This is a genomic window from Micromonospora sp. NPDC005254, assembly GCF_042872525.1.
Lineage (GTDB): Bacteria > Actinomycetota > Actinomycetes > Mycobacteriales > Micromonosporaceae > Micromonospora.
Map to the genome: position 1 here is coordinate 35,170 of NZ_JBIAKM010000004.1, position 113,671 is coordinate 148,840.

At 71.6% G+C, this 113,671-nt stretch carries 102 protein-coding genes, 1 tRNA gene and 2 pseudogenes; 36 read left to right on the forward strand and 69 right to left on the reverse strand.

The window, feature by feature from the left end; translation table 11 throughout:
• From ACFYPR_RS13310 to ACFYPR_RS13320, 3 genes and pseudogenes are all read left to right on the forward strand, one after another.
• Positions 1 to 665 (forward strand): annotated as a pseudogene (locus ACFYPR_RS13310) (hypothetical protein); the annotation flags it as partial.
• A 111-nt stretch (positions 666 to 776) separates the two neighbouring features.
• Positions 777 to 1,403, forward strand: a complete 627-nt coding sequence (locus ACFYPR_RS13315; protein ID WP_387260092.1) for a tetratricopeptide repeat protein — start codon at positions 777 to 779, stop codon at positions 1,401 to 1,403.
• Between the two features lie 8 nt (positions 1,404 to 1,411).
• Entirely contained in the window at positions 1,412 to 2,677 is a 1,266-nt protein-coding gene (locus ACFYPR_RS13320; RefSeq protein WP_387181340.1) for a glycosyltransferase, read from the forward strand.
• Positions 2,678 to 2,752: 75 nt separating this feature from the next.
• Here ACFYPR_RS13320 and ACFYPR_RS13325 read toward each other — a convergent pair whose 3' ends face one another.
• Positions 2,753 to 3,109, reverse strand: coding sequence for a VOC family protein (locus tag ACFYPR_RS13325; RefSeq protein WP_387181337.1), 357 nt, complete (start codon positions 3,107 to 3,109; stop codon positions 2,753 to 2,755).
• 61 nt (positions 3,110 to 3,170) lie between these two features.
• Positions 3,171 to 3,575 carry a VOC family protein gene (locus ACFYPR_RS13330; protein ID WP_387181335.1) on the reverse strand — a complete coding sequence of 135 codons (405 nt, stop codon included), beginning with the start codon at positions 3,573 to 3,575 and terminating at the stop codon, positions 3,171 to 3,173.
• Between the two features lie 217 nt (positions 3,576 to 3,792).
• On the opposite strand from ACFYPR_RS13330, the gene ACFYPR_RS13335 reads away from it, so the two are divergent.
• Positions 3,793 to 4,437, forward strand: coding sequence for a class I SAM-dependent DNA methyltransferase (locus ACFYPR_RS13335; protein ID WP_387181333.1), 645 nt, complete (start codon positions 3,793 to 3,795; stop codon positions 4,435 to 4,437).
• Here ACFYPR_RS13335 and rarD (ACFYPR_RS13340) read toward each other — a convergent pair whose 3' ends face one another.
• From rarD (ACFYPR_RS13340) to ACFYPR_RS13350, 3 genes are read right to left on the reverse strand one after another with little or no spacing between them, the layout of a single operon-like run.
• A complete protein-coding gene (gene rarD, locus ACFYPR_RS13340) occupies positions 4,438 to 5,358 on the reverse strand; it encodes an EamA family transporter RarD (RefSeq protein WP_387260095.1) in 921 nt (306 codons plus the stop codon).
• Positions 5,355 to 5,684: an ATP-binding cassette domain-containing protein gene (locus tag ACFYPR_RS13345; protein ID WP_387260098.1), complete on the reverse strand. Its 330-nt coding sequence runs from the start codon at positions 5,682 to 5,684 to the stop codon at positions 5,355 to 5,357. Before ACFYPR_RS13345 ends, rarD (ACFYPR_RS13340) begins: the two co-directional genes overlap by 4 nt.
• Positions 5,681 to 6,775, reverse strand: coding sequence for an MFS transporter (locus tag ACFYPR_RS13350; protein ID WP_387260099.1), 1,095 nt, complete (start codon positions 6,773 to 6,775; stop codon positions 5,681 to 5,683). Before ACFYPR_RS13350 ends, ACFYPR_RS13345 begins: the two co-directional genes overlap by 4 nt.
• Here ACFYPR_RS13350 and ACFYPR_RS13355 point away from each other — a divergent pair.
• Positions 6,750 to 7,280 (forward strand): 2'-5' RNA ligase family protein, encoded by a 531-nt coding sequence (locus ACFYPR_RS13355; RefSeq protein WP_387181319.1) that lies wholly within the window; start codon positions 6,750 to 6,752, stop codon positions 7,278 to 7,280. The two genes, ACFYPR_RS13350 and ACFYPR_RS13355, sit on opposite strands and share 26 nt — an antisense overlap.
• A 327-nt stretch (positions 7,281 to 7,607) precedes the next feature.
• Here ACFYPR_RS13355 and ACFYPR_RS13360 read toward each other — a convergent pair.
• Positions 7,608 to 7,684: transfer RNA gene (locus ACFYPR_RS13360), tRNA-Thr, on the reverse strand.
• Positions 7,685 to 7,827: 143 nt separating this feature from the next.
• Between ACFYPR_RS13360 and ACFYPR_RS13365 the strand changes: the two genes are divergently transcribed.
• Entirely contained in the window at positions 7,828 to 9,564 is a 1,737-nt protein-coding gene (locus ACFYPR_RS13365; RefSeq protein ID WP_387260102.1) for a metallophosphoesterase family protein, read from the forward strand.
• 139 nt (positions 9,565 to 9,703) lie between these two features.
• Here the strand turns inward: ACFYPR_RS13365 and ACFYPR_RS13370 are convergent, their stop codons facing one another.
• From ACFYPR_RS13370 to tmk, 6 genes are all read right to left on the reverse strand, one after another.
• Positions 9,704 to 10,540, reverse strand: coding sequence for a regulatory iron-sulfur-containing complex subunit RicT (locus ACFYPR_RS13370; RefSeq protein ID WP_354854689.1), 837 nt, complete (start codon positions 10,538 to 10,540; stop codon positions 9,704 to 9,706).
• Between the two features lie 284 nt (positions 10,541 to 10,824).
• The gene (locus ACFYPR_RS13375; protein ID WP_387260104.1) at positions 10,825 to 11,505 is read right to left on the reverse strand and encodes a hypothetical protein; all 681 of its coding nucleotides are present in this window, start codon (positions 11,503 to 11,505) and stop codon (positions 10,825 to 10,827) included.
• A complete protein-coding gene (locus tag ACFYPR_RS13380) occupies positions 11,505 to 11,810 on the reverse strand; it encodes a hypothetical protein (protein WP_354854687.1) in 306 nt (101 codons plus the stop codon). Before ACFYPR_RS13380 ends, ACFYPR_RS13375 begins: the two co-directional genes overlap by 1 nt.
• A 1-nt stretch (position 11,811) precedes the next feature.
• Complete coding sequence (locus ACFYPR_RS13385) at positions 11,812 to 12,141, reverse strand: YbaB/EbfC family nucleoid-associated protein (protein ID WP_007454690.1); 330 nt, start codon at positions 12,139 to 12,141, stop codon at positions 11,812 to 11,814.
• Between the two features lie 122 nt (positions 12,142 to 12,263).
• On the reverse strand, positions 12,264 to 13,526 hold the full coding sequence (locus ACFYPR_RS13390) for a DNA polymerase III subunit delta' (protein WP_387181310.1): 1,263 nt from the start codon (positions 13,524 to 13,526) through the stop codon (positions 12,264 to 12,266).
• Positions 13,526 to 15,616, reverse strand: coding sequence for a dTMP kinase (gene tmk / locus ACFYPR_RS13395; protein ID WP_354860636.1), 2,091 nt, complete (start codon positions 15,614 to 15,616; stop codon positions 13,526 to 13,528). Before tmk ends, ACFYPR_RS13390 begins: the two co-directional genes overlap by 1 nt.
• Before the next feature lie 317 nt (positions 15,617 to 15,933).
• On the opposite strand from tmk, the gene ACFYPR_RS13400 reads away from it, so the two are divergent.
• Entirely contained in the window at positions 15,934 to 17,139 is a 1,206-nt protein-coding gene (locus tag ACFYPR_RS13400) for an amino acid deaminase/aldolase (RefSeq protein WP_354860615.1), read from the forward strand.
• Positions 17,140 to 17,160: 21 nt separating this feature from the next.
• Here ACFYPR_RS13400 and ACFYPR_RS13405 read toward each other — a convergent pair whose 3' ends face one another.
• Positions 17,161 to 17,766, reverse strand: coding sequence for a TetR family transcriptional regulator (locus ACFYPR_RS13405; RefSeq protein WP_354860638.1), 606 nt, complete (start codon positions 17,764 to 17,766; stop codon positions 17,161 to 17,163).
• Positions 17,767 to 17,992: 226 nt separating this feature from the next.
• Between ACFYPR_RS13405 and ACFYPR_RS13410 the strand changes: the two are divergent.
• A pseudogene (locus ACFYPR_RS13410) lies at positions 17,993 to 19,303 on the forward strand (D-arabinono-1,4-lactone oxidase); the annotation flags it as partial.
• An 8-nt stretch (positions 19,304 to 19,311) separates the two neighbouring features.
• Here ACFYPR_RS13410 and ACFYPR_RS13415 read toward each other — a convergent pair.
• From ACFYPR_RS13415 to ACFYPR_RS13445, 7 genes are all read right to left on the reverse strand, one after another.
• On the reverse strand, positions 19,312 to 20,538 hold the full coding sequence (locus ACFYPR_RS13415; RefSeq protein WP_387260107.1) for a CapA family protein: 1,227 nt from the start codon (positions 20,536 to 20,538) through the stop codon (positions 19,312 to 19,314).
• 80 nt (positions 20,539 to 20,618) lie between these two features.
• The gene (topA, locus tag ACFYPR_RS13420) at positions 20,619 to 23,459 is read right to left on the reverse strand and encodes a type I DNA topoisomerase (protein WP_387260110.1); all 2,841 of its coding nucleotides are present in this window, start codon (positions 23,457 to 23,459) and stop codon (positions 20,619 to 20,621) included.
• 421 nt (positions 23,460 to 23,880) lie between these two features.
• Positions 23,881 to 24,630 (reverse strand): hypothetical protein, encoded by a 750-nt coding sequence (locus ACFYPR_RS13425; protein WP_387260113.1) that lies wholly within the window; start codon positions 24,628 to 24,630, stop codon positions 23,881 to 23,883.
• Positions 24,621 to 25,163 carry a hypothetical protein gene (locus ACFYPR_RS13430; RefSeq protein WP_354860622.1) on the reverse strand — a complete coding sequence of 181 codons (543 nt, stop codon included), beginning with the start codon at positions 25,161 to 25,163 and terminating at the stop codon, positions 24,621 to 24,623. Before ACFYPR_RS13430 ends, ACFYPR_RS13425 begins: the two co-directional genes overlap by 10 nt.
• 102 nt (positions 25,164 to 25,265) lie before the next feature.
• On the reverse strand, positions 25,266 to 27,626 hold the full coding sequence (locus tag ACFYPR_RS13435) for a sodium-translocating pyrophosphatase (protein ID WP_354860623.1): 2,361 nt from the start codon (positions 27,624 to 27,626) through the stop codon (positions 25,266 to 25,268).
• A 381-nt stretch (positions 27,627 to 28,007) separates the two neighbouring features.
• Entirely contained in the window at positions 28,008 to 28,442 is a 435-nt protein-coding gene (locus tag ACFYPR_RS13440) for an ATP-binding protein (protein WP_234584146.1), read from the reverse strand.
• The gene (locus ACFYPR_RS13445; RefSeq protein ID WP_355065451.1) at positions 28,442 to 28,798 is read right to left on the reverse strand and encodes an STAS domain-containing protein; all 357 of its coding nucleotides are present in this window, start codon (positions 28,796 to 28,798) and stop codon (positions 28,442 to 28,444) included. The genes ACFYPR_RS13440 and ACFYPR_RS13445 overlap by 1 nt, the downstream gene beginning before the upstream one ends.
• Positions 28,799 to 28,986: 188 nt before the next feature.
• Between ACFYPR_RS13445 and ACFYPR_RS13450 the strand changes: the two genes are divergently transcribed.
• From ACFYPR_RS13450 to ACFYPR_RS13460, 3 genes are all read left to right on the forward strand, one after another.
• Entirely contained in the window at positions 28,987 to 31,365 is a 2,379-nt protein-coding gene (locus ACFYPR_RS13450) for a DEAD/DEAH box helicase (protein ID WP_387260615.1), read from the forward strand.
• 99 nt (positions 31,366 to 31,464) lie between these two features.
• The gene (locus ACFYPR_RS13455; RefSeq protein WP_354860625.1) at positions 31,465 to 31,668 is read left to right on the forward strand and encodes a hypothetical protein; all 204 of its coding nucleotides are present in this window, start codon (positions 31,465 to 31,467) and stop codon (positions 31,666 to 31,668) included.
• A gap of 120 nt (positions 31,669 to 31,788) precedes the next feature.
• Positions 31,789 to 32,367, forward strand: coding sequence for a hypothetical protein (locus tag ACFYPR_RS13460; RefSeq protein WP_355065448.1), 579 nt, complete (start codon positions 31,789 to 31,791; stop codon positions 32,365 to 32,367).
• Between the two features lie 219 nt (positions 32,368 to 32,586).
• On the opposite strand, the gene ACFYPR_RS13465 is transcribed toward ACFYPR_RS13460, so the two are convergent.
• The 7 genes from ACFYPR_RS13465 to ssd form a co-directional block, all read right to left on the reverse strand.
• Positions 32,587 to 33,000: an Rv3654c family TadE-like protein gene (locus tag ACFYPR_RS13465; protein WP_387260117.1), complete on the reverse strand. Its 414-nt coding sequence runs from the start codon at positions 32,998 to 33,000 to the stop codon at positions 32,587 to 32,589.
• Positions 33,000 to 33,314: a TadE family type IV pilus minor pilin gene (locus ACFYPR_RS13470; RefSeq protein ID WP_387260617.1), complete on the reverse strand. Its 315-nt coding sequence runs from the start codon at positions 33,312 to 33,314 to the stop codon at positions 33,000 to 33,002. Before ACFYPR_RS13470 ends, ACFYPR_RS13465 begins: the two co-directional genes overlap by 1 nt.
• 113 nt (positions 33,315 to 33,427) lie before the next feature.
• The gene (locus tag ACFYPR_RS13475) at positions 33,428 to 33,595 is read right to left on the reverse strand and encodes a DUF4244 domain-containing protein (protein ID WP_387260120.1); all 168 of its coding nucleotides are present in this window, start codon (positions 33,593 to 33,595) and stop codon (positions 33,428 to 33,430) included.
• A 22-nt stretch (positions 33,596 to 33,617) separates the two neighbouring features.
• Positions 33,618 to 34,181 carry a type II secretion system F family protein gene (locus ACFYPR_RS13480; protein ID WP_387260620.1) on the reverse strand — a complete coding sequence of 188 codons (564 nt, stop codon included), beginning with the start codon at positions 34,179 to 34,181 and terminating at the stop codon, positions 33,618 to 33,620.
• A gap of 347 nt (positions 34,182 to 34,528) precedes the next feature.
• Complete coding sequence (locus ACFYPR_RS13485; RefSeq protein ID WP_387260122.1) at positions 34,529 to 35,692, reverse strand: type II secretion system F family protein; 1,164 nt, start codon at positions 35,690 to 35,692, stop codon at positions 34,529 to 34,531.
• The gene (locus tag ACFYPR_RS13490; RefSeq protein WP_387260124.1) at positions 35,689 to 36,900 is read right to left on the reverse strand and encodes a TadA family conjugal transfer-associated ATPase; all 1,212 of its coding nucleotides are present in this window, start codon (positions 36,898 to 36,900) and stop codon (positions 35,689 to 35,691) included. Before ACFYPR_RS13490 ends, ACFYPR_RS13485 begins: the two co-directional genes overlap by 4 nt.
• Complete coding sequence (ssd, locus tag ACFYPR_RS13495) at positions 36,897 to 38,000, reverse strand: septum site-determining protein Ssd (RefSeq protein ID WP_355065384.1); 1,104 nt, start codon at positions 37,998 to 38,000, stop codon at positions 36,897 to 36,899. The genes ACFYPR_RS13490 and ssd overlap by 4 nt, the downstream gene beginning before the upstream one ends.
• A 259-nt stretch (positions 38,001 to 38,259) precedes the next feature.
• On the opposite strand from ssd, the gene ACFYPR_RS13500 reads away from it, so the two are divergent.
• Together ACFYPR_RS13500 and ACFYPR_RS13505 are read left to right on the forward strand one after the other, a co-directional pair.
• Positions 38,260 to 38,781, forward strand: coding sequence for a SigE family RNA polymerase sigma factor (locus ACFYPR_RS13500; RefSeq protein WP_387260127.1), 522 nt, complete (start codon positions 38,260 to 38,262; stop codon positions 38,779 to 38,781).
• The gene (locus ACFYPR_RS13505) at positions 38,778 to 40,106 is read left to right on the forward strand and encodes a hypothetical protein (RefSeq protein ID WP_387260130.1); all 1,329 of its coding nucleotides are present in this window, start codon (positions 38,778 to 38,780) and stop codon (positions 40,104 to 40,106) included. Before ACFYPR_RS13500 ends, ACFYPR_RS13505 begins: the two co-directional genes overlap by 4 nt.
• Before the next feature lie 60 nt (positions 40,107 to 40,166).
• Here ACFYPR_RS13505 and ACFYPR_RS13510 read toward each other — a convergent pair whose 3' ends face one another.
• Positions 40,167 to 41,174 (reverse strand): CU044_5270 family protein, encoded by a 1,008-nt coding sequence (locus ACFYPR_RS13510; RefSeq protein WP_354860407.1) that lies wholly within the window; start codon positions 41,172 to 41,174, stop codon positions 40,167 to 40,169.
• The gene (locus tag ACFYPR_RS13515; RefSeq protein ID WP_387260133.1) at positions 41,174 to 41,725 is read right to left on the reverse strand and encodes an RNA polymerase sigma factor; all 552 of its coding nucleotides are present in this window, start codon (positions 41,723 to 41,725) and stop codon (positions 41,174 to 41,176) included. Before ACFYPR_RS13515 ends, ACFYPR_RS13510 begins: the two co-directional genes overlap by 1 nt.
• A gap of 134 nt (positions 41,726 to 41,859) precedes the next feature.
• Here ACFYPR_RS13515 and ACFYPR_RS13520 point away from each other — a divergent pair, with 134 nt between their 5' ends.
• Complete coding sequence (locus tag ACFYPR_RS13520; protein WP_387260623.1) at positions 41,860 to 42,465, forward strand: DUF4240 domain-containing protein; 606 nt, start codon at positions 41,860 to 41,862, stop codon at positions 42,463 to 42,465.
• A 356-nt stretch (positions 42,466 to 42,821) separates the two neighbouring features.
• Positions 42,822 to 43,625 carry an HAD-IB family hydrolase gene (locus ACFYPR_RS13525; protein WP_355065377.1) on the forward strand — a complete coding sequence of 268 codons (804 nt, stop codon included), beginning with the start codon at positions 42,822 to 42,824 and terminating at the stop codon, positions 43,623 to 43,625.
• Positions 43,626 to 43,744: 119 nt separating this feature from the next.
• On the opposite strand, the gene ACFYPR_RS13530 is transcribed toward ACFYPR_RS13525, so the two are convergent.
• A complete protein-coding gene (locus tag ACFYPR_RS13530) occupies positions 43,745 to 44,491 on the reverse strand; it encodes an oxidoreductase (RefSeq protein WP_387260136.1) in 747 nt (248 codons plus the stop codon).
• 378 nt (positions 44,492 to 44,869) lie between these two features.
• On the opposite strand from ACFYPR_RS13530, the gene acs reads away from it, so the two are divergent.
• The 5 genes from acs (at position 44,870) to ACFYPR_RS13555 (ending at position 54,231) form a co-directional block, all read left to right on the forward strand.
• Positions 44,870 to 46,834: an acetate--CoA ligase gene (gene acs, locus ACFYPR_RS13535; protein ID WP_387260139.1), complete on the forward strand. Its 1,965-nt coding sequence runs from the start codon at positions 44,870 to 44,872 to the stop codon at positions 46,832 to 46,834.
• A 242-nt stretch (positions 46,835 to 47,076) separates the two neighbouring features.
• Complete coding sequence (locus ACFYPR_RS13540) at positions 47,077 to 49,869, forward strand: immune inhibitor A domain-containing protein (protein ID WP_387260142.1); 2,793 nt, start codon at positions 47,077 to 47,079, stop codon at positions 49,867 to 49,869.
• Positions 49,870 to 50,202: 333 nt separating this feature from the next.
• Positions 50,203 to 52,629 carry an immune inhibitor A domain-containing protein gene (locus ACFYPR_RS13545; RefSeq protein ID WP_355065553.1) on the forward strand — a complete coding sequence of 809 codons (2,427 nt, stop codon included), beginning with the start codon at positions 50,203 to 50,205 and terminating at the stop codon, positions 52,627 to 52,629.
• A gap of 203 nt (positions 52,630 to 52,832) precedes the next feature.
• Positions 52,833 to 53,234: a hypothetical protein gene (locus ACFYPR_RS13550; RefSeq protein ID WP_387260145.1), complete on the forward strand. Its 402-nt coding sequence runs from the start codon at positions 52,833 to 52,835 to the stop codon at positions 53,232 to 53,234.
• A 64-nt stretch (positions 53,235 to 53,298) separates the two neighbouring features.
• Positions 53,299 to 54,231 (forward strand): alpha/beta hydrolase, encoded by a 933-nt coding sequence (locus ACFYPR_RS13555; protein WP_354860420.1) that lies wholly within the window; start codon positions 53,299 to 53,301, stop codon positions 54,229 to 54,231.
• A gap of 4 nt (positions 54,232 to 54,235) precedes the next feature.
• Here ACFYPR_RS13555 and ACFYPR_RS13560 read toward each other — a convergent pair whose 3' ends face one another.
• The gene (locus tag ACFYPR_RS13560) at positions 54,236 to 54,601 is read right to left on the reverse strand and encodes a hypothetical protein (protein ID WP_355065369.1); all 366 of its coding nucleotides are present in this window, start codon (positions 54,599 to 54,601) and stop codon (positions 54,236 to 54,238) included.
• On the reverse strand, positions 54,598 to 57,555 hold the full coding sequence (locus tag ACFYPR_RS13565) for an SseB family protein (protein WP_387260148.1): 2,958 nt from the start codon (positions 57,553 to 57,555) through the stop codon (positions 54,598 to 54,600). Before ACFYPR_RS13565 ends, ACFYPR_RS13560 begins: the two co-directional genes overlap by 4 nt.
• 152 nt (positions 57,556 to 57,707) lie before the next feature.
• On the opposite strand from ACFYPR_RS13565, the gene mycP reads away from it, so the two are divergent.
• Positions 57,708 to 58,931, forward strand: coding sequence for a type VII secretion-associated serine protease mycosin (gene mycP / locus ACFYPR_RS13570; protein WP_387260151.1), 1,224 nt, complete (start codon positions 57,708 to 57,710; stop codon positions 58,929 to 58,931).
• 151 nt (positions 58,932 to 59,082) lie between these two features.
• On the opposite strand, the gene ACFYPR_RS13575 is transcribed toward mycP, so the two are convergent.
• Together ACFYPR_RS13575 and ACFYPR_RS13580 are read right to left on the reverse strand one after the other, a co-directional pair.
• Positions 59,083 to 59,376, reverse strand: coding sequence for a WXG100 family type VII secretion target (locus tag ACFYPR_RS13575; RefSeq protein WP_354860426.1), 294 nt, complete (start codon positions 59,374 to 59,376; stop codon positions 59,083 to 59,085).
• A gap of 21 nt (positions 59,377 to 59,397) precedes the next feature.
• A complete protein-coding gene (locus tag ACFYPR_RS13580; RefSeq protein WP_354860428.1) occupies positions 59,398 to 59,718 on the reverse strand; it encodes a WXG100 family type VII secretion target in 321 nt (106 codons plus the stop codon).
• A gap of 290 nt (positions 59,719 to 60,008) precedes the next feature.
• Between ACFYPR_RS13580 and eccE the strand changes: the two genes are divergently transcribed.
• The 4 genes from eccE to rarD (ACFYPR_RS13600) all read left to right on the forward strand — a co-directional run bounded on the left by eccE (position 60,009) and on the right by rarD (ACFYPR_RS13600) (position 64,053).
• Positions 60,009 to 62,015 (forward strand): type VII secretion protein EccE, encoded by a 2,007-nt coding sequence (gene eccE, locus ACFYPR_RS13585; RefSeq protein WP_387260154.1) that lies wholly within the window; start codon positions 60,009 to 60,011, stop codon positions 62,013 to 62,015.
• Between the two features lie 111 nt (positions 62,016 to 62,126).
• Positions 62,127 to 62,513 (forward strand): phage holin family protein, encoded by a 387-nt coding sequence (locus ACFYPR_RS13590; protein WP_234584566.1) that lies wholly within the window; start codon positions 62,127 to 62,129, stop codon positions 62,511 to 62,513.
• Between the two features lie 119 nt (positions 62,514 to 62,632).
• Positions 62,633 to 63,130, forward strand: coding sequence for a GNAT family N-acetyltransferase (locus ACFYPR_RS13595; protein ID WP_355065361.1), 498 nt, complete (start codon positions 62,633 to 62,635; stop codon positions 63,128 to 63,130).
• Complete coding sequence (gene rarD / locus ACFYPR_RS13600; protein WP_355065359.1) at positions 63,127 to 64,053, forward strand: EamA family transporter RarD; 927 nt, start codon at positions 63,127 to 63,129, stop codon at positions 64,051 to 64,053. Before ACFYPR_RS13595 ends, rarD (ACFYPR_RS13600) begins: the two co-directional genes overlap by 4 nt.
• 42 nt (positions 64,054 to 64,095) lie before the next feature.
• Here the strand turns inward: rarD (ACFYPR_RS13600) and ACFYPR_RS13605 are convergent, their stop codons facing one another.
• Together ACFYPR_RS13605 and ACFYPR_RS13610 are read right to left on the reverse strand one after the other, a co-directional pair.
• Positions 64,096 to 64,815, reverse strand: a complete 720-nt coding sequence (locus ACFYPR_RS13605; RefSeq protein ID WP_354860435.1) for a zf-HC2 domain-containing protein — start codon at positions 64,813 to 64,815, stop codon at positions 64,096 to 64,098.
• Positions 64,812 to 65,306 carry a sigma-70 family RNA polymerase sigma factor gene (locus ACFYPR_RS13610; protein ID WP_234584867.1) on the reverse strand — a complete coding sequence of 165 codons (495 nt, stop codon included), beginning with the start codon at positions 65,304 to 65,306 and terminating at the stop codon, positions 64,812 to 64,814. Before ACFYPR_RS13610 ends, ACFYPR_RS13605 begins: the two co-directional genes overlap by 4 nt.
• Before the next feature lie 237 nt (positions 65,307 to 65,543).
• On the opposite strand from ACFYPR_RS13610, the gene ACFYPR_RS13615 reads away from it, so the two are divergent.
• Positions 65,544 to 67,673: a PhoX family protein gene (locus ACFYPR_RS13615; protein ID WP_387260158.1), complete on the forward strand. Its 2,130-nt coding sequence runs from the start codon at positions 65,544 to 65,546 to the stop codon at positions 67,671 to 67,673.
• Positions 67,674 to 67,783: 110 nt separating this feature from the next.
• On the opposite strand, the gene ACFYPR_RS13620 is transcribed toward ACFYPR_RS13615, so the two are convergent.
• Complete coding sequence (locus tag ACFYPR_RS13620) at positions 67,784 to 68,566, reverse strand: IclR family transcriptional regulator C-terminal domain-containing protein (RefSeq protein ID WP_354860437.1); 783 nt, start codon at positions 68,564 to 68,566, stop codon at positions 67,784 to 67,786.
• Positions 68,567 to 68,720: 154 nt separating this feature from the next.
• Between ACFYPR_RS13620 and ACFYPR_RS13625 the strand changes: the two genes are divergently transcribed.
• Positions 68,721 to 69,959 (forward strand): MFS transporter, encoded by a 1,239-nt coding sequence (locus tag ACFYPR_RS13625; RefSeq protein ID WP_387260161.1) that lies wholly within the window; start codon positions 68,721 to 68,723, stop codon positions 69,957 to 69,959.
• A 55-nt stretch (positions 69,960 to 70,014) separates the two neighbouring features.
• On the opposite strand, the gene ACFYPR_RS13630 is transcribed toward ACFYPR_RS13625, so the two are convergent.
• From ACFYPR_RS13630 to paaA, 25 genes are all read right to left on the reverse strand, one after another.
• Positions 70,015 to 71,100, reverse strand: a complete 1,086-nt coding sequence (locus ACFYPR_RS13630) for a polyprenyl synthetase family protein (RefSeq protein WP_387260164.1) — start codon at positions 71,098 to 71,100, stop codon at positions 70,015 to 70,017.
• A 188-nt stretch (positions 71,101 to 71,288) separates the two neighbouring features.
• On the reverse strand, positions 71,289 to 72,842 hold the full coding sequence (gene nuoN, locus ACFYPR_RS13635) for an NADH-quinone oxidoreductase subunit NuoN (protein ID WP_387260167.1): 1,554 nt from the start codon (positions 72,840 to 72,842) through the stop codon (positions 71,289 to 71,291).
• Entirely contained in the window at positions 72,839 to 74,374 is a 1,536-nt protein-coding gene (locus ACFYPR_RS13640; RefSeq protein WP_387260170.1) for an NADH-quinone oxidoreductase subunit M, read from the reverse strand. The genes nuoN and ACFYPR_RS13640 overlap by 4 nt, the downstream gene beginning before the upstream one ends.
• Positions 74,375 to 74,438: 64 nt before the next feature.
• The gene (nuoL, locus tag ACFYPR_RS13645; protein WP_387260173.1) at positions 74,439 to 76,364 is read right to left on the reverse strand and encodes an NADH-quinone oxidoreductase subunit L; all 1,926 of its coding nucleotides are present in this window, start codon (positions 76,362 to 76,364) and stop codon (positions 74,439 to 74,441) included.
• Between the two features lie 11 nt (positions 76,365 to 76,375).
• Positions 76,376 to 76,675 carry an NADH-quinone oxidoreductase subunit NuoK gene (gene nuoK / locus ACFYPR_RS13650; protein WP_007454601.1) on the reverse strand — a complete coding sequence of 100 codons (300 nt, stop codon included), beginning with the start codon at positions 76,673 to 76,675 and terminating at the stop codon, positions 76,376 to 76,378.
• Positions 76,672 to 77,442, reverse strand: coding sequence for an NADH-quinone oxidoreductase subunit J (locus ACFYPR_RS13655; RefSeq protein WP_354862050.1), 771 nt, complete (start codon positions 77,440 to 77,442; stop codon positions 76,672 to 76,674). The genes nuoK and ACFYPR_RS13655 overlap by 4 nt, the downstream gene beginning before the upstream one ends.
• Positions 77,439 to 78,080, reverse strand: coding sequence for an NADH-quinone oxidoreductase subunit NuoI (gene nuoI, locus ACFYPR_RS13660; protein ID WP_354862052.1), 642 nt, complete (start codon positions 78,078 to 78,080; stop codon positions 77,439 to 77,441). Before nuoI ends, ACFYPR_RS13655 begins: the two co-directional genes overlap by 4 nt.
• 1 nt (position 78,081) lies before the next feature.
• Positions 78,082 to 79,434, reverse strand: coding sequence for an NADH-quinone oxidoreductase subunit NuoH (nuoH, locus tag ACFYPR_RS13665; RefSeq protein WP_354862054.1), 1,353 nt, complete (start codon positions 79,432 to 79,434; stop codon positions 78,082 to 78,084).
• Positions 79,431 to 81,938, reverse strand: coding sequence for an NADH-quinone oxidoreductase subunit G (locus ACFYPR_RS13670; RefSeq protein WP_363938050.1), 2,508 nt, complete (start codon positions 81,936 to 81,938; stop codon positions 79,431 to 79,433). The genes nuoH and ACFYPR_RS13670 overlap by 4 nt, the downstream gene beginning before the upstream one ends.
• A complete protein-coding gene (gene nuoF / locus ACFYPR_RS13675) occupies positions 81,938 to 83,254 on the reverse strand; it encodes an NADH-quinone oxidoreductase subunit NuoF (RefSeq protein ID WP_344360932.1) in 1,317 nt (438 codons plus the stop codon). Before nuoF ends, ACFYPR_RS13670 begins: the two co-directional genes overlap by 1 nt.
• Entirely contained in the window at positions 83,251 to 84,480 is a 1,230-nt protein-coding gene (gene nuoE, locus ACFYPR_RS13680) for an NADH-quinone oxidoreductase subunit NuoE (protein WP_387260176.1), read from the reverse strand. The genes nuoF and nuoE overlap by 4 nt, the downstream gene beginning before the upstream one ends.
• Positions 84,477 to 85,802 (reverse strand): NADH-quinone oxidoreductase subunit D, encoded by a 1,326-nt coding sequence (locus ACFYPR_RS13685; RefSeq protein ID WP_354853895.1) that lies wholly within the window; start codon positions 85,800 to 85,802, stop codon positions 84,477 to 84,479. Before ACFYPR_RS13685 ends, nuoE begins: the two co-directional genes overlap by 4 nt.
• Positions 85,799 to 86,536 carry an NADH-quinone oxidoreductase subunit C gene (locus tag ACFYPR_RS13690; RefSeq protein ID WP_355065343.1) on the reverse strand — a complete coding sequence of 246 codons (738 nt, stop codon included), beginning with the start codon at positions 86,534 to 86,536 and terminating at the stop codon, positions 85,799 to 85,801. Before ACFYPR_RS13690 ends, ACFYPR_RS13685 begins: the two co-directional genes overlap by 4 nt.
• Positions 86,533 to 87,210, reverse strand: coding sequence for an NADH-quinone oxidoreductase subunit B family protein (locus ACFYPR_RS13695; RefSeq protein ID WP_354853890.1), 678 nt, complete (start codon positions 87,208 to 87,210; stop codon positions 86,533 to 86,535). Before ACFYPR_RS13695 ends, ACFYPR_RS13690 begins: the two co-directional genes overlap by 4 nt.
• A gap of 14 nt (positions 87,211 to 87,224) precedes the next feature.
• Positions 87,225 to 87,590, reverse strand: coding sequence for an NADH-quinone oxidoreductase subunit A (locus ACFYPR_RS13700; RefSeq protein WP_007454588.1), 366 nt, complete (start codon positions 87,588 to 87,590; stop codon positions 87,225 to 87,227).
• A 134-nt stretch (positions 87,591 to 87,724) separates the two neighbouring features.
• The gene (locus tag ACFYPR_RS13705) at positions 87,725 to 89,002 is read right to left on the reverse strand and encodes a geranylgeranyl reductase family protein (protein WP_355065341.1); all 1,278 of its coding nucleotides are present in this window, start codon (positions 89,000 to 89,002) and stop codon (positions 87,725 to 87,727) included.
• 139 nt (positions 89,003 to 89,141) lie between these two features.
• Entirely contained in the window at positions 89,142 to 89,366 is a 225-nt protein-coding gene (locus tag ACFYPR_RS13710; protein WP_354853885.1) for a hypothetical protein, read from the reverse strand.
• A 93-nt stretch (positions 89,367 to 89,459) separates the two neighbouring features.
• Entirely contained in the window at positions 89,460 to 90,170 is a 711-nt protein-coding gene (locus ACFYPR_RS13715; protein WP_354853882.1) for a demethylmenaquinone methyltransferase, read from the reverse strand.
• Positions 90,171 to 90,365: 195 nt separating this feature from the next.
• Positions 90,366 to 91,598, reverse strand: coding sequence for an LPXTG cell wall anchor domain-containing protein (locus tag ACFYPR_RS13720; protein ID WP_387260180.1), 1,233 nt, complete (start codon positions 91,596 to 91,598; stop codon positions 90,366 to 90,368).
• A gap of 440 nt (positions 91,599 to 92,038) precedes the next feature.
• A complete protein-coding gene (gene mqnC, locus ACFYPR_RS13725) occupies positions 92,039 to 93,229 on the reverse strand; it encodes a cyclic dehypoxanthinyl futalosine synthase (RefSeq protein WP_354853876.1) in 1,191 nt (396 codons plus the stop codon).
• Between the two features lie 191 nt (positions 93,230 to 93,420).
• Positions 93,421 to 94,530, reverse strand: coding sequence for a 1,2-phenylacetyl-CoA epoxidase subunit PaaE (paaE, locus tag ACFYPR_RS13730; RefSeq protein WP_355065335.1), 1,110 nt, complete (start codon positions 94,528 to 94,530; stop codon positions 93,421 to 93,423).
• Positions 94,527 to 95,003 (reverse strand): 1,2-phenylacetyl-CoA epoxidase subunit PaaD, encoded by a 477-nt coding sequence (gene paaD, locus ACFYPR_RS13735; protein ID WP_355065333.1) that lies wholly within the window; start codon positions 95,001 to 95,003, stop codon positions 94,527 to 94,529. Before paaD ends, paaE begins: the two co-directional genes overlap by 4 nt.
• Positions 95,000 to 95,725, reverse strand: a complete 726-nt coding sequence (paaC, locus tag ACFYPR_RS13740; RefSeq protein WP_387260185.1) for a 1,2-phenylacetyl-CoA epoxidase subunit PaaC — start codon at positions 95,723 to 95,725, stop codon at positions 95,000 to 95,002. The genes paaD and paaC overlap by 4 nt, the downstream gene beginning before the upstream one ends.
• Positions 95,722 to 96,009 (reverse strand): 1,2-phenylacetyl-CoA epoxidase subunit PaaB, encoded by a 288-nt coding sequence (gene paaB / locus ACFYPR_RS13745; protein ID WP_266248073.1) that lies wholly within the window; start codon positions 96,007 to 96,009, stop codon positions 95,722 to 95,724. Before paaB ends, paaC begins: the two co-directional genes overlap by 4 nt.
• Positions 96,006 to 97,085, reverse strand: a complete 1,080-nt coding sequence (gene paaA, locus ACFYPR_RS13750) for a 1,2-phenylacetyl-CoA epoxidase subunit PaaA (RefSeq protein WP_387260188.1) — start codon at positions 97,083 to 97,085, stop codon at positions 96,006 to 96,008. Before paaA ends, paaB begins: the two co-directional genes overlap by 4 nt.
• A 370-nt stretch (positions 97,086 to 97,455) precedes the next feature.
• On the opposite strand from paaA, the gene ACFYPR_RS13755 reads away from it, so the two are divergent.
• Together ACFYPR_RS13755 and ACFYPR_RS13760 are read left to right on the forward strand one after the other, a co-directional pair.
• Positions 97,456 to 98,445: a hypothetical protein gene (locus ACFYPR_RS13755; protein ID WP_387260191.1), complete on the forward strand. Its 990-nt coding sequence runs from the start codon at positions 97,456 to 97,458 to the stop codon at positions 98,443 to 98,445.
• A complete protein-coding gene (locus ACFYPR_RS13760) occupies positions 98,445 to 99,407 on the forward strand; it encodes a hypothetical protein (RefSeq protein WP_354853858.1) in 963 nt (320 codons plus the stop codon). Before ACFYPR_RS13755 ends, ACFYPR_RS13760 begins: the two co-directional genes overlap by 1 nt.
• Positions 99,408 to 99,510: 103 nt before the next feature.
• Here the strand turns inward: ACFYPR_RS13760 and ACFYPR_RS13765 are convergent, their stop codons facing one another.
• From ACFYPR_RS13765 to ACFYPR_RS13775, 3 genes are read right to left on the reverse strand one after another with little or no spacing between them, the layout of a single operon-like run.
• Complete coding sequence (locus tag ACFYPR_RS13765) at positions 99,511 to 100,362, reverse strand: menaquinone biosynthesis protein (protein WP_354853855.1); 852 nt, start codon at positions 100,360 to 100,362, stop codon at positions 99,511 to 99,513.
• The gene (locus ACFYPR_RS13770) at positions 100,314 to 101,834 is read right to left on the reverse strand and encodes an MFS transporter (RefSeq protein WP_387260194.1); all 1,521 of its coding nucleotides are present in this window, start codon (positions 101,832 to 101,834) and stop codon (positions 100,314 to 100,316) included. The genes ACFYPR_RS13765 and ACFYPR_RS13770 overlap by 49 nt, the downstream gene beginning before the upstream one ends.
• Positions 101,835 to 101,877: 43 nt before the next feature.
• On the reverse strand, positions 101,878 to 102,459 hold the full coding sequence (locus tag ACFYPR_RS13775) for an ArsR/SmtB family transcription factor (protein WP_387260197.1): 582 nt from the start codon (positions 102,457 to 102,459) through the stop codon (positions 101,878 to 101,880).
• Between the two features lie 192 nt (positions 102,460 to 102,651).
• Here ACFYPR_RS13775 and ACFYPR_RS13780 point away from each other — a divergent pair, with 192 nt between their 5' ends.
• On the forward strand, positions 102,652 to 103,902 hold the full coding sequence (locus ACFYPR_RS13780; protein ID WP_387260200.1) for a DUF222 domain-containing protein: 1,251 nt from the start codon (positions 102,652 to 102,654) through the stop codon (positions 103,900 to 103,902).
• 539 nt (positions 103,903 to 104,441) lie between these two features.
• The gene (locus tag ACFYPR_RS13785) at positions 104,442 to 106,688 is read left to right on the forward strand and encodes a HelD family protein (RefSeq protein WP_387260203.1); all 2,247 of its coding nucleotides are present in this window, start codon (positions 104,442 to 104,444) and stop codon (positions 106,686 to 106,688) included.
• A gap of 71 nt (positions 106,689 to 106,759) precedes the next feature.
• Here the strand turns inward: ACFYPR_RS13785 and ACFYPR_RS13790 are convergent, their stop codons facing one another.
• The gene (locus ACFYPR_RS13790; RefSeq protein ID WP_355064783.1) at positions 106,760 to 107,059 is read right to left on the reverse strand and encodes a hypothetical protein; all 300 of its coding nucleotides are present in this window, start codon (positions 107,057 to 107,059) and stop codon (positions 106,760 to 106,762) included.
• A gap of 95 nt (positions 107,060 to 107,154) precedes the next feature.
• On the opposite strand from ACFYPR_RS13790, the gene ACFYPR_RS13795 reads away from it, so the two are divergent.
• The 5 genes from ACFYPR_RS13795 to ACFYPR_RS13815 all read left to right on the forward strand — a co-directional run bounded on the left by ACFYPR_RS13795 (position 107,155) and on the right by ACFYPR_RS13815 (position 110,673).
• A complete protein-coding gene (locus ACFYPR_RS13795) occupies positions 107,155 to 107,793 on the forward strand; it encodes a transporter (RefSeq protein WP_387260206.1) in 639 nt (212 codons plus the stop codon).
• Positions 107,790 to 108,116 carry a transcriptional regulator gene (locus tag ACFYPR_RS13800; protein WP_234584813.1) on the forward strand — a complete coding sequence of 109 codons (327 nt, stop codon included), beginning with the start codon at positions 107,790 to 107,792 and terminating at the stop codon, positions 108,114 to 108,116. Before ACFYPR_RS13795 ends, ACFYPR_RS13800 begins: the two co-directional genes overlap by 4 nt.
• On the forward strand, positions 108,113 to 109,069 hold the full coding sequence (locus tag ACFYPR_RS13805) for an ABC transporter ATP-binding protein (RefSeq protein ID WP_354853839.1): 957 nt from the start codon (positions 108,113 to 108,115) through the stop codon (positions 109,067 to 109,069). Before ACFYPR_RS13800 ends, ACFYPR_RS13805 begins: the two co-directional genes overlap by 4 nt.
• 11 nt (positions 109,070 to 109,080) lie before the next feature.
• Complete coding sequence (locus ACFYPR_RS13810; protein ID WP_387260209.1) at positions 109,081 to 109,818, forward strand: ABC transporter permease; 738 nt, start codon at positions 109,081 to 109,083, stop codon at positions 109,816 to 109,818.
• A 93-nt stretch (positions 109,819 to 109,911) separates the two neighbouring features.
• Complete coding sequence (locus ACFYPR_RS13815; RefSeq protein WP_354853833.1) at positions 109,912 to 110,673, forward strand: VOC family protein; 762 nt, start codon at positions 109,912 to 109,914, stop codon at positions 110,671 to 110,673.
• Between the two features lie 9 nt (positions 110,674 to 110,682).
• Here the strand turns inward: ACFYPR_RS13815 and ACFYPR_RS13820 are convergent, their stop codons facing one another.
• The 3 genes from ACFYPR_RS13820 to ACFYPR_RS13830 are packed head-to-tail and all read right to left on the reverse strand — an operon-like array spanning position 110,683 to position 113,667.
• Entirely contained in the window at positions 110,683 to 111,486 is an 804-nt protein-coding gene (locus tag ACFYPR_RS13820; RefSeq protein WP_354853939.1) for an ABC transporter ATP-binding protein, read from the reverse strand.
• A 23-nt stretch (positions 111,487 to 111,509) separates the two neighbouring features.
• Positions 111,510 to 112,709 (reverse strand): FecCD family ABC transporter permease, encoded by a 1,200-nt coding sequence (locus ACFYPR_RS13825; RefSeq protein ID WP_387260626.1) that lies wholly within the window; start codon positions 112,707 to 112,709, stop codon positions 111,510 to 111,512.
• A gap of 28 nt (positions 112,710 to 112,737) precedes the next feature.
• Positions 112,738 to 113,667, reverse strand: a complete 930-nt coding sequence (locus ACFYPR_RS13830) for an ABC transporter substrate-binding protein (protein WP_355134240.1) — start codon at positions 113,665 to 113,667, stop codon at positions 112,738 to 112,740.
• Positions 113,668 to 113,671 lie beyond the last annotated feature (4 nt).

Below are 113,671 nucleotides of genomic sequence, written 5' to 3' on the forward strand. Positions count from 1 at the left end.
GCACCGGCGCGCAAGGGGCGCAAGGCTCCCAGGGCGAGGCCGGCGCACAAGGCAGCCAAGGTTTCCAGGGCGCCCAAGGCAACACCGGCGCTCAAGGCAACAGCGGCGCCCAAGGGGCTCAAGGCTTCCAGGGCGACACGGGTGCTCAAGGCGCACAAGGAAACACGGGTACTCAAGGCGCCCAGGGGGCGCAAGGCGCACAAGGCAACCAGGGCAACACCGGAGCACAAGGCTTCCAGGGCACGCAGGGACTCACGGGCGCGCAGGGCGATACGGGTGCTCAAGGCGCCCAAGGCGACACCGGTGCACAGGGCACTCAAGGCACTCAAGGCACCCAAGGCACCCAAGGCACCCAAGGCGACGCTGGTGCACAAGGCTTCCAAGGCGCCCAAGGTGACACCGGCGCTCAGGGACCGCAGGGCGCGCAGGGAGTGGCGGGCACCGGAATCCAGGCCGCCTATATTCAGGGACCGCTGACGGTGATCGCGGATACCCCCGTTGATTTCGGGTGCCAGGCCGGAGACATTGCTGTCGGAACCGGCTATCAGCTGTCGGGTGCGGGTGTCAATCCAGTGCTGATCCAGCCACTTTCGATCAGCGGTTACCAGTTCACTTTCACTGGCGGAGGCGCGGACATCTGGGTGTCCTGCATTTCACTCGACTGACCCATCGCGTCTGGACCTGCGGCCAACAGCCCGGGCAGCGCGGGTCGCAGTAGCCAAGTCAGTAGGCCGAACAGCAAGCCGGACCGCCCTGTTATCGTTCAAGGAGAATAAATGAGCACGCGTCAGATACTTGGGTCACTCGCCTGTGGTGCGATCCTGCTGACCGGGGCCACAGCATGCAGCGAGAAATCTCCCGGCAAAGCGCAGCCGAGCAGCTCCGGCAAGAGCGATCAGGCGAACAGTGGCGCCAACACCGGGGCCGCCTCGGCGGATCTGCTGAAGCTCGGCGTCGAACAGGGCCAAGCCGGTAACCTCGACGCAGCGAAGGCCACCTTCGAGAAGGTGCTGGACGCCGACGTCAACAACAAGTTTGCCTGGTTCAATCTGGGCTTCATTGCCCAGTCACGCAACCAGAACGACGAGGCAATCAGCAGCTACGACAAGGCATTGGCCGCCGACGCCAGTTACAAGCCGGCCCTTTACAACAAGGCCATCGCGCTGGAGGGTACGGAGCCGACGAAGTCGGTGGACATTTACCGCAAGGTCGTTTCGATCGACAACAAAGCATCGACCGCTTACCTTCGGCTGGGCATGCTGCTGTCCCAATCCGGCGACACTGCCGCGGCGCGGAACGCTTTCAGTGCGGCGATCCGGCTGGACAAGCGGCTCGCGTCATCAGTTCCGGAGAAGTACCGAGCGGTCCCAACCGCTTCTTCGCCGGCCCGAGCAGGGAGGTGACTCGTTCAATGCGTACACCGCGCGTAACAGTCTTCACCGGAAGCAATCGCACTCGGTTCATCGACGAGTGTTTCCAATCACTGCTGGCGCAGACTTTCACCGACTGGGAATGGGTGGTCGTGCTCAACCAGGGGTCCCGCTGGCGGCCCGAGCTGCATGACGATCGGGTCCGGCTCATTGTCCAGGACAACCTGAACGGCGTTGGCGCCATCAAGGGGTACGCCTGCGCCGAGGCTGCCGGGGACATCCTCGTGGAGTTGGACGACGACGATGTGCTCAGCAGCGACTGTCTGCAAGAAATCGTCGCTGCCTTCGACCTCAACCCGGAGGTGGGTTTCGTCTACAGCGATACCGCGCAGATCCAGGAGGACGGTAGCCGCTGCGAAGACCGTTTCGCGAGTTCCTTCGGCTGGCGACACTACGACGAGAAGGTGGACGGCCGCGAGGTGCTGGTTTGCCGGGCGATGCCGCCGACGCCGCACAACGTGAGCTTCATCTGGTACGCGCCGAACCACGTGCGCGCCTTCCGCCGGGACATCTACGAGAAGGTTGGCGGTTACGACGAGTCGCTCGACGTCGCTGACGACGCCGATCTCATGGCTCGGATCTACCAGGTCAGCGAGTTCCACCATATTCAGAAGTGCCTGTACCTGCAGCGCATGCATGCCAAGAACACGCAGCGCATCCCGGAAGTCAACGCCCGCATCCAGCAGCGCACGGTGGCCATATACGACCGGAACATTCAACAGAATGCGCTGACCTGGTCACGGCGACAGGGGCTCATGGCGCTCGACCTCGGTGCGGCTCACAACAAGCCGGAGGGCTATCTGGGGCTGGATTACCACGACGGGCCGGGCGTCGACATGGTCTGTAACATAACGAACGGGGTCGACCTGCCTGACAACAGCGTCGGGGTCATCAGGGCAGTGGATTTCCTGGAACACGTGACGGACAAAGTCGCTCTGTTCAACGAGTTGTACCGACTGCTCGCGCCGAACGGAATGCTGCTGTCGCTGACACCCAGCACCGACGGTCGTGGGGCCTACCAGGATCCGACCCACGTGGCGTTCTACAACGAAAACTCGTTCTGGTACTTTACCGACGCCAAGTATTCTCGGTTCGTACCTGAAATCAAGTGCCGTTTCCAGACGTCACGGCTGGTCACTTACTACCCGAGCGAGTGGCACCAGACGCACAACATTTCGTACGTCTCCGCGAATCTCATCGCGATCAAGGACGACACCGTACGCAACGGCGGTCTGTTGACCATCTGAATCGGGCAGAGCGTAACAAGCGCCCCGTTCCAATCGCGCATGAGCAGCTGCTCCGCCGATGTGGGCAGCGGCCGGTCAGACCGTCGGCGCCACCAAGCAGAGGACATGGCCGTCCGGATCGGTGAGCACCGACTGTCGTTCACCCCAGGGCTGATCAGCTGGCGCGTCAACCACCTGAGCACCTGCCCGCAGCGCCGCAGCGGTCGCCGCGTCGACATCCGAGACGAGGAAGCTCACCGCCACGCCGGCCAAGCCAGGCGTAGGTGGGCGTTCGTGCAGCAGAAGCTCAACCCCGGCATCCGGAACGGCCAAGACCACCATCTCGCCGGCGCTGTACTTTTCTGTCAGCCCCAACGCATCCCGGTAGAGCGCCAGCGCACGCTCCCGATCCGCCACCGACACGATGATTCGCCGCAGTCCTCGTACCGTCACAAGGCCACCTTAACGGCGCAGGCTCGCTGCGGCGTTCCCGGCAAGCTGCACCTGTGGGACGTCACTGTGGGGTGACCGACACCATCCACAGGTGGCCGTCCGGGTCGGCGAAGACGCCCGCGTACCCCCAGGGCTGTGTGGTCGGCTCGGAGACGACCTCGCCGCCGGCGGCGCGCACCCGCTCGACGACCGCGTCCGCCTCGGCCGGGGTGGCGGCGCCGAGGCCGAGAAGGCACTCGCTCTGCCCCCGCGGGGCGACCTCGCGCCCACCGATCACCCAGCCGAAGCCGCCGGTCGGGATGAGCATCAAACGCAGCCCATCGTTGACCACGAACTGCAACGGCTCCGGGATGCCGTCATCGGCCAGCTCACCCACCGCTTCGAGGCCGAGACTGTCGCGGTAGAAGCGGTACGAGGTCGGGCGATCGGCGATCGGCAGACTGATGATCAGTGGCGCAGCTGACATGGACGAAACCTCCACAGGTCGGGCGGACGCGGCCATCGGATCGGACGGTGAGGACCGCGCTTGCAGTATGGACAGGGGGACTGACACTCGTAACGCGTCGGTGACCGGTGGCGCTGGATGCCGTGAGAGTGGCGTGCCGCCCACGGGCGGCACCACCGCCCGCTCCGCGGACCGGCACGTGCTCTGCTGATCGACCCCGTCCTCTAGCGTGGCCGCCATGAGTGTCGACGGTTGGTTGGCAGACACCCGCACGTCCTACGACACGGTCGCGGTCAGTTACGCGCACCTCGTCCGCGACTTCCTGGCGCAGGCACCTTATGAACGGGCGGCTCTGGCGTTGTTCGCCGACCTCGTACGCGCCACAGGTGGTGGTCCGGTCGCGGACGTGGGCTGCGGACCGGGTCGCATCACGGCGCACCTGAACGAGCTGGGCATCGCCGCCTTCGGGATCGACCTCTCCCCCGGAATGATCGCGGTGGCCCGCCACGACCACCCCGACCTGAGATTCGACGTCGGCTCCATGACCGATCTCAATCTGCCCGACGGCTCGGTGGCCGGCCTGGTCGCCTGGTACTCGCTCATCCACATTCCCGACGAGCAGCTCGGCCAGGTCCTCGCGCATCTCCGGCGCGTGGTGCGCCCCGGAGGCCCGCTGCTGGTCGGCTACCACGTGGGCGACGAGACGACGCTCAAGACCGAGGGGTACGGCGGTCACCCGATGAAGATCCACGTGCACCGCCGCCGGCCGGCCCAGGTCGCGGCCTGGCTACGCGACAACGGGTTCGCGGTCGAGGCCGAGATGACGGTCACCTCGCCCGAGAGCAAGCTCGGCGGCATCACCTTCGGACGACGAGAGCCCTGATCACCCGCGGGTCTGCCGCCAGGCGTAGGAGGCCAGGAAGAACGCCGCACCGGCCCAGACCAGGCAGTAGGCGCCCAGCCCGACGGTGCTGATCGACTCGTGCAGTCCGAAGTAGCCGATGAGGAACTGAATCGTCGGCAGCAGGAACTGAAGCATCCCGAGCACCGTCAGCGGCGTCCGGACGGCCGCGAAGCCGAACAGGACGAGCGGCAGCGCGGTGATCAGACCGGTGCTGACGAACAACGCGGACCGGATCGGACTGTCCCCGAAGTGGCTCTGGCCGGTCGTCGAGAGAAAGGCGATGTACGCGGCGGCAGGAACGGCCAGCGCTGCCGTCTCCACCGCCAACGCCCGCCAACTCGGCATAGCCGCCCACTTGCGAAACAACCCGTAGATGCCGAAGGTGGCGGCGAGGCCGATCGCCACCCACGGCGGCCGTCCGGCGTCGATCCCCAGCCACACCACGCCCGCCGTGGCCAGAGCCACGCCGGCCCACTGCGCGATCGCCATCCGCTCCTTCAGCACCACCAGGCCGAGAAGGGCGCTGAAGAGCGGGTTGATGTAGTAGCCGAGGGCAGCCTCGATCACCCGCCCACTGTTGACCGCCCAGATGTAGAGGCCCCAGTTCGCCCCCACGAAACAGCCGGCGCCTGCCAGCAACGCCAGGACTCGGGGCTGGCGGTGCATCACACGCAACCACCTGAGGTCGCGCTGGATCGCCAGGACGATGACGACGAAGACCAGCGACCAGACGATGCGGTGGGCGAGGATCTCCAGCGCGGGCGCCGGCTCCAGCAGCGGCCAGTAGAGGGTCAGCAGACCCCAGATGACGTACGCCGCGGTTCCGGCCAGCACGCCCGTGCTGGTTCGGCGTTCACCGGCCGGCGCGGTCGTCTCCGGCAGAGGTGCGATGCGGGTCATCCGGCGCTCCGTGCTACGCCCCGCCGAGCGAACCGGGTGCGCTGCCGCAGCCACATGCGCAGGTCATGACTTGGGCCGCGATCCCTGGTGCGGAACGTCCCGAGGCGCTGACCGAGGATGTCCACCTGCCCACGAGTGGGATGCCGGTCGGCGCCGAGCACGCTGAGCAGCGTGCTCTTGCCCGCACCGTTGGGCCCGATCAGTGCCCAGTGCGCCCCGGCGCGGATCGTGACACTGATATCCGCGAGCAGCAGGCGACCCTCCCGCACGACGTCGACGTCCCGGGCCTCGAGCACCTTGTCGCCCGGGTCGGCGTACCCCGTCATTTCTGCGTCTCGGTGAGGAAGACGCCGAGGGCCAGCGCCACCAGGGGGATCAGACAGATGATGGTGAACACGCCCTGCGGACCCCAGGCTTCCGCCGCCACGCCGAGGACGGGCGCGAGGAGGCCGCCGATGCTCACGGCGAGCCCGAGCGTCACGCCCGCCGCAGTGCCGGGCCGCGTCGGCAGATAGTCCTGGCCCAGCTTGACCAGCACGGCGAACGGGATGTTCAGGGCGATGCCAGCGAGCACGGCGAAGACGAGCGGCGGGTACTCCCCGGGCGTGAGCCGCAGGCCGACGAGCGCGGGAACCGCGACGATCGCGCCGAACTGCACGGTGCGGACCATCCCGACGCGGTCGGCGATCCGACCCCCCAGCAGGGTCCCGGCCACTCCGCCGACCAGGAAGCACGCCAGCGCCGCGCCGGCGAGACTCTTGCCCGCGCCCAGATGGCGTATCCAGAACAACTCGATGAAGGTGATCGCGCCGAAGAAGGCGACCGACCTGACGGTCTCGATGCACGTCAGCACCAGGAAGGGGACCCAGCGGTCCCGGCCGCTGTGCGAGATGGTGCGCGCGGCCGGGCGCCGCAGCCGATTCCGGTACAGCAGGAACCCCATGAGCACGGCCGGCGGGATGAAGAGCGCTGTCGCTCCGACGCCCACCGCGATCAGTGCGGGAGTGGCCAGTACCGGTGCCAGAAAGAACCCGACACTGCCCCCGGCGGCGAAAATACTCATCGCTGTCGCGCTGTCGCCCGCTGCCATCCGTGCCGACTTTCCGGCGGCCGGATGGAACATCGCCACGCCGAGTCCCGACACGCACAGCAGAAGCCAGACCGCCACGTAACTGTGCACGAGACCGGACAGGCCGAGCCCGACTCCGGCGAGCGTTACTCCCGCCCCGGCCAGCCAGTCCAGCCGGTAACGGTCGACGGCGACACCGATGAATGGCTGCGGAACGGAGCTGCCCAGTGTCGCGGCGAGCGTGAGGACTGAGACGAGCGCTACGCAGCACCGGTGGCGAAACTCCGTGGACCAGCACCGGCAATGATCGGAAACTGCCGGGATGGAACCGACACAGACGGCGCTCATCGTGCCGATACCCGAGGCCGAGGAAGCGGTAGGCCGGTTTCGGGAAACTCTCGACCCCGCTGCCTCATGGGGCGTGCCGGCACACGTGACCGTCCTCTACCCGTTTCTGCCTCCGCAGCAGATCAACGACCAGGTCCAGACCGTGCTACGCAAGGCCATTGCCGGCATACCGCGGTTCGACGTCGCGCTGACCCACATCGGCTGGTTCGGTGACACGGTCGTATGGCTTGCACCGCAGCCGGACCGTCCGTTCCGGAACCTCACCGCAGCGGTGTGGCAGCGGTTTCCCGAGACCACTCCATATGCCGGGGTGCACACCGAGGTGGTGCCGCACCTGACCATCGGTCACGACGCCCCCAAGCCCACCCTGAGCCACGCCGCGGAAACGGTCTCCGCGCAGCTGCCGATCAACGCGGCCGTCGACATGGTTCGGCTCATCGCCGGAACGCCGGGCCTGAGCCCTTGGCGCACCGTCTGCGAGTTCCCACTGGGGGCGGATCTTTGAGTACGTGTCGGCCTTCCTCCGCGTACCGAATCAGCACCCTCTATCAATGACGCTACCTCCGGCGTCCCGGGTGGGTCGGCACCCGGCTCCCCGAGCAACGCCGGTGGTTGTGGACTGCGATCCGCACCGCACACCCGCACTCGCCGTGGGGCCAACGACCCCCTGAGCGGCTATTCGTCGACGCGGAACTGAGAGCCGCTGTCCCGCTACCAGCAGGGAGCCGTCCGACACCTGCGCACACGGCTGGAGGGGCTGCTCGGCCCTGTGAAGGCAAGCGAAAGGCCCAGGTCATGATCGGCAATGAAGCCGGTGACCTGGGCCTTTCGGTGGAGCCGCCTGACGGAATCGAACCGTCGACCTACGCATTACGAGTGCGTCGCTCTAGCCGACTGAGCTAAGGCGGCAACGATCAGCAAGTGTACGGCACCCCCCGGCCCCGGACCGAACGGGATACCCCCGCGCCTCCGTCAACACCAACCGGACAACCATTGCCATCTGGCTAATTACCGGACAGCGCCTCGCCGGGACCGGTACTACGCTGCGGCGGGTGAGTGACGAACGCGACGATCACCAGACCCCGGCGGGCGAGCAACCCGACGGGGAGCGGGCCCCTCGCCGGCCGCGCTCCACCGATCCACTGGAGTTGGGTTTCACCCCCCGCAAGCCGGTGCCATGGCTGGCCCCGTTCCTGTTGATCAGCACCGGTATCCGCACGCTGTTGGCGATCCTCTTCGGCGCCTACCTGGACAAGCGCGAGTTGCAGAACGCCTTCGGCGACGGCATCTTCCGCCAGGCGGGGCCGGACGGCGGGCTGTGGCTCGACTACGTGGCCGACCTCGGTGACGGCTTCCACGCCACCTACTCCGTCGCGTACCTGCTGGCGCAGCCGGAGCTGACCGTGGACGGGCACCGGCTGCCCCGTGCGCAGACCCTGGTGATGGGCGGGGACCAGGTGTACCCGTCGGCGGCCTACGCGGAGTACGAGAACCGGTGCAAGGGGCCGTACCAGGCCGCGCTGCCGGCGGCCCCGCCCGACCGTCCCACGCTGTTCGCGGTGCCGGGCAACCACGACTGGTACGACGGCCTGACCGCCTTCCTGCGGCTGTTCGTTCGCTCCCGGGACCGCAACTTCGCCGGCTGGCGCACCGGGCAGTCGCGGTCGTACTTCGCCGTGGAGTTGCCGGCCGCCTGGTGGCTGCTGGGCGTCGACGACCAGTCCGGCTCATATCTGGACGACCCACAGTTGGCCTACTTCGACGAGGTGGCCCGGCGACTCACCCCGGAGTCGAAGGTGATCATCGCGGCGCCGTCGCCGACGTGGGTCAAGGCCGCCGACGACCCCATGGCGTACGACTCGATCGACTACTTCGTCCGGACCATCATCGACCCGACCGGGGCGCAGGTGCGGCTGCTGCTCTCCGGCGACCTGCACCACTACGCCCGCTACGCCGGCCCGGACCGGCAGTTGATCACCTGTGGCGGCGGCGGTGCGTACCTGTACCCGACGCACAAGCTGCCGGAGCGCATCGAGGTGCCGCCCCGGGACACGCTGGCTCGGCGGGCCAGCCGCACACAGCCGTACGACCTGGTGGCCCGCTATCCGGACGCGGCCCGCTCCCGGCGCTACGGCTGGGGCATCTTCGCCCGACTGCCGTTCCGCAACCCCGGCTTCGCCACGCTGCTCGGCACCCTGCACACCCTGCTGATGCTGGCCATGGCGGGCGCGACGGCGAACTGGGCCGACAGCACCAACCAGCGACTGTTCAGCGTCCCGCTGGTGCTGATGGTGCTCGTGACGGTGGTGGCGGCGGTCCTGTTCGCCAAGCCGCCCAGTGCCAGCGGCAAGCGGCATGTCCGGCACTGGATTCTCGGCGTCAGCCACGGCGTGGCCCAGGTGGCGTTGGCCGCGGGCGGCACCTGGGTCTGGTTGGCGCTGCCGTTCTACGACTGGCCGTGGCCGCTGCCTGCGGTCGCCGCGGCGGTGCTGTACGGCCCGGTCATCGGCCTGGTGGCCAGTCAGCTGGTGGCGGCGTACCTGCTGGTCGCCGGTGCGTTCGGGGTGAACGTCAACGAGCTGTTCGCCGGGCAGGGTATCGAGGACTCCAAGTCGTTCCTGCGGTTGCGCATCGACCCGGACGGCACGCTGACCGTCTATCCGATCGGAATCGACCGGGTCTCCCGCGACTGGCAGGTCAACCCCGACGACTCCCCCTCCGCAAGCTGGCTGACCCCGAAAACTCCGCTAACTCCCCACCTGACCGAACCCCCCATGGTCCTGCACTGACCCTGACCGCACCCACCAGGTGATCAAGAGGTTCGCGTCATTCGGGGCCCGAATTTTGACGCAAACCTCTTGATCAACAGGGTTAGCCGGGGGGCCAGGGGGTGTAGTCCGGTTCCCCTGGGGTGGAGGAGGTCCTGCTCTACGGAGTGGGGCCTTCTTCGTATGACCGGCGCGATCCGCAGACGTCAGACAGCGAGCACCGCTTGGTCTCGCCGCTGGAGAGCTGGCGAACAGTCACCGTCTCGCTCGGGACGTGCCGCGAGACGACCCTGGCCTCGCCTTCCGGGGTGGTAACCCGCTGGCCGCTCGTCGGGTATGTGCCGCTTCTGTCATACAGCGGGTGCTCGTACTTCAGGCAGCACATCAACCGGCCACACGCCCCCGAGATGCGCAGCGGGTTCAGCGGCAGATCCTGGTCCTTGGCCATCCGGATGGTCACCGGCTCGAAGTCGGTGAGGAACGTCGCACAGCACAGGTCCCGACCACACGAGCCGATGCCGCCCTGGACGCGGGCCGAATCCCGTGCCGAGAGCTGCCGCAACTCGACCCGGCAGTGCAGGGTGGCGCCCAGGTCGCGGACCAGGGAACGGAAGTCCACCCGGTGCGGGGCGGTGAAGTAGACGGTGCTGCGCTCGCCGCCGCCGTCACCCGAGCCGAGCACGTGGTCGACGGCCACCACCTTCATCGGGAGGCCGTGCGCACGGATCAGCCGCTTCGCCGCCACCTTCGCCTCGGCCTTACGACGGCGCAGCGCCTCGTCCCGGAGCAGGTCGTCGTCGCCGGCCAGCCCGACCAGCCGGGGGAAGCCGTCGGTCTCCTCGGTCACCCACTGGGCGGCCCAGACGCACTCGGCCACCTCGGGCCCGTCGTCGGTCGGCACCAGCACCCGGTCGCCCACCTGCGGGCGCAACTCGCCCGGGTCGAGGTAGTAGAGGCGCCCGTACCGGTTGAAGCTGACCGCGCAGAGCATGCCCATCCCCCCACCTTACGACGCATCACCGCAAAGGGCGCACCGGCCAATCCCTCCATCGCATCCATGACCGTCGACTCGACCTATTGCCGGGCCACCCGTCGTGCCGTTGACCCTCGCCCGGACGGTTGATTCCGGCCGCGGGTGGGGGACAAACGTCTCCGGGCGGCGTTGAGTGGAGGCAGACCTGCGGGGGGTGCAGGGGGAAGACCACGGCGTCGCCGTGGGCGCCGACTCTGCTCGGGCGCCCGCGAGCGACGCCGTGGCCTGTCGGGGGACGCGGCGATCGGCTACCAGCCGACCCGGGTGGGCTGGTCGTAGCGGGGACGGGCGTCCATCGACGACCGCCAGGTGGACTCGGCCAGGCTCGGCGCCCATTGGCGCAGCAGTGTCTCGGCGCCGTCGTACGCGACGCACAGCACCGCCAGCACCCGCGCGGCGATCTCGGCCGCGTCGGCGACACCCGGCCCGACCGGCGTCAGGCGGGCCGGCGGGCCGGTGGCGGTGGCGGCGACCACGGCCACCGCCTCGGCCGAGCGCAGCACGTCGGCCATCGTTCGGGCCAGGGCGAGGCGGCTGCCCTCCACCCAGTCGGCGAGGGCGTCCGCGTACCCGGCGGTGGATTCCAGTCGCCCGATGAGGCTCTCCGGGCCCTCGTCGAGATGGCGCAGCAGCGCGGCGCGTTCCTGCCCGTACGCCGAGGCGGCCGGACCGGACCAGAGCACCGGGTCGGTGAGGGCCGCGCCAACGTCGTCGTACCCCCGGACCAGCCGGCGCACCGCGTGCCCGGCGCTGGCCAGCGGCGCCGGGTGCAGGTCGAGGAAGCCCCGGACGGCGTCACCCGGCAGCACCTGCATCCGGCGCAGCAGAGGCCAGACCCGGTGGCCCTCGGGAACGCCGGCCGCGAGCAACGCGTCCACCCGGTGGAGCAGGTCGAGGCCGGGCTCGGCGAGCCGGTCCAGTGGGTCCATCACGGCTCCCCGATGATCCGGCGGCGGGCGGCGCGGTCGACCTCGGCGTACCGGTCGGCGGCCTCGCGGACCGCCGAGGCGGCGGCGGCGAGCCGAGCGGCGGCGGCCCGTGCCTCGCGGGCCCGGTCGTCGGTGGCGGCGGTCCACTGTCGGTGCAGCGCGCGACCGATCTCGCCGGGGCGGCCCGGGGCGTCCGTGCCGAACGCGGCCTGGGCCGGGTCGCTGGCGGTGACCGTGTGGGACAGGGTGGTCAGCGTGGCGCTCGCCTCGTCGAGCCGGGCGGAGAGCGCGCGCAGGGTGTCCATGTCAGGCCCCCGCGAGCGGTCGGTAGGCGGCGAACGTCTCGTTGTGCAGCTTCTCCCGGGCCCACTCGGCGGCGTCGGCGGCCGCGGTGACGGCGGCCTGCACCGAGCCCGCCACGTCTCGTGGGCTGCGGGTGTGCAGCGGCCCGAGGAACCGGACGTCGGTGATCCGCCCACCGGCGGTGACCACCACCTCGACCAACCCGTCCGGCGACCGGACGGTGACCTCGACGGTCGACACGGCCTGGTCGAACTCGGCCTGCAGCGATTCGATGCGGCGGTAGCGCCGCACCGCCTCCTCGATCCAGGCCTCGTCGATCTCCCCCCGCGGCATCGGCGACTCCTCCCGGATGGCCCCTCACTGAGCGTGCCGTCACCGTCACCACGGCACACCGGACCGTACCGCACAGCAATCGCGCGTGTCGATGGCTGTGGACAACCGGCTGGAGCTGCGGGTCAGCCCTTCCAGAGGGCGAGCATCATCGCCTCGACCGCGATCCGTGGCTTGACGTTCGCCTCGATCGCCGCCCGGCAGGCGAGGACGGCCTCCAGCCGGCGCAGCGACCCCTCGGCGTCCCACTTCTGGGCCCCCGCGCCGGCCAGCGCGGCGGTGTCGGTGTGCACGGGATCGACCGGGGCCCGCAGCGCCATGGTGAGCGCGTCCCGGTAGAAGCCGGCCAGGTCGACGAGCGCGCGGTCCAACGCGTCCCGCTGGGCCCGGGTGGCCCGCGACTTCTGCCGCTTCTCCAACTCCTTGAGCTGCCCGGCGGCACCGCGCATCGCGCCGGCCGCGCCCCGGCCGGTGCCGCCCGCGCCGAGCGCGGTCTCCAGCGCGGCCCGTTCGGTCGCGTCCGCCTCGGACACCGACGCCTCAGCCTCCGCCTCGGCCGCCTCGATCAGCGCGGACGCCGCGTCGAACGCCGCGCCGACGCCGGTCAGCCGGCGCGGCACGGCGAGGACCGCCTCACGCCGCTTGCGGGCCTCCGGATCGCGGGCCAGCCGGCGAGCCCGACCCACGTGCCCCTGCGCGGCCGCCGCCGCCCACTGCGCCACGTCGGGCGCGATGCCGTCCCGACGGACCAGCACCTCGGCCACCGCCGCGGCCGGCGGCTGCCGCAGGGGTACGACACGACAGCGCGACCGGATGGTCACCGAGATGTCGTCCGGGTGGGTGGACGGGGCGCAGAGCAGGAAGACCGTACGCGGTGGCGGCTCCTCGATGGCCTTGAGCAGCGCGTTGCCGGCCGCCTCGGTGAGCCGGTCGGCATCCTCGATGACCACCACCTGCCAGCGCCCGCCGGACGGGGTGCTTGCCGCGCGCAGCACCAGCGCGCGCATCTCGCCGACGCCGATCGAGAGCCCCTCCGGCACCACCATCCGGACGTCGGCGTTGGTGCCGCCCATCGTGGTGTGGCAGCCGGGGCACTCGCCGCAGCCGGTGCCGTACGTGCACTGGAGGGCGGCGGCGAAGGCCCGGGCGGCGACCGAGCGACCGGAACCGGGCGGCCCGGTGAAGATCCAGGCGTGCGTCATCCCGGTGGACGGGTCCAGCGCGCCGGGCTCGGTGCCACCGGCCTCGCTGGCCGGGCCGGCGGCGATCAGCGCGGGCGTCCGGTCGGCCGCGCCAGCGCGCAGCACGGCCGCCGCCGCGCCGGCGGCCCGGCGCAGTTCGGCGACCGCCTCGTCCTGGCCGACCAGATCGGCGAAGACGTCAGGCATCAGGTCTTGTGCTCCATCGTCACCAGCTCCGCGTCGGATAACTCCGGCTGCACCGAGGTGTCCGGGCCCTGCGCGGGGCGGGGGTGCACGATGCCGCCCGGCTTGCCCAGCATCTCCTGTACGCGCCGGACCACCAGCTGAGTGATCTCGTCGACCGGCCGGGACGCGTCGAGCACCAGGTAGCGCTTCGGGTCGGCGGCGGCGAGGTCCAGGAACGCGTAGCGGACGCGCTCGTGGAAGGCGATCGACTCCGCCTCGAGCCGGTCGGCGCCCGCGTTGCGCGAGGCCACCCGGGACAGGCCGGTCCGCGGCTCGACGTCGAGCAGCACCACCAGGTCCGGCTTGAGCCCACCGGTGGCCCAGGAGGAGAGCCAGGAGACCTCGTCGACCGGCAGCGTCCGCCCGGCGCCCTGGTACGCGAGCGACGAGTCGACGTACCGGTCGCTGATCACCACACCGCCACGGACCAGCGCGGGCCGAACGACGGCGGCCACGTGGTGCGCCCGGTCGGCGGCGTAGAGCAGCGCCTCGGCGCGCGGGGAGGGCGCCTCGTCGCCGGAGGTGTCCAGCACCAGCGACCGGATCCGCTGGCCGACGGCCGTGGCCCCCGGTTCGCGGGTGACCAGGACGTCGTGCCCCTGGCCGCGCAGCCGCTCGGCGAGCGCGGTGAGCTGGGTGGACTTGCCGGCGCCCTCGCCGCCCTCGAACACCACGAAGAGCCCGGCGGAGACGAACGGCTCGGAGGGCATCAGCGGGCGACCACGGATCGAGCCCCACAGGTCGGCGAGGACGGGGACGCCCTTCTTGTCGTCCATCTGGCCGAAGGCGCTGATCCCGGCGAAGATGCCGGCGGCACCGGCGGCGAGCAGCAGCAGGCGGGTGGAGGAGACGGAGATGCCGAGGTCGGCGATTGTCAGTTTGCGGGAGCCGCCGACGCCGACCAACACGCTGCTCAGCCCGATGGCCAGGATCAGCACCAGCCGGGTGCCGATCTGCACGACCGCGAAGACCCGGCCGCGCACCTCGTCGGCCACCTCGCCGCCCAGCAGCGTGGTGCCGGCCAGGAAGGCCATCCCGGCGCCGGCGCCGACCAGGACCGCTCCGACGATCGCCATGGACAGGTGGATGGCGAAGGCGAGGGTCATCACGGCGGCGCTGGCCAGCACGATGCTCATACCGAACCACCGACGCCGGGACATGTCCTTCACGATCATCGGGCCGAGCCCGATGCCGAGGGCCAGACCGACGAAGATGGCGCCGAAGAGCAGCGAGAACGCGGCGTCGCCAGCGCCCAGCGAGCTGGCGAAGAACTTGGCCGTGCCGACCACGATGCCGCCACCGGCGAACGCCCCGAAGATGCCCAGCACCAGACCACGCACGAGCGGGGTCTGGCCGATGTACTTCCAGCCCTCGGAGAACTGCCGGAACATGCTCTGCTCGGAACGCCCGGCCTCACCGCGTTGTGCCTCGCTGATCTCCTTGATCCCGAAGGCCACCACCAGTGCGGTGGCGAGCCGGGTGAAGGAGTTGAACCAGAGCGCGAGCTGGGCCGGTTCCGCCCAGGAGGGCAGGTCGCCGCCGACGGCACCACGGACGCCGCGGTCGAGCACGGCCAGGCCGACGGCGGCGGCGACCGGGGTGAGGCCGTACGTGGTGATCAGGGTGAGCTGGTTGGCCGCCTCCAGCCGGGCCCGCGGGATGAGGTTGGGGACCGCGGCCTCCTTGGCCGGGATCCAGAGCAGGGTGATCGACTCGATCAGGAAGGTGGCGATCAGCGCCCAGCCGACCACCAGGCCGCCCGGGGCGCCGCTGAGGGCGTAGAGCGGAATGGACGCGAAGAGGACGAAGCGCAGCAGGTCGCAGATGACCATCGTCCAGCGCCTGTCGAACCGGTCGGCGAAGACGCCGGCCACCGGGCCGAGCACCAGCGCGGGCAGCAGCCGGATCGCGGTCACACCGCCGAACGCGGCGCCCTGGGCGGTGCTGCCCTGCACCTGGGAGGCGGCGAAGAGAGCGGTGGCCAGCAGACCGAGCCAGTCGCCGAAGGAGGCCGCGCCGAGCACGATCCAGAGCCGCCGGAACGGCCTGATCCGCAGAACCGAGCGGATCGCGGCGTAGCCGGACGGATCGACCTGACCGGAGCTGGACTGGTTGGCGGCGTTGCCCGACTGGTCACCCGCGCGCGACACGCCGGGCGACTCGCCGCTGTTCTGGCTTTCGATGGCCGTACCTCCACGTGCCGGCCCATCGCTGGGCACCCCCGGTGGAACACTCTAGACCCGGTGGGGGCCGCCCCACCGGCGACATTCTCCTGCTCGCTGAGCCTAGGCCGCCGGGGGCGCCGGCCGCAGCCCGGGACGTACGCGAGGGTATTTCGCATTCACCGTCGGACAGTTAGCGTGCACACGTGGCCATCGAAAGCGACAAACTGCGCGACCGCCTGGACCGGGCGACCGCCCATCTCGACCCCCCGTACGCCGTGGTGGATCTCACCGCCTTCGACGCCAACTCGGCGGCCCTGGCCGACCGCGCCGCCGGCAAGCCGCTCCGGCTGGCCAGCAAGTCGGTGCGCAGCCGGGAGCTGATCGGCCGGGCGCTCGCCCGCCCCGGCTGGCAGGGCGTGATGGCGTTCACCCTGCCCGAGGCGATCTGGCTGGTCCGCGCCGGCATGAGCGACGACGTGCTGGTCGCGTACCCGAGCGCCGACCGGGCGGCCCTCGCCGAGCTGGCCGCCGACCCGACGCTCGCCGCCGCGATCACGCTGATGATCGACGGCACCGGGCAACTGGACTTCATCGACACCGTCCGAGCCCCGGGGCAGCGCGCCGAGCTGCGCCTCTGCCTGGACCTGGACGCCTCCTGGCGACCACTGCGCGGGGTGCACGTCGGCGTCCGCCGCTCACCGGTGCACAGCGCCCGGGCGGCCGGCGCGCTCGCCGCCACCGTCGCCGGCCGCGCCGGCTTCCGGCTGGTCGGGCTCATGTCGTACGAGGCGCAGATCGCCGGCCTGGGCGACGCGCCGCCGGGGCGGACGCTGCTGGCCGGCGCGATCCGGCTGGCCCAGCGCGGGTCGTACCGCGAGTTGCTGGCCCGCCGGGGTGCGGCGGTGGCGGCGGTACGCGAACACGCCGACCTGGAGTTCGTCAACGGCGGCGGCACCGGCAGCGTGGCCGCGACCAGCGCCGATCCCGCGGTCACCGAGGTCACCGCGGGATCGGGCCTGTACGGGCCGACGCTGTTCGACGCGTACCGCGCGTGGCGGCCCACCCCGGCGGCGTTCTTCGCCTGCGCGGTGGTCCGCCGGCCGACGCCGGAGCTGGCGACGGTGCTCGGCGGCGGCTGGATCGCCTCCGGCCAGGCCGCCGACAGCCGGCTGCCCCGGCCGTGGCTGCCGGCCGGCCTGAAGCTCGTCGCCACGGAGGGAGCCGGCGAGGTGCAGACCCCGCTCTCCGGCGCGGCGGCGGCCACCCTGCGGGTCGGCGACCGGGTGTGGTTCCGGCACGCCAAGGCCGGTGAGCTGTGCGAACGGGTCAACGAGCTGCACCTGGTCGAGGGGGACGCGATCGTGGCGACCGTGCCCACCTACCGGGGCGAGGGCCACGCGTTCCTCTGACGGGCCGCCTCGCGCGCCGACTCAGGCGTGCTGGACGGCCTCGGTCTGCTGCTCGTCGGCGGGGTGGCCACTGTCGCGCCCGTCGACCTGGCGATGCAGGTACTCCCGGATCAGCGCCTTCGCCTCGAGCAGCACCCGCTCGTCGCCGTCGGACTTCCGCCGGAACGCGAGCTTGATCAGCGCGTCGGCGGCCTCCACCGCGATCTCCAGGACGAAGCGCAGCTTCGGCACGTCGGTGAGCCCGAAGCGCTCGGTGAGCACCCGCGCCAACTGGTCGGCGATCACGCCGTTGTTGTCCCGCTGCTCATCGAGCAGGTGCAGGTCGACCACGTCGCCGAAGTGCAGAGTACGAAAGCCCGGGACGGTGCGGTGCATCGTGATGTACTCGTCGATGCCCGCGTCGACGCCGTCCCACCAGTGGGTCATCTCGTCGGAGGCGAAGCGCTCGTCGAGCCGCTGCAGGTAGGACTCCATCGTGCGCAGGGTCAACGCCTGCACGATCGCCCGCTTGTCCGGGAAGAACTGATAGACCGACCCGATCGCCACTTCGGCCCGCTCGGCGAGCAGGGTCGTGGTCAGACCCTCGTACCCCACCTCGTCGACGAGTTCGGCGCAGGCATCCAACATGCGCTGTACCCGCGCGACACTTCGACCCTGCACCGGTACGCGGCGCAGCGGCCCGGTCGTGGCGGCTGGTGTGGACACTCGGCGCCACCCCCCTTCGACGGATGAACATATCTCCACGTCACGAGTCCGTGACTACCGGTACAACGAGCGGATCGCAATTGCGGTATTTACCAGGTACAACGTTCCTGATATGAAGTCAGTTCATATTCATGAATGAGGAGCGCGCATGGTCGACACGGCACCGCTCACCGCCCCCTGGTCCAACTGGGCCGGCAACCAGCGCGGCTCCGCCACCGCCATCCTCCGCCCCGGCTCGGTGGCCGACGTCACCGAGGCCGTCCGTGCCGCCGCCGCCGAGGGCCGCCGGATCCGGGTGACCGGCAGCGGCCACTCCTTCACCGCCATCGCGCTCGCCGACGACCGGCGGATGGAGCTGTCCGAGTTGGACACCACCGTCAGCGTCGACGTCGCGAACCGGCTCGTCACCGTACCGGCCGGAATGACCCTGCACACGCTCAACAGCCTGCTCGCCCGGCACGGCCTCGCCCTGCCCAACCTCGGTGACATCGACGCGCAGACCGTCGCCGGCGCGATCTCCACGGGCACCCACGGCACCGGCGCCGGCTACGGCTGCCTGTCCACCTTCGTCGAGGCGATCACTCTGGTCACCGGCAGCGGAGAGGTGCTGCGCTGCTCCGCCGACGAGCACCCGGACGTCTTCGCCGCCGCCCGGGTGTCGCTCGGCGCGCTCGGGGTGCTGGTCGAGGTGACGCTGCGCTGCGTCGACGCCTTCGTCCTGCACGCCCACGAACGGCCCGCCGCGCTGGCCGATGTGCTCGCCGGCCTGCCCACTCTGATCGGCGGCCACGACCACGTCGAGTTCTACTGGTTCCCCTACACGTCCCGGGTCCAGGTCAAGACCAACGACCGGGTACCCGCCAACGACCGGCCGCTGTCCCGCTGGCGCGGCTGGTTGGACGACGACTTCCTGTCCAACACGGTCTTCGCCGGCGCCTGCCGGATCGGCCGAGCCGTGCCGGCGCTGGCACCCGGCATCAGCGCCGTCTCCGCCCGCGCACTCACCGAACGGCAGTACACCGGGCGCTCCGACCGGGTGTTCTGCACCCCACGCCGGGTCCGCTTCGTGGAGATGGAGTACGGCCTGCCCCGCGAGGCGCTACCCGAGGCGCTCGCCGCGCTGCAGCGGATCGTCGAGGGGTTGCCGTTCAAGGTGCTCTTCCCGGTCGAGGTGCGGTTCACCGCCGCCGACGACATCTGGCTGTCGCACGGCTACGGTCGGGACTCCGCGTACATCGCTGTGCACCAGTACGTCGGCATGCCGTACGAGCCCTACTTCCGGGCCTTCGAGGAGGTGGCCGCCGGGCTGGGTGGCCGCCCGCACTGGGGCAAGCTGCACTACCGGGACGCCGCCAGCCTGGCCCCCGCCTACCCGAGGTTCGCCGACTTCCTGGCCGTACGCGACCGCCTGGACCCCGACCACCGGTTCGCCAACGCCCACCTCGACCGCGTCCTCGGCGGCGGCGCTCAGCCGCCCGACGCCTCCACCTGGTCCGTGCCGGCACCGAGAGCCCGGACGTAGCCGAGCACCCGCTGGTACGCCGCCCGGTAGTCGCCCCGCAGACCTGGCGGGGTGCCCGGGTCGGCAAGCGCTGCGGTCAGGTCGACCAGCCGGAGGGCCGGTGCCAGGTCGGTCCAGGTTGGCAGTGCCTCCATCCGGGTCACCGTCCAGCGCCCCGGGGCGGTCTCGGTGAAGGTCGCCCGGGCCATCACACCCTCGCGGTTGTCGTCGATCGGCTCCTCGTGCCGGGCCAGTTCGTTGCCCATGCCGAAGACCACCCACTTGTCGCCGAAGCGCCGGAACGGCTGCACCGCGTGGGCGTGATGGCCCAGGATGAGGTCCACGTCGGGCGACGAGATCAGCTGCTGGGCCCAGGCCCGCTGGTCGGCGTCCGGCAGGTGCTGATACTCCGTACCCCAGTGCAGGCTGAGCACGACGATGTCGGCACCGGCGGCGCGCGCCTTGTGGGCGGCGGCGCGGATCTCGGGCGGATCGATCAGGTTGGCCAGCCACGGCTTGCCCGGGGGGCGGCTCAGCCCGTTGAAGTTCAGGCTGTACGCCAGGTGGGCGACGCGGACGTCGCCGACCTGGTAGATCCGGGGCCGGGCCGCTTCGGCGGCGCTGCGGGCGCTGCCGGTGTGCCCCAGCCCGGCGGCGTCGAGGGCGCGGATGGTCCGGGCCACCCCGTCGGCGCCCTGGTCGAGGGTGTGGTTGGAGGCGGTCGAGCAGCCGTCGAATCCGGTGGCGCGCAGCCCGTCGAGCACCTGCGGGGGCGCGTTGAACGACGGATAGCCGGCGAACGGGCCGGCGGGATCGGCCAGTGGCGTCTCGAGGTGGCACAGCGCCAGGTCGGCGCCGCGGACCGCCGGGGCGACCCCGGCGAACATCGGGGCGAAATCCATGCCGCCGGCACGGGCACCGTCCCGGCGCGCCTGGTCAGTCACCGCTGGATGGATCAGAACGTCACCCGCGGCGACGAGTCGCACGGTCCGCCGGTTGGCCGGATCCCGGGTGGGCCCGGTGGACGGCCCGGGGGCGACGGTCCGCGGGGGAGCGTGCGACGCGGTGGCCCCGGCCGGCCCGGAACTCTCGGCATCCATCGCCCAAGAGCCGACCGCGGCCACGGCAAGCAGCAACGCTCCCGCCGAGGCGCCGACGAGAACACGGCGACGCGTGGCAGTGGTGGCGAACATCCCCTCACGTTAGGGAACCTCCACCAACCCCCTATCCCAAATAGGACATTTCATCCATTAGGGACAGGGGTCGGTGATCGTCACTCCTCGGCGGGCCTGGCGGCGGCCTTCTTCGGGGCCGCCTTCTTCGCCGGGGCCGCCTTCTTGGCCGCCGTCGCCTTGGCGGTGGTGGTCTTCTTCGCGGCGGTGGACTTGCTGGCGGCGGCCGTCTTCTTGGTCGCCGTGGCCTTCTTCGCCGGAGCCTTCTTCGCCGCCACCTTCTTGCGCGGCGCCGGGCCCTTGGCACGCTTCTCGGCCAACATCTCCGAGGCTTCCTCGAGGCTCAACGCCTCCGGGGTCTGCCCGCGCCGCAGGGACGCGTTGAACTCACCGTCGGTCACGTACGGGCCGAAACGCCCATCCTTGATCACCAGTGGCTTCTCGGTCAGCGGGTCGACGCCCATCTCCCGCAGTGGCGGCGCGGCGGCCCGCCGACCCCGGGTCTTCGGAGCGGCCAGCAGGGCCAACGCCTCGTCCAGGCTGACCGTGAACATCTGCTCTTCGGACTCCAGCGAGCGGAACTCCTCGCCGCGCTTCACGTACGGGCCATAGCGACCGTTGTTGGCGAACACCTCGACCCCGTCGGGCGCGACGCCCACCAGCCGGGGCAGGCTGAGCAGCCGCAGCGCCTCCTCCAGGGAGAGCGAGTCCGGTGTCTGCGAGCGCAGCAGCGACGACTTCCGCTCGCCGCTGGACACGTACGGGCCGAAGCGGCCGGACTTGAGCACGATCGGCTCGCCGGTGGCGGGGTCGTCGCCGAGCTTGCGCTCGCCGCTGCCGCCGAGGAACAGCTCGTGCACCTTCTCCGGGGTCAGCTCGTCCGGGGCCAGGCCCTCGGGGATCGGCGCCCGGTCACCCTGGGTGCCGCCCTCCTCACCCTCGGCAGCCGGTGCCGGCTGCTCGCCGCCGGGCAGCTCCCGTTGCAGGTACGGCCCGTACCGGCCGACCCGCACGACGACCTCGCGCCCGTCGTCGTCGGTGAAGAGCGGGATGGAGTTGACGCTGCGGGCGTCGATTTCGCTGACGTTTTCGGTGACCAGCTTCTTGAGGCCGCCGGAACGGGCGATGTCCTGGTCACCGGCACCGTTGGAGCTGCCGAAATAGAACGCGGTGAGGAAGTCGACCGCGGCGTGGTCACCGCCGGCGATCTCGTCCAGCTCGTTCTCCATGGTGGCAGTGAAGTCGTAGTCGATCAGGCGGGGATAGTGCCGTTCCATCAGCCCGATCACCGCGAAGGCCAGGAACGTGGGGATCATCGCCTGGCCGCGCTTGGTGACGTACCCCCGGTCCTGGATCGTCTGCATGATCGACGCGTAGGTGGACGGGCGGCCGATGCCCAGCTCTTCCAGGGCCTTGACCAGCGACGCCTCGGTGTAGCGCGACGGCGGCTGGGTGTGGTGGCCCTGCGCGGCCAACTCGTCGGCGGTCAGCGGCTGGTCCTTGACCAGGGTGGGCAGCCGGCGCTCGGCGTCCTCGGCCTCGGCGTTCTCGTCGTCGCTGGACTCGACGTAGGCGCGCAGGAAGCCCGGGTCGGTGATGGTCTTGCCGGTCGCGCCGAAGTCGGCCTCCTCCTGGGAGGTGGAGACCGCGCGGATGCGCACCGACACGCTGGAACCGACGGCGTCTGTCATCTGCGAGGCGATGGTCCGCCGCCAGATCAGCTCGTAGAGCTTGAACTCCTCGGCGGACAGCTCCTTGGCCACCTCGCCCGGGGTACGGAAGTTGTCCCCCGCCGGGCGGATCGCCTCGTGCGCCTCCTGCGCGTTCTTCACCTTGCCGGTGTAGCGGCGCGGCTCCGGCGGAACGCTGCGCTCGCCGTACAGCTCGACGATCTGCCGGCGGGCCGCCGAGATGGCGGTCTCCGACAGGTTCACCGAGTCGGTACGCATATAGGTGATGTAGCCGTTCTCGTAGAGCCGCTGCGCGGTACGCATCGTCTGCTGCGAGGACAGCCGCAGTTTGCGGGCCGCCTCCTGCTGGAGGGTCGAGGTGATGAACGGCGCGTACGGGCGACGGCGGTAGGGCTTCTCCTCGACCCGGGTGACGGTGAACGGCCGCCCGTCGAGGCGGGCCGCGAGCCCTCGGGCACCGCCCTCGTCCAGGTGGACCACGCCAGCGCCGGCCCGGACCCGACCCGTGGTGGGCTCGAAGTCCTTACCGGTGGCGATCCGGTCGCCGTTCAGCGCGATCAGGGTGGCGTTGAAGTTTCGCGGACCCTCGCCGGCGTTCGCCACGGCGAGGGTGGCCAGGATGTCCCAGTACTCGGCGGTGCGGAAGGCCATCCGCTGCCGCTCCCGCTCGACCACGATGCGGGTCGCCACGGACTGCACCCGGCCGGCCGAGAGCCGCGGCATGACCTTCTTCCACAGCACCGGGGAGACCTCGTAGCCGTAGAGCCGGTCGAGGATCCGGCGCGCCTCCTGGGCGTCGACCAGGTCGCGGTCGATCTCCCGGGGGTTGGCCACCGCCGCCTGGATCGCCGGCTTGGTGATCTCGTGGAAGACCATCCGCTTGACCGGCACCTTGGGCTTGAGCGTCTCGACCAGGTGCCAGGCGATCGCCTCGCCCTCGCGGTCCTCATCCGTGGCCAGGAAGATCTCGTCGACCTCCTTGGCGAGCTTCACCAGCTTGCTGATCTGCTGCCGGCGGTCGGCGGAGACGACGTAGAGGGCGTGGAAGCCGTTGTCCACGTCCACCCCGAGGCGGGCCCAGGACTCGCCCTTGTACTTCGCCGGCACGTCGGCGGCGTTGCGCGGCAGGTCGCGGACGTGACCGAAGCTGGCCTCCACGACGTACCCCGGGCCGAGGTAGCCCGAGATCGTCTTGGCCTTCGCCGGTGACTCGACGATGACCAGACGGGTGGTTCCAGCTTTGCTCGGCACGTCTCTGTCGACCTCACTCCTGCTCGTGGCCTGCCGGCGCCTACGACAGCGACCGCTCTCGACCCCGCCGCGGCACCGGCGGTCCGGATGTCCAACGTAACGCGCCGTCCGCGTTTCGGGTTTCGCGGGCGGCAATCCGCTGCGGCGCGGCGGTCAACTCCCGCCCCGCCGTGCTCGGCACTGCCGGACGGCGCCACCGTACACCGTGAGTAGGGCTAGAAGCGGGTCACTGTGACGATGGCGGACCCCAACCGGCCCATTCAAGCCCAGCTGTCCAACACCAGACACCGCACCCGCCCTCACCCCGCGCCACCCCCGCTCACATCGATCATGGGGTTGTGGTGGGCGTTTAGGCCCCGAAAGAGAAGTACGTCCACCACCACAACTCCAAGATCGACGCCGACGAGCGGCGGAACCACGGTCAGGGCCAGGCGTCCGTTGGCGCCGCCGGTGGCGGTGGGCCGACCAGCTCGGCGAGCCGCGCCAACCGGCGCCGGCCGGTGATCCGGTACGCCGGGCCGCCCTCGCCGGGGCCGAGCAACGTGCCGGCCAGGCCTGCGGCGGCGAGGGCGGCGCCGATCGCGTCCCACGACTCCTGGTCGCCCTCGCCGAGCCGCAGCAGGAAGCCGCTGGGCGGTTCCGGCGTCCCGGCGGCGGCGAGCCAGAGCCGCAGCCGCCGGCCGGTCAGGTGGAAGACGGCCGGCGGGCGCTTCGCCGGGCCGTGCAGCCAGGCGACCGCGAGCGGCTTCAACAGCCGGGTGTACGACGTCCGGACGGTGTGTCGCTCGTCCTCGGTCGGCTCCCAGCTCGCGGCCAGCCCGCGCAGCGCCAGTTCGGCGACGAGCACGTGCACCCGCCAGGCGGCGTCCACCCGCACCGCGAGCCGGGCGGTGCCGCCCATCCGGACCACCTCGCCCGGCCCGGCCAGCAACCCGGCCAGATCGGCGACCGCCGGTTCGGCGGCATCCGCGCCGAAGAAGACCAGTTGCCGCCCCGCGTCGTCGGCGTGCGGCGGCCCGGGACGACTCGACTCCGATCGGGCCGGGCCGCCGCGTCGCCGGCTGGCACCCGACGTCGCCGGGCCGGTGTCCGGCGGATCGGGCTCGGGTGCGGGGAACAGCGCCGGCAGCGACTGCGCCGCCGGAGAGTCACCGAGCCCGTTCAGCGACACTCCGGCACCTCGTCGAAGGCCTGTTTCAACTCCTCGGAGTTGAGCTGGCTGGTGTCCAGAGCGCTGGCGTCGTACTCCTTGTTCAGCGTCTCGACGGCGGCCCGCACGCCGTCGTAGAAGGCGTCCGGCTCGCCGGTGCCCAACCCCTCGATGGTGTCCCGGGCCCGGCCGTAGGCGTCCCGCATCTTGCTCAGCGAGCTGCGGAACCCGGCCGAGACGGCCTCGCCGTTGTCGGTCTCCGGGACGCCGGCCTGCTCGACCTTGCGGCGCGCGGTCTCACTGGCCTGCTCCGCGCCACCGAAGAGCCGCACCAGGTTCTCCTTGGCCTGCGCCGGAGTGGTCTGCGCCGTCATCTGCTGATCGGTGCTGCTGGTCAACTTGCTGATCTCGGAGCGCCACGGCGTGAGCGCGCCGCAGACCGACGCCGCCCAGGCCCGCGGGCTGGGCCCACCACCGCAGCCGGAGAGGACGACGACGAGCGTGGCCAGGACCACCGTGAGCTTTCCGGCGGCAGACGCCCGGCACGTACGCATGCGTTGCAGCGTACGGCCTCCGGCCAGGCGTGGCACCGGTCCGGATGGCCGGGGTCCCCGCCCGACAGGTACGTCGAGCGGGGACTCCGGTGCCGGTGTCGCTCAGGCGTTGACCGTCTCCGGCCGGTGGTCGGCGCTGCCCGCGCCGGTGTTGCCACCGGCGTCGGAGTCGTCCATCGCGATGCCCTTGCGCTTGCTGAAGACCACCGACGCCACGATGATCAGCGTCGCGACCAGCGCGATGCCCACCCGCAGTGCGACGTTGCGGTCGTCACCGACGCTGTACGCCACCACGGCGGGCGCGATCAGCAGCGAGACCAGGTTCATCACCTTGATCAGCGGGTTGATCGCCGGGCCGGCGGTGTCCTTGAACGGGTCACCGACGGTGTCGCCGATGACCGTGGCGGCGTGCGCCTCGGAACCCTTGCCGCCGTACGCGCCGTCCTCGACCAGCTTCTTGGCGTTGTCCCACGCGCCACCGGAGTTGGCCAGGAAGACCGCCATCAGGGTGCCGGCCCCGATCGCGCCGGCGAGGTACGCCGCCAGCGCGCCGGGCCCGAGGCCGAAGCCGACCGCGATCGGCGCCAGGATGGCGAGCAGACCGGGGGTCATCAGCTCGCGCTGCGCGTCCCGGGTGCAGATGTCGACGACCTTGCCGTACTCCGGGCGCTGGGTGCGGTCCATGATGCCGGGCAGCTCACGGAACTGCCGGCGCACCTCCATCACCACGGCGCCGGCCGAGCGGGACACCGCGTTGATGGCCAGCCCGGAGAAGAGGAAGACGACCGCCGCACCGATGATCAGGCCGACCAGGTTGCGCGGGTTGGCCAGGTTAAGCGCGTTGAGGATCTCTGCCTCGACGTTGCTCACCTTCGCGTCCCCGTACGCGGCTTTCAGGGTGTCCGTGTACGAGCCGAACAGCGCGGTCGCCGCCAGCACCGCCGTGGCGATCGCGATGCCCTTGGTGATCGCCTTGGTGGTGTTGCCGACCGCGTCCAGCTCGGTGAGCGTCCGCGCGCCGTGCTCGTCGATGTCGCCGGACATCTCGGCGATGCCCTGGGCGTTGTCGGAGATCGGCCCGAAGGTGTCCATGGCGACGATGACGCCGACCGTGGTGAGCAGGCCGGTGCCGGCCAGCGCCACCGCGAACAGCGACAGCGTGATGGAGCTGCCGCCGAGCAGGAACGCCCCGAAGACGCCGGCGCCGATCAGCAGCGCCGAGTAGACCGCCGACTCCAGCCCGATGCTGATGCCGGCGAGGATCACCGTGGCGGCGCCGGTCTGCGAGCTCTTGCCGATGTCCTGCACCGGCCGGCGGTTGGTCTCGGTGAAGTACCCGGTCAGCGCCTGGATCGCCGCGGCCAGCACGATGCCGATCACGACCGCGCCGATGGCCACCAGTCGCGGGTTGCGGTCGACGTCGGTGAGGCCACCCTCCAGCTCGGCGAAGGTCGCCGGCAGGTACGCGTACGCGGCGATCGCCACCAGCACCGCGGAGATCACGGCGGAGATGTAGAAGGCCCGGTTGATCGCGGTGAGGCCGCTGCGGTCGGAGGCGCGCAGCCGGGTGATGAAGACGCCGACGATGGCGACCAGCACGCCGATGGTGGAGATGATCAGCGGGAAGACCAGACCGTCCTCGCCGAAGGCGGCGCGGCCGAGGATCAGCGCGGCGACCAGCGTCACCGCGTACGACTCGAAGAGGTCGGCGGCCATGCCGGCGCAGTCACCGACGTTGTCGCCCACGTTGTCGGCGATGGTGGCGGCGTTGCGCGGATCGTCCTCGGGGATGCCCTGCTCGACCTTGCCGACCAGGTCGGCGCCGACGTCGGCGGCCTTGGTGAAGATGCCGCCGCCGACCCGCATGAACATCGCCAGCAGCGCGGCGCCGAAGCCGAAGCCCTCCAGCACCGTGGGCGCGTCACCCCGGTAGACCAGGACGACGAGCGCGGCGCCGAAGAGGCCGAGGCCGACGGTGAGGAAGCCGACCACGCCGCCGGTCCGGAAGGCGATCTTCATGGCCGCCTCGCGGCCACCCTGTCGCTCCCGGGCGGCGGCGGCCACGCGCAGGTTGGCGCGGGTCGCCAGCCACATGCCGGCGCCGCCGATGGACGCGCTGAACACGGCGCCCACGACGAAGAAGAGCGAGCGGCCGAGCTTCACGGCCATCTCGCTGCCGTCGGTGTCGTGCACCGGCAGCAGGAAGAGCAGCACCACGGCGACGACGACGAAGATCGCCAAGGTGCGGAACTGGCGGAGCAGGTAGGCCGAGGCGCCCTCCTGGACCGCCCCCGAGATCTCCTGCATATTCGTGGTGCCCTTGCCGGCTGCCAGCACCGTCTTCGTCAGCGCGGCGGCGAAGACGAGCGCCACCAGCGCGATGACCGCGGCGATGACGACGTATGTGACATTGCTTCCGGTAAGGGAAAGCCCGCCGCCATCGGCGGCCAAGGTCTCGGACATCTGTGTCCTCCTGTTACCGAACACTCGCGTCGACGGGTGGAGACGCACCGGTCGACGCCTGGATGCGGACTCGCAAGCGCGCGCCAACCCACCCCAGCGGACCAGCGATGACCACCCATACCCGCTGGCTGCGGGTTGGATCACTTGCTGACAACCCGGGTACTGTAGCCCTCCACAGTGTTCGAGGTCACACCGAGGTGGCACCGTGTCTCGATGATCTTCGTCGCTGTGTTATGAAACGAAATCTGATATAGGACCCGATCCATGACGAGAAGGCCGCACCCCCGGCGGGGATGCGGCCTTCTTCAGCAGTTCTCGGCCTTCTTCAACAGTGCTGGGCCTTCTTCGGCGCTGCTCGGCCTTCTTCGGCGCTTCCTCGGGTCAGCGGCCGACCGGCCACACCATCCGCACCTCGGTGCCGATGCCCTCGTCGACCGGGCGCACCTGCAGGTCCTCGACGAAGCCCGCGAGCAGGGCGAACCCGACGCCCGTGGTCAACGCCTCGTCGGTCAGTGACTCGTTGGCCAACTCGTCCGGCGGCAACGCCGCCAGCCCGATGCCGGCCTCGATCGGCGCACGGTCCACCACCCGCACCGCGTACGTGCCGCCGTCGGACATCTCCACCAGCACCGGATCGGCCAGGCCGTACTGCCGGTGCAGGGCGACCGCCCGGGTGCACGCCTCACCGATGGCCAGGCGCACCTCGTCCAGCAGATCCTCGCGGACACCGGCACGCCGGGCGACGGCGACGCCGACCAGTCGGGCGGTACGCACGTGCACCGGCGCCGGGGAGAAGGAGAGCCGGACCGTCGCCATCACGCGTTGGCGCCGGTCGGGCCCGCACCGACCGCCGCCTCGACCGTGGGGTGCAACGGGAACACCTGGTCCAGCGCCGTGATCCGGAAGATCTTGAGCAGCGGCTCCTTGTCACAGACCAGGGCGAACGAGCCGCCGGCCGCCCGCAGCCGCTTGTGCGCGCCCACCAGCACGCCCAGCCCGGTGGAGTCGAGGAAGTCCACCCGCCCGAGATCCACGACCACGTGCCGGGCGCCACCGTCGATCAGCTCGAGGAGTCGTTCGCGGAGCCGGGGCGCGGTGTAGACGTCCACCTCACCGCCGACCTCGAGCACCGTGTGCTCGCCCACGGTGCGCGTCGCCAACGACAGCTCCATCGGTCCTCCTCGCCAGAGCCGTAAACTCTCCTGGGCATCTAACCACTACCGCCGGGGCACCCTGCGGTCACCGGCGGAGGCTTCCCCTTACCCCCGGCCCCGGCTTTTCATCTCCGAACACCAGTGCGAGAGTGCAGGACGTGACCTCCAACGACTTCATCTCGGCGCGTCCTACGCCGCGCCGTGACCTGGAGTCGTCCGCCGCGCCCACCGTATCCGCAGGCCACGACCCCGGACCAGCGCCGGTCGACCTGCTGCGCCGGCTGCGCGCCCGGGGTGCCGGCGACCCGGTCACCCACGTCGAGCGGGTGCCGGCCCGGGTCGGGGTGCCCGCCCCCTGGCCGGCGTGGGCGCCGCCGGAGCTGCGGGCGGCGTTCGCCCGCCGCGGCGTGGTCGCGCCCTGGCAGCACCAGGCCGAGGCGGCCACCCTGGCGTACGACGGCGGCCACGTGATCGTCGCCACCGGCACCGCGTCCGGCAAGTCGCTGGCGTACCAGCTCCCGGCGCTGGCCACGCTGCTCGCCGACCCTCGGGCCACCGTGCTCTACCTGGCGCCGACCAAGGCCCTCGCCGCCGACCAGCTGCGGGCCGTCGCCGGCCTGGAACTGGAGGGGGTACGCCCCGCCTGCTACGACGGGGACACGCCGCGTGCCGAACGGGAGTGGATCCGCCGGCACTCCCGCTTCGTGCTGACCAACCCCGACATGCTGCACCACGGCATCCTGCCCGGCCACGCCCAGTGGTCCGGTTTCCTGCGCCGCCTCGCGTACGTGGTGATCGACGAGTGCCACACCTACCGGGGTGTGTTCGGCTCGCACGTGGCGCACGTACTGCGCCGACTGCGCCGGCAGTGCGCCCGCTTCGGTGCCACCCCGGTGTTCGTGCTCGCCTCGGCGACCTCCGGCGACCCCGCGACCGCCGCCGGCCGACTGACCGGTCTGCCGGTGACGGCGGTCACCGAGGACGCCTCACCGCGCGGCGGGGTGACCTTCGCGCTCTGGGAGCCGCCGCTGCTCCCACCCGACTCGACCGCTCCTACGGTGCCCGCGCAGGCGGCCGGCGACCACGACGCCACCACGGACCTCGTCCAGGTCCGCCGGTCGGCGCTGCGGGAGACCGCGGACCTGCTCGCCGACACGGTCGCCGAGGGCGTACGCACGCTCGCGTTCGTGCGGTCCCGCAAGGGCGCCGAGGTGGTGGCGGCCAACGCGCGCCGGGCGCTGGACGACGCGGTCCCAGGGCTCGGTGGCCGGGTCGCCGCCTACCGGGGCGGCTACCTGCGCGAGGAGCGGCGCGAGCTGGAACGTGCCCTGCTGCACGGTGACCTGCTCGGTCTGGCCTCCACCAACGCGCTGGAGCTGGGCGTGGACCTGGTCGGTCTGGACGCCGTGCTGATCTGCGGCTATCCGGGCACCCGGGCGTCACTGTGGCAGCAGGCGGGCCGCGCCGGGCGGTCCGGGCAGGAGGCCCTCGCCGTGCTGGTGGCGCGGGACGACCCGCTGGACACCTACCTGGTGCACCACCCGGAGGCGATCTTCGGTGCGCCGGTCGAGGCAACGGTGCTCGACCCGGCCAACCCGTACGTGCTGGCGCCGCAGTTGGCCTGCGCGGCCGCCGAGGCGCCACTCACCCCGGCCGATCTGGCGCTCTTCGGCGACGGGGCGAAGGAGGCCATCGACCAGTTGGTCGAGGCGGGCGCGCTGCGGCAGCGGCCCACCGGCTGGTACTGGCGGCACCGCGAGCGCCCCGAGGTGGACCTGCGCGGCGAGGGCGGCGCCCCGGTCTGCGTGGTGGAGTCGGCCACCGGTCGGCTGCTCGGCACGGTCGACGGCGGCTCGTCGCACTTCCTGCTCCACCCCGGCGCGGTCTACCTGCACCAGGGCATCTCGTACGTGGTCGACGACCTCGACCTGGCCGACGGCTGCGCGCTGGTGCACGTCGAGGAGCCGGACTGGTCCACCCACGCCCGGGACGTCACGGACCTGTCCGTGGTGTCGGTGCGCTCCTACGTGGACGCCGGGCCGGTCGGGATGTTCCTCGGCGAGGTGGACGTGACCAGCCAGGTCGTGTCGTACCAGCGGCGCCGGATCGCCACCGGCGAGGTGATCGACACCCGGCCGCTCGACCTGCCCACCCGGGAGCTGCGCACGGTGGCGGTCTGGTTCACGCTGTCACCGCGGTCGCTGGCCTCCGCAGGGGTCCAGCAGGCCGACGTGCCGGGTGCGCTGCACGCCGCCGAACACGCCGCGATCGGCCTGCTTCCGCTGATGGCGACGTGCGACCGGTGGGACATCGGCGGGCTCTCCACCGCCCTGCACCCGGACACCGAGGCGCCGACGGTCTTCGTCTACGACGGGCACCCGGGCGGCGCCGGCTTCGCCGAGCGGGCCTACGGGACGGCGTCAGCGTGGCTGCGCGCCACGCGGGACGCCATCGCGGAGTGCGGCTGCGAGACCGGCTGCCCGTCCTGCGTGCAGTCGCCGAAATGCGGCAACGGCAACAATCCGCTATCCAAGCCGGACGCGATCCGGGTGCTCGACGTGGTGCTGGAGAATCTGCCCGCCTGAGGCACCTTGCATGAATCCCGATGGCACTGGGCACAATGACATGGGAGCGCTTCCATCGATGCTTGTGTTCCAGTTAGCCCCCGCGCCCGAGGAGAAGCCGTGGCCGACACGATCGCTGAGACCGTCGACCTGCTCTACACCATCGACCAGGACCACCTCACCCTCGACCAGCAGATCGCACTCGGGGCGGCGCTGGCCGCCCTGGCTCAGGCGGAACGACTGGAGCAGATCAACGAACGGCTGCGCAGCATCCACCAGGTGCTCAACACCTGGTCGTTGCGCGCGACCGTGGACGGCCGCTGACCTTCGCGGGGCCGGTCCCGCGGGGCGGACCGGTCGGGGGTGGGAGCGCCAGGGCCACGGGCCGGCGGTGGTTGCCCGGCTGTGCGAGACTCCGGCGCACCATCCCCCTGAGGAGAACACATGCAGCTCGACAACTTGCAGACCCTGCAGCAGTTCCACATCCGCCAGCGGCTGCGGATGATGGTCAACCAGTACGAGGTCCGGGCGGTCGCGCCGGACGGCACCGAGGGCGAGTTGCTGGCGTTCGCGCAGCAGAAGCGGCTCGCCTTCAAGGAGCAGGTGACGATCTACACCGACGACTCCAAGCAGCAGCCCCTGCTCGGCTTCAAGGCCCGCCAGCGCATCGACCTCGGCGCGACGTACGACGTCACCGACGCGGCCGGCAACGCGATCGGCCTGTTCCGCAAGGACTTCGCCCAGTCGCTGCTCCGCTCCACCTGGCACGTCGAGCAGGCCGGCCTGCCGCAGGTGACGGGTCAGGAGCGCAGCCTGCCGGTGGCACTGCTGCGCCGGTTCGTCGACTCGCTGTCCTGGCTGCCGTACCACTTCGACTTCACCGCCGGTGGTCAGCCGATCTTCTCCGTGGTGAAGAAGTGGGGCCTGCGCGACAAGTACATCGTCGAGGTGCAGAACCCGCAGATCGACCGTCGTCTCGTCATCGCGATGGCCGTCGCCCTCGACGCGCTCCAGTCCCGCTGACGCACCCCGGCTCGCACCCAGCGACCCACCCCCTCGGCCGCTGGCCGGGACAGGGCCCGCAACCCTGTCCCGGCCAGCCGGCCGCGGTCGGATAGCCCCGGCGGTCGGATAGCCCGGCGGTCGGATAGCCCGGCGGTCGGATCAGCCGGGCGCAACCTATCGGCGCGACCCGCGGCCCGAAGACACCGGCCAGCCCGGTGGTATCCAGCAGGGCCTTGTTCAGCCGCGCACCGGGCCGGCGCGGGCCGTCGACGCGGCGACCCGGGCCAGGCCCGGAAGGGGTGTGAACGCCACTTCGACGGTCACCAGCACGTCCAGCCCGTCGAGGAGACAGTCGATCAGGCGGCCAGCGTTGCGGTGGGCGATGTCCGCGGCGGACGCGCACGCCACCGCGTCGCCGTCGAGCGCCCGGGCAGCGCCGGCCAGCGCACCGAGATCAGCGGCCACCGCCGCCCGCTGAGCCGCCATCCCCGCTGCGGCGACGGCGGCACCGAACGTCCCGACCAGCACGAAGACCAGTCCCAACGCGAGCAGTAGCAGGGTGGCGCCACCTCGCTCCGCGTCCGGTCGACCGCCATCGTGTCGCTCATCGTTCGGGCCGTGCCCGCGCGACCGAGCGTCAGAATGCCGCATCACCAACTCCCCTCGCTGGCGCCTGGTTCCACGGCTGCGACCGCTGTCGTGACAACGGTGATCCGTGGTAGCCGGCCGCCCAGCGCGCGGACGGGCGCGCGGACCGTCGCCTGCACCTGGTCGCCGTCGATCGACACCGACACCTCTGCTCCCGGTGGCGCCGCGCGCTCCCCATCTGCGCTGTCGGCCCCCCGGGCGGCGGCCAACGCCACCTCCCGGGCCGTGTGCAGGCAACTCGCCTGGGTGCTGACGGCGTTGACCGCGGTCAGGCCGGCGAGCAGCAGCAGGAGGAGCGCCGGCAGGCCGGCCGCCAGCTCGGCGGTGAAGGAGCCCCGGTCGCCGCCGACGAGGTGGGCCCACCAGCTACCGTCGCACGCCCGCCCGGGGGTACCCGGTTCCCGACCATGGCCGACCTGCCGGCGCCCGATCACTTGAGCGCCCGGTCGATGACCGCGGTCAACGCCGACTGGACATTGCCGGAGGTGAGCACCTTCAACAGAATCCCGGCGAAGGCCACCGCGGCGAGCGTGCCCACGGCGTACTCGGCGGTGTTCATCCCGTCGTCGCCGCGGAGTCGGACGATGAGTTTGCGCATGCGTCTTTCCTTTCTCGATGGGTCAGAGCACGTCGCCGAGGACGGCGACGATCACCGGCACCAGGCCGGCGAGAATGAACGCGGGCAGGAAGCACAGCCCCAGCGGCAGCACGATGAGTACGCCAGCCCGGCGGGCGGACGCCTCGGCGGCGGTGGCCCGGTCGGCCCGCAGGTCATCAGCGAGACGGGTCAGCGCACCGGCCAGCGCGGCGCCGCTGTTGGCCGAGCGGAATGCCGCCGCGGCCATCCGGTCCGCTCCCGGCACTCCGTCCAACGCCGACCACGCCTCGGCCGGGCCACCGCCGAGGAGCAGGGTGCGGCCGACCCGGGCCAGTCGGCCGGCGAGCGGGCCGTCCAGCGCCTCGGCCACGGCCAGCACCGAGCGGTCCACCGGCGCACCCGCCCGCATCGCCGCCGCCAGCAGGTCCGCGGCGAGCGGCAGGTCGGCGGCCTCCCGGAGTCGCCGGCCGCGCGCCGCCGGGGACTCGATCCGCCGCAGTAGCACGTCCAGCAGGACTGCCGTCGGAACCGCACCGAGCAGCCCGAACCAGCCCCCGACGACCACCGCCACGGCGAGCCCGGCCATCCCTGCCGCGAGCCGGATCGCGTCCGGTCGCCGCCGCCTCTCCACACCGCCCCTACCCGAGCCGCCCTGAGCCAGCGAGCCGCCCTGAGCCAGCGAGCCGTCCCGAGCCAGCGAGCCGCGCCGACCCGCCGAGCCGGCTGGGCGCTCCGAACCGCCCGGGGCGGCCTGGCGCTCCAGGCCGTCGGGGCGCACGGCACCGTTCCGACCCGGCCATCCGTCCCGGCCCGGCCAGCCGCCCTGGGTCACCCGCCGGGGTGGGCGAGCCGGGCCGCGCTGGCGCAGCCGCAGCGGCACCACGAGAAGGGCTGCGACCACCAGGCCGGCGACCACGAGCAGCACCGGGGACATCAGGCGGCCCGCCCCGACGCCGCGCCCAGCCGCTCGGCCCAGAACAGGCCGACAATCTGCAGGGCGACCGCGAGGACCGCGCAGACCCCACCGACCGTGCTGTGCAGGAGCACCGCCAAGGGGTCGACCCCGATCCCGTAGCCGAGCGCGATCCCGCCGAGCGGCAGGGCCGCCAGCAACCAGGCCGTGGCACGGGCACCCGCCGCCTGTGCCGCTGCGGCGGCCAGGCCCCGGTCGGTCGCCCGGGCGTCCGCCTCGATCCGCTCGACCAGCTCGGCCAGTGGTGCGCCGGTCCGGTCCGCCAGCCGCACGGCGGCCGAGGTCAGCTCGCTAAGCCGGTCCGCTCCGCCCGACCCCTGGACGGCGGCGATCTCCAGGGTTGGCGGGACGGGCAGGCCCGCCCGGAGGTCGGCGGCCAGACCGCAGAGCAGGTCCAGGCCGCGCCGCCGAACCAGCTCTGCCTGCCGGCTCGTCCTCCAGCGGAGCAGGGCGCGCACGGCCAGCGTGCCGTAGCCGGCCACCGCGACCGCGGCCACCGGCCCGGCGGATACGGCACCGACACCTGCCCCCACCAGGCCAACCAGCAGCAGCACACGCCTCGGCGACCGACGCACGCGTACCGGATGGGCCGCGTACGACCCACCGGCCTTTTCGTCCGCCGGGTCAATGAGGCGGTGGTCCGCCGGGTCGACCCGGCTGTGGCCCGGATGCTCGACGGCCACCAGGGTCTCGGTCTCCGGCCGGGCAGTGGCAGCCGGGCGGCGAGGATCCCGACGGATCGGCGGACGTGCCGGGCCTGCCGGTCGCGTGGATCCCCCCGGGCCGCCGGTCGCCCTCGGGCGGCTCGGGCTGTCGTCAAGGTCCCGAGTGAGCCACGCGACAACCGCCCGCCCGCTGCTGGACGCCGACGTGCCCGGCGGGTACGAGAGGGCACCCGGCTGGGCCGAGGCCGACCCGCCGCCGAGCTCATCAGTCGGCCCGCCCTGCCCACGAGCGAGGCCCCTGATCCATTCCACCAGGGCGTCGTCCGGGTCAGCGCCGGTGGTGCCACGGCCCGGTGCCAGCACTCGGCGGCGGCGTGCCCGGACGCTCTGCACAGGCCAGGCCACCAGGGCCGCGGCGGCCAGCAGCAGCGCCACCACCAGCGCAGTCCCGCCGGTCATGCCGGGCCTGCCGATCCAGGCCACGGCTCGCTGAGGATCGGGGGCACCGCCACGCCCCGGTCTCGCAGCAGCGTGCCGAAGGTACGTGCGGCCAGCCCCAACCCACGTCCACGTACCCAGGCGGGCACCACGGTGGCCAGTCGCTCGGGCCCCTCGGGAAGCAGCAGACAGATCGACTCGAGGACACGACCCTGGTCTCCTCGGCGTACCTGAAGCAGCACCTGGAGCGCGGCGACCACCTGGGCATGCAGCGCGGCGCGGGGCAGCCCGCCCAGCATGCCGAGCGCCTCCAGCCGGGCCGGCACGTCGGACGGGGTGTTGGCGTGCAGCGTGCCGGCGCCGCCGTCGTGCCCGGTGTTCAGGGCGGCCAGCAGGTCGACCACCTCCGCGCCCCGGCACTCCCCGACCACCAACCGGTCGGGGCGCATCCGCAGCGCCTGCCGGACCAGGTCGCCGAGGCTGACGACGCCCGTCCCCTCGACGTTGGCGGTACGGGCCTGGAGCCCGACCACATGCGGGTGCCCCGGTTGCAGCTCGGAGGCGTCCTCCACGAGGACGATCCGCTCGGTGGCCGGCACCAACCCGAGCAGCGTGTTGAGCAGTGTCGTCTTACCCGAGCCCGTGCCACCGGTGACCAGGTACGCCAGTCGGGCCGCGACGACGGCGGCGAGCAGTGGCGCCACCGGCCGCGGCACGGTCCCCTGGCGCACCAGCTCGTCGAGCGTGAACGGGCGGTGCCGGAATGTCCGCAGGGAAAGGTAGGGCCCCTCGGTCGCCACCGGCGGCAGCACGGCGTGCAGTCGGGTGCCGTCGGGAAGCCGGGCGTCCGCGTACGGGGAGCCGTCGTCGAGCCGCCGCCCGGCGCTGGCGATCAGTCGCTGCGCCAGCCGGCGGACGTCCTCGACCGAGCCCACCGGGACCGCCACCTGGTGCAGCCCCGCGCCCCGGTCGACCCAGACGCGGACACCGTTGACCAGGACGTCGGTCACCTCCGGATCGGCCAGCAGCGGGGCCAATGGCCCGGCGCCGACGAGGTCGTCGTGCACCCGGTCGGCGATCCGCAGTACGGCGTTGTCGCCCAACACCGCCGCGGTGGGCTCGGCGCGTACGGCAGACACGATCGTCGCCGGAGTGACCGGGTCGGTGGCGGCGGCGATCCGCTGCCGCACCCTGGCCGCGAAGGTGGCGTCCTCCGGCCGGCCGCTCATGCCGCACCCGTCGCGGGGACGCCGGTGAGGTCCGCGACGATCCGCCGGCAGAGAGTGGCGAGCGGGCCCTTGCCGGCCGCCGCCGGCGCCTCGCCGCGTTCGAGACCCCGGCAGAGCCCGGGTTCGGGGCGCAGCGTGCCCGCGAGCGGAAGCCCGAGTGCCCGTGCCACCTCGGTGGCGCGCAGGCGGCCCGGGGCGGGCCCGCGCACCACCACCGAGAGCGCGGCGCAGTGTGGGGCGGCCGCAGCCACCACCCGGGCGGCTGCCGCGGTGGCACGCAGCTCCGCCGGCACGACGACGAACGCCTGGTCGGCTGCCTGCAACGCGACCACGGCGGCGTCGTCCAACTGTCGGGGCAGGTCGATCACCACGAAGTCCCGGCCACGGTGCGCGGCGTCGACGGTCGCCGCCATCGCGGCGGCGGGCAGTGCCAGCATCTCGCCGCGATCCCAGGAGAGCACCACCAGGTCGCCCCGGCTGGGCAGCGCGTGGACCAGCGCGGGCGCGTCCACCCGCCCGTCCGCGTCGGTGAGCGACGGCCAGCGCAGCCCTTCCAGCTGCTCCCAGCCCAGCACGAGGTCGAGGCCACCACCGAGCGGGTCGGCGTCGATGAGCAGGGTGCGCAGTCGGGCCCGCGCCGCGGTCACGGCGAGCCCGCCCGCGAGCACGCTCGCCCCGGCACCGCCCCGGCCGCCGAACAGCGCGACGACCCGGGCACCCGGGCCGTCCGGCTGGTCGGGGCCCTGCTCGGCCAGGCGGTCCACCAGCCAGGGCTCGGCGGCGGGCAGTGCGGCGACGTGCTCGGCGCCGATCAGCTCGGCGATCTGCCAGCCGGGGTCGAGTTGGCTGGCCCAGCCGACCAGCACCAGCCGCGGCCGCTTCGGCAGTCGGGCGCGCAGGCACGCCTGCGCCTGGTCGGCGCCGAGCAGCACCAGCGGCGCGGGACCCCAGCGGGTGCGGGCTGCGGCCGGGTCGGCGGCGAGCTCCACCTCGGTGCCGCCGGCGGCGGCGAGCCGGAGCAGGTCGTCGAGCAGGTCGCCGTCGCCTGTGACGACCAGCGGGAGCCGTCGGATCGGCGGAACGGAGGTACGGGGTGCCATCGCGGCCTCCAGCGCTCGGGATCAGATGCACCGCTGACCCTGCTCGCGATCGGCCCCGGGCACCGGCCCGAGCACGCCACCTGTGGACAACTTTGGGTGCTGTGGACAACGCCCGGGGAGAGAGTTGATCTGCTAGGCGCGCGGGCCGAGGTCACTGTTGCGCCAGCAGGATCGGCCCATCGCGCGCGCGAACTGACGCGCACCGGTAAACCAGCGGACGTGTCGCGGTGTCCTGCTTGATGACGAGACCGGAGGTCAGATGCGAGATTCGCGGGGCGCGGAGTTCGACGAGTTCGTCCGTACACGCTCGGGTGCGCTGTTGCGTGTCGCCTACCTGCTGACGGGCGATCGGCATGCCGCAGAGGATCTGCTGCAGGAGGTTCTGGAGCAGATGTACGTGCGCTGGCGTCGCGTGCAGGCCAGTCCGGAGGCCTACGCACGACGTGCACTGATCAACCGATCGATCAACCGGTGGCGAAGACGTAGGCGGCGACCCGAGCAGACCTTGGACGACCACGACGTTGTCACGCGGGACCACGCGGACGACATCGCGCTTCGCCGGGCGGTCGTCGCGGCACTGCGCGACCTACCGGCTCGGCAACGCGCGGCCGTCGTGCTCCGATACCTGGAAGATCTCCCAACCGCCGACGTTGCCGCAGCTCTGGGCTGTTCCGAGGGAACAGTGAAGAGCCATACCTCGCGCGGATTGGCTCGCCTGCGGACGGCGCTTGCCGGGCCAGGTCTCGTCATGTCCACCATCGAAAGGGAGAGTTTGCGGTGAACATGAGTGACCACGACGTGCGGGAGGTCCTGCACCGGGCAACCAGCCACCTCAGTGGTCGACCCGACCTGTTGGAAAATGTGCGCCGTGGCGGCCGGCGGCGAGTCCGGCGCTTCCGGGTCGCGCTGACTGCCGTCTGCGCCGCCGTCGTGGCTGTCCCCCTGGGGGGTGCGCTCACGGTCCCGGTCTGGCGCGACACGCCCGAGGTGACCTCGCCGATGTTCAACGAACCGACCAAGGGCGACCTGGCTGGTGACGACGCGTACCTGCGTCAGGTCCGTGCGGCATGGCGGCGGCAACTGGAACGCTCGGGCGATACGCAGATGCCGGGTGACCCACACGTCGTGTGGGCGGGAAGGACGCCGGCCGGCCCTGCTGCCTACGTCGCTTACGCCAGCACGACCGATCGGAACGAGGGCGCGGGGGACAACCACATCGGATGGGCGGCGTTCGTCGAGCCAACCGGGGGTGGTCCACAGGTCAGGGCGATCGAAGCCCTCACCGACGACCCACGGCAGCGTAGTACGCAGGCCGCATTGCTCGGGGCGGAGCGCGACGTGCTCCTCGTCCTCGACAGCGGGCAGCCGATGGAGTTCTCGCCCGAACTGCGGTACACGCCGGACGGCAGGATCAGCCGCACCTACCAGCCGGTGAAATTCGAGGACGGCGCGGCGATCCTGCGGATACCCCCGCAGAAGACGAAAGTCACCGTCGCTCTCTCCTTCACGCCCGTGAGCGAACGGAACACCGTGCAGATCCTCGGTGCCGCAGACGTCCTCTTTTCAAATGAAGGCGGTCGCCGGGACGTACAGCGAATCAAAAGAACCCTGCCGGGTGCCGAACAGGTGTGGGGCGGCGACCCCAGTGATCCCCGATACGAAGGCGACCGGTCCGTTTACGAGGTCAGCGCCGGGCCCGAAGCTCTCGCCGCATGGGACGATGTTGCCGGCCTCCATGCCCCGGGAGACGCCCCTGAGCTGTACGTCTACGGGGCGACGGCCGACGGTCGACGGTTACTCCTGCAGAGCATCCAGTACGACAGCGACCCCGCTCGCGTCATTGCGCTGCTCGCACGCGGTGATGCTCCTCTCGAAGCCGTGGCCAGCGCGTTCGCCGACTGGACGGCGCCGTTGCCGGTCCGGCTGCGCCTGCCGGACGACCAGGGCATCCTCGTTGCCGCCGAGGGCTCAGCGCTGAGTTATCGGAGCGACGCCGGCCAGTGGCACGACGCCGGCCGTGACGCGGCGCTGCTGCCGCCCACCGCCACCGAGGTACGCGTAACCGCCACCGGCGGCACCGTAAGCACGGTGTCTCTCACGTCCTGACTTGCGAGATGCGGACACACGTCGGGGCCGCTCCCTCGGGAGCGGCCCCGACGTCGGTGGTCAGCCGATCCGGTCGGTCCAGGTCGTGTCCAGGATCAGCTGGTACGCGCTGATCCGCACCGGGGCCAGCGTCAGCAGCTCGTGGGCGAGCAACTCACCCGTCCTTGGGTCGAAGATCAGCAGAGACTGCTGGTCGTGTTCGCGGTCGTCGAAGGTGACCGCCACGCCAGCCCGGCCCGCGCGATCGGTCACCCGCCCCCGCCAGCGGAAACCGGGCACGTCGGCGAGTACCCGCAGCACTTCCGCCCGGGTCGCACGCGGCACGACGTACCGCGCGTAGAGCGTACTGACCTCCTTGCTCGCCGCACCCGGGCCGTACTCGACCTGGAGCAGTTCGCGCAACTGCGACGGGTCGGCCGGCGGTGGTGTGAGCTCCATGGGCGGCAGGGGGATCATCGCCCCCGGATTGCCGCCGACTGCTGGACCCGCTCCGAGTTTGCGCTGCCAGTAGGCACGAGACTCCTGGTCCGGGTACTGCGGCTCCAGCTGCGTGTTGATCTGGCTGCCGGTCCCGTCGGCGGCCTGCCAGACCTTCGACTCACCGGCGAACGCGACGTGGTGACGGCCATCGACTGAGGTCATCACTGGATCGCCCCACACCTTCGTGTGGTGGTACATGTAGCGACCGCCGTGCAGGTCGTACTCCGCGTCCTTGATCTTGCTGGCCAGCGCGCGCAGCTGCGGGCCGGCCGCCGGTGGGTCGGCGTCGAACTGGTACGCGACCGGCACGAGCACCGTTCCCACCGCGCCACCGGGCCCTCCCGGACTGTCCGGCTTGTGCTCATCGAACGGCTGGAGGACGGCCACCGCGCCGGCCGCCACCGCCAGCGTCCCGGCCGTCAGGACCAGCCGGCGAGTCGGGCGTACGCGACGAGGCCCGTCGTCCGGCTCGGTGGCGTCGGCCCGGTCGATCAGATCGCGCGCCGAGGCCGGCGGCGGTGCGACGGCGACGCTGCGCGCGGGGTCGGCCGGACCGAGGAGGGTACGGGTTCGCTCTGCTCCGAACATCACAGATCCTCTCGGGTGGTCGCCAGCACCGGACGCCGGGATGGAACCGGCCGGTCGGACATCGCTTCGCTGAGACGGCGGCGGGCGCGATGCAGACGGACCGCCGCGGTCGCGCGGGTGCAGCCGAGAACCTGGGCCGCTTCGGACACCGTCAACTCCTCCCAGCCGATCAGCCGGAGGATCTCCTGATCGAGATCGCCGAGGGTGGCCAGCGCGGCCCGGACGTCGGCGATCCCCACGCTCGTGTCGGCGCCGGACGAGTCGGCCACCCTCGCCAGCCCGGCGGCGGTGATCGGCACGACGTCGGGGGCGGTACGCCGGGAGCGCCACTGGTTCGCCAGCACGCGGCGGGCCACCCCGTACAGCCAGGGCAGGCTGCGGTCCGGAACCTCGCCGCGACGACGCCACGCGACGACGAAGACCTCCTGAGCGAGCTCGGCCGACGCCTCGGAGTCGGCGAGCCGACGCAGGCCGTACCTGACGATGTGTGCGTAATCGGCGGCGTAGAGGCTGGTGAACCAGCCCTCGTCGCGTTTCTCCGGTGGACCCACCCGAACCCCCATTGCCTCGGCGACCCTCACCCTGGCTTGTGTCGCGGGAGGCCCGACGATTACCGCCCGGATCGCTTTCGTGGTCCCAGCGCCCTCTCCTGTCAGACCCATCGTGGACACTCCTGGCCGTGCATGTGGACGAGTTCTGGAGTGTCGTGGAGCGGGCACGAGCCGCGGCAGGCACAGCGGCGGACCAACCCCGACGCGACGGTCAGCCGAGCGCGGTCGCCGAGGCCCTGGTGGCGGAGCTGATGCGGCTCCCGCTGCCGCACATCGTCGCGTTCGACCAGGTGCTCGACGAGGTGGTGGACCAGGCCGACACCTGGGATGTCTGCGCGGCATGCTGGATCATCGAGTACGGGTTCCTTTCCGACGACGGGTTCTCCGACTTCCAGGCCGGGCTTGTCGGTCTGGGCAGAAGAGCGTTCGAGTCGGTTGTGCGCGACCCCGACTCGCTCGCCGACCATCCCGCCGTGCGGCAGATAAGCGCTTCGGAAGGCCGCGACCTGTGGATCGGCGACGAGGCTCTCCAGTTCGCCGCGGAGACGGCGTACGAGCAGCTGACGGGTAACTCCGAGGCCTTCTGGGACGCCGTCGAGGCAACGCGATCTGCGACCCCGCCAGAGCCCAGCCCGGAGCCTGACGACGATCGCTGGGACCTTCGCGACGAGGACGAGTGGCGAAGGCGGCTGCCTCGGCTCCTCGAGCTGTTCCGCGCCCGCCGACTCGCGATGGAGTAGCCGGTCAGCTGCTGTGGCGCGCTCCCATGGAAAGGGACGACCCCCGTCGGGGGGAGACGGGGGTCGTCGACGGTTCGGCTCCGGGGGGGTCGAGCCGAACCACTCAGCGGTCACGGGGGGTGCAACCGCCGAGGGTCTGTCTGTTTCGGGGATGTGAGAACTCGTCGTGCGAACAAGTCTGCCTGAGCGGACCCGTCACGTCGAGTGGTGTTCACTCCACTCAGCGCGAAAATCTCCTCGCGGAGTGTGAGCGCGGTCACGCCGACCGGAGTTGGAGGCGCCCGCCCGCAGGTCCGAGGGGTGGGCTGACCCCGGGCACCCGCCGACGATAGACCATCCGGCTAGACTTTCGCGCCGTGGGCCGAAGTGCCGCTTTCTTCGATCTGGACAAGACCGTCATCGCCAAGTCGAGCGCCCTGGCGTTTGGTCGGCCGTTCTACCGGGACGGGCTGATCACCCGGCGTGACGTGGTCAAGTCGGCGTACGCGCAGCTGATGTTCCGGCTGGGCGGCACCGACGAGCAGACCATGGCCCGAACACGGGACTACCTGGCCGCGCTCTGCAAAGGCTGGCAGGTGGAACAGGTCCGCCAGATCGTCGCGGAGACGCTCCACGAGCTGATCAACCCCTATGTGTACGCCGAGGCTGCCGCTCTGATCGAGGAGCACCAGGCGGCCGGGCGGGACGTGGTGCTGGTCTCCGCGTCCGGCGAGGAGATGGTCCGGCCGATCGGCGAGCTGCTCGGGGTGACCGACGTGATCGCCACCCGGATGGCGGTGCGGGACGGCCGGTACAGCGGCGAGGTCGAGTTCTACGCGGCCGGTCCGAGCAAGGTCGAGGCGGTCGGCGAGCTGGCCACCGCGCGCGGCTACGACCTGGCCGACTCGTACGCCTACTCCGACTCGTACAGCGATCGTCCGCTTCTGGAGTGCGTGGGTCACCCGAGCGTGGTCAACCCGGACCGGCAGCTGCGCAAGCTGGCCTCGGAGAACGCCTGGCCGGTGCTGGAGTTCCGGCATCCGATCCCGCTGGGTCGCCGGCTGCGGGAGCGGCCGGGGGTTCCGGTGGCCGCGGCAGCTCTGGGGGTCGGCGTGGGCGTCGCCATCGGCATCGCCTGGTACGGGCGGCACCGTCGCACCCGCTCCACCGCCACCGCCTAACACCCCGCCGCACCCCGCTCTCCGGCCGATCATGGACTTGTGGTGGGCGCCTTCGACGCTTTCGCGACTCTTGCAAGGCACCACAACTCCATGATCGACGCCCTGAGGGCGGGCGGTGCTCAAGCGGCGGCGAGGATCTCGTCGCCGATGGTGGTGAGCTGGTCGGCGCCGACCTCGACGGCCGCCATGTAGTGCCGTAGCCAGGAGCGCAGCCCGTCCGGGGTGCCGGTGGCGAACGCGCCGGCCGAGCCGACGTACTCGGGCTCCCGTTCCCGGTGACCGACGTCGACGCCGAGCAGGCCGCGCGGGTCGAGGCCGCTGGCGAGCAGCACCAGTCGGGCGGCACCGCGCGCCACGACGCCGGACGGCCCGGCGAACGGACGCAGGTTCAACAACTCTCCGTGTACGACAGCGGCGAGCACCAGCGGGGAGACCTTCGTGCCGCCGGCCACCAGAGCGGCGAGCCCGTCGAGGCGGGCGGCGACCACCGGGTCGGGCACCGGTCGGCCCAGCTCGGCCTCCCCCACGATGTCGCGAGCGGCGAGGACGTGCAGCCGGGCGAGTGCCTGCCGGGGTGCCTTCGGCCAGAGTTCGCTCAGGCCGGGCAGCGCCCCGGCGACCCGCAGCGCCCCCTGGAGCACCGGGTCGGTGACGGTGCCGGCCCGGACCTCCTCACGCTCGTGGACGGCGCCTTCGAGCGCGGCGCTGGCCACCGCCGACCGAAGGCTGACCTCGGCCGCGACCTGGCCACCGTTGCGGCGCAGCGCGCGGTGCCCGAGCGCCCGGTCGAAGCGCTCACGGGCCCGGTCGACGGCAGCGGCGACGTCGGCGAGCGCGAGCAGCGGGGCGAGCGGGTCGGTGGTCATCTCGCCACGCTAGCGACCCGACCCGGCCCGGCGGGCCGCACCCACCCGCAACGCGACCCGGACCACCCGGCCGGCCCGCCGCCGGGCAAAGTCAACACGAGATCGGCGATATCGGGGTGTCCCACCGGTCCGGACACCCCGATATCGCCGAACCCGTGTCGATCAACGCCGGACGGGCCGGGCACAGCGCGGACGGGCAAGGCCCGCCGGCCCGCCCGGGCGGGGGTCGGGCGCGGCGGGACGGGCAGGGCCGGCCGTCGGGCGCGCGACGGGGGCCGCTCGGCGCGACGGGGTGGGCAGCGGTCGCCGGCCGGGGACCCCGCGACTACCCTCGTGCCCAGCGAGACGCAGGTCACCCCGAGGACGAGGAGTCACGGCATGAGCGAGGCATTGGCCAATCTGCTGAACGAGACGCGCCAGTTCCCCCCGCCGGCCGAACTCGCCGCGCACGCCAACGTCACCGTCGACGCGTACGCCGAGGCGCAGGCCGATCGGCTCGCCTTCTGGGCGAAGCAGGCCGACCGGCTGGCCTGGTCGAAGAAGTGGGACGAGGTGCTCGACTGGTCGAACCCGCCGTTCGCGAAGTGGTTCGTCGGTGGGCAGCTCAACGTGGCGTACAACTGTCTGGACCGGCACGTGGAGGCGGGCCGGGGTGACAAGGCGGCGATCCACTGGGAGGGCGAGCCGGGCGACACCCGCACTCTCACGTACGCCGACCTGCACGAGCTGACCTGCCGGGCGGCGAACGCGCTCACCGACCTGGGGGTCACGGCGGGCGACCGGGTGGCGATCTACCTGCCGATGATCCCGGAGGCGGCGGTCGCGATGCTGGCCTGCGCCCGGATCGGCGCGGCGCACAGCGTGGTCTTCGGTGGGTTCTCCGCCGACTCGTTGAGCAACCGCATCCAGGACGCCAGCGCCAAGGTGGTGATCACCGCGGACGGTGGTTACCGGCGGGGCAAGCCGTCGGCGTTGAAGCCGACCGTGGACGAGGCGGTGGCGAGCTGCCCGTCGGTGGAGCACGTGCTGGTGGTCCGCCGCACCGGTGAGGACGTGGCCTGGTCGGAGAAGGACCACTGGTGGCACGAGAAGGTCCAGACGGCGTCGGCCGAGCACACGGCGCAGCCGTTCGATGCCGAGCACCCGCTGTTCATTCTCTACACGAGCGGCACCACGGCCCGACCGAAGGGCATCCTGCACACCACCGGCGGCTACCTGACGCAGGCGTCGTACACCACGCACGCGGTCTTCGACCTGAAGCCGGAGACGGACGTCTACTGGTGCACCGCCGACATCGGCTGGGTCACCGGGCACTCCTACATCGTGTACGGCCCGCTCTCCAACGGCGCCACCCAGGTCATGTACGAGGGCACCCCGGACACCCCGCACAAGGGCCGGTTCTGGGAGATCGTCGACCGGTACAAGGTCAGCATCCTCTACACCGCGCCCACCCTGATCCGGACGATGATGAAGTGGGGCGAGGACATCCCCGCCGGCTTCGACCTGTCGTCGCTGCGGCTCCTGGGCAGCGTCGGTGAGCCGATCAACCCCGAGGCGTGGATGTGGTACAGGCAGCACGTCGGCGGGGGTGAGCTGCCCATCGTGGACACCTGGTGGCAGACCGAGACGGGCGCCATCATGATCTCCCCGCTGCCGGGGGTGACGGCGGCGAAGCCGGGTTCGGCGATGACTCCGTTGCCGGGCATCGTCGCCGACGTGGTGGACGACCAGGGCCAGTCGGTGCCGAACGGCGGGGGCGGCTACCTGGTGCTGCGCGAGCCGTGGCCGTCGATGCTGCGCACCATCTGGGGTGACGACAACCGGTTCATCGAGACGTACTGGTCGCGGTTCGAGGGGATGTACTTCGCCGGTGACGGGGCGAAAAAGGACGACGCCGGGCACATCTGGCTGCTCGGTCGGGTCGACGACGTGATGCTGGTGTCCGGGCACAACATCTCGACGACCGAGGTCGAGTCGGCGCTGGTGTCGCACCCGTCGGTGGCCGAGGCGGCGGTGGTGGGCGCGACCGACCCGACCACCGGCCAGGCGATCGTGGCGTTCGCCATCCCGCGGGGCAGCACGGACATCGTCGGCGAGGCGGGTGAGCAGCTCATCGCGGACCTGCGCAACCACGTGGCAAAGACGCTCGGCCCGATCGCCAAACCGCGGCAGATCATGCTGGTGCCGGAGCTGCCGAAGACCCGCTCGGGCAAGATCATGCGGAGGTTGCTGCGGGACGTGGCCGAGAACCGGTCGCTCGGCGACGTGACCACGCTGCAGGACTCCTCGGTGATGGAGCTGATCTCCTCCGGGATGAGCGGCGCGAAGTCCGACGAGGACTGACGACAGGCGTACCCCATCGGTGGGTGACGGTCCGCACGGACCGTCACCCACCGTCATCTTTTGTGGAGGTACGACCACCGCGCGCCGCCGGCTGCGGTGGTTGGACGAATAACGCCTCCATCACGTTCCCGCCGTTCGGCGTGTTTCTCATTTAGTTTCACGGAGGTCGGCGGGCCTCGATGCGTCCCTGCGCGTCCGGAGTCGGCCGGCTTCCTCCGCCCATGCCCGAGAAACGGAGCGGCATGAACAGAAACTCCCATCCGGGGTCGCGTCGACGACTACTCGTCGCGCTGCCCGTCATCGCCCTCGCGGCCACCTCACTGACCGTGAGTGGAAGTGCGGCGGCGCAGCCGTCCACCACCCCCCGGGCGGTGATCGGGGCTGACGAATACTACATCAACTACGCCGAGCCCGAGGTGCAGACGGACACCACCGGCCGTGAGGTCAAGGGCAAGGGTGGCGTCTACACCCCGGCCGTCGACGCCGCGCGTGCGTTCGACCAGAAGCACGCACGGGGCAACCCGGTGACCGCGCGCCAGCTCGCGCAGATCGAAGCCAAGTCGATCAAGACGGGTAAGAGCCCGCGGCAGATCAAGCAGTCGCCGACCACGCAGACGGCGAAGCTGCTGACGCTGCTTGTCGAGTTCAACGACAAGGCGAACGACGACTTCACGAACGTGATGGTCCCGAAGACGGTGTTCGAGGATCGGACCTGTGTCCCCGGCACCGTGCAGAACGGGCCGAAGCACAACACCATCCCGAACCCGGCGACGCTGCCGCACGAGGACAACAACTCGATGTGGGTGCCGGACTTCTCGCCGTCGCACTACGACAAGATGCTGTACAGCAAGAACGGCATCACCGAGCGGGTCCGCAAGGACCTGAAGGGCCCGGACGGCAAGAAGGGCATCGACCTCACCGGTCGCACGATGCACAACATGTACCTGGAGATGTCCAAGAACGCGTACACGGTCGCCGGGCAGGCCAGCCCGTGGATCACCGTGCCGCACTCCGAGGGCTGGTACGCGGCCAACCGCTGCACCCAGGACGAGAACGGCAACTGGGTCCCCGGCCGGGAGCAGTCGATGAACGGCCACCCGGACAACCCGGCTGGCGCGGGCAGGCTGGCGGCCGACGCGATCGACGCGCTCGCCGCCAAGGACCCCAGCTTCCCGTGGGCCGAGTACGACAAGGAAGACCAGGCCGACCGCGACGGTGACGGCAACCTCTTCGAGCCCGACGGCGTGATCGACCACCTCGTGCTGGTGCACGCCGGCCAGGGCAAGTCGCGCGGCGGCGGCGACCAGGGCGTGTACGCCGTCTGGGCGCACTCCTCCTCGGTCCCGGGTGGCTACACCATCCCGGGCACCAGCCTGAAGGTGTCGAACTACATCGTGCAGCCGGAGGACGCCGGCGTCGGCGTCTTCGCCCACGAGTTCGGCCACGACCTCGGCCTGCCGGACCTCTACGACACCTCCGGCAACGCCGACTCCGACGTGGACTTCTGGGACCTAATGGCCTCGGGTTCGCACTCGGGTGAGATCTTCCAGGCGCTGCCCACGCACATGGGCATCTGGGACAAGTGGGTGCTCGGCTGGGCCGACCCGCTGACCATCCGCCCCGGCTCCAACCCGCGTGAGGTGAAGCTCGGGCAGACCTCGCGTACGCCGATCGACTCCGAGGACGGCATCAAGGTCGACCTGCCGGACAAGGTGACGGTCCTGGCCACGCCGCACAGCGGCACGAAGATGTGGCACAGCAACAACGACCAGAGCTGGGCCGACGTCAAGCTGAGCCGCTCGGTCGACGTGCCCAACGCCGCGGACGCCAAGTTCTGGATGTGGAACAACTACATCATCGAGGAGGACTGGGACTTCGGCTTCGTCGAGCTCTCGACCGACGGCGGTACGACCTGGTCCGAGCAGAAGGTGTACGCCGAGGGCGGCACGGTGGTCACCACGCCGGACAACTACCCGGACCCGAACGGCCGGATGAACGACTTCGGCGGCAAGAAGTACGGCCTGACCGGCAGCACCGACGGCTGGCGCCACGACTACGTCGACCTGTCGGCGTACGCGGGCAAGACCGTCCAGGTGCGACTGCGTCTCGCCACCGATGAGGCGTTCGAGGAGCGCAACTGGTTCGTCGACGACTTCTCGGTCACCGGCGGCGGCGCCACCACCTGGAGCGACGACGTCGAGGGCGGCGCCAACGGCTGGACGGCCACCGGCGGCACGTTCGTGGACACCACCGGCGCGGGCTGGAAGGTCTCCGGCGGCACCGAGGTGCACGCGCAGTACTACCTGGCCGAGTGGCGCAACTTCGACGGCTTCGACAAGGGCCTGAAGTACGCCTACGACACCATCTACTCCCACGAGGCGTGGAAGGTCGACCGGATCTCCTACAACGCGCCGGGCATGCTGGTGTGGTACCGGGACAGCGCGCTCGGCGACGTCAACCACGTCACCGGGCAGATGACCGCGCTGCCCAGCTACGGCGCGAAGGGCGGGCTGCTCATCGTGGACTCGCACTTCGACCCGTACCGGCGCACCGGCACGGCGGCCGAGAAGGACCCGTCGGTGACGGACAACCTGCCCAGCCGGCCGCAGTCGTCCAACGCGGCCTTCACGCTCCAGAAGACGTACCCCTTCACGGAGTGCCTGGAGGCGGCGGGCGAGCCGTACAGCGCGTACTGCACGAAGTTCAAGGCCCAGCCGCCGGTGAAGAGCTTCACCGACGCCAAGGGCTGGTACCCGGGCATCGAGATGCGCAACGGGGCTCCGTACGCGCGGGACAACGACGCCTCCGTGGTGGTGCCGTCGCGCGGTGGAGCGCCGTACACCACCCGGGTGACCAACCCGGACGGCAGCCCGGCGCCGGAGTTCTACGGCGTGACGCTGGGCGGCGGCGTGATCGTGCTCGGCACCGGTAACCCGGGCGACGCGGGCGTGCAGAACGGCGTCTCGTTGACCATCCGTAAGACCGCGCGGGACAACTCGTCCGCGACCATCTTCGTCACCCCGGCGAAGAAGTAAGGGTTTCGCGCAGCAACAACTGATGGTGGGGGCCGGTGGCGGGAACGCTGCCGGCCCCACTGTCGTAACGTCTGATCTTATTGATCGAAATGCATCGCTGCGGACGTTGCCGACCAGTCCACCCTGATTCGCGTGCTGATGAACCGCAGGGGTGTGACGGTGAAAAGCGTTCCCAACAAAATCTTGCAACAAATCGACGCGCGCATCTTCCCACCCGTCCCGGCAGTGTCTATGTTCACCATTGGTCCCACTAGTGGGATCGATCTATCACCGGCCCGTACCCCCGTTGGGCCGGTTCCCTCACACCGGAGGTACCACGTGCGCAAAGTCGCAGTGGGTCTGCTCGGGCTCTCACTGACGGCGACGGGGCTGGCGTTCGGACCGTCCGCCAGTGCCGCGCCGCAGCCGAAGTTGCCGACGGCCGCTCCGTCGGTCGCCGAGCCCGCCCTTGCCGACCACGACCTGCCGAACCCGCTGGAGGACAAGCGGCGAGCGCTGCGCCAGGAGGGCCTCAGCGAGGTCCTGTCCGGCAAGGCCAAGGCAGAGAAGATCAACGGCAGCACCGTCGTCAAGGTCGGTAAGACCCAGGCCGACGGGGCCGCCGCCCGCACCACCGGGGCGGGCACGGCCCAGACGGAAGACCAGTACGTCGAGCTCTCCCGTCAGCGGACCGACAAGATCTTCGTGATCCTCGCCGAGTTCGGCAACGAGCGGCACCCGGACTTCCCGGACAAGAACATCGACCCCAACACCGCGGGGCCGACCAAGTTCACCGGTCCGCTGCACAACGAGATCCCGGCGCCCAACCGGGCGGTGGACAACTCCACCGTCTGGCAGCCGGACTACAACGCCGACCACTACCGGCAGCTCTACTTCGGCACCAACCCCGGTGACGAGTCGCTGAAGCAGTACTACGAGGCCCAGTCCTCGGGTCGCTACAGCGTCGAGGGCGAGGTCACCGACTGGGTCAAGGTCAAGTACAACGAGGCCCGCTACGGTCGTTCCGACGACCCGAAGGCCGACGACGACCCGACCGGTGACCCGAACGTCTGCGACAGCAACGTCTGCAGCAACACCTGGGACCTGGTCCGCGACGCCGCCAACCAGTGGGTCATCGACCAGAAGGCCGCCGGTCGCACCGACGCGCAGATCGCCGCCGATGTCAAGTCGATGGACCAGTACGACCGGTACGACTTCGACGGTGACGGCAACTTCAACGAGTCGGACGGCTACATCGACCACTTCCAGATCGTCCACTCCGGCGGCGACCAGGCCGACGGTGACCCGATCCAGGGTGAGGACGCCATCTGGAGCCACCGCTGGTACGCGTACGCCTCGGACCAGGGCAACACCGGCCCGGCGAACTTCCCGGCCGGCGGCACCCAGATCGGCAACACCGGCGTCTGGATCGGCGACTACACCATCCAGCCGGAGAACGGTGGCCGGAGCGTCTTCTACCACGAGTACGGCCACGACCTCGGTCTGCCGGACGACTACAACGTGGTCAGTGGTGGCGACAACAACAACGAGCACTGGACCCTGATGGCCCAGAGCCGGCTCGGCGCCAAGAACGACGGCGGCATCGGCGAGCGCGGTGGCGACCTCGGCGCGTGGAACAAGCTCCAGCTCGGCTGGCTCGACCACGACACGCTCGGGCCGAACGAGAAGCGCACCGTAAAGCTCGGCCCGCAGGAGTACAACTCGCCGGAGGCGCAGGCCGCGGTGGTCAACCTGCCGCCGCGTGAGTACACCTTCTCGAACGGCGCACCGTTCGAGGGCAGCAAGCAGTTCTTCACGGGCAACGAGGACGACCTGAACAGCACGATGACCCGGACGCTGGACCTCACCGGGAAGTCGACGGCCGCCCTGGCCATGAAGGGCCGCTACAACATCGAGAGCGGGTTCGACTACCTGTTCTTCGAGGCCTCGGTCGACGGTGGCAAGACCTGGGCGACCCTGCCCGGCACCGTCAACGGCAACCCGCTGAAGGAGATCTCCCCCGGGCGCTTCGCCCTGGACGGCTCCAGCAACGGCAAGTGGGTTGACGTCAACATCCCGATGAACTCCGTAGCGGGCAAGGTCGTGCAGTTCCGGCTGCGCTACCAGACCGACGGCGGGCTGTCAAAGGGCGGCTTCTACGGTGACGCGATCACCGTGACCGCTGACGGTCAGACCGTGTTCACCGACGGCGCCGAGAACGGTGCCAACGGCTGGACGTTCGCGGGGAAGTTCGAGATCGCCGCGGCCACCTACACCAAGAAGTTCGCGAACTACTACATCGCCGGTACCCGGTCGTACACCTCGTACGACAAGTACCTCAAGACCGGCCCGTACTACTTCGGCTACGCGAACACCCGCCCGGACTACGTGGACCACTACGCGTACCAGGAGGGTCTGCTGATCTCCTACTGGAACCTGCGCTGGGCGGACAACGACACGTTCGCTCACCCGGGTGAGGGTCGGAACATGATCATCGACGCGCACCCGCGGCCGCTCTACAACCTGACCGGTGCCCCCTGGCGGGCTCGCGTCCAGGTCTACGACGCGCCGTTCAGCCTGAAGAAGGCCGACTCGTTCACGCTGCACATCGACAGCCAGCCCCAGTACGTCCGGGGCCAGGCCGCGCAGCCTCTGTTCGACGACACCCAGCAGTACTGGTACCCGGAGCTGCCGAACCACGGCGTCAAGCTCCCGGCGACCGGCCGGAAGATCAAGGTTCTGTCGCAGGACGGCATCTACACCAACGTCCGCTTCTTCTGATCCTCGGATCAGGCGACACCCGCACCACGGCGATGCCCGGGCAGGTCACCTGCCCGGGCATCGCCCGTTCCGGGAACCCCGGTCGCGCCCCGCGCGTCCGATCACCCGTGCACCCGCGAACCCGCACCACCCTGACCGGCGCCGGTCTGACTGTCCTGCTGGCGCTCACCGGCTGCGCCGGAACGCGGAACGAAGGAGACGGCGTGTCCTCCGAGCAGAGCCCCTCCGACGCTCCCTCGACCGGCACACCGCCGTCCGCCGCCGCGCCGACCGGGCCCACCGATCCGACGCCGTCGTCCCCCTCCGGTCGCCCGCCGCGTTCGCGCGTCCCACTGCCCACCCTGCGCCCGCCGACCGGCCCACCGCGCACGCCGACCGACGCCCGCAAGGCCAACGTGCTGGCCGGACGGATCAACCGGGGCGGCAACGGCCCCTGCTATGGCCTGGTCACCGACGACGGCCGGCAGTATGCGCTGCACGGCGCCGGCAAGGGCACCTTCACCGTCGGCACGACCGTCCGGGTGACCATCGGCCCGGCCGACCCGGCCGCCGACTGCGGCCCGGGCACCCCGGCCAGCATCGTCGACATCAGCCCCGTCGGCTGACCGTCGCCGACGCTCCCGGGCAGGCAGAACGGCTGCCTGCCGGCGGGGTCCTAGGCTGTCAACCATGACCGACCAGCGCGGCGGAGCCGTCGACGAGTCCTGTGTCCTCACCGAGGGGCCGTGGACGCACCGTTTCGTCGGCGCCAACGGCACCCGGTTCCACGTGGTCGAGGCCGGCACCGGGCCGATGGTGCTCTTCCTGCACGGCTTCCCCGAGCACTGGTGGGCCTGGCACCAGATACTCCCGGCGGTCGCCGACGCCGGCTTCCGCGCGGTCGCCGTGGACCTGCGCGGTTACGGCGCCAGCGACAAACCACCCCGGGGATACGACGGCTACACCCTCGCCGCCGACATCGCCGGCCTGATCCGTGCCCTCGGTGAACGGTCGGCGACGCTTGTCGGCAGCGGCGTCGGCGGCATGGTGGCCTGGACGGTGGCGTCGTTCCACCCGTCGCTGGTCCGGCGGTTGGTGGTCCTGGGTGCACCCCACCCGCTGCGGTTGCGCGCCGCCATCTTCGCCGACCCACGCGGGCAGTTCGCCGCCTCCACCCCGGCGTTGAAGTTCCAGCTCCCCCGCTACGAGCACGTGCTCACCAAGGACGGCGGGGCGGCCGTCGGGGAGATCCTGCGCCGCTGGGCCGGGCCGCGCTGGGCCGCCAGCGGCGACTTCGAGGCGTACGCCGAGCGGTGCCGGGAGGCGATGCGCATCCCGCAGGCCGCCTTCTGCGCGCTGGAAGGCTACCGCTGGGCCTTCCGTTCGGTGCTGCGGCTGCACGGCTACCGGTTCGTCCGCCTCATGCAGAAGCCGCTGGTCACCCCGACCCTTCAACTGCACGGCGCACGGGACGTCGCCGCCCTGCCACGAACCGCCCTGGGGTCCGGCCGGTACGTCGTGGCGCCGTACGAGTGGCGCCTGCTCGACGGGGTGGGGCACTTCCCCCACCTGGAAGCCCCCGAGCTGGTGCTCGGCGAGATCCTGCGGTGGGCCAAGTCCTGATCGGTCAGACCCGCTGCTCGCGCAGGTCGGTGACCTCGGCGGCCGGCGCCCAGCCCTGGTAGACGCCGAAGTCGAAGACCTCCAGCCGCATCGCCTCGGCCACCGGCCAGCGACCGCCGGTGTACTCCACCCGCAGCCAGGCGTCGTGTTTCCCGAGCACGATGAACGGCTGCCCCTGCCACGTGCAGGTGGTCCGCACGTACGCCAGATCCTCGACCTCGCTCGCCGGCAGCACCCGCACGTACCGGCCCGGACGGACCTCCTCGAAGCCCTCACCCGGCTCCGGCTGGTAGAGCCGGATGTCGTCGCCGTCCGGGCTCGCCTGGTACTCCCGGCCCCGCCAGCGGGCCACGTAGCCGTCTCGCATCACGCCTCCGGAACCCGTCGCCAGACCACCGCGTCCGTGTCGAGCACCGCGATCACCCGCTCGGTGCCGTCCCCGCCGATGCGCCAGAGCTGCGCGCCGTGCGGGAGGCGGGCGCTGTCCACCTTGAACTCCGCCACCACGTCGCTGCTCTCACCCGGGGCGAAGCCGTTGCCCCGGAACGGCGGGCGCTCGATGACCCAGCCCTCCATGGCCCGCATCGCCGGCTCGTTCTGGCCGCCGTACGGGATCCGGTAGAGGCTGGGCCGGTGCGCCGGCCAGCGCAGCACGTAGATCTCCTCGGCGTCCCGTACGAACGGTGACCCCGGGTAGCTCAGGCCCAGCGCGTCGTGCAGCTCGGCCGGCGTGGTCAGGTGGGCCAACTCGCCGGCCCGGTGCACAAAGCCGGAGACCCGGTCGTACCCCCGCTCCAGGTAGTACGCGAGCTGACTGGGCGCGATCGCCTTCTGCATCACGGTCGGGCGGGCCGGGTCGACCGCCGCGGGAGCGTACCGGGGACGGGCGGCGGGCTCCGCCACGGCCGGCGCCTCCTCGGCGTCGACCTCCAGGTCGTCACCGAGCCCGACCTCGGCGGCCCAGTTGGCGAGGGCGACGATCTGCTCGCCGGGCAGCTTCGCGCCGACCGGCGTGCCCGGGTTGACGGCGAACGACCAGTCCTCGTCGGGCCAGCGCCGGATCAGTTGGGCGAACTTCACCCGGACCGTGTCGACGTCACCCTCGACGTGGTCGGCGAGGCGCTCCGGGGACGTGTAGACCACCACGTACGTCTCGCCGTCGAGCTGCGCGGTACGCCAGACGAAGCCCGGGTCGCCGGGACGGCTGCCGCGCACCGAGTCCGCCGCCGCCGGGAGCAGGACCCGGGCCAACAGCAGGGTGGACAGGAACGTGTCCGTACTGCCGGCACCCGCCGCGCCGAGCAGGTCCTCCTCGACCGTGTTGGCCGGCTCGAATTGCACCGACGCCGGCTCGTCGACAATCGCACGCTGGTCGTCCACGACCGGGCGTTCGTCGTCGGTGTCGGGGCGTACCGCCTCCGGCTCGTAGCCCACCGGGGACCGGGGCGAGGACCAACCGGCGGCCACGCCAGCCGAGCCGCCAGCGCCGCCCAGGCCGCCACCGCCCAGGCCGCCGCCGCTCAGGTCTGCGCTGCTCAGGTCGGAGCCGGCAGAATCGAGCGGGCCCGCGCCGGTGCGGTCCGTGCCGAACAGGCCTTCGGCGGTCCCGGTGGAATCGGGCCGGCCCGTGCCGGTGTCGGCGGGTTCGAACGAGACCGGGCCGGACGACGCGGGCTCGAACGACGAGGGAACGCCGAACGGATCCGGGGCCGCGGCGGAGGGCCCGGGAACGAAGGGGCCGGGCATCGAGGCGCCGGGGACAGCGGGGTCGGGCACGGACGGGCCGGGCACGGACGGGCCGGACGCGGCCGGGCCGAACGTCGGCGGGGCGGCGGTGGTCGGGCCGGGTCGCCGGGCCGCGTCGAACGCAGGAGCGCCCTCGGTCGGGTCGAGGAGATCCCGGGACTCGATGATGGTGCCCTCGATGACGATCGGCGTGAAGCCGCGACGCGGGGCGGGTGGGCCGGAGACCGGCTCCGCGACCGACGGCGGCAGTTCCTCCACCGGCTCGAAGCGCTGCCGGTCCCCGGATCGGCCACGCGGGATCGCCTGGGTCTCGTCCGCCGTGGGAACGGGCCCTCCGACGCGGGTCGGTGACGGCTCACCCGCGGCTGGACCGGGCACCCGGAACGCACGGGTGGGTTCCTCGGCCAACGGGTTGGGCCGTCGCGGTGGCAGAGGCTGGGTGGTCTCGTCGTCGGTCGCGGGCGCTCGTACCACCCGGGACGCGCCCAGGTCGCCGGCCGGTGGCCGCAGCGGTCGGGTGGCGTCCGGTGTCGGCATCGGGAAGGCCGGGGCCGCGTTGTCGCCGCCCGGCGTGTCTGCGGGACGGCGGCGCGGGAAGGGCTGGCTGCCCCGCCCGAACCGGGACGGCGGCACCGCGCGGTCGCCCGACCGACCATCGCCGGAGACAGGGCCGGACGCTCGACCGGACGTCGGCTCGAAGAAGGAACGCCGACCACCCTGGCTGTTGCCGTCACCGGCGGCCGGGCCGTCGCCGTCGGTGGCCGGAGGGCTCGCGGACGGTCGGCCGGCGCGCGGACCCGGCTGGTCGGCCGGGGCGCGGTCGGTGGAGGCCAGCGGCACGTACCGGGATGCGCCGGTACGGCCAACGCCCGGCACGGGGCCGGCGCCGGGGCGGGCCGGTCGGGGCGGGGCGTCCGGCTGCCGCTGACCGGCGGCGGGCAGGTCCTCCGAGCCGGACCGGCGCGACAGCTCACCCGGACCGGGCGCCCGGCCCGGGGTGCCCGACGCCGGGGGTGTGCCCACCGGCGGCACCGCGTTCCTCGGCGCGGGTCGTCCGGACGGTGTCGGGTCCGACGCGGGCGGCACGAACCCGGTGGAGGGCGAGGCGTCCCGGCCGGTCGTACCGGCTCTCGACCGGGCCAGCGTCTCGGCCCGCTCCAGCCGCGCGCGGGCGCCCATGGCGCGGCCCGGCAGCCGGACGTCACCACGGGAGAGCTGGGACACGAACCAGGCGGGCAGGTAGCCCTCGACCGGCAACCCGGGGTTGACCGCGAGCCACCACTCGTGGTTGGGCCAACCGAGGGCGAGGTCGGTGAACGGCACGCGCCGGTTGGTGCCGCCGTGCTCACCGAGGCAGGCCCGCAGCGCCGCGGCGGAGGTGAAGGCCAGCACGTGGGTCCGGCCACCGGTGGTCCAGGTGCCCCAGCCGGCGGACGCCTGACCGGACGGCGCCGGCGTGGGAACCGGCAACAGCAGATCGGTGCGGGACAGGAGGCGGAAGTAGAGCTCCTGGTCGTTGGCGCGCAGCGCGTCCCACATCGCCACCTCGGCCTCCGTGGCCGGCTCCCATTCGGTCACGGCCACCTCTCCTTCCGAGAACAGGCCACAGGTATCGCGTACAACCTACAAGGTGGTATCAAGATCACAATGGCTGGCCGGCGGCGGTCCGCCGGGGCGGCGTCGAGGCGATAACATCCCGTTCCGGAGCCGACACGATACGGAGGCTGTCGATGTCCCGGTCGATCGCGCACCCCGTCCTGGCAGGTCTGGCCGCTGCTCTGCTTACCGCCGCGACCGGTCCGGCCGTCGCCGCCAGCGCCGGGCTCCGGTTGGCCCCGGCCTGCGCGACCCCGCTGGCGCCCGTCCGGCCGGTCGAGGCCACACCCTGGCCCCAGCAGCGGTACGACCCCGCGCGGCTCGCGCCGCTGACCACCGGCGCCGGGGTGACGGTCGCGGTCGTCGACTCCGGAGTCGACCGGGCGCACCCCCAGTTGACCGGACGGGTGCTGGCCGGCACCGACCTGCTCGACCCGGGTGGGGACGGCAGCCGGGACTGCGCCGGGCACGGCACCGGCGTGGCGAGCATCATCGCGGCGGCGCCCCGGCCCGGTGTCGCCTTCCACGGCCTGGCCCCGGCCGCCCGGATCCTGCCGGTACGGGTGAGTGAGCAGCAGGTGGTGCAGGGCCGGGAGTCGGGGCGCACGGTCAGCGCCGACGAGTTCGCCCGCGCCATCCGCTGGGCCGTCGACCACGACGCCGACGTGGTGAACCTCTCCGTGGTGCTGTACGCCGACGACCCGGAGGTCCGCTCCGCCGTGCGGTACGCCGTCGAGCGGGACGTGGTGCTGGTGGCCGCAGTGGGCAACCTGCACGACAGCGGCGACCCGCGCCCGTTCCCTGCCGCGTACGACGGGGTGCTCGGGGTGGGCGCGATCGGGGCGGACGGGGCACGGGCGACCTTCTCCCAGACCGGCTCGTACGTCGATCTGGTCGCCCCGGGTAGCGCGGTGCTGGTCGCCGCGCCCGCGCAGGGCCACCAGCAGGTCGAGGGCACCAGTTACGCGGTGCCGTTCGTGGCCGCCACGGCGGCGCTGCTGCGCGCGTACCGTCCCGAGTTGACCGCCGCCGAGGTGGTGCAGCGGATCGTCGCCACGGTCGATCCGGCGCCCGGCCCGGGACACGGCGGCGGGTACGGCGCCGGCGTGCTGAACCCCTACCGCGCGGTCACCGAGACCGGCGGCGGCCGTACGACCGCTCCTCGGCCGGTTGCCGCACTCGCCGACGACCGGCCCGACCCGGCGGTGCTCGCCCGCCAGGCCCGCCGCGCGACCGCCCGGGACCGGGCTCTGGTGGCCGGCGCGGCGATCGGCCTGACGGCGGTCGCCGTGGTGTTGCTCGCCCTCGTGCTGCCCCGCGGCGCGCGCCGGCGCTGGCGACCTGCCGAGCCAACCTGACCCGGCCCGGTTCTGGTCCGCCTCGGCGGGCTTCGACCCCGGTGCCCCGCGTGCGGGATGTCGCCTCGATCGGCCAGCACGCGGGCGCCCCTCGTCGGAGGGTGGCCGGGGCGCCGACGCGGGCACGGTCAGCGCTCCCGGCCCACCGGCGTCACTGGAACAGCCCGGTGTTCTTCTTCTCCGTGTCCAGATAGTCGGCCGCGGAGTCGTCCACCGCCACCTTGATGGCGCGCAGCATCGCCTGCAGGTCCTGCGAGGCGGACCGCCACCGCGCCTGGCGCTGCTCGTACGCCTGTCGGGCGTCACCCGCCCAGGCCGACACCAGCGGCGCGGCGTCGCGTTCGAGCTGGCCGAGCTGCGAGTCGAGCGTGTTCAGCGCCCGTTGAATGTCCGCGCCAGCCTGTTGCAGCGCGGCGAAGTTGACGACCAGCACACCGTGGTCCATCGGAACTCCCCTTCCGGCAGGTCAGAGCGGCAGCTGGATGCCGCCGCGGTTGGTGCCGGCCACCCGGCTGGCCGCCTCGTCGTCCGAGACGTCGTACTGTCGGCCGGCGGTGCGGATGGCCCCGGCGGTCTCCCGCAGGGCCCGGTGCAACGCGGCCTGATCCTCTGACCACTGCCGCTTGACCTGCTCGAACGACCGCCCACCGGCACCGCGCCAGGCCTGCTGCAACACCTCCAGCTCGGCCAGCAGGCCGGTCAGCATGGACTGCAACGACTGGTCCACCTGCTCGAACTTCGCGGCGGTCTGTCGCATCACCGCCGCTTCTGCCTGGGTCTGGGACACCCGAACATCACCTCGTCTCCTCGGTCGTGCCTGGCCGGCTGTGCGCCCACCGTGGGAGCGCACCGATCGCGTGGCCCGGTCGACGAGCATGGGTGGACGCGGGTCAGCGATGAACTTCGTGGCTGACGGTAGCGGCCCGGTAGCCGTTCTGCTACCCCACGCGCCTCCCCTGTGGACAACCACGGCAGCCATCGGTCGCTTACGATGTGCGGCAGCCACGTCGCGGCGCGTGACGGGCAATCCCGGGGCGGTCGGCCGCCCGGCACGTCCCAACTGGTCGAGGAGGCGCGGTGTCGCCGATCACCACCGGAGGCTCGCAGCCGGCGAGCCGGCCCGGTTGGGGCCCGGTCCCGGCCGCCAGCGCCCCGACAGCCGGGTCGGGCGCCACCGCCGTCGGAACAACCACGTCTGTCGGCACCGCGCCGGGTGTCGACACCGGAGCAACCGCGACCGTAGCCGTCGACACCGCGCCGGCCGCCCTCGGCGTCCCCGGGTCGGGGGCAGCCAGGGATCGCGTACTCGATCGACGATCTCGCGGCCGGTGGGCCGCGTTCAGCCGACGCGGCGCGGGGATCCGCGCGGGTCAACTGGTCACCGGGCAGGTCGCCGTCGCGGTCGTCCTCGCCGCGCTGGGCCGGGGCACGCCGGTCACCGTCGCCGCGCTGCTGGTGGCGGCGCTCCTCGTGGCGGTCGCCGGCGTCCGGGTCCGCGGCCGGTGGCTCTTCGAGTGGCTGGGCACCGCCGCCGGGCATGTGACCCGGCGCCGTGTGCTGGGCCAGCAGCCCGGCCCGGCCGAGTTGCTCGCCCTGGTCGCACCCGGTGCCGTGGTCCACTCGACGGAGCTGTCCGGCGGGCCGGCGGCGGTGCTGGAGGACACCGGCGGCATGGTGGCGCTTCTGGAGCTCGGCGATCCCGGCGACCTGCTGGGCGACGCGTCCCGAGCGATCCCCGCGCCGGCCGCGCTGCTGCCGACGCCCGGTCCGGACGTCCCGCCGCTGCGGATCCAGCTGCTCCTCAGCGGGACGCCGGCACCCGTCCCGACGGCGGGTGGCACCGTCGGCACGTCGTACCGGCAGCTCACCGACGGACGGCTCGCCGGGCGGGAGCGGGCGGTGCTGGCGGTCCGGGTGCTGCGGGCGGACGGGTGGACGCAGGAGGCCCTGCGTCGGGCGCTCGCCGGCACCGTACGCCGGATCGTCCGCCGACTCGGGCCGCTTACCGCCCGGCCGCTCGGCGTACCGGCGGCGCTGCGCGTGCTGGGCGAGCTGGCCCACCACGACGGCCAGCCGGTGCGGGAGTCGTGGCCGCTGCTCCGCTCGGGCGCTCTCGTCCAGGCCACGTTCCGGCTGGTCGACTGGCCGCAGACCGGCGCCCCGGCCGCGCGGCGGCTGGTGCCCCGGCTGCTCGCGCTGCCGGCGACCGCGACGACTGTGTCGCTCTGCGTGGGGCCACCGCCGGCCGCCGGCACCGGGACGGCGCCTACCGAGATGGCCGTACGCCTAGCCGCGGCGTCGACCGCCGAGCTGACCGTGGCCGTCGACGCGCTGGGCCGACTGGTCAGCGGCGTCGGCGGGACGCTGCGCAGACTCGACGGCGCGCACCTGACCGGGCTGGCTTGCACGCTGCCGGTGGCGCTCACCAGCGCCGGGGGGCAATCGGCGGTGGCGCTTGACGACTGGGAGCTGACCCTGGGCGAGGCGGGGATGATGGTCGGCACCAACCGGCACGGCGGTGCGGTCACCGTGCGGTTGTTCCGGCCGGAGAGCACCCGGGTGATGCTGGTGGGCGGGGTGCGCGCCGCGCAGTTGGTGGCGCTGCGGGCGATGGCCCTGGGCGCGCTGGTGGTGGTGCAGACGGCGCGACCCCGTGTCTGGGAGCCGTTCGTGCGAGGTGTGGGCGCTCCGGGGGGAACGATCCCGCTGATCCCGCCGGGCCGACCGGTCGCTGACTCGGTGGGCACCGCGCTCCAGCCGTTGCTGCTGGTGGTCGACGCCGGGCCGGCGCCGGCCGAGACCGAGCCGGGTCCGGCGTGGCGGGCCACTCTCGTGGTGCGCGACGAGCTGACCCCGGCCGATGTGGACGCGTTGAGCCGCGCCGACCTGGCGGTGCTGCAGCCGCTGCACGCGGCCGAGGCCGCGCTGGCCGGCGCGGCGCTGGGGCTGGGTGGGTCGGCCGACTGGCTCACCCGGATCCGGGACGACATGGTGGCGGTGGTGAATCGCCGAGCCCTGCGGTGGGCGCTGCTCTCCCCCACCCCGATCGAGGCCCAGCTGATCGGCCGGCCGGCGCGCGGCTGAGCCGACGGGGGCGCCGAGCCCAGCTGCGGCCGGGCCCGCCCTGGGCCGCGTCGTCCTGGATGGTCAACTGGTGGGTTACGCCGGTGAGTGGTCCGTGGCACGATCCCGGCCATGGGTTTTCTGAAAGGGTTGCTGATTCGGCTGGCCACCACGGCGCTGGCCTTCTGGTTGGCCACACTGCTCATTCCGGGCATCGACCTGGAGTCGACCTCGGCGGTGGAGACGGTCACCACGCTGATCCTGGTGGCGGTGATCTTCGGTGTCGTCAACGCGGTGCTCCAGCCGGTCATCAAGACCGTCGGCTGCGGCTTCTACCTGCTCACCCTGGGTCTCATCGCGCTTGTGGTGAACGGGCTGCTGTTCCTGCTCACCAGCTGGATCGCCGACCAGGCCGGGCTGCCGTTCTCGGTGGACGGCTTCTGGCCGGCCGCCGTGCTCGGCGCCCTGTTCGTGAGCATCGTGACCTGGATCCTCGGCGCCGTTCTCGACCGGGACTGACCGGCGACCGACCACCACCGACCCGCACCGCCCGGCTCCCGATGGGCCGGGCGGTGCGGCGACCAGAGTTCGGGAATTGGCGGGTCTGCGAGCCGGTCGGGTTGGCTAGCCTCGCAGGCGTGTTCTCGCTAACCCGCGCCGACGGCCACCTGATCAGCACCGATCCCGCCCGGCTCGACCTGGACCGGATACACCACTGGCTGTCCACCGACGCGTACTGGGCGCTGGGGCGTGACCGGGAGACGGTCGTGCGGGCGTTCGCTGGGTCACTGCCGTTCGGCGTCTACCGGCCCGGGGACGGCCGCCAGGTGGCGGTGGCCCGGGTGGTCACCGACGGCGCCACCTTCGCCTGGCTCTGCGATTTGTACGTCGACCGGGCCTTTCGGGGCCTCGGGCTGGGTGGTTGGCTGGCCGGCGCGGTCCGCGACCACCTGGCCGAGCTGGGCGTACGCCGGATCCTGCTGGCCACCAACGACGCGCACGAGGTGTACGCGCGGGTGGGCTTCACCCCGTTGGACGTTCCGGAGCGGTGGATGCAGCTCGACCGGCGGCCACCGGTGACTCCGATCACCGGAAAGGAACAAAGCGGAGGTTCACCCCTTACGGTGGAGGCGTGACGCCACTCCGCCTGGGATACCTCTACGGCATCGGTGCGTACCTGCTCTGGGGTTTCTTTCCGCTCTACTTCAAGCTGCTGCGGCCCACCGGCCCGCTGGAGATCCTGGCCCACCGGATCGTCTGGTCGGTGCTCTTCGTGGCCCTGCTGCTCGGCGCGCTGCGCAACATCGGCTTCCTGCGGGCGCTGCTACGCCGCCGCCGGACGGTCGCCGGGATCGTCGCCGCGTCCGCGCTGATCGCCATTAACTGGGGCATCTACATCTACGGAGTCAGCTCCAACCGGGTGGTGGAGACCGCGCTCGGCTACTTCATCAACCCCCTCGTGGTGGTGCTGCTCGGGGTGACGGTGCTGCGGGAACGACTCCGCCCGGCGCAGTGGGTGGCGCTGGGCATCGGCGCGTCGGCCGTCGCGGTGCTCGCCGTCGACTACGGCCGGCTGCCCTGGCTGGCCCTGAGCCTGGCGTTCAGCTTCGCCGGCTACGGCCTGATCAAGAAGCAGCTCGGGTTGCCCGCCGCCGAGGGGCTCTTCGTCGAGTCGGCGGTGCTGGCGCTGCCCGCGCTGGGCTATCTCGCCTGGCTGAACCGGCATGGCGGGTTGACCTTCGGGCACGTCTCGGCCGGGCACACCGCGCTGCTGGTGCTGGCCGGCGCGGCCACCGCGATCCCGCTGCTGCTCTTCGCCGGGGCCGCCAACCGGCTGCCACTGACCGGCCTCGGCATGATCCAGTACCTGGCGCCGATCCTCCAGCTCGCCTGCGGCGTGCTGATCTTCCACGAGCCGATGCCGCCGGCCCGCCTCGCCGGCTTCGCACTGGTCTGGCTCGCCCTGGTGGTCTTCACCGCCGACGCCATTCGCCAGGCCCGTCAGGCCCGCCAGTCCCGCAGCACCCCTCGTCTCCCGAGCCCCGTCCCAACCCCCTGACCCACCCCGCCCTGGCCGTGCCCCCGCGATGGGGCGCGCGGGTTAGGGGACCGCGTACGTCAGCAGGGGGGTGCCGTCGGATCGTTGAAGTTCCACGCTGACCAGCTCGGCGTCGGTGAAGCGGGTGACGCCGGTGAAGCTGAGGTCGTCGCCGGGGGCCGCCAGCCAGGAGCCGATCTGCTCGCTGCTGCCGTTCGGGCCGTGCGCCACCAGCCGGAACGGGTACGCCTTGCCGTAGCTCGTCCGCGCGTCGTACCCGCAGTGCATGGTCACCTCGGTGCCCCACTTGCTGCCGGCCAACCCGATCTCGGCGTGCACCGGCCCGGCGGTGGCCACCGGCCGCATGGCGACCATCGACACCTGCGGGGCGGGGCGGGTGCCCTGTGCCCCCGGGGTGACCGGCGGGGCGACCGGTCGGGGCAGCACCGCGGCCGTGCCGACACCCACCACGAGGGCGAGCGCGGCGGCGGCCAGCGTGGTGAGGGCGTACCGCCGACGGGTCGCGGCGCGCTCGCGGCGCCGGCGGCTCCGGGCCTCCTCGAGCAGCGCGGGCACCCGGGGCGGGGACGGCGGCGGCAGGAACTGCTCCAGGCCCGCCGGGTCGAGGCGACCGAGCAGTCCGGGCAGGACGGCGATCTCGGCGACCGCGTCCCGGCAGGAGGCGCAGCCGGCGAGGTGCCGCTCGTAGGCCGCCCGCTCGGCGGGGGCCAGGGCACCCAGCACGTACGCGCCGTCGTCGTGCGCGAACTCGCACCGAGTCATCCCGTCACCCCCATCTCGGCCAGGACCAACCGTAGTGAGCGCAGGGCGTAGTGGGTGCGCGACTTCACCGTGCCCGGCGGCACGCCCAGCCGCGACGCCGCCTCGGCCACCGACCGCCCCTGGTAGAAGCATTCGACAAGCACTTCGCGGTGGGTGGGGCTGAGACGGTTCAACGCCTCGGCGACGGTCCACGCCTCCACCGCACGCTCTGCCTCGTCGACCACCTCGGGCGGCTCGGGCAGCTCGTCGGTGAACACCTCACCGACCCGGGTGGACCGTCGCCGCCAGGCGTCGATGGCCAGGTTACGGGCGGTGGTGAACAGCCAGGCGCGTACGGAGCCGCGTCGCGGGTCGAGGGACTCGGGGTGCCGCCAGGCCCGCAGCAGCGTCTCCTGCACCAGGTCCTCGGCCCGCTGCCGATCGCCGTTGACCAGCCGCAGGGCGTGTGCGTACAGCGCCTCCGCGTGCTCGTCGTGCAGCGCCCGCAGCAGTTGGGCGTCATGGTCGCTGATGGCGGTCTCCTCACTTCCGGGCGCGCGTCCGGCGGTGTGTCCGCTCGGGAATACGTGCGGTCACGCCGAACGGTTCAGCCCGAGGTCAGACCGCTGGTCCCCGCGCAGGTGTTCACGCCTGGTTCACATCGCGGCCGACGACCGCTCACCACGTCCTCCTAGCGTCCGGCTGGTACGCCGCCTGTCGTGCCACCGACTTTCCTGGAGGCCACTTCCATGAGCGACCGTCCCCGGCTGCTCCCCCTGTTGACCGGTAACCGTCATGGCACCCGTGACGCCATGACCTGTCTGTACCGCTGCGGCAACGCCTGTGACCACCCCGTCCCGAACACGTCGGACAACGCGTACTTCGGCGACGTGGTGAACGCGGAGGTCTCCCGGCGCGGCGTCGTCCGGGCCGGCGCCGTCGGCGCCCTGGTCCTCGGCTTCGGTGGCGCGGCGGCCGGCGCGCTGGCCGGCGCGGCCCCCGCCGCCGCCGCGGCCCCCGCCAGCCCGGACGTGCCGGAGGGCTTCGCCTTCGGCCGTCCCGCCACGGGCGTCGGCAGCGGCGCGCTGACCTTCAAGCCGATCCCGCCGAACAAGCTGGACACCCTTGTCGTGCCGAACGGCTACGACCACGCCGTGGTGATCAAGTGGGGCGACCCGGTGCTGCCGGGCGCGCCGGAGTTCGATCTGCACCACCAGACCGCCGCCGCCCAGTCGAAGCAGTTCGGCTACAACAACGACTTCGTCGGGGTGCTGCCGCTGGACAAGCAGGGCAGGCGGGCGCTGCTCGTGGTCAACCACGAGTACACCAACGAGGACCTGATGTTCCCCGGCTTCCCCGGCCTGGACGGGCTCTCCGTGGAGCAGCTGCGCACGGCGATGGCCGCGCACGGTATGTCGGTGGTGGAGTTGGAGCGGGTCGCCGGCACCGGGCAGTGGAAGCCCGTGGACAACGGCCGTCGGCCGTACAACCGGCGGGTCACCGCGCTGGGCACCAAGTTCGACCTGACCGGCCCGGCCGCCGGCTCGGCCTGGCTGAAGACCGCCGCCGACCCCAAGGGCCGTACGGTCGTCGGCACGCTGAACAACTGCTCCGGTGGCGTGACGCCCTGGGGGACGGTGCTCTCCGGCGAGGAGAACTTCAACCAGTACTTCGTCGGAGCGGACGCCGCTCCGGCCGACCTCAAGCCGAAGCTGGACCGCTACGGCATCACCACCGCGTCCCGCTACCCCAGCGGCAGCCGTAAGTGGGAGCGCGCCGACGAGCGCTTCGACCTGGCCAAGCACCCCAACGAGGCGCACCGGTTCGGCTGGGTCGTCGAGATCGACCCGTTCGACCCGGAGAGCCGCCCGCGCAAGCACACCGCGATGGGCCGCTTCAAGCACGAGGGCGCGAACGTCATCGTCGCCAAGGACGGGCACGTGGTCGCGTACATGGGCGACGACGAGCGGTTCGACTACCTCTACAAGTTCGTCTCGGAGAAGAAGTTCCTCAAGGGCAACTCCTGGGCGGCCCGCAAGCACAACCTCACGCTGCTGGAGTCCGGCACGCTCTACGTCGCGCAGCTCGACCAGACCAGCGCGGGCGAGATCGACGGTTCGGGCAAACTCCCCGCCGACGGCGCGTTCAACGGCCGGGGTCGCTGGATCAAGCTGGTCAGCGGCAACCGCTCGTTCGTCGACGGGATGACCGCCGCGGACGTGCTGACCTTCACCCGGCTCGCCGGCGACAAGGTCGGCGCGACCAAGATGGACCGCCCCGAGGACGTCGAGCCGAGCCTGCTCACCGGCAAGGTCTACGTGGCGCTGACCAACAACACTGACCGCGGCAAGGCAGGCAAGGCGGCGGCCGACGAGGCCAACCCGCGCAACACCAACAAGCACGGGCAGATCCTGGAGCTGGTCGAGGACCGCAACGACAACACCTCGGAGACCTTCGCCTGGTCGCTGCCGATCGTCTGTGGCGACCCGACCGACCCGTCGACCTTCTTCGCCGGGTACGACAAGACCAAGGTCTCCCCGATCTCCTGCCCGGACAACGTCGCGTTCGACGCCACCGGCAACCTGTGGATCTCCACCGACGGCAACGCGCTGGGCAGCAACGACGGCCTCTTCGCCACCGCCGTCGAGGGTCCGGAGAAGGGTCACCTCAAACAGTTCCTCACCGTGCCGCTCGGCGCCGAGACCTGCGGCCCGTTCATCACCGGCGACAACCGCTCGGTCTTCGTCGCCGTGCAGCACCCGGGTGAGATCACCGGCGCGTCGGTGGAGAACCCGGCCTCGAACTGGCCGGACGGCGACTACGCCAAGCCGGGCGTGGTGGTCACCTGGCGCCTCGACGGCGGCCCGGTGGGCAGCTGACGGTGCGCCCGCGGCCGGCAGGCCGCTGACGTTGCTCCGGCGGTTCGGCGCTGGACCGCCCCGAGAGGCCCTCTCCCAGCCCGGGAGAGGGCCTCTCGGCATCCGGCGCGTCAGTGGTCGGCGGCGATGCCGTCGGCGACCGTGCGGGCGACGGTGAGCAGCTTGGCCCGGACGACCCGAGCGGAGGTCATCATCTCGCTCGCCGGCAGGGCGCAGGCCAGCACGACCCGACGTTCCATGTCCTTGTCCGGCGTGACGAGCACCGCTGCGCAGGCCACGCCCTGGCGGAACTGCCCCAGCTCCAGCTGCATCCCGCGCCGGTCGCCGGCGGCCAGGTCGGCCTCGAACGCCTCGGTGGTGGTCAGCGTCGCGGTGGTGAACGAGCGCATGCCGTACTCGCGCAGGTAGCGGAAACGCTGCTCGGTGGTGAGGGTGGCGAGCAGGGACTTGCCGAGGGCGGTCGCGTGCGCCCCCTCGTCGAAGCCGGGGACCAGGTCTTCCAGGTAGGGCGAGCGGTGCCCCTCGGCCACCGCCGTGATGGCGACCTGACCGCCGACGAAGCGGCCCAGGTAGTGGCTGTAGCCGGTGTCCACGGCGGCCCGGCGCAACGTCTCACCGACCACCGGCGGGCCCCGGAACGCGGTCACCAGCTCGCGGTAACGGTCGGCCACCTCCAGCCCCACGATGTACGTGCCGTCCTCCCGACGGATCACGTAGCCCTCGTAGGCAAGCGTGCGGACCAGGTGGTAGGTGGTGGCCACGGTCAGCTCGCACCGTCGGGCGATCTGCTTGACGGTCAGGCCCTTCGGAGCGCGACCGACCGACTCGAGCACCCGCAGTGCTCGGGACACGCTGCGGATCAGGTCCGAGGGTTCTGCCAAGGGGTCGCGCACAACCACCTCCGCCGCCGGGGACTTACACCATATGAAAAACAGGCCGGGTGCGAAATGCCTGTTCGGGTCGAGGATGCCAGATCACCATCCACTCCTCGTATGCCACTGGTCACCAGGAGTGGTCCGAGTCTGACTCGCGTAGGTTTGCCGGACGATGACCGACACCGCCCTCACCCCCGCTGAAGACCGCGCCCGGACCCGCCCGATCCGGGCCAGTGCCGGTGCCGTCGCCACCACCGTGGCCTGCGTACTGCCCGTCTTCCTCCTCGGCGGCCTCGCCGTGCAGATAGGAGCGGACCTCGGGTTCTCCCCGGCCGGCCTGGGCCTGGCCGTGTCCGTCTACTTCGGCGTGAGCGCGCTGGCCTCGGTGCCCTCCGGCCGGCTCGTCGAGCGGTACGGGCCGGCCGTGGTGGCCCGCTGCGGCATCGTGCTGGCCTCCGGGTCGATGCTGGCCGTGGCGGCGGTCGCCCGCTCGTACGAGGTGCTGCTCGCTCTGCTGGCGCTCAGCGCCGCCGCCAACGCCCTCGGCCAACTGGCCAGCAACGCCGCACTGGCCCAGCACGTGCCCCCGAACCGGCAGGGGCTGTCGTTCGGTGTCAAGCAGGCGGCCATTCCGGTCTCCACCCTGCTGGCCGGCGCGGCGGTGCCCACCATCGCGCTCACCGCCGGGTGGCGCTGGGCGTTCGTGGTCGCGGCCGTCGCGGCGCTGACGACGCTGCCGGCCGTACCCCGACAGCTGCCCGGCCGGGACCGTCGGGCCGACGCGACGCGCGCGGGCCGGGCCACGACGGCGCTGGTGGTGCTCGGCGCGGCGGCGACGTTGGCGGCGGGCGCGGCCAACGCGCTGGGCACCTTCCTGGTGGACTCGGCCGCCGCCCGGGGTCTCTCGCCGGGCCTCGCCGGCCTCACCCTGACCCTGGGCAGCGCGGTCTGCGTGGCCGCCCGGGTGGGCGCCGGCGGACTTGCCGACCGCCGGGCCAGCGGTCACGTCGCGCTCATCGCCGCGATGCTGGTGGTCGGGGCGACCGGGCTCGGTCTGCTCGCGGTGGCCGGCCCGGGGCCGTTGGTGGCCGGCGTGGTGCTCGGCTTCGGCCTGGGCTGGGCGTGGCCCGGCCTCATGAACTTCGCGGTGGTCCGGCTGCACCCGCAGGCCCCGGCCGCCGCCACCTCGATCACACAGACCGGGGTGTACGCGGGCGGCTGCCTCGGCCCGTTGAGCCTCGGCCCGCTCGCCGCCCACTTCGGCTACCCGGCCATGTGGGCCACCGCAGCGGTGGCGATGCTGCTCGCCGCCGCCCTCATGCTGATGGGCAGCCGCCTCCTGACCGCCGCACGCCCTGGCGCCGTTGATCATGAAGTTATTGCCCGATCAGACGGCGTGTCGCGGCAATAACTTCATGATCAACCGAGTGACGGCCGGGGGGTGGGGGGCCGGGGTGGGGTGGGGGTTAGCTGGTGCGGTCGGCGATGTAGTCGCAGAGCGATTCCAGCGCCTGGCGTGACGCGCTCGCGGGGAGCGGGGTCAGGCGCGCGCGGGCGTCCTCGGCGTAGCTGCGTACGGTCTCCCGGGCGCGCTTGAGCGCCGGGCTCTCCCGGAGCAGCCCCAGGGCCTCGGCGTGCAGCGCGTCGTCGGTCAGCGGGCCGGTCGCCAGGATCTCCCGTAGCCGCACCGACGCGGCGTCGGAGTCGTCGGCCGCACGGGCGTAGAGCACCGGCAGCGTCGGGACACCCTCGCGCAGGTCCGTGCCGGGCATCTTGCCCGACTGCACCGACTCGGACGCGATGTCCAGCAGATCGTCGGTGAGCTGGAACGCGACGCCGATGGTCTCGCCGTAGCCGGCGAGGGCCTCGACCTGCTCGGCGGGGGCGCCGCCGAACATGCCGCCGAACCGGATCGACGTGGCGATCAGCGACCCGGTCTTCTCGGCGATCACGCTCAGGTAGTGCGCGACCGGGTCCTCCCCGGCGCGCGGACCCACCGTCTCCGCGATCTGACCGTGCACCAGGCGGGCGAAGGTACGCGCCTGCAACCGGACGGCCTCGGGGCCCAGATCGGCCGCGATGTCCGCGGCGCGGGCGAAGAGGTAGTCGCCGACCAGGATGGCGACCGAGTTGGTCCAGCGCGAGTTGGCGCTCGGTGCGCCCCGCCGCACGGCGGCCTCGTCCATCACGTCGTCGTGGTAGAGGGTGGCCAGGTGGGTCAGCTCCATCACCACGGCCGCCGGGACCACCTGCGCGCCCGACGGGTCGCCGAACTGAGCGCCGAGGGCCACCAGCAGCGGCCGGAACCGCTTTCCGCCGGCCTCCAGGAGGTGCCGGGCCGCCTCCGTGACGAACGGGTCGGCGCTGGCCACACTGGCTCGCAGCTCGACCTCGACCGCGTCCAGCAGCCCCAGCACGGACGCCTCGACGCGGGGATCGGCAAGATGGAGGCCGAGCGCGCCGAACTGACTCGTGCTCGCCCGACCCCGGCGACCGCCGGAACCGGTGGCACCTGAACGCTCGCCAGCCGGAATCACCACACCATCAACCATGCCACACCCGTTCGACCTGCTCCGGGTCGGGGATACGCAGCGGGGGGGGGGGGGGGGGGGGGGGGGGGGGGGGCCCCGCGCGGGGGGGGGGGGGGCCGGGGGGGGGGGGGGGGGGGGGGGGGGGGGGGGCCGCGCCGCGCGCCCCCCCCCCCCCCCCCCCCCCCCCCCCCCGGTGTCCGAGGTACGTCTCACCGCACGAATTCTGCGGCTCCGGTAGCCAGGTCGAGCAGTGGACCGGGGGCGACACCCAGCGCCAGGGTGGCCAGCACGCCGACCATCAGCGCGGCGGACGTGAGGCCGCCCGGCACCGTGACCGTCGGCGTGGACTCGCCCGGCTCGGACAGCCACATCATCACCACGACCCGCAGGTACGGGAACGCCAGCACCATGCTGGTCAGCACGCCGGCCACCACCAGCCACACGTGCCCGCTCTCCCACGCCGGCCCGAAGACCGCGAACTTGCTGGTGAAGCCGCTGGTCAGCGGGATACCGGCGAACGCCAGCAGGATGAACGTGAACAGCCCGGCGTAGAACGGCGAGCGCTGCCCCAGCCCGGCCCAGCGGGACAGGTGGGTGGCCTCCCCGTCGGCGTCGCGCACCAGGGTCACCACCGCGAACGCGGCCAGCACCGAGAAGCCGTAGGCGACCAGGTAGAACATCGTGCCGGTGAGACCGAGCTTGGTGGGCGCGAGCACGCCGACGAGCAGGTAGCCGGCGTTGGCGATCGAGGAGTACGCGAGCAGCCGCTTGATGTCCGTCTGGGTGACCGCGAGCACCGCGCCGACCAGCATGGTCAGCACCGCCACCGCACCGAGCACCGGCGTGAAGTCCCAGCCCCCGCCCTCGAACGCGACGTGGAAGACGCGCAGCAGCGCGCCGAACGCGGCGACCTTGGTGCAGGCGGCCATGAAACCGGTGACCGGGGTCGGCGCACCTTGGTAGACGTCCGGCGTCCACACGTGGAACGGGGCCGCGGCGGCCTTGAAGAGCAGACCGATCGCGAGCAGCGCCATGCCGGCGAAGAGCAGCACCGGGCTGGCCGGCGACTCGGTCACCGCCGCGTTGACGGTGGCGAAGTCGACCCCGGCCGACCGGCCGGGAACACCTGCGGTGAAGCCGTAGATCAGGGCCACCCCGAACAGGAAGAACGCCGAGGCGTACGCGCCGAGCAGGAAGTACTTCATCGCCGCCTCCTGGCTCAGCAGACGCCGGCGGCGGGCCAGCGCGCAGAGCAGGTAGAGCGGCAGGGAGAAGACCTCCAGCGCGATGAACATGGTCAGCAGGTCGTTCGCCGCCACGAAGATCAGCATGCCGCCGATCGCGAACGTGACGAGCGGGTACACCTCGGTGAGCCCGTTGCGCCCCTCGGCCTGCTTCCGGTCGTCGGCCGACTCGGCGGTCACCGCAGCCTGGGCGACGAACGCGCCGCCCCGCTCGACGGAACGGTCACCGATCAGCAGCAGCGCCATCGCGGCCAGCACCAGGATGGCGCCCTGGAGGAAGAGCGTCGGCCCGTCCACCGCGATGGACCGACCGGCCGTGACGAGCCGGTCGTCGGCGTTGAGGACCACCATGGTCAGCGCGGCGAGGACGGCCAGCAGCGCCAACGTCAGCTGCACCACGTGCCGCGAGCGGCGCGGCACGAACGCCTCGACCAGCACACCGAGCAACGCGGTGCCCAGCATGATCATGATCGGGGCGAGTGCCGCGTAGTCCAGCGACGGCAATTTCAACTCGGTCACTTTGCCGCCTCCTGGACGGTGCCGCCCACGGACGGGGCCGGGTCGGTTCTGCCGATGTCGTCCATGGTCGCCTGGACGGCCGGGTTGATCACATCAGTGACCGGCTTGGGATAGAAGCCGAGCAGCACGATCAGCGCGACCAGCGGGGCGATGACGACCTTCTCGCGCAGGTTGAGGTCCCGGCGCATCCCGTCGACCTCGGTCAGCGCCGGATTGAGCGTGCCCTGCGTGGTGCGCTGCACCATCCACAGCACGTACGCCGCCGCCAGGATGATGCCGACCGTGGCGATGACCGCCACCGGCTTGTTCACCGTGAACGTGCCGATCAGCACCAGGAACTCGGAGATGAACGGCGCGGTGCCGGGCAGCGCGAGCGAGGCGAGACCGGCGAAGAACAGCACACCGGCGAGCACCGGGACCAGCTTGCCGGCGCCGCCGAAGTCACTGATCAACGACGAGCCACGCCGGGAGATCAGCATGCCGACCACCAGGAACAGCAGGCCGGTGGCCAGACCGTGGTTGAGCATGTAGAGCACCGCGCCCGTGCCGGCCTGCGTGGTGAAGGCGAAGATGCCCACCCCGATGAACCCGAAGTGCGCGATCGAGGTGTACGACACGAGCCGCTTGAGGTCGTTCTGGCCGACCGCCAGCAGCGCCGCGTAGATGATGCCGATCACGCCCAGCGCCAGCGCCCACGGCGCGAACCACTTCGACGCCTCCGGGAACAGCGGCAGGCAGTAACGCAGGATCCCGAACGTGCCGACCTTGTCCAGCACACCGACCAGCAGCGCGGCGGCGCCCGCCGGGGCGGCGCCACCGGCGTCCGGCAGCCAGGTGTGGAACGGGAAGAACGGGGCCTTGATGGCGAACGCGAGGAAGAAGCCGAGGAACAGCCACCGCTCGGTGCCGGTGCTGATGTCCACCTGCGACAGCGCCTGCCAGTCGAAGGTCTTCCCGCCGACCACCCAGAGGCCGATCACCGCGGCCAGCATGAACAGACCGCCGACAAGCGAGTAGAGGAAGAACTTCACCGCCGCGTACTGCCGCTGGTGGCCGCCGTAGCTGCCGATCAGGAAGTACATCGGCACCAGCATGACCTCGAAGAACACGTAGAACAGGAAGACGTCGGCGGCGGCGAAGACGCCGATCATCGTGCTCTCGAGGATGAGCAGCAGCGCGAAGTAGACCGGGATGGACCGCTTGGAGGACTCCGCGTCGTGCCAGGAGGCCAGGATCACCAGCGGCACCAGCACCGCGATCAGCATGAGCATCACCAGCGCGATGCCGTCGGCGGCGAAGGTGAAGCTGACGCCCCAGTTCGGGATCCAGGAGTACGACTCCCGGAACTGGAACCGGTCACCGCCCGCGTTGAAGCTGACCCACATCACCACCGAGAGCACCAGCACCAGCAGCGACCAGACGAACGCCACCTGCTTGGCCAGCTCCGGCCGGTGGCGCGGCAGGAAGGCCACCACCAGGGCGCCCACCAGCGGCGCCACGGTGAGCACCGAGAGGAACGGGAAGTTGGACATTATGCGGCCTTACCTCCGTCGTGGATGCGTGGTCCGCCGGCGGGGGCGGGCGTATTCAGGTCGATCACGCCAACCACCCCGCCTGCACCGCCAGGAACGCCGCCATCACCAGCAGCGCACCGGCCAGGATCGAGGTGGCGTACGAGCGGACGAAACCGGTCTGCAGCCGCCGGAGCCGGCCGGAACCGCCGCCGACGCCGGCGGCGAGCCCGTTGACCAGCCCGTCGATGCCCCGGTTGTCGAGGAAGACCAGCGCCCGGGTGAGGAAGATGCCCGGCTTCTCGAAGACCGCCTCGTTGACCGCGTCGGTGTAGAGGTTGCGCCGGGCGGCGGTGACCAGCACCCCGGCCGGCTGCGGCGCGGTGGCCGTACCGGCCCGGAACAGGAACCAGGCCAGCCCGGCGCCGAGCACGGTGACCAGCAGCGACAGCGTGGTGATCACGAGGTGCGAGAGCACCGGCTCGTGCTCCGCGTGCTCGCCGCCCAGCCCGGCGGTCGCCGTCAGCCAGTCCGGAACGGACGTGGAGAGCAGGAAACCGGCGCCGACCGACCCGACCGCCAGCAGGATCAGCGGGATGGTCATCAGCCTCGGCGACTCGTGCGGGTGCTCGATGTCCTCGGTCCACCGCTTCGGGCCGTGGAAGGTGAGCACGAACAGTCGGGTCATGTAGAACGCGGTCAGTCCGGCGCCGAGCAGCGCCGCACCGCCGAAGAGCCAGGCGGTCCAGTCCTCCCGCTCGAAGGCGGCCACGATGATCGGCTCCTTCGAGAAGAAGCCGGAGAACGGGAACATTCCGATGATGGCCAGCCAGCCCATCATGAACGTCAACCAGGTGACCTTCATGTACGTCGACAGCCCACCGAAGCGGCGGATGTCCACCTGGTCCTTCATGCCGTGCATGACCGAGCCGGCGCCCAGGAACATGTTGGCCTTGAAGAAGCCGTGCGCCAGCAGGTGCACGATGGCCAGCGCGTACGCGCCACCGCCCAGGCCGACGCCGAGGAACATGTAGCCGATCTGGCTGACCGTCGACCAGGCCAGCACCCGCTTGATGTCGTCCTTCGCCGCGCCGATGATGCAGCCCATCAGCAGGGTGAGCGCGCCGACGCTGACCACCACGAGCTGGAGCGTCGAGTTGGCGGAGAAGATCGGGTTGGACCGGGCGATCAGGTAGACACCGGCGGTGACCATGGTGGCGGCGTGGATGAGCGCCGACACCGGGGTGGGGCCCTCCATCGCGTCCGGCAGCCACGCCTGCAGCGGGAACTGGCCGGACTTGCCGGCCGCACCGAGCAGCAGCAGCAGGCCGAGCACCAGCACTGTGGTGCCGGTCAACGCGCCGACGCCGTTGAACACCTCGTCGTACTGGGTGGTGCCCAGGGTCGCGAACATGATGAAGATGCCGATGGCGAGGCCGGTGTCGCCGACCCGGTTCATCAGGAACGCCTTCTTGCCGGCCGTGGCGGCGCTCGGCCGCCCGTACCAGAAGGAGATCAGCAGGTACGACGCCAGACCGACGCCCTCCCAGCCGAAGTACAGCATCACGTAGTTGTTGCCGAGCACCAGCAGCAGCATGGCCGCGACGAACAGGTTGAAGTACGCGAAGAACCGGCGGCGACCCGCGTCGTGCGCCATGTACTCGACGGCGTACAGGTGGATCAGGAACCCGACGCCGGTGATCAGCAGGACGAAGACCGCGGCCAGCGGGTCGAACAGCAGGCCGAAGTCGACCCGCAGATCACCGACCGCGATGAAGTCCCAGAGGCTCAGCTCGGCCGACTTGTTCTCCAGGCCGCGTAGCTGGAAGAAGGACGCCAGCCCGAGCACGAACGCGGCGCCGATGGCCGCGACGCCCAACCAGTGCCCCCAGCGGTCGGCCCGCCGGCCGAGCAGCAGCAGGATGGCCGCGCTGACCAGCGGGATCGCCACCAGCAGCCAGACGCTGCCGAGCAAGCCCGTGGCCTCTGCGTACTGCACAGTCTCTTCCACTCGCTTGCCCCTTAGTACTTGAGCAGGTTGGCGTCGTCGACACTCGCCGAGCGCCGGGTCCGGAAGATGGACATGATGATCGCGAGGCCGACGACGACCTCGGCCGCGGCCACCACCATCACGAAGAACGCCATGATCTGGCCGTTGAGGTCACCGTTGATCCGGCTGAAGGTGACCAGCGTCAGGTTGGCCGCGTTGAGCATCAGCTCGACACACATGAACAGCACGATCGCGTTGCGCCGGATGAGCACCCCGGACGCGCCGATGGTGAACAGCACCGCCGCCAGCACGAGGTAATGATTGGGCGTCACTGGTCGGTCCCCTTCAGCGTGGTCTCCTGCGCGGTCAGCTCGCGGACCGGCAGGATGTCCGGCGTGCTCCGCTCGGTGAGCCGCCCGTCCGGCAGCCGCGCCGGGGTGGCCACCGAGGAGGAGGTGGCGAAGACGCCGGGGCCCGGCTTGGGGCCGGGGTAGTTGCCCGGCGCGAAGCGCGCCCGCATCGTCGACGGCTGGTCGACCTTGTCCTGCTTGCGCCGCTCGACGTGCGCGAGCACCATGGCGCCGACCGCCGCGGTGATCAGCAGCGCCGAGGTCAGCTCGAACGCGAAGACGTACTTGGTGAACAGCAGCCGGGCGATGCCCTGCACGTTGCCTTCGGCGTTGGCCTGGTCCAGGCCGACCGCCGTGGTCTTGTCCATGGCGTTGTAGACGGCGGTGCCGACCAGGCCGGCGAAGCCGAGCCCCAGCAGGATCGCGGCGACGCGCTGACCGCGCAGCGTCTCGATCAACGAGTCGGAGGCGTCCCGGCCGACCAGCATCAGCACGAACAGGAAGAGCATCATGATCGCGCCGGTGTAGACGATGATCTGCACCATGCCGATGAACGGCCCGGCCTGGAGTACGTAGAACACGCCCAGGCAGAGCATCGTGAGCACCAGCCAGAGCGCCGAGTGCACCGCGTTGCGGGCCGCCACCATCCCGATCGCGCCGATGAGCGCGAGCGGCGCGAGGATCCAGAAGGTGACCTCCTCGCCGCCGGACACCCCGCCCGCCGCGGCCAGCACCGTAGACGTGGTCATGCTCCCTCTCCCTTGCCGGCCGCCGCGCGCTGGGCGGCCTGCTCGGCGCCCGGGAACGTCACGCCGGGGTGCTCCTCGACCTGGTAGCGGCCGGGGCTCATGGGGGACGTCTCGGCACCGGCGGACGTGCCCGGGTTGTCCAGCGCGCCGACGTAGTAGTCCTTCTCGCTGTCACCCAGGCGCATCGGGTGCGGCGGCTGCTCCATGCCCTCGAGCAGCGGAGCGAGCAGCTGCTCCTTCGTGAAGATTAGGTCCTGCCGGTTGTCCCGGGCCAGCTCGTACTCGTTGCTCATGGTGAGCGAACGGGTCGGGCAGGCCTCGATGCAGAGCCCGCAGAAGATGCACCGCGCGTAGTTGATCTGGTAGGTGCTGGCGTACCGCTCACCGGGCGAGAAGCGCTGCTCGTCGGTGTTGTCGCCGCCCTCGACGTAGATCGCGTCCGCCGGGCAGGCCCAGGCGCACAGCTCGCAGCCGATGCACTTCTCCAGGCCATCCGGATGCCGGTTGAGGATGTGCCGCCCGTGGTAGCGCGGCGCCGACACCGGCGGCTTGAACGGATAGTCGGTCGTGACGACCTTCCTGAACATGTGCGAGAAGGTGACACCGAATCCCTTGAACGTTCCGGTGATCGCGCCCACGTCACACCTCCCTGGAGTCCGAGCCGGCGACGATGTTGGCCGGCTCCCGCTCGGCGACCACGCGCGTGATACGCGGGCTCGGTGGTACCTGTAGATCCATCGGTGGCAGCGGGAAGCTCCCGTACGGCCGGCTGTCCACCTGCTCCTGCGCGGTCGGCTTGGGCTGCGGGCGACGATTCGGCCAGAACAGGGTGGCGAGCAACAGCACGCCGGCCGGGATGCCGACCGCGATCAGCTTGCCGCGCGAGTCCCAGTCCTCGATGGAGCGCAGGCCCGACAGGACCAGGATCCAGACCAGGTTGATCGGCAGCAGCACCTTCCAGCCGAAGCGCATGAACTGGTCGTAGCGCAGCCGGGGCAGCGTGCCACGCAGCCACACGAAGACGAAGACCAGCGCGATCACCTTGCCGAAGAACCAGAGCATCGGCCACCAACCGGAGTTGGCGCCCTCCCAGAGCGTGATCGGCCACGGTGCCCGCCAGCCGCCGAGGAACAGCGTGGTGGTGACCGCGGACATGGTCACCATCGCGACGTACTCGCTGAGCATGAAGAGCGCGAACTTCAGCGAGCTGTACTCCGTCATGAAGCCGGCGACCAGCTCGGACTCGGCCTCGGGCAGGTCGAACGGCGCCCGGTTGGTCTCGCCGACGGTGGCGATGAAGAAGATGACGAAGCTGGGCAGCAGCAGGATCGCGTACCAGCCCGGGGCCGGGATCTCGGTGCCGAAGAGGGTCAGCCGGGTGGCGTCGCCCTGCGCGGCGACGATCCCGCTGGTGCTCATCGTGCCGGCGGTCATGAAGACGGCCACGATGGAGAGCCCCATGGCGACCTCGTAGGAGATCATCTGGGCGCTCGACCGCAGGCCGCCGAGCAGCGGGTACGTCGAGCCGGAGGCCCACCCGCCCAGCACGATGCCGTAGACGCCCATCGAGGAGCAGGCCAGCAGCAGCAGCACCGCCACCGGCACGTCGGTGACCTGCAACGGCGTGTGGTGCCCGGCGATGCTCACCATCGGGCCGAACGGCACCACCGACAGCGCGGTGACCGCGCAGATCACCGAGATCGTCGGGGCGAAGAAGTAGACGACCTTGTCGGCCGCCTTCGGCAGGATGTCCTCCTTGAAGGCCATCTTGAGGCCGTCGGCGAGGGTCTGCAGCAGGCCGAACGGGCCGACCTGGTTGGGGCCGGGCCGCACCTGCATGTAGCCCACCACGCGCCGCTCGAACCAGACACCGAGCAGGGTGGCCAGCAGACCGAAGGCGAACGCGAAGACGATCTTGCCAAGGACCAGCCACCACGGATCCCGACCGAAGTCGGCCAGCGTCGGGTCCTGGGCCAGGAGTGACGGAGTCACTGGTTACCCCCAGTGTTGAGGAGCGGACCCGGAAGACCGGCCTCGTCCGCCGCGACCCGCCCGGCCGGAACGGTCGCGCTCGGTGCGGGAACGGAGATCCGGACGACCGCGCCGGACGTCGCCCCGAGGCTGCGCCGCACGGTCGAACCGGGTGAGTTGGTCGGCAGCCAGACGACGCCGTCCGGCATCTCGGTCAGCTCCGCCGGCAGGGTCAGCGCCCCGCGGTCGGTGCCCACAGTGACCGCGTCCCCGTCGGCCACACCGAGTGCCTCGGCGGTGCCCTTGCCCAGCCGGACGACCGGCGGGCGGGCGGTGCCGGCGAGGTGCTCGTCGCCGTCGGTCAGGGTGCCGAGGTCGACCAGCTGGTGCCAGGTCGCCAGCACGGCCTCCCCGGCACGCGGGTGCGGCACCGTCCCCGGCGACACCGACGGCGCGGACGGCCGGGACGTGCGCGTGGCCGGCAGCGAGCCCAGCTCCCGACGCACACTCGGCACGTCGGCGGTGCCGAGCCGCACGTCGAGCAGCGCGGCCAGCGCGTCGAGCACCCGGCCGTCGGTCATCGCGGCGGTGTTCAGCACCGCCTCGAACGGACGCAGGCGACCCTCCCAGTCCAGGAAGCTGCCAGCCTTCTCGACCACCGGGGCCACCGGCAGCACCACGTCGGCCCGCCGGGTCACCGCGCTCGCGCGCAGTTCCAGGCTGACCAGGAAAGGCACCGCGTCCAGAGCGGTCTCGGCCAGCCGCGGGTCGGCCAGGTCGGCCGGGTCGACACCGCCGACCACCAGCGCACCGAGCTGCCCGTTGGCGGCCGCCGCCAGGATGCCGTCGGTGTCCCGACCGGCCTGGCTCGGGATCACCCCGGCCGGGATGTCCCACGCCTCGCCCAGCTCGGCCCGCGCGGCCGGCTCGGTGACCAGCCGGCCACCGGGGAGCAGGTTGGGCAGGCAGCCGGCGTCGACCGCGCCGCGGTCACCCGCACGCCGCGGCACCCAGGCCAGCTTCGCGCCGGTACGGCGAGCCACGTCCGCCGCGGCGGAGAGCCCACCCGGCACGCTGGCCAGCCGCTCACCGACGATGAGGATCGCGCCCGGGGCGCTGAGCGCCTCGGTGACCGTGGCGTGCTCGGCGAGCACGCTGGCCTCCTCGCCCGGCACGACCCGGGCCAGCTTGGCACCGAGCTTCTCCAGGCCGCGGGTGGCGAACGGCGCCAGCGCGTACACCGTCAGGGTCTTCTTGAGGTACGCCTTGCGCAGCCGCAGGAAGAGGATCGGGCACTCCTCCTCCGGCTCCAGGCCGACCAGCACCACCGCCGGCGCGTTCTCCACGTCGGTGTAGGTGACGTCGGTGACCCCGGCGACCGAGCTGGCCAGAAAGTCGGCCTCCTCGCGGGAGACCGGGCGGGCCCGGAAGTCGATGTCGTTGGTGTTCAGCGCGACCCGGGCGAACTTGGCGTACGCGTAGGCGTCCTCGACGGTCAGCCGACCGCCGGTGAGCACCGCCGTGCCCTGGCCGCTCTCGCGGGCCGCGTGCAGCCCCTCGGCGGCCCTGGTCAGCGCCTCACTCCAGGACGCCTCCCGCAGCTCACCGGTGTGCTCGTCGCGGACCAGCGGGTTGGTCAGGCGGTCGGCGGCCCGGGTGTACTGGAAACCCCAGCGGCCCTTGTCGCAGTTCCACTCCTCGTTCACCGCCGGCTCGTCACCGGCGAGCCGGCGCAGCACCTTGCCGCGCCGCCAGTCGGTGCGCTGCCCGCAGCCGGCCGAGCAGTGCTCGCAGACGCTCGGGCTGGACACCAGGTCGAACGGGCGGGCCCGGAACCGGTACTGGGCGCCGGTCAGGGCGCCCACCGGGCAGATCTGCACGGTGTTGCCGGAGAAGTAGGAGTTGAACGGCACGTCTCCGGCGTCGCCCTGCTCGCCGTACGCGTCGTCCCGGTAGATGTTGATCTCCTCGGCGGACGACCGGCCCATCAGGTCGATGAACTTGTCGCCGGCGATCTCCTCAGAGAAACGGGTGCACCGCTGGCAGAGCACGCAGCGCTCGCGGTCCAGCAGCACCTGGCTGCTGATCGCCATCGGCTTCTCGTACTCCCGCTTGTGCTCGTGGAAGCGCGAATCGGTGCGGCCGGTGGACATCGCCTGGTTCTGCAGGGGGCACTCGCCGCCCTTGTCACACATGGGGCAGTCCAGAGGGTGGTTGAGCAGCAGCAGCTCCATCACCCCCTCCTGCGCCTTCTGAGCGACAGGCGAGGTGAGCTGGGTGCGGACCACCATGCCGTCGGCGACGGTCTGGGTGCAGGAGGCGACCGGCTTGCGCTGCCCCTCCACCTCGACCAGGCACTGGCGGCACGCGCCGGCCGGGGCCAGCAGCGGGTGGTCGCAGAACCGGGGGATCTCGGTGCCCATCTGCTCGGCGACCCGGATCAGCAGCGTCCCCTTCGGGGCGGTGACCTCGACGCCGTCGATGGTGAGGGTGACGGTTTCGGTCTGCTTGGCTACGTCGGTCATCAGTGCGCCCCTACCAGGGTCTTCTCCGACAGCTTGGGTGCGGTACGTCCCTCGATGTAGTCGAGGTAGTCCTGCTTGAAGTACTTCAGCGACGAGGTCACCGAGCTGGTCGCGCCGTCACCGAGGCCGCAGAACGAGCGGCCGAGGATGTTGTCGCAGGTGTCCAGCAGGGTGTCCAGGTCCTCGTGGGTGCCCTGACCCGAGAGGATCCGCCGGTAGACCCGGACCATCCAGTAGTTGCCCTCGCGGCACGGGGTGCACTTGCCGCACGACTCGTGGTGGTAGAACTCCAGCCACCGGTACGTCGCGTAGACCGGGCAGTCCTGGTCGGAGAAGATCTGGGTGGCCGTGGTGCCGAGGATCGAGCCGGCCGCCGCCACCCCCTCGAAGTCCAGTGGCACGTCCAGGTGCTCGGCGGCGAGCAGCGGGGTGGACGATCCGCCCGGGGTCCAGAACTTCAGGTTGTGGCCCGGCTGCATGCCACCGGCCAGCTCCAGCAGTTCGCGCAGCGTGACGCCCATCGAGCACTCGTACTGGCCGGGGTTGTTGATGCGGCCGGAGAGCGAGTAGATCATCGGCCCGGAGGACTTCTCGGTGCCCATGGTCTTCCACCAGTCGGCCCCACCGAGCACGATCGGCGGCACGCTGGCGATGGTGCCAACGTTGTTCACCACCGTCGGGCTCGCGTACAGGCCGTGGGTGGCCGGGAACGGCGGGCGCAGCCGGGGCTGACCCCGGAACCCCTCCAGCGAGTCCAGCAGCGCCGTCTCCTCGCCGCAGATGTACGCCCCCGCGCCGGAGTGCACCACCAGCTCCAGGTCGTAGCCACTGCGCAGGATGTTGCGGCCGAGGTAGCCCTTGTCGTACGCCTCCTGGACCGCGTTGCGCAGCCGGCGCGCGGCGTGTACCGCCTCGCCCCGGATGTAGATGTACGCGCGGCTGGCCCGGATCGCGTACGACGCGATGATCACGCCCTCGACCAACGCGTGCGGGTCGTGGGTCATCAGCGGCAGGTCCTTGCAGGTGCCCGGCTCGCCCTCGTCGGCGTTGACCACCAGGTAGTGCGGCTTGCCGTCGCCCTGCGGGATGAAGCCCCACTTGAGGCCGGTGGGGAAGCCGGCGCCACCCCGACCGCGCAGCCCGGAGTCCTTGATCAGCTGGATCAGGTCGTCCGGGTGGGCCTTGAGCGCCTTGCGCAGCGCGGCGTAGCCGTCGAGCTGCTCGTACGTGCCGATCCGCCAGGCGTCCGGCGACAGCCAGCGCTTGGTCAGCACCGGCGTCAGCTTGGCCAGCGTCTCCGGGCGGGGAGTGGTCACTTCTGGGCCCCCGTTTCGCTCGCGTCGGCCGATTCGGCGCCGTCGGCGTCCGTTCCGGCCTTCGCTTCGGTGAGGTTGCGCTCCTGCGCCCCGGCGTCGTCGCCGGCGGGCTTGCCGTCGCCGGCCGGCGGGTTGGCCGCCGTGCCGGCGGCCTGGGCCGCCTGCGCGTCGTGCGGGGCCGGCGGCGACGTCTCCGCCGGCGCCTTCGTGCCGGGCGCGTCCGGCACCGCGGTCTGCGCGTCGGGCTGCCGGGTCTCGGCGGTACGCACCTGCGGCGACTTGTCGTCAGGCGCCTTCACGTCCGGCGCGGTGCTGCCGGTGGCCGCCTCCGGCCTGGCGGTCTCGGTCGCCGCCTCCGGCCTGGTGGTCTCGGTGGGCGTCGGCTCGGCGGCACCGGCCGCTCCCGTCGGCGCGGACGCCCCGTCGCCACCCTTGACCGGGGCCGTGGTGGCCTCGACGGGCGCCGGCTTGGCGGCCTCGGCGTCGGCCTTCGCCTTGTCCGCGTCGGCCTTGGCCTTGGCCGCTGCCTTGTCGGCCTCGGCCTTGCTGCGGATCGGGGTGTTCGGGTCGAAGCCCGGCACCGAGACGTTGTGCTCCTGCGCCAGCCGCAGACCGCGCAGGGTCGGCTCGCCCGGCCCGCCGTCGGCGACCGCGCCGTCGCGCTCGTCGGCGAAACCGGCGAGCTGCACCGCCATCTCCTTGAGCGTGCAGAGCCGCGCGCCGCGCGTCGGCATCGGTCGGCCACCGGCGCGCAGCTCGTCGACCACGCCGACCGCCGTGGACGGATCCACCCGGTCGAAGAAGTCGTAGTTGACGGTCATCACCGGGCCGTAGTCGCAGGCCGCCAGGCACTCGGCGTGCTCCAGCGTGATCGTGCCGTCCGCGGTCGTCTCGTCGTGCCCGACACCCAGGTGCTCGACGAGGGTGTCGTAGACCTCCTGGCCGCCCAGCACGTTGCACATCGTGTTGGTGCAGACGCTGACCAGGAAGTCACCGGTGGGCTTGCGCTTGTACATCGTGTAGAAGGTGGCCACCGCGCCGACCTGGGCCTTGTTCAGCCCGAGCACCTCGGCGCAGAACGTGACCCCGGCCGGGGAGACGTACCCCTCCTCCGCCTGGACCAGGTGCAGCAGCGGCAGCAGCGCCGAGCGGGACCGGTCCGCCGGGTAACGGGCGATGATCTCGCGTGCCCGCTCGCGGGTCTGCTCAGTAAAAACAACGCTCATCGGTCACAACCACCCATCACGGGGTCCAGCGAGGCGCCGCCGGCGATCACGTCGGCGATGAGGCCACCCTCGGCCATCGCCGGGAGGGCCTGGAGGTTGACGAAGCTCGGCTCCCGGTAGTGCACCCGGTACGGCCGGGTGCCGCCGTCGGAGACCGCGTGTACGCCCAACTCGCCGCGCGGCGACTCGATGCCGACGTACACCTGGCCGGGCGGGACCCGGAAGCCCTCGGTCACCAGCTTGAAGTGGTGAATCAGCGACTCCATCGACTGACCCATGATCTTCGCGACGTGCTCCAGCGAGTTGCCCATGCCGTCGACGCCGATGGCGAGCTGCGCGGGCCACGCGATCTTGCGGTCGGCGACCATCACCGGGCCCGGCCGCAGCCGGTCCAACGCCTGCTCGACCAGCTTCATCGACTCGCGGATCTCGGCGAGCCGCACCTGGTAGCGGCCCCACACGTCGCCGTCGGGGTGGGTCGGCACGTCGAACTCGTACGTCTCGTAGCCGCAGTACGGCATGGTCTTGCGCAGGTCCCAGGCGAGCCCGGCCGAGCGCAGCACCGGACCGGTGATGCCGAGCGCCACGCAGCCGGTCACGTCCAGCACCGCGACGTTCTTCGTCCGTTCGATCCAGATCGGCTGACCGGAGAGCAGATCCTCGTACTCCTTGAGCTTCTTCGGCATCATCTTCAGGAACTCGCGGATCTTGACGATCGCCTCGTCCGGCACGTCCTGCGCGACACCACCCGGCCGGACGTACGCGTGGTTCATCCGCAGGCCGGTGATGGTCTCGAAGATGTCGAGGATGTACTCCCGCTCGCGGAAGCCGTACAGCATGATCGAGATCGCGCCCAGCTCCATGCCGGTGGTGGCCAGCCAGACCAGGTGCGACGAGATCCGGTTGAGCTCCATCATCAGCACGCGGATGGTGGTGGCGCGCTCGGTGACATCGTCGGTGATGCCGAGCAGCTTCTCGACCGCGAGGGCGTACGCCGTCTCGTTGAAGATCGGGGCGAGGTAGTCCATCCGGGTCACGAACGTCGAACCCTGGACCCAGTTGCGGTACTCGAGGTTCTTCTCGATGCCGGTGTGCAGGTAGCCGACGACCGAGCGGGCCTCGCGGACCGTCTCGCCCTCCAGCTCCAGGATCAGCCGCAGCACCCCGTGCGTGGACGGGTGCTGCGGACCCATGTTGACCACGATCCGCTCGTCGTTGATCGGGTCGGTGCCCGAGACGACCGTGTCCCAGTCCCCACCGGTGACGGTGAAGACCCTGCCCTCGGTGGTCTCGCGTTCGGTCGCGTAGTTCGACGTGGTCACTGGTACGACCTCCTGCGGTCCGGCGGCGGGATCTCGGCGCCCTTGTACTCGACCGGCACGCCACCGAGCGGGTAGTCCTTGCGCTGCGGGTGGCCCTCCCAGTCGTCCGGCATGAGGATCCGGGTCAGGTTGGGGTGGCCGTCGAAGACGATGCCGAACATGTCGTACGCCTCCCGCTCCTGCCAGTCCGCCGTCGGGTAGATGGCGGTGACGCTGGGCAGGTGCGGCGACTCGACGGAGACCGCGGCCTCCAGCCGGATCCGACGCCGGTAGGTCATCGAGGTGAGCAGGTAGACCACGTGCAGCCGGCGCTCGTCGGCGCCGAGGTAGTCCACCCCGGACACCGAGGAGCACAGCTCGAAGCGCAGCGCCAGGTCGTCGCGCAGCACCTGGCAGACCTCGGCGATCCGCTCCGGGCGGACGTGCAGGGTCAACTCACCCCGGTCGACGACCACCTTCTCGATCGCGTCGCCGAAGGCCGGGTACGCCTCTTCGAGGGCGTCGCGAACCTCGTCGAAGTAGCCCCCGTACGGCCGGGGCGCCTCCTCGATGGGCTGGCGCTGGCGGACCAGGCCGCCGTAGCCGGACACGTCGCCGGTGCCCTGGTTGCCGAACATGCCGCGCCCCGCCGGGCTGGACGGCGGGTACTCGGCCGGGGCGGTGCCGCTGGCGCCGGCCGGGGTGACCGGCACCGGCACACCCCCGTCGTTGTTCCTGTCGTTCGGTGCGGTCACTTCGGGCCCCTGTGCGCGTGGAGGTGGTTCTGGGCGTTCATCCAGTTCTCGATCCGCAACTGCTCCTCGCGCCCCTCGCGGACCGCCTGGGTCCACTCGGCACGCCGGGCCTTGTCGTTGCGGTACGAGGACGGCATGGAGCCGTACGGCACGACCGGAACGTCGCCGCGCTCCTGGCGGGCCGCCAGCATCTTGCGACCGTTCGGGCCCAGCGGCTCATACATGATCTTCTCGCGGAGCTTGAGGATCGCGTCGATGAGCATCTCCGGCCGGGGCGGGCAGCCGGGCAGGTACATGTCGACCGGCACGACGTGGTCGACGCCCTGCACGATCGCGTAGTTGTTGAACATGCCGCCGCTGCTGGCGCAGACGCCCATGGAGAGCACCCAGCGGGGCTCGGCCATCTGGTCGTAGATCTGGCGCAGCACCGGTGCCATCTTCTGGCTCACCCGGCCGGCCACGATCATCAGGTCGGCCTGCCGGGGCGAGGCCCGGAAGACCTCCATGCCCCAGCGGCCCATGTCGTAGTGCGGACCACCGGCGGCCATCATCTCGATGGCGCAGCAGGCCAGGCCGAAGGTGGCGCCCCACACGGACGACTTCCGGGACCAGTTGACCAGCTTCTCCACCGAGGTGAGCAGGACGCCGGCGGGGAGCTTCTCCTCGATGCCCATCTGACGTTCCTTCCTCAGTCCCAGTCCAGGCCGCCGCGCCGCCACACATAGGCGTACGCGACGAAGACCGCGACGATGAACAGGACCATCTCCACGAAGCCGAAGATCGGCAGAGCGTCGAACGAGACCGCCCAGGGGTAGAGGAAGATGATCTCGATGTCGAAGACGATGAAGAGCATCGCCGTCAGGTAGAACTTGATCGGGAACCGCCCGCCGCCGACCGGCTGAGGGCTGGGCTCGATGCCGCACTCGTAAGCCTCGAGTTTGGCCTTGTTGTATCGACGGGGACCAGCGAAGCGGGCGGCGCCGACAGAGAACAGCGAGAACGCCGCGGCGAGGGCGAACAGCCCGATGATCGGTGCGTAAGGCGAGAGCGACATCGTTTTCTCCTGCTCGTCCTTCCCTGCCCTCGGTGCTTGACGAAAATCACACTATTCACGTCCCTCGCGGTGGCTGCCGGCGGGGGTCGATCTTTGTCGGCGTCGGGGCTGTGACCAGCACCGATGCCGTCGCTCTAGACGGCTGGCGCGACTTTCGTCATTGCGTTGATGACCCGGTCCATCGCGTCCCCGCCTCGGGGATCGGTCAGATTGGCCAACAACTTGAGAACGAAACGCATCAGCGTCGGGTGGGGCATGCCGTGCTTGGTGGCGATCCGCATGATCTCCGGACGGCCGATCAGCTTCACGAAGATGCCGCCCAGCCGGTAGTAGCCACCGAGCCGGGCCTTCAGCTCGTTCGGGTACGCCATCAGGGCCCGCTCGCGCTCCGGCCCGGCGGGACGCGCGAGGGCCTGCACCGCCACCTCCGCGGCCAGCTCGCCGGACTCCATGGCGTACGCGATGCCCTCGCCGTTGAACGGGTTGACCATCCCGCCGGAGTCGCCGACGAGCAGAACCCCGCGGGTGTAGTGCGGCACCCGGTTGAAGCCCATCGGCAGCGCGGCGCCGAGGATCGGACCGTCGGCGTTGGCCTCGTCGGTCATGCCCCAGTCGGCGGGCGTGTTGGCCAGCCAGTCGGTGAGCAGCCGGCGGTAGTTGGTCTTGCCGAACGCGGACGACGAGTTGAGCACGCCGAGGCCGACGTTGACCCGCCCGTCACCGAGCCCGAAGATCCAGCCGTACCCGGGCAGCAGGTTGTCGCCGCTGTCCTTGCTGCGCAGCTCCAGCCACGACTCCAGGTAGTCGTCGTCGTGCTTGACCGGGGAGTGGTAGTAGCGGCGGACGGCCACGCCGATCGGCCGGTCCTCCCGCTTGGCCAGCCCGAGCGCGAGCGGGAACCGACCGGAGACCCCGTCGGCCGCCACGACCAGCGGGGCGTGGAAGGTGGCGGGCTCCTTGCCGGGCCCCACCTCCGCCTCGACGCCGGTCACCCGGCCGTCGCCGTCGAGCACCGGGCCCAGCACGTTGACGTTGGTCCGCAGTTTGGCGCCGGCCGCGACCGCCCGCTGGGCGAGCAGATCGTCGAAGTCCAGTCGGGTGCGGACCAGGCCGTAGTTGGGGAAGCTGGCCAGCTCGGGCCAGTCCAGTTCCAGGCGTACGCCGCCGCCGATCACCCGCAGGCCGCGGTTGTGCAGCCAGCCGGCCTCGGGCGAAGTGTCCACGCCCATCCGGATGAGCTGGCGCACCGCGCGCGGGGTCAGCCCGTCGCCGCAGACCTTCTCCCGAGGGAACTCGGTCTTCTCCAACACCAACACCCGTACGCCGTGCCGGGCCAGGTGGTACGCAGTAGCCGATCCACCGGGACCGGCGCCAACGACGATGACGTCGGCGTCGTGTTCCACCGCGGTCATTCGCGCCTCCTCCCGCACGCTCGTGAAATGCTTCACAAGCCAGACGGGACGAGTGTATGACCGGCGTCATACCTGCGCAGGATCAGGGGTACCTAACTCGCCGATGTGACAGCCGGCGACCGTCCACAGCAGGCGAGTGTCAGGCCGATCGGGAGGCGTCCAGGCCCGCGTCGACCCGGATCGCCTCCGGCAGATGCTCCCGCAGCGCGCCACCGGCCGCCCGGTCCAGCGCGGCCAGCACCTCGGCGACCACCTGCCGGACGTCCGCCGGATCCGCGCCGGCCAACGCGCGCAGCTGCGCGATGAGTTCGGCCGCGTCGTCGTCGGTGGCGGCCACCGGGTCCGCCCGGTCTGCTCCGGTCATGCGGACGAGCGTACGGGGCAAAGTGGACTAAAGTCGGATATTCCTGAAACGCGTCGCGGCGTCGCGGCGTGTCCGCGTCTCCGAGTCTCCGCGCTACTCGCGGATCCCCCGGTGCAGCGCGACCACGCCGCCGGTCAGGTTGCGCCACGCCACTCGACCCCACCCGGCCGCGGCGACCCGCCCGGCCAGCGCGGCCTGGTCCGGCCAGGCCCGGACCGACTCCGCCAGGTAGACGTACGCCTCGGGATTGCTCGACACCGCGCGGGCGACCACCGGCAACGACCGCATCAGGTACGACAGGTAGACCGTCCGGAAGGCCGGGTTGACCGGGGTGCTGAACTCGCACACCACCAGCCGTCCACCCGGCCGGGTGACCCGGGCCAGCTCGCGCAGGGCCGCGTCGGTGTCGTTGACGTTGCGCAGCGCGAAGGAGATGGTCACCGCGTCGAAGCTCGCGTCGGCGAACGGCAGTCGCAGCGCGTCCCCGGCCAGCAGCGGCACCTCGGGACGGACCCGCTTGCCCGCGTACAGCATGCCCAGCGACAGGTCGACCCCGACCGCGTACGCCCCGGACTGGGCCAGCTCGCGCGTCGACACGCCGGTGCCCGCGCCCACATCCAGCACCCGCTCGCCCGGCCGCAGCCCGAGCGCCGCCCGGGTGGCCCGCCGCCAGGAGCGGTCCTGACCGAAGGAGAGCACCGTGTTGGTCAGGTCGTAGCGCTCGGCCACGCCGTCGAACATCGCGGCGACCTCGTGCGGTTGCTTGTCCAGGCTGGCGCGCTGGCCCTGCGGTGTACGGCTCACCCGCTCCACTCTGCCAGCCACGCTCAAGCCCTCGACCGCTGGGTCCGCGTACCCCATGGCAACCGGGAGCGTCGACGCGGCCGGCGGTGGCGGACGGCCGCGCGGCCCGGCATGCGAAAGGGCGGGGTGGTCGCCCACCCCGCCCTCGCGTCGTGCCTACGTCAGATCGTGCCTATCTCTCAGATCGTGCCGACGTCAGTCGGTCGAGGTCTCGTCGCCCGGGGCGACCAGGACGACCTTGCGCCGGCGGGAGAGCACCAGCAGCGCCCCACCCGCGAGCAGGATCAGACCGCCGATGCCGCCGATCAGGCCGGCCTGCACACCGGTCACCGGCAGCCCACCGCCACCGGAACCACCGCCCCCGGTGGTCGGCGACGTGGTCGTGCCCGGCGTCGTCGTGCCGCCCGGCGTCGGAGTCGCCGTCGGGGTGGCCGTCGGCGTCGGGGTCGGCTGCGCGCTCAGGTCGACGAAGACGTCGAACTGCGCGGTGTTGTCCACCTCGTCGGTCTCGGTGAACGCCCGCCGCTGCGCGCTGGAGGCCACCTGCGGCGCCTCCTCCGGGGCGCCCTCAGCGGCCTTCAGGCCTTCGGCCCAGAGGAAGCCGGGCCGCAGCAGCGCCTCGGTCACGTCCGCGCCGACCTTCACCCGCACGTCGGCGGTGTAGAACTGCCCCGGCTTCAGCACCACGCCGCTGTCCTCGCAGTACGCGTTCGCGAAGCCACCCAGCGGCTGCTCGACGCAGCTCTCCGGCAGTTCGGCGAAGGTGACGCCGGCCGGGAGGGTGATCCCGTACGCCACGCCCGTCGCCTTCTTGCTGCCGCCGTTGTAGACCGCCCAGTCCAGCGGCGCGGTCTCGCCCCGCTTGACCGGCTTGAGGCCGGACTCGCCGGCCTCGTCGCCGTCGACTGTCACGTCGGCGTAGACGTCCTGCACCCAGGAGGTCAGGTCGTAGCCCGCCTTGGCGACGGTGATGTCGTGCTCGACGGTGACGGGCTTGGCGTTGGCCGCGCTGATGGTGACGACCATCGTGCCGGCGTCACCGCGACCGCCGGTGGAGAACACCGGGATGCCGAAGTCCTCGGTGGTGCCGGCCGCCAGGTCGCCGAGCGGGCAGTCGATCGTGGTGCCCCTGAGGTCGCAGCCGGCCGGCGCGATGACGCCGACCTTGCGGTTCTTCAGGCCCTTCGTCTCCACGGTGACCCGGACGTCCTTGGCGTCGACAGTGCTGCGGGTGTTGTCGACCTGAAACTTGAACGGCTTCGCCTTGGCCGCCTTGACGCCCTGGGCCAACTCGTAGCTGAGGGGCACCAGGGCCAGGTCAGCCTGGTCGGCGGCCTGCGCCGGGGCGGCAACGGTGGCCAGGCCACCGGCAGCGAGCAGTGCCACGACGCCGACACGAGCCAGCGTCGAGCGGTGGAAGGCTGTCATCAGTCCCCCGGGGGTGTAGGGAAGAAGAGAATGAATGGTTGTGGGACCGAGCGGACGTTATCGGAGGTCGATCTCCCCCGCCAGCGTGGCGGACGAATTTCAACCGTCCGGACTGGACCCGGCACACGGTACGGGCGGAATGGTCACCCATCCCGCCCGTACCGCCGTGCGTTATATGAACGACCCTCATGGGCCGATGGAGGACACTCCCTGACCAGCCCATCAGATCACCGTCACCCGGGCGGTCGGGCCGATTCCAGCGATCCGTGCCACCCGCGGTGACGACGGATACGAGGCGGGACGGTAGCGGCCGCCGATCATCTCCACCACCCCCGTGGCGGGCAGCCTGACGGTGCGACGGCGGGGACCACCCGTACCGCCGCCGTTGCCGGGCGGGAGCATGATCCCCGGTCAGCCGAACGGTCGGGGCGGGATCGACCTCAGTTGACCTCGACCAGCGGCAGCGAGCGCCCCGCGCCGCCGCCGGGCAGCGCGATCGAGGAGAAGTGCGAGACCACCCGCTCGTCGGTCGGGTCGTCGGCCGGCGTGTGGTGCACCGCCAAACGGTTGTAGAGGGTGTCCCGCTGGGCCGGGATCCGGTCGGCGGAGCGGATCATGCCGATCAGCTCGTGCAGGTTGGAGCGGTGCCGGGCGCCGGCCGAGGAGATGACGTTCTCCTCCAACATGATCGAGCCGAGGTCGTCCACGCCCATGTGCAGCGACAACTGCCCGACGTCCTTGCCGGTGGTCAGCCAGGACGCCTGCAGGTGCGGCACGGTCTCGAAGAAGAGCCGGGCCACCGCGACCAGGCGCAGGTACTCCAGCGTGGTCGCCTGGGTGCGACCCTTGAGGTGGTTGTTCTCCGGCTGGTACGTCCACGGGATGAACGACCGGAACCCACGGGTGCGGTCCTGCACATCGCGGATCATCCGCAGGTGCTCGATCCGCTCGGCGTGCGTCTCACCGGTGCCCATCATCATGGTCGCGGTCGACTCGACGCCCTGCCGGTGGGCCAGCTCCATGACCTCCAGCCAGCGCTCACCCGACTCCTTGAGCGGGGCGATGGCCCTGCGCGGGCGCTCGGGCAGCATCTCCGCACCGGCGCCGGCGATCGAGTCCAGGCCGGCGGCCTTGATCCGGGCGATGGCCTCGTCCAGGCTCACGCCGGAGACCTTGGCCATGTGCAGGATCTCGCTCGGCCCGATCGAGTGGATGGCCAGCTGCGGGTACGCCTGCTTGACCGAGGAGAACAGCTCCTCGTAGTACTCGACGCCGTAGTCCGGGTGGTGGCCGCCCTGGAGCATCACCTGGGTCGCGCCCAGCTCGACCGCCTCGCCGCAGCGACGCAGGATCTCCTCCGTCGGGTGGGTCCACCCCTCGGAGTGCTTCGGCGCCCGGTAGAACGCGCAGAACTTGCACGCCGTCACACAGACGTTCGTGTAGTTGATGTTGCGATCGATCAGGTAGGTGACGATGTTGTCCGGGTAGCGCCGCCGGCGCACCGCGTCCGCCGCCTCGCCCAGGGCGTGGAAGGGCGCCTCGGTGTAGAGCAGCAGAGCCTCCTCGGGCGTGATCCGCCCGCCGTCCGCGCCACGCTGCAGGATGTCGTCGATCTCCCGGCTCACCGTCACGCCTCCGAGCCTACGCCCGCCCCGCGCCCTCTCCCGGACGGGTGCTGACGGCTGTGATGCGCTGCGCACCCCCCGGGCCGGGGGCCAGCCCACCGTGCGGCCGTCCTGACTGCCCCATCTTTGGGGCAGCTCGACAGGCTCGGTATCGACCGTGGACCGTCCGGCACGCCACACGGTCCGCGGGTCGGCCGTCAGGCGTCGTAGTCGACCGTGAGCCTGTCGGTGGTCGGGCTGGACTGGCAGGTCAGCACGTAGCCGGCGGCCAGCTCGTCGGGCTCCAGGGCGTAGTTGCGGGCCATCGTGACCGCCCCGTCGACGACCTTCGCCTTGCAGGTCGAGCAGACGCCGCCCTTGCAGGCGTACGGCAGCTCGCCGCGCACCTTGAGCGCGGCGTCCAGCACCCGCTCCTCGCGGCCCATCGTGAAGCTCGACGACCGACCGTCCAGCACGATGGTGACGTCCGAACCGGTGCCCGGCTGGTCGACGGGGCGGGCCACCGGCTCCGGTGGCGCGTCGACGTGGAACAGCTCGGTGTGCACCGCCGACTCCGGCAGCCCGCGCGCGGTCAGCACGTCCCGGGCGTCGACCACCATGCCGTACGGGCCGCAGAGGAACCACTCCTCGATGACGTCGCCCGGCACGATGGTGCCCAGCAGGCGCTCCAGCCGTTCGGCGTCGATCCGCCCGGAGAGCAGCGGCGACTCACCCTGCTCCCGGGACAGCACGTGCACCAGGTGCAGCCGGGTGGGGTAGCGGTCCTTCAGGTCGGCCAGCTCCTCGGCGAACATGACCCGGTTGGCCGTGCGGTTGCCGTACACCAGGGTGAAGGTGCTGGCCGGCTCGACGGCCAGGGCCGTCCCGACGAGCGCGAGCACCGGGGTGATGCCGGAGCCGGCGACGACCGCGCCGTAGTGCCGCACCCGGTCCGCCGCGAACGCTGTGGTGAAGGTGCCCAGCGGCGTCATCACCTCGACGGTGTCGCCGCGGCGCAGCGCGCCGCAGGCGAACGCCGAGAACGCGCCGCCGGGGATCTCCCGCACCCCGATCCGCAGCCGGCCGTGCCGGGCCAGATCGTCAGGGGTGGAGCAGATGGAGTACGACCGGCGCACGTCGTCGCCGTCGTCGGTCACCCGCCGCACGGTGAGGTGCTGACCGGCGCGGAACGCGAACGCCTCCCGCAAATCCTCGGGTACGGCGAAGGTGACCGCGACCGAGTCGTCGGTGAGCCGGTCGACGGCGGCGACCGGCAGCGGGTGGAAGGCCGGCCGGCGGCGGACCGGCCGGGAGATGGTGACTGTCACAGCGCCTTCAGGTGGTCGAAGGGTTCGGAGCAGGAACGGCAGCGCCACAACGCCTTGCACGCGGTCGAGCCGAACCGGCTGACCTGCTCGGTCTCCGGCGAGCCGCAGAGCGGGCAGCGGACCGCGAGGGTCAGCGCCACCACGCCGGGGGCGGGCGCCGGCGACGGCGGGGCGATCCCGGCGGCGGCCAGCTTGGCCCGCCCGACATCGGAGATCCAGTCGGTGCTCCACGCTGGGCTGTAGACCGTCCGCACCTCGGCGTCCGGATAACCGGCCGCGGCCAGCGCGCGCCGGACGTCGGCCCGGATCACGTCCATGGCGGGGCAGCCCGTGTAGGTCGGGGTGATGGTGACGGTGACCCGGCCACTGGCCCGGTCCTCCTCGACCGCGCGCAGGATCCCCAGCTCGTCGATGGTGATCACCCGGATCTCCGGGTCCACCACGCTCGCCGCCGCCGTTCGCGCGTCGGTCACCACTGCGCCCCGGGGTGGGCGCGGTGCAGCACCTGCATCTCGGCCAGCAGGTAGGACAGGTGCTCGGTGTGCACGCCGGCCCGCCCGCCCGTCGGAGCCCAGCCGCGCTCCGGGCGGGTGAGCGTCGCCTCGGCCAGCACCGGGCCGACGGTCTCGTCGAACGCCGCCCGCAGGCCCGCCGGGTCGACCGGCGCTGCCGGGTCCGCGGCGAACAGCTCGTGGGTGTACGACCAGACGTGGTCGACGGCCTCCTGCATCCGGCGGTGCGACTCCTCGGTGCCGTCGCCGAGCCGCCTGACCCACAGCGCGCCGTGGTCCAGGTGGTACGCCGACTCCTTGCGCGCCTTCGCGCCGATGGCGGCCAGCCGCTCGTCCGGGCAGGACGCGAGCGCGGTGTAGAGCGGCAACTGGTACGCCGCCAGGAAGAACAGCTTCGCCATGGTCACCGCGAAGTCGCCGTTGGGCAGCTCGACCAGCAGCACGTTGCGGAACTCGCGGTCGTCACGCAGATACGCCAGCGCGTCCTCGTCCCGACCTGCCGCCTCCAGCTCACCCGCGTACGACAGCAGCAGCCGGGCCGCGCCGAGCTGGTCGAGGGCGATGTTGGCGAGCGCGATGTCCTCTTCCATCTCCGGCGCGCGGGTCGTCCACTCGGCCAGCCGCTGCGCGGCGACCAGCGCGTCGTCGCCGAGGGCGAGGGCGAAGCCGAACGGCCCGCTCACAGGTGTGCCACCCCGTCCGGCACCTCGTAGAAGGTGGGATGGCGGTAGACCTTGTCGGCGGCCGGGTCGAAGAAGGCGTCCTTCTCGTCCGGGCTGGACGCGGTGATCGCGCCCGCCGGCACCACCCAGATCGACACGCCCTCCTGCCGGCGGGTGTAGAGGTCGCGGGCGTTGCGCAGGGCCAGCTCGGCGTCCGGGGCGTGCAGGCTGCCGACGTGGGTGTGCGACAGCCCGCGCCGCGCCCGCACGAAGACCTCCCACAGAGGCGAGTGCTCGTTGCTCACGCGGCCACCTTCTCCCTCTTGTCCGCTCGCTTGGCGGCGTACGCCGCGGCGGCCTCGCGTACCCATGCGCCGTCGGCGTGGGCGGCCCGGCGGTGCGCCATCCGCTCCCGGTTGCACGGCCCGTTGCCCTTGATGACCTGCATCAGCTCGTCGTAGTCGGGCTGGCTGTAGTCGTACGCCTGCCGTTCCTCGTTCCAGCGCAGGTCGTCATCGGGAATGCGCAGCCCGAGGATCTCCGCCTGCTGGACGCACATGTCGACGAAGCGTTGGCGCAGGTCGTCGTTGGAGAAGCGCTTGATCTTCCAGGCCATCGACTGGGCGGAGTGGGTGGAGTCGCCGTCCGGCGGGCCGAACATGGCCAGCGACGGGTACCACCAGCGGTCCACCGCGTCCTGGGCCATGGCCTTCTGTGCCGGGGTGCCGTGCGCCAGGGTGTGCAGGATCTCGTAGCCCTGGCGCTGGTGGAACGACTCCTCCTTGCAGACCCGGATCATCGCCCGCGCGTACGGGCCGTAGGAGCACCGGCACAGCGGCACCTGGTTGACGATCGCCGCGCCGTCCACCAGCCAGCCGATCGCGCCCACGTCCGCCCAGGTCAACGTGGGGTAGTTGAAGATCGAGCTGTACTTCTGCTTACCGTCGAGCAGCAGCTGGACCAGTTCGTCGCGACTGATGCCGAGGGTCTCGGCGGCCGCGTAGAGGTAGAGACCGTGGCCCGCCTCGTCCTGGACCTTGGCCAGCAGGATCGCCTTGCGCTTGAGCGAGGGCGCCCGACTGATCCAGTTGCCCTCCGGCTGCATGCCGATGATCTCGGAGTGGGCGTGCTGGGCGATCTGCCGGATCAACGTCCGGCGGTACGCCTCGGGCATCCAGTCGCGCGGCTCGATCTTCTGCTCCGCGTCGACCACCTCGGTGAAGTACGCGGCCAGGTCCTCGTCCGGTACGGGACCGCCGCGGCGCTCGCGCGCGGCGGCGGCACGCAGCTCCGCCTCGGCGGCCTCGACCTCGCCGAGCAGGCCCGCGCCGGGCGCGTCGTCCGGTGCGTCGCCAGGGGCGGAGAAGTCGTTGCCATACATGTGGACAAGTGTTACAGCTTGCGCCTTGATGCACCAGGGGGTGTAACAGGAAACCCGAATGACGTTCCGTCACCGATGGGCAGTTCCTGGCTACGGATCGTGACTCAGCCTCCTATGACTTGGGTCACGGGAAGAAGATGAAACCCCCCAGAAGCCGCAGACCAGCGTGATTTTCCACCGATGTCGCACGTTGCCTGGTGTCGGACCCTGGTGCCCGGCCCGTCCGGACGTAGACTTCTGCCGGTCACACGATCGGCTGCCCCCACGCCGTCTCCACAGAGGCCACCGCCCCCGGCCTTGGCGCACGCACCGGTCGCCCCGGACAACGAAGCCGGTCCCCCGGCCCTGACATCTGGAGCTCACCCAACTCATGCGATCTCGCGTGACCATGGTGTTCGCCATCGTGGCGGTTCTTCTCGGTGGCGTCCTGCTGGTCCCCACCGCGTACGCCCGACTCTCCACCGACGACAGCGGTGGTGGAGGCGGCGGTGGCGGCGCCAGCGTCGCCGCGCCCGCGCCCACTCCGCCGCCACCGCCCACGCTGGCCGCCGGCCGGGTGTCGGTGAGCTTCAAGGGCGAGTTTTTCTCGTGGGCGTTGATGGACCGGCAGACCGGCAAGATCTCCGGCTCGTCGAACATGGCCTCGACCAGCTCCACCGAATCGATGCTCAAGGCGTGGATCGTCTCGGACTATCTGCGGCAGCTCAAGGACCGGGAACTGCCGGCGAACCTGAAGAAGGCGGCCAGCCTCGCCATCCGCAACAGCGACGACGACGCGGCCAACGCGGTCTACAAGGCCGCCGGCGGCTCGTACGCCGTGCCGCCCGGCGGGCAACCCGGGCCGGTCGTCAAGCGCGCGATCAGCATCTGCGGTCTGACCGACACCAAGCGCGGCAACGTCCCGAAGTACGAGGGTTGGTGGAGCTTCACCCGCATGTCCCCGCGGGACGCCGTCCGGCTCGGTGACTGCATCGCCGACGGCAAGGCCGCCGGCCCCAAGTGGACGAAGTGGGTGCTCAGCGAGATGAGCCAAGTCAAGGGCACCACCGCAGCCAAGGACCAGAAGCTCAAGTCCGGCGGTGGCCGCTGGGGGATCATCAACGGTCTGCCCAAGTCGATCACCGCGCAGGGGCCGGTCAGCATCAAGAACGGGTGGACCGCGATCAACTACGACGGCAACTGGCACGTCAACTGCCTCGCCGTCAACGGGAAGTGGAGTCTCGCGGTGATGCTGCGTTACCCGATCAAGAACGGTCTGGACTACGGCGCGCAGGTCTGCGCCAGCGTGGCCACCCAACTGGTCACCCCGCAGCCGGGCGCCGCGCTCAAGGTGCCGCAGCAGCCGGTCGGAAAGCTCTGATGGCCGGCAACCGGCGGGCCGACCGGCGCGGTGCGGGCGAGACCTCGCCGCTGCGCCTGATCGCTGTCGCGGTCATCCTCATCGGGCTGGTGCTGGTGTCGCTACGGCTCCTGCCCGGGTCGCCGTTCGAGTCGTCCGCGGCCGCCAAGTGGGGTGACTCCGAGGCGACGACCAGCGACCGGTCCACCGGAGCGGCCACCGACCGCAGTGCCCGTCAGCCGTCCCCACCGTCGCCGAGCCCGAGCCCCTCGTTGGCGCCGCTGCCGTTCCAGGCCAAGGACCTCAACCTCGACATTCAGGGCTGGTACTCCTGGAGCGTGCTCGACCGCCGGACCGGAAAGATCATCGGTTCGAAGAACATGGGCGAGACCAGCACCACCGCCTCGATGATCAAATCCTGGATCGTCGCCGACTACCTGCGTCGCGCCGCCGACGCCGGCCAGACGCCGAGCGACGCGAAGCTCGCCGACGCCACCCGGATCATCCGGGACAGCGACAACACGCGGGCCGAGCAGTTCTACAACTCGGTCGGCCGGGACGCCTCGATCAAACGACTGATTTCCATGTGCAAGCTGACCGACAGCAGCGTCGCCCCCGACAAGGGGTGGTCCCGCACGGCCCTCTCCCCCCGCGACACCGCCCGCCTGGGCAACTGCATCGCCACCGGCACCGCCGCCGGGCCGAAGTGGACCAAGTGGCTGCTCAACGAGATGAAGCTCGTCCGCGGCGCCGGTGACTTCGGCATCCGCAAGGCGTTCCCGGCCGCCGAGCAGAAGCAGATCGCCATCAAGAACGGGTGGATCGACCGGACCGCGGAGCAGGAGATGCACATCAACTGCCTGGCCATCGGGGACACCTGGACGATGGGCGTGATGGTCAAGTACCCGATCGGCATGGGCTACGACTACGGCATGAAGAACTGCGAGAAGATCACCGAGGCACTGCTGCGCCCCGGCACCTGATCACGCGCCGACCGCTGTTGGTCGGCGCGCCTCGGGCGCTCGGGGCGGTCGGCTTGGCTCGGCGCAGGCGCGGCTCGTCGCGGCGGTCGGCTCGGCCGGCTGCTCAGCCGGCGAAGAACTCCGGGCCGCCGTCGGGCAGCGCCGGGACCTCGCCGAGCGCGGCTACCCGCCGGGCGAACTCGCGCAGCCCGGCGACCTGCCGCTCGCCGAGCGAGAAGTCCAGGATCCGGAAGTACGTGGCCAGCGTCGCGGCGTCGAACGCCTCCCAGCGCGCTGCCGCCTCGGCGACCTGATCCAGCTCCGAGAGGCAGAGGTCGCGCGAGCGAAGGAACGCCTCGTGCACCTCCTTGACCAGGCCCGGGTGTGCGGCGGCGAAGTCGCGGCGGACCGCCCAGACGGCGAAGACCATCGGCAGCCCGCTCCATTCCCGCCAGGCCTGTCCGAGGTCGGTCACGGTGAGGCCTCGCAACGGCGCCTCGTGGTAGGCCCGAAGCGCCACATCCCCGATCAGCACCCCGGCGTCGGCTTCCAGCAGCATCTGGGTCAGGTCCGGAGGGCAGCGGAAGTAGTCGGGCCGCACGCCGTACCGCTCGGCGAGCAACAACTGCGCGAGCATGACCCCGGTCCGCGAGGTCGAGCCGAGCGCCACCCGGGCGCCGTCCAGCTCGGCGAGGGGACGGGTGGAGACCATGTTGACCGAGAGCACCGGCCCGTCGCTGCCCACCGCGAGGTCCGGCAGGAGAAGCAGCTCGTCGGTGTGCTTCAGGTACTCCATCAGCGTGATGGGGCCGATGTCGAGGTCGCCGGCGACCAGCGCCGCGCTCAGCCGGTCCGGCGAGTCCTTGTGCAGGTCCACGTCGAGCAGGGTGCCCGAGCGCATCAGCCCCCAGTAGATGGGCAGGCAGTTCAGGAACTGGATGTGCCCGACCCGCGGGCGTGCGACGCGCTCAGCCATGACCCGACCGTATCCCCGGCCTCCGGTCGGGGCCCGGCGGGCCGGCCCGGAGTGGCCAACCCCGCATCCGTCCCACCCGGTCGCAGAGCCTCCGATCCCGTCGTTTCCTCGCACTCGGGGCCGGTGGACTGCGGGCGTACCGGTCCGGCAGTCGTGTCACGCCCCGGTCCGGCCGACTGCTCGCGTACCGGCCTGCGTACCGCCCGGGCGACGACCGGCACGAAGACCAGCACCACCAGGAGCCCGGCCGCTCCGGCCCCCGCGATCAGTGGCCGGGGCGCGACACCGGTGAGCAGCGCGCCGCCGATCAGGTAACCGCCCATCGAGCCGCCCTGCACGGCCGCGCCGTAACTGGCGTACGCCCGGGCGCGCATCCCCGGCGGCACGCGGCGAGCGGTGAGAAGGTTCGCGAAGACGTTCTCCGCGCCGTTGGCCGCGCCGGCCACCAGCCAGAGTGGCACCAGCAGAACCGCCGCTGGCACCGTCGCGGCCAGCAGCACCATCGAACTGCACACGGCCAGCGTGATCAGCACTCCGCGGACCAGCGCAGCGTCGTCGTCGAGCCGGCGCGCGAGCCGCGCCGCCAGCCAGCCGCCGGGCAACATCCCGGCCATCCAGGCGGCGCCAACGAGGCCGTACGTGGTGGCAGACCCCTTCAGCGTCTCCCGAATGAAGAAGACCTCGATCACGTTGATGCCGCCGATCGCCGCGATCACCACGGCGGTGCTGACCACCATGACAAGCATCAGCGGATCCCGTCGAAGCCGCCAGCCCTGGCCCGTACCACCCGGATTGACCCGGCTGCCCTGGCCTCCCACCCGGACCTGCTCCGCCGGGCCGGCCTGGTCCGCACGGCCGGCCTGGTCCGCACGGCCGGCCTGGTCCGCGGTGGGCCGTCGGCCGCCGCGACGGGTCCGCAGCAGCAGGCCCGCGACCACGAGCGCGAGGTAGGTCGCGGCGTCGACCAGCAGCGGTACGCGGGTGCCGAACTGCCCCACCAGCAGGCCGGCCAGCACCGGGCCGCCGAGCGCGCCGAGGGAGACGGCGGTCTGGCTGATCGCGCTCGCGCGTGGCAGGTCGGCCGGGCGGACCATCGCCGGGAGCAGCGCCGCCAGGCAGGGCTGGGTGACCGCGAGCCCGCAGGCGAGCAGCGCGACGAGGACCACGACCACGATCGGGTCGTCGGCGACGGCGAGTAGCACGCAGATCGCGGCCTGCGCCGACCCGATGGTCACCAGCAGGGTACGACTGTCCACCCGATCGGCGAGCCGTCCGGCGAGCGGGGCCAGCACCACCAGGGGCAGAGTGGCCGCGAGCAGTAGTCCCGACACGGCCAGTCCGCCGGCACCCGCGCCCTGCAGGGCCAGCGCGAGCGCGGTGGCGGCGAGAAAGTCGCCACCGACCGTGGTGCCGCGGGCCGCGCTGGCGAGCCACACGTCCGACCAGCGCGACGCCTCAGTTGTGAAGGACATACTTCGAAAATAATCCTTCACAACTGATCGACACAACCCCCCGCTACGCCAGCGGCACCGTCCGGTACTGAACAGCGACGGAACGAGCACCAGGCGGCGCGGCGGCGCGCCGTCGAGGGTGGTACGGCCTGAGCAGCGTCATGACCGCCTCGTTCAGATCGGCCAACTCGTCTGCCGTGAGCAGCAGCAGCGTGTCGTTGAACAGCGCCACGTCGTACCACTCGGCGGGCTCATCACCGGCGCGCCGCAACCAGTCCCGGGTCCGCTCCATCGCACGAGCGGCGTGCGCCTCCACCAGCGCCTGCTCGGCGGCACGCGCGTCCGGACCAGCCTCGCGGCCCGCGTCGACCAGCCAGCCGACACCCGGCGTACGCCACACCCGCTCGCGCGCGTCGCCCCGGCTGGGCGCCTGCTCGACCAGGCCGAACTTCGCCAGGGCCCGCAGGTGATAGCTGGTGGCGCTCGGCGACAGCCCGGCGACTTCCGCGCACTCGGTGGCGGTTCCGCCACCCTCGCGGCTACTTAGGTACTCGATGATCGCGATCCGGGCCGGATGGGCCAACGCCCGCATCACCTGCGGATCGCTGATCGTCTTCCGACGCGGCTCGGGACGGGCCTCGGTCATGCCCCCATGATCCTGGCCGTCCGGCCGACCCGCCATCAGCCCGGCGTTCCGCGCCGCCGCGACCGTGGACCGCATCCGGCCCGGCTGCACCACGAAGCAGATGCGTCGACCACCGCCGCCCTGGCGGATGACGGCCGCATGGTCGGTCTGCTCGACGGCGAAAGTGTCGTACAGGTGTTCTATTGTCGTTCCATGTTGAGGGCGTTGACGCAGGCGGCGGGTGCTGTCGACGACTGCGCCGAAGCCGCGCTGTGGGCTCTCTCCGACGATGAGCTGCTCGCGTCCCTCGATGCGGCGCACGTGGTGACGCAGCGTCTGGCGACCGTCCAGCTCGCTCTGGTGCGCGAGCTGGACGCTCGTGGTCTCGCCGTCGCCCAGGGAGCATCGTCCACCGCCGTCTGGCTGCGGGAGCGGCTGCGGCTCTCCGGCCGGTCGGCCCGGCAGATGGTCCAGCTCGCCGCCACCATCGACGCCGCCCCGCCAACGGTGCGCGACGCTCTGCTCGACGGCAGCCTCACCGTGGAGCAGGGCCGGGTGGTCGCGGAGACGGTCGCGGCCCTGCCGGTCGCGGCCGGGCCCGAGGTAACAGACAAGGCCACCGAGCTGTTGATTTCCTGGGCCGACCGCTTCGATCCGACCATCCTGAGTCGCCTCGGGGAGCGCGTCCTCACGCACGTCGCGCCGGATCTGGCCGACCAGGCCGAGCTGGCGGCCCTCGACCGGGCCACCCAACGGGCGGAGACTCGCCGGCACGTCACCCTCTCCGAGCCAAAGGACGGGCAGGTCCGCCTCACCGGAAACCTCGACACCGAGACCGCGAGCCTGCTGCGCGAGGCCATCGATCCGCTCTGCGCCCCAGCCGGTGAGCACGACGACCGCGGTCCCGGCCAACGCCGGGCGGACGCACTCGGCGAGATCTGCCGGCTGGCACTGCGCACCGGCCACCTACCCGACAACGGCGGAGATCGGCCGCAACTGGTGGTCACCATGTCGCTCGACGCGCTGGTCAACGACGTGGGCGCGGGCACCCTGGAGACCGGTGCGCGCCTTACGCCGGGCGCGGTCCGGCGCCTGGCCTGCGACTCGGCCGTGCTGCCGGTCGTGTTGGGTGGCAACAGCCAGATCCTGGACGTCGGACGTCAGCGCCGGCTCTTCACCGGTCCCCTGCGGCGCGCGTTGGTGCTGCGCGACGGTGGGTGCGCCTTTCCCGGCTGCGACCGGCCGCCGCGATGGTGCGATGGTCACCACGTCCGCCACTGGGCCGACGGCGGCACGACGACGCTGGGCAACGCGGTCCTGCTGTGCGGCCACCATCACCGACTCCTTCACCAGGGTGACTGGACCGTCCGCATCGCAGCGGACGGCAGACCCGAATTCCTCCCGCCGGCCTGGATGGACGCGCTCCGCACCCCCCGTCGCAACCTCTACCACCAGCGCTGCTGAGTCCCGCGAGCCTCACCCATCGCGAACCGACCGGACCCAGCGACCAAGCCCAGCGACCAAGCCCGGCGGCCGGATCGCCGACGCCTACCCCAGGCCGCCCCGACGCACAGGCCAGCCCCTCCGGTCCGGCCCAGGTCAGCCCATCGTGGCCCAGCCCAGGTCGGCCCATCTGGCCCGGCCCAGGTCGGCCTCCCCTGCCCGCCAGCACCAGCCGACCCAGGCTGGTCCGCCCCAGCCGGACCACCTAACACCGACCCTCAGGCCCGCCCGCGACGTGCCGGGCCCCGCAACACCAGGGCCGCGGGCGATGATCTCGGGTCGCGGTGCGCGTCGGCCGTTACGTCGTCATGCGCCACGCCAGCCTGAACGGGTGGTCTGGTCGGTAATTCGGTGGAAGGGGTCATCGGAAGGGCGTAGGGTTGCAGCCCGCTTGACGGCCGAGGTGAGCTGCACCGGAACGGACGTCACCGCGCCGGGCAGGCGGCCATCCGCCACCGGACACGCGAGCGCGCAGCAGATGTGAACGATGGGACGTCAGCATGCCCGCACCTGACCTGGACACTCACCCCGACACGGATCTGGTCGCCGAACGCGCCCATCTGGCCACCTCGCGCGCGGCGCTCCGCCGGATGCGGGAGCGGGCCGAAGCCCTCTTCTCGACCGGTGACCAGGTGGCCGGCGACCCGTACGCGGCGGAGATGCTCGGCCGTACGCTGGCCCGCCGCGTGGCTGAACTGGCCGACGACCCCACCACACCGCTGTTCTTCGGCCGCCTCGACTTCGGTGAAACCCCGAGCGGCGAGAAGACGGCCACCGGACTCACGACCAGCGCCACCACGACCAACGCCGGCAGCACCAGCAGCGCAGCCACCACCAGCAGCACGACCATCACCAGCGCCGGCGTAGGAGGCGGAGGCACCGGAGGCGGCAGCGGCAGCAGCGGCGGCGGCGACCATGACGGCCGGCGGTATCACGTCGGGCGGCGGCATGTGACCGACGAGCACGGCGAGCCGCTGGTGCTGGACTGGCGGGCGCCGGTCTCCCGGTCGTTCTACCGGGCCAGCGCGCGGGATCCGCAGGGTGTGGCGGTCCGGCGGCGGTTCGGGTTCAGCAACGGGGTCTTGACCAGTTTCGAGGATGAGCGGCTGGACCGGGGCGAGGAACTGGGCACGAACAGTCGGATTCTCACCTCCGAGATCGAGCGACCGCGCGTCGGGCCGATGCGCGACATCGTCGCCACGATTCAGCCGGAGCAGGACGAGCTGGTTCGGGCCGACCTGGCCGACTCAATCTGCGTGCAGGGGGCGCCGGGCACCGGCAAGACGGCGGTCGGCCTGCATCGGGCCGCGTACCTGCTCTATCTGCACCGCGAGCGGCTGCGGCGGGCGGGTGTGCTGATCGTGGGCCCGAACAGGGCGTTCCTGTCGTACATCGCGGCGGTGCTGCCGGCGCTCGGTGAGGTCGAGGTCGAGCAGGCAACCGTGGAGGAGCTGATCTCACGGGTACCGGTGCGGGCGGTGGAGGCGCCGGCCGTGGCCGCGCTGAAGCACGATGCGCGGATGGCGAGCGTCCTGCGGCGCGCGGTGCAGACACAGATCGGTACGCCGGCCGACTCGATCACCGTGTCGGACGGTTCGTTCCGATGGCGGATCGGGCTGGAGCCGCTGCACCGGATCGTCGAGGAGACCCGTCGCGAGGGGCTGCCGTACGGCACCGGCCGGGAGCGGGTCCGGGCACGCGTGGTGAGTCTGCTGCAACGGCAGGCCGAGGCACGGCGAGCGGAGTCGCCCGGCGACGCGTGGCTGCGCCGGATGAGCCGATGCCGGCCGGTGGTGGACTTCCTGGACGCGGTCTGGCCGGCGCTCACCCCGGAAGGGCTGGTGCACGGCCTGCTCTCCGACCCGGCCCGACTCGCCGCCGCGGCGGACGGGTTGCTCAGCGACGCCGAGCAGGCGCTGCTGGTCTGGGCGAAGCCGGCCCGTACGCCGAAGGCCGCCCGCTGGACCGCCGCCGACGCGGTGCTGGTCGACGAGGCTGCCGGGCTGCTGGAGCGCCCCTCCGGATTCGGGCACGTGGTGGTGGACGAGGCTCAGGATCTCTCCCCCATGCAGTGTCGGGCCATCGCCCGCCGCAGTGAGCACGGCTCCGTCACCTTGCTCGGTGACCTCGCGCAGGGCACCGCGCCGTGGGCGGCGACCGACTGGCGGGAGTCCCTGACCCACCTCGGCAAGCCGGACGCCGTGGTGGTTCCGCTGACAATCGGTTTCCGGGTGCCCGCCGCGGTGGTCGCGTTCGCCAACCTGCTGCTGCCGGCGCTGGCGGTGGACGTACCGCCGGCCGAGTCGCTGCGTCACGACGGCGGCCTGGATGTGCGTACCGTGACCGATCTGACCGCCGCGACGGTGGCCGAGGTACAGGCGGCGCTCTCGCACGACGGTTCGGTCGGTGTGATCGCCGCGGACGACGCGGTCGACGAGCTGCGCGCGGCGCTGGCCGCCGCCGGCGTCGCCACCGCGACCGCCGACGACGTCGCCGCCGCCGCGGAGCGGGTCACCGTGGTGCCCGCGACGCTGGTCAAGGGTCTGGAGTACGACCACGTGGTGGTGGTCGAGCCGGCCGCGATCGTCGCGGCCGAACCACGCGGGCTGCACCGGCTGTACGTGGTGCTCACCCGCGCGGTGTCCCGCCTCTCGGTGCTGCACCGCGAACCGCTGCCCGCGCCACTGCTGCCCGCGCCGCCGCAGACACCGTCGCAGGCCGCACCACTGGAGTCGGCACCGCTGTAGGCCGCGCTGTCCCCGGCGGCGATGCCGCAGACCACGGCCAGCTCGCCGGTGCTCGCGGCGGGTCGAGCGGGTCAGCGGCCGGTGAGTGCGGCGGCGATCTCGCGAAGTGGCGTGCCGGGCTCGGCGATCGGCACCGTGAACGCCAGCCACGAGCCGTCGATGAACTCGATCCGGAGCCGCTTCGGGTTGAGCCGGTGCCAACCCACCCGGGCGTCGGCCACCGCCGGCCGGGGCACGGACCAGACGATCCGGGTTTCGGCGGCGGCCCGCAGTTCGTCCGGCTCGACGAGGTTGGTCAGCCGCGACTGGTAACTGATGCCGGCCCTCCTCTGTGTCCTGTGCCACTGTGTCCGGTGCGACGGATCAGCCACTGACGAGTCCCACCGTAGGCGCCAAGCGTCGCTGTCGGGTACCCGCCACCGGAGCGGGGCACACGACTTCAGCTTTGCGCCGTAAAGTTGTTTGCGTGGAACAGGACGATGATCGACCCCCCGCCGACGCCGCTACGGCACTCCAACTGATCCGTGACCAGCGGGCGGCCACGGTCTCCCGGCTGGAACCCGACGCCCGGCTGCTCTACTGGCCGTGGGGCGTGGCCTGGCTGGTCGGCTTCGGGCTGTTCTTCCTGCGCTACTCCCCGGGTGGCCGGGTGCTGGTCCGGTTGCCCGACTGGCTGCCCCTGACCGCGCTCTTCGCCCTGCTGGTGGCCGCCGGCGCGATCCAGGCCGTGGCCGGCGCGCGGGCGTACGGCCAGGTGACCGGGGACTCGGCCCGGCGCGGCCGCTGGTACGGGTGGGCCTGGGCCCTGGGCTCGATGAGCGTGTACGCGGCGGTCGGCCGGGTCTCGGATCACCTGCCGCACGATCTGGCGGCGCTGCTCTGGTCCGCTGCCGCCGTGGGGCTGACGGGGGCGTTGCACATGGCGGGCGGCGCGATCTGGCTGGACCGGGACCTGTTCCGGCTCGGCGTCTGGATCAGCGTGATCAACGTGGTCGGCGTGAGCGCCGGGCCGGGTTGGCACGCGCTTGTCGTCTCGGTGGCCGGCGGGGTCGGGATCCTGATCGCCGGAGCCATCGCCCGCCTGCGCCAGCGACGGCGGTCATGACCGACCTCGACCCGGTCATCCACGCCCAGGCGCGGCTGCGGGTCGTCGCCGCGCTCTCCGCGCTCGGCGACGGGGACCGGATCACGTTTCCACGACTCCAGGAACTGCTCGCGATGACCGCCGGCAACCTCTCCGTCCACCTGCGCAAGCTGGAGGACGCCGGGTACGTCGAGATCAGCAAGACCCATCGTGGACGTACCCCGGCCACCCTGATCCGGCTCAGCCGGCGGGGCCGGCTGGCGTTCGAGGAGTACACCGAAGCCATCCGCACCCTGCTCGATCCCTCCCAGCTCGGCCCCACCCCGTCGAAGGAGCAGTCATGACCCTCGCCCGCGCCGACCAGGCCAGCCGCCGGTACGGCGACGTCCTCGCCCTCGACCGCGTCGACCTGGAGGTCCGGGCCGGCGAGCTCGTCGGCCTGCTCGGTCCCAACGGCGCCGGCAAGAGCACCCTGATGAACCTGCTGGTCGGTCTGCGTCGACCCAGTTCGGGCCGGGTCGAGTTGTTCGGCCGCGACCCCCGCGACCCGGCGTCCCGGCGGCAGATCGGGGTCACCCCGCAGGAGACCGGCCTGCCGGGCACGCTGCGCGTCGGCGAGGTCGTCGACTTCGTCTCCGCGCACTACCCCGACCCGGTGCCCCGGGATGAGCTGCTCGACCGCTTCGGCCTGGGCGACCTCGCCCGGCGGCAGACCGGCGGGCTCTCCGGCGGCCAGCGTCGCCGGCTGGCCGTGGCGCTGGCGTTCGTCGGCCGGCCCCGGCTCGTGCTGCTCGACGAACCGACCACCGGTCTGGACGTCGAGGCCCGGCACACCCTGTGGGACGCGATCCGCGCGTTCCACACCGACGGCGGAACCGTCCTGCTGAGCAGCCACTACCTGGAGGAGGTGGAGGCGCTCGCCCACCGCGTGGTGGTGATCGGGCAGGGCCGGGTGCTCGCCGACGACACCGTCGAGGCCGTCCGCGGCATCGTCGGCGTACGCCGGGTCAGCCTGGTCGCCGACGAGCTGCCCGAACTGCCCGGCGTCGTACGCGCCGAACGGATCGACGGACGCCTGCACCTGCTCACCACCGACGCCGACGAACTGGTCCGGGCGCTGGTCGGCTCCCGAGCGGCGTTCACCGACCTGGAGGTGCGGCCCACCTCGCTGGAGGAGGCGTTCCTCGCCATCACCAGCGGGACGGGCAGCCAGGAGCAGGCCCACGTCGCCGCGCAGTCCACCCCCGACGACCCCGCCACCACCGCCGCTGCCGGCGGCCGACCCACCACCGTCTGAGGAGGCGCACCGTGCAGCTCGCCCTGGTCCACGCCCGCTACCAACTTCTGGAGATCATCCGGATCCCGGTGGCCGTCTTCGGCAGCGCCTTCTTCCCCGCCGCTGCCATGATCTTCTTCGTGGTGCCGTTCACCGGTGACGAAGCGGTCGGCGCCACCTTCGCCACCGCGTCGATGGTCACCTTCTCGGTGATGAGCGCCAACATCTTCCAGTACGGCGTCGGCGTCGCCGAGGACCGCGACCAGCCGTGGAACCCGTACACCCGGACCCTGCCGGCCGGACCCGCGCCCCGCTTCGCGGGCCGGGTGCTGGCCGGCCTCGCGCTGACCTACCTCTCGCTGATCCCGGTCGTGGTGATCGGCGCGACGCTGACCCCGGCCCGGGTCACCCCGCTGGCGTTCCTGCTGACCGCCGTCACGGTGGCCGTCATCTCGGTGCCGTTCACGCTGATGGGGCTCGCCATCGGCTACTCGCTGCCCAGCAAGGCGGCGATCGTGGTGGCGCAGGTCGTCTTCCTGCCGCTCGCGTTCGGCGGCGGGCTGCTCTCCGCCCCGGGAGACGCGCCCGGGTTCATCGAGACGATCGCGCCGTTCCTGCCCACCCGGGGCGCGGCCGAGCTGATGTGGTCGGCGGTCGGCGACTACCCGATCGAGCCGCTGGCGCTGATCATGCTCGGCGTCTGGGTCGTGCTGCTCGCCTCCCTCGCGGCCTGGGCGTACCGACGGGACGAGGGTCGCCGGTTCAGCTGACGATTCGTCCGTTTCCGCCCCGTGCGACGGCGGGACGGTGCCAGGATTTCGGCAGGGGGGCCGCTGTGGCCGCCGGCCGAGAGGGGTCTTGACGTGAGCACCGTCCCGCCGGGTACGCCGTGCTGGGCCGACCTGGCAACCCCGGACCTGACCGACGCGCGGCGCTTCTACCCCGAACTGTTCGGCTGGACCGGACGGGTGACACCGGAGCCCGAGGCGGGCGGTTACACCGTCTTCCTGCTCGACGGCCGGCCGGTGGCCGGTGCCGGCCCGCCGGCCATCCCCGACCAGGTGCCGATCTGGTCGACGTACGTCGCCACCGACGACGCGGAACTGGTCGCCGGCCGGGTCGAACGGGCCGGCGGGCAGGTCGTGGTGCCGCCGTTCGAGGTCTTCGACCGGGGCCGGATGGCGGTGTTCGCCGACCCGGCGGGCGCCACGTTCAGCGTCTGGCAGCCACTGACGATGCCCGGTGCCGAGGTGTTCAACGTGCCCGGCGCGATGAGCTGGAACGAACTGGTCACCCCCGACCCGGAGGGCGCGAAGGTCTTCTACGAGCTGGTGTTCGGCTGGCAGCCGGACGAGCAGCAGGTCGGGGCGATGACGTACACGGCATGGCGGCTCGGCGCGCGGATCGTCGCCGGGATGATGCCGCCGCTGGGCGAGGGCTACCCGGCCGACCTCCCGGCGTACTGGACGGTGTACTTCGCGGTGACCGACGCGGACGCCGCCGCCGCCCGCGCCGCCGAACTGGGCGGAACGATCCTCGTGCCACCCCGCGACATCCCGACCGGCCGGTTCGCCTCCCTCCGCGACCCCCAGGGAGCACTCTTCTCGGTCATCGACCTCGGGTGACGGCGAGGGTCAGGCCGGGCGGGGGCGGATGGGGACCACCAGAGGGCCGTTGGTGCCGGGGACCACCCGGACGCTGGCCCGGTAGTGGATGGCGAGGAGGTGTTCGGTAAGCACCTCGTGCGGCGTCCCGGTCGCCACCACCTGGCCGTCGGCCAGCATCACCATCCGGTCCGCGTACTCCCCGGCCAGGGAGAGATCGTGCATGGTGGCGAGCACCGTCAGGCCGTGCGCGCGACGCAACTGGTCGACCAGCTCCAGAACCTCCTGCTGGTGACCGATGTCCAGCGCGCTGGTCGGCTCGTCGAGCAGCAGCAGCGTCGCGCCCTGGGCGAGCGCGCGGGCGAGGAAGACGCGTTGTCGTTCGCCCCCGGAGAGGGTCGCCAGCTCGCGACGGTGAAAGCCGGTGAGGTCCAGGCGGTCCAGCACCTCGTGCACGGCGGCGACGTCCGCGGTCGACTCCCGACCCAGCGGCGGGATGTAGGGGGTGCGGCCGAGCAGCACGTAGTCCAGCACCGACATGCCGGGCGGCACCACCGGGGACTGCGTCACCGTCGCCACCACCCGGGCGCGGTCGCGGCGGCGCAGTGCGGTGCTCGGCGTACCGAACAGGGTGATGGCCTCCGGCGCGGGCAGCAGGCCGCCGACGGCGCGCAGCAGGGTGGATTTGCCGGCGCCGTTCGGGCCGATCACGGTGACCCACTCGCCGGCCGCGACCGTGAGGTCGACGCCGGTGAGGATCGGCGTGCCGCCCAGACTGACGTGCAACCCCCGCACCTCGACGGCCGGCGCTTCGACCTGCCGGGGAGCGGACACGCCCGCCGGTCCGGGCTCGGGGCTCACGTGAGCACCCGTCGGGCGGTCCGCAGCACGAGGACGAAGAACGGGCCGCCGAGCAGTGCGGTGACCACGCCGATGGGCACCTCGGCCGGGGCGGCGGCGGTCCGGGCCACCACGTCGGTCAGGGCCAGGAAAGCGCCCCCGAACAGCAGTGACAGCGGCAGGATCACCCGGTAGCTCGACCCGGCGAGCAGCCGGACGGTGTGCGGCACGATGATGCCGACGAAGCCGATGAGCCCCGTCGCGGAGACCGCCGCGGCGGTGCCCAGCGACGCGGCGGCGATCAGCAGGTAGCGGGTGCGCTGCGGGTGCAGGCCGAGGCTCCTCGCCTCGTCGTCGCCGACCGCGAGGACGTCCAGCTCGCGGCGGTGCAGCAGCACCACCACGGTGGTCAGGGCGGCGTACGGCAGCACCAGCAGCACGTCGTGCCAACCTGCGGTGGCCAGCCGGCCGAGCAGCCAGGAGTAGACCGGCTGGATGCTGTCGGAGTGCCGCTGGAGCAGGTACGTCTGCCCGGCGGAGAGGAACGCGGAGACCGCGACCCCGGCCAGGATCAGCATCGCCGGAGACCTGCTCCGCCCGCCGGCCGCGCCGAGCAGGTAGGTCATCGTCACGGCGAGCAGCGAGCCGGCGAACGCGGCCAGTGGGATGGTCAACGGCAGCCCGGAGATCGCGCCCTGCCGACCGACGCCGCCGAGGGCGATCACCGCGGTGACCGCGAGGCCCGCGCCGGCGGCCACGCCGAGCAGGTACGGGTCGGCCAGCGGATTGCGGAACACACCCTGGTAGCAGCCGCCGGCCAGGGCGAGCAGACCGCCGACGAGGAGGCCCAGCACGACCCGGGGCAGCCGCAGTTCGGTGACGATGGCGATTTCCCGCTCGGTCAGCCCGCTGTCGAGGTGCACCCCGGGGATCAGGTTGAGCAACTCGGCGGCGACGCTGCCCGGCGGCAGGCTGACCGGCCCGAGCGACACCCCGGCGAGGAGCGCGACGAGCACCGCGAGGACGCCGGCGACCAACAGGCGTTTGCGCACCCCAGCGGGCCGCGCCCCGGCAGAGGGCACCCCCGCGCCCCCACCGACGGGCGGCAGCCCACCGGGCTGACCAGGGGACGGCAGCCCAGCGACGGACGGCAGCCCGCCGGGCCGGGACGTGGAGGGCGTCCCGGCCGGCGGGGTGGTGGGTGGCGGGGCGGCCATCGGCGTCCCGGTCACCGACGGGTCGTCATCACGCGGGCACCTTGGCGACCGCGTCGATGATCACCCGGAGCAGGTCCACGATCCGCGGGCCCCAGCGGGAGGCGATGTCGTCGTCAAGCGTGACCACCTGGTTGTTCTTCACGGCGGTGAGGCCGGCCCAGCCGCTGCGGGCCTTGACCGAGTCGCCGTTCTGCTGGCAGCACTTGGAGTCGGCCAGGAAGACGAAGTCCGGGTCGGCCTTGACGATGAACTCCTGGGAGAGCTGCGGGTAGCCGCCGCTCTTGCCGTCCGCGTCGGCCGCATCGGCGATGTTGGTCAGGCCGACCTGGCTGTAGAGCGAGCCGATGAAGGTCTTGCTGGTCGCGCTGTACAGCTCGGGGCCCAGCTCGTGGTAGTAGGTGAGCTTCTCGGCACGCTGCGGCAGGTCCTTGACCAGCTTGGCGATGTCGTCCTTCATCCCGGTGGCGACGTCGGCGGCCTGGTCGGCGTGCCCGGTCAGGGTGCCCAGCTCGGTGATCTGCCGGTACGAGTCGTCCAGCGTGGTGGCGGCCGGGGTCAGGTACACCGGGATCTTCAGCTTGCCGAGCTGGTCGACGATCTTGTTGATGTCGTTGGAGAGCACCACCAGGTCGGGGTTCTTGCCGGCGATCGCCTCGGCGTTGGGCTGGAAGCCGGACAGGTCGGTCTTGGGCGCGTCGGCCGGGTAGTTGGACTGGTCGTCGACCGCACTCACCTGCGGGCCCGCGCCGATCGCGAAGAGCATCTCGGTGGCGCTGGCCGAGAGCGACACGATCTTCTCGGGACGCTTGTCGAGGGTGAGCGCGCCGACCGTCACCGGGTAGTTGGCGGCGGCGGTGCCCGCGCTCGGCTTGTCGTCGGTCTTCTCGGCGCAGGCGCCGAGGGCGAGCGCGGCGACCGCGAGGGTCGCGGCGAAGAGCCGAGGGGTACGTCTGAACATGGGG

What these genes read in the sequence shown, in the direction of transcription:
- ACFYPR_RS13670 (WP_363938050.1), bottom strand. Translation starts at nt 81,938, where the DNA reads ATGACCGACGTAGCCAAGCAGACCGAAACCGTCACCCTCACCATCGAC.
- rarD (WP_387260095.1), bottom strand. Translation starts at nt 5,358, where the DNA reads ATGACCCGCATCGCACCTCTGCCGGAGACGACCGCGCCGGCCGGTGAA.
- ACFYPR_RS13430 (WP_354860622.1), bottom strand. Translation starts at nt 25,163, where the DNA reads ATGCGTACGTGCCGGGCGTCTGCCGCCGGAAAGCTCACGGTGGTCCTG.
- ACFYPR_RS13720 (WP_387260180.1), bottom strand. Translation starts at nt 91,598, where the DNA reads ATGACAGCCTTCCACCGCTCGACGCTGGCTCGTGTCGGCGTCGTGGCA.
- ACFYPR_RS13315 (WP_387260092.1), top strand. Translation starts at nt 777, where the DNA reads ATGAGCACGCGTCAGATACTTGGGTCACTCGCCTGTGGTGCGATCCTG.
- ACFYPR_RS13780 (WP_387260200.1), top strand. Translation starts at nt 102,652, where the DNA reads ATGTTGAGGGCGTTGACGCAGGCGGCGGGTGCTGTCGACGACTGCGCC.
- ACFYPR_RS13775 (WP_387260197.1), bottom strand. Translation starts at nt 102,459, where the DNA reads ATGACCGAGGCCCGTCCCGAGCCGCGTCGGAAGACGATCAGCGATCCG.
- ACFYPR_RS13755 (WP_387260191.1), top strand. Translation starts at nt 97,456, where the DNA reads ATGCGATCTCGCGTGACCATGGTGTTCGCCATCGTGGCGGTTCTTCTC.
- ACFYPR_RS13475 (WP_387260120.1), bottom strand. Translation starts at nt 33,595, where the DNA reads ATGCGCAAACTCATCGTCCGACTCCGCGGCGACGACGGGATGAACACC.
- ACFYPR_RS13350 (WP_387260099.1), bottom strand. Translation starts at nt 6,775, where the DNA reads ATGAGCGCCGTCTGTGTCGGTTCCATCCCGGCAGTTTCCGATCATTGC.
- ssd (WP_355065384.1), bottom strand. Translation starts at nt 38,000, where the DNA reads ATGGCACCCCGTACCTCCGTTCCGCCGATCCGACGGCTCCCGCTGGTC.
- ACFYPR_RS13575 (WP_354860426.1), bottom strand. Translation starts at nt 59,376, where the DNA reads ATGGACCACGGTGTGCTGGTCGTCAACTTCGCCGCGCTGCAACAGGCT.
- ACFYPR_RS13765 (WP_354853855.1), bottom strand. Translation starts at nt 100,362, where the DNA reads ATGGCTGAGCGCGTCGCACGCCCGCGGGTCGGGCACATCCAGTTCCTG.
- ACFYPR_RS13625 (WP_387260161.1), top strand. Translation starts at nt 68,721, where the DNA reads ATGACCGACACCGCCCTCACCCCCGCTGAAGACCGCGCCCGGACCCGC.
- ACFYPR_RS13700 (WP_007454588.1), bottom strand. Translation starts at nt 87,590, where the DNA reads ATGTCGCTCTCGCCTTACGCACCGATCATCGGGCTGTTCGCCCTCGCC.
- ACFYPR_RS13705 (WP_355065341.1), bottom strand. Translation starts at nt 89,002, where the DNA reads ATGACCGCGGTGGAACACGACGCCGACGTCATCGTCGTTGGCGCCGGT.
- ACFYPR_RS13695 (WP_354853890.1), bottom strand. Translation starts at nt 87,210, where the DNA reads ATGGGCATCGAGGAGAAGCTCCCCGCCGGCGTCCTGCTCACCTCGGTG.
- ACFYPR_RS13640 (WP_387260170.1), bottom strand. Translation starts at nt 74,374, where the DNA reads ATGTCCAACTTCCCGTTCCTCTCGGTGCTCACCGTGGCGCCGCTGGTG.
- ACFYPR_RS13500 (WP_387260127.1), top strand. Translation starts at nt 38,260, where the DNA reads ATGCGAGATTCGCGGGGCGCGGAGTTCGACGAGTTCGTCCGTACACGC.
- paaA (WP_387260188.1), bottom strand. Translation starts at nt 97,085, where the DNA reads ATGTATGGCAACGACTTCTCCGCCCCTGGCGACGCACCGGACGACGCG.
- ACFYPR_RS13710 (WP_354853885.1), bottom strand. Translation starts at nt 89,366, where the DNA reads ATGACCGGAGCAGACCGGGCGGACCCGGTGGCCGCCACCGACGACGAC.
- mycP (WP_387260151.1), top strand. Translation starts at nt 57,708, where the DNA reads ATGTCCCGGTCGATCGCGCACCCCGTCCTGGCAGGTCTGGCCGCTGCT.
- ACFYPR_RS13785 (WP_387260203.1), top strand. Translation starts at nt 104,442, where the DNA reads ATGCCCGCACCTGACCTGGACACTCACCCCGACACGGATCTGGTCGCC.
- ACFYPR_RS13530 (WP_387260136.1), bottom strand. Translation starts at nt 44,491, where the DNA reads ATGACCACCGACCCGCTCGCCCCGCTGCTCGCGCTCGCCGACGTCGCC.
- ACFYPR_RS13485 (WP_387260122.1), bottom strand. Translation starts at nt 35,692, where the DNA reads ATGACCGGCGGGACTGCGCTGGTGGTGGCGCTGCTGCTGGCCGCCGCG.
- ACFYPR_RS13390 (WP_387181310.1), bottom strand. Translation starts at nt 13,526, where the DNA reads ATGCCTGACGTCTTCGCCGATCTGGTCGGCCAGGACGAGGCGGTCGCC.
- ACFYPR_RS13465 (WP_387260117.1), bottom strand. Translation starts at nt 33,000, where the DNA reads ATGCGGCATTCTGACGCTCGGTCGCGCGGGCACGGCCCGAACGATGAG.
- ACFYPR_RS13590 (WP_234584566.1), top strand. Translation starts at nt 62,127, where the DNA reads ATGGGTTTTCTGAAAGGGTTGCTGATTCGGCTGGCCACCACGGCGCTG.
- ACFYPR_RS13440 (WP_234584146.1), bottom strand. Translation starts at nt 28,442, where the DNA reads ATGGCGACGGTCCGGCTCTCCTTCTCCCCGGCGCCGGTGCACGTGCGT.
- ACFYPR_RS13615 (WP_387260158.1), top strand. Translation starts at nt 65,544, where the DNA reads ATGAGCGACCGTCCCCGGCTGCTCCCCCTGTTGACCGGTAACCGTCAT.
- ACFYPR_RS13825 (WP_387260626.1), bottom strand. Translation starts at nt 112,709, where the DNA reads ATGGCCGCCCCGCCACCCACCACCCCGCCGGCCGGGACGCCCTCCACG.
- ACFYPR_RS13490 (WP_387260124.1), bottom strand. Translation starts at nt 36,900, where the DNA reads ATGAGCGGCCGGCCGGAGGACGCCACCTTCGCGGCCAGGGTGCGGCAG.
- ACFYPR_RS13770 (WP_387260194.1), bottom strand. Translation starts at nt 101,834, where the DNA reads ATGTCCTTCACAACTGAGGCGTCGCGCTGGTCGGACGTGTGGCTCGCC.
- ACFYPR_RS13830 (WP_355134240.1), bottom strand. Translation starts at nt 113,667, where the DNA reads ATGTTCAGACGTACCCCTCGGCTCTTCGCCGCGACCCTCGCGGTCGCC.
- ACFYPR_RS13345 (WP_387260098.1), bottom strand. Translation starts at nt 5,684, where the DNA reads ATGACGGGGTACGCCGACCCGGGCGACAAGGTGCTCGAGGCCCGGGAC.
- ACFYPR_RS13320 (WP_387181340.1), top strand. Translation starts at nt 1,412, where the DNA reads ATGCGTACACCGCGCGTAACAGTCTTCACCGGAAGCAATCGCACTCGG.
- ACFYPR_RS13540 (WP_387260142.1), top strand. Translation starts at nt 47,077, where the DNA reads ATGAACAGAAACTCCCATCCGGGGTCGCGTCGACGACTACTCGTCGCG.
- ACFYPR_RS13630 (WP_387260164.1), bottom strand. Translation starts at nt 71,100, where the DNA reads ATGGTTGATGGTGTGGTGATTCCGGCTGGCGAGCGTTCAGGTGCCACC.
- ACFYPR_RS13510 (WP_354860407.1), bottom strand. Translation starts at nt 41,174, where the DNA reads ATGTTCGGAGCAGAGCGAACCCGTACCCTCCTCGGTCCGGCCGACCCC.
- ACFYPR_RS13605 (WP_354860435.1), bottom strand. Translation starts at nt 64,815, where the DNA reads ATGACTCGGTGCGAGTTCGCGCACGACGACGGCGCGTACGTGCTGGGT.
- ACFYPR_RS13330 (WP_387181335.1), bottom strand. Translation starts at nt 3,575, where the DNA reads ATGTCAGCTGCGCCACTGATCATCAGTCTGCCGATCGCCGATCGCCCG.
- ACFYPR_RS13655 (WP_354862050.1), bottom strand. Translation starts at nt 77,442, where the DNA reads ATGACCACGTCTACGGTGCTGGCCGCGGCGGGCGGGGTGTCCGGCGGC.
- ACFYPR_RS13555 (WP_354860420.1), top strand. Translation starts at nt 53,299, where the DNA reads ATGACCGACCAGCGCGGCGGAGCCGTCGACGAGTCCTGTGTCCTCACC.
- ACFYPR_RS13760 (WP_354853858.1), top strand. Translation starts at nt 98,445, where the DNA reads ATGGCCGGCAACCGGCGGGCCGACCGGCGCGGTGCGGGCGAGACCTCG.
- ACFYPR_RS13445 (WP_355065451.1), bottom strand. Translation starts at nt 28,798, where the DNA reads ATGGAGCTGTCGTTGGCGACGCGCACCGTGGGCGAGCACACGGTGCTC.
- ACFYPR_RS13380 (WP_354854687.1), bottom strand. Translation starts at nt 11,810, where the DNA reads ATGGACACCCTGCGCGCGCTCTCCGCCCGGCTCGACGAGGCGAGCGCC.
- acs (WP_387260139.1), top strand. Translation starts at nt 44,870, where the DNA reads ATGAGCGAGGCATTGGCCAATCTGCTGAACGAGACGCGCCAGTTCCCC.
- ACFYPR_RS13460 (WP_355065448.1), top strand. Translation starts at nt 31,789, where the DNA reads ATGCAGCTCGACAACTTGCAGACCCTGCAGCAGTTCCACATCCGCCAG.
- ACFYPR_RS13480 (WP_387260620.1), bottom strand. Translation starts at nt 34,181, where the DNA reads ATGGCCGGGCTCGCCGTGGCGGTGGTCGTCGGGGGCTGGTTCGGGCTG.
- ACFYPR_RS13800 (WP_234584813.1), top strand. Translation starts at nt 107,790, where the DNA reads ATGACCGACCTCGACCCGGTCATCCACGCCCAGGCGCGGCTGCGGGTC.
- ACFYPR_RS13405 (WP_354860638.1), bottom strand. Translation starts at nt 17,766, where the DNA reads ATGTTGGATGCCTGCGCCGAACTCGTCGACGAGGTGGGGTACGAGGGT.
- ACFYPR_RS13335 (WP_387181333.1), top strand. Translation starts at nt 3,793, where the DNA reads ATGAGTGTCGACGGTTGGTTGGCAGACACCCGCACGTCCTACGACACG.
- ACFYPR_RS13355 (WP_387181319.1), top strand. Translation starts at nt 6,750, where the DNA reads ATGGAACCGACACAGACGGCGCTCATCGTGCCGATACCCGAGGCCGAG.
- ACFYPR_RS13415 (WP_387260107.1), bottom strand. Translation starts at nt 20,538, where the DNA reads ATGTTCGCCACCACTGCCACGCGTCGCCGTGTTCTCGTCGGCGCCTCG.
- ACFYPR_RS13435 (WP_354860623.1), bottom strand. Translation starts at nt 27,626, where the DNA reads ATGTCCGAGACCTTGGCCGCCGATGGCGGCGGGCTTTCCCTTACCGGA.
- ACFYPR_RS13370 (WP_354854689.1), bottom strand. Translation starts at nt 10,540, where the DNA reads ATGGGCATGCTCTGCGCGGTCAGCTTCAACCGGTACGGGCGCCTCTAC.
- nuoE (WP_387260176.1), bottom strand. Translation starts at nt 84,480, where the DNA reads ATGAGCGTTGTTTTTACTGAGCAGACCCGCGAGCGGGCACGCGAGATC.
- ACFYPR_RS13805 (WP_354853839.1), top strand. Translation starts at nt 108,113, where the DNA reads ATGACCCTCGCCCGCGCCGACCAGGCCAGCCGCCGGTACGGCGACGTC.
- ACFYPR_RS13385 (WP_007454690.1), bottom strand. Translation starts at nt 12,141, where the DNA reads ATGCCGCGGGGGGAGATCGACGAGGCCTGGATCGAGGAGGCGGTGCGG.
- ACFYPR_RS13375 (WP_387260104.1), bottom strand. Translation starts at nt 11,505, where the DNA reads ATGGACCCACTGGACCGGCTCGCCGAGCCCGGCCTCGACCTGCTCCAC.